The sequence below is a fragment of the Clostridium sp. HGF2 genome (genome assembly GCF_964240115.1).
GTDB classification, from domain to species: domain Bacteria; phylum Bacillota_I; class Bacilli_A; order Erysipelotrichales; family Erysipelotrichaceae; genus Clostridium_AQ; species Clostridium_AQ innocuum.
Genome location: NZ_CAXSSO010000001.1, coordinates 364,739 through 479,637 on the forward strand (window position 1 = coordinate 364,739; position 114,899 = coordinate 479,637).

At 42.3% G+C, this 114,899-nt stretch carries 126 protein-coding genes, 2 other RNA genes and 1 other annotated feature (2 of these 129 running past the window's edge); of the genes, 110 read left to right on the forward strand and 18 right to left on the reverse strand.

Annotation, left to right across the window (positions count from 1 at the left end; translation table 11 throughout):
* From ACESPQ_RS01600 to ACESPQ_RS01660, 13 genes are all read left to right on the forward strand, one after another.
* Positions 1-2,716: the 3' portion of a bifunctional glycosyltransferase/CDP-glycerol:glycerophosphate glycerophosphotransferase gene (locus tag ACESPQ_RS01600; RefSeq protein WP_373143808.1), read on the forward strand. 737 nt of this gene lie to the left of the window's left edge; only the last 2,716 of its 3,453 coding nucleotides appear in the window; the start codon falls outside the window, past its left edge; it ends in the stop codon at positions 2,714-2,716.
* Positions 2,717-2,894: 178 nt separating this feature from the next.
* Entirely contained in the window at positions 2,895-5,483 is a 2,589-nt protein-coding gene (locus tag ACESPQ_RS01605) for a bifunctional glycosyltransferase/CDP-glycerol:glycerophosphate glycerophosphotransferase (RefSeq protein WP_257376865.1), read from the forward strand.
* Positions 5,484-5,487: 4 nt separating this feature from the next.
* Complete coding sequence (locus ACESPQ_RS01610) at positions 5,488-6,588, forward strand: CDP-glycerol--glycerophosphate glycerophosphotransferase (protein WP_002606032.1); 1,101 nt, start codon at positions 5,488-5,490, stop codon at positions 6,586-6,588.
* A 215-nt stretch (positions 6,589-6,803) separates the two neighbouring features.
* Complete coding sequence (locus tag ACESPQ_RS01615) at positions 6,804-9,335, forward strand: YfhO family protein (RefSeq protein WP_257270763.1); 2,532 nt, start codon at positions 6,804-6,806, stop codon at positions 9,333-9,335.
* A 117-nt stretch (positions 9,336-9,452) separates the two neighbouring features.
* Positions 9,453-9,785, forward strand: a complete 333-nt coding sequence (locus ACESPQ_RS01620) for a hypothetical protein (RefSeq protein WP_373143809.1) — start codon at positions 9,453-9,455, stop codon at positions 9,783-9,785.
* A 263-nt stretch (positions 9,786-10,048) separates the two neighbouring features.
* Positions 10,049-10,450 carry a GtrA family protein gene (locus ACESPQ_RS01625; protein ID WP_002606029.1) on the forward strand — a complete coding sequence of 134 codons (402 nt, stop codon included), beginning with the start codon at positions 10,049-10,051 and terminating at the stop codon, positions 10,448-10,450.
* 18 nt (positions 10,451-10,468) lie between these two features.
* Positions 10,469-11,416 (forward strand): glycosyltransferase family 2 protein, encoded by a 948-nt coding sequence (locus tag ACESPQ_RS01630; protein ID WP_109769817.1) that lies wholly within the window; start codon positions 10,469-10,471, stop codon positions 11,414-11,416.
* Between the two features lie 463 nt (positions 11,417-11,879).
* Positions 11,880-12,524 (forward strand): hypothetical protein, encoded by a 645-nt coding sequence (locus ACESPQ_RS01635; RefSeq protein ID WP_257334256.1) that lies wholly within the window; start codon positions 11,880-11,882, stop codon positions 12,522-12,524.
* 400 nt (positions 12,525-12,924) lie between these two features.
* Entirely contained in the window at positions 12,925-15,339 is a 2,415-nt protein-coding gene (locus ACESPQ_RS01640) for a glycogen/starch/alpha-glucan phosphorylase (RefSeq protein WP_373143810.1), read from the forward strand.
* A gap of 112 nt (positions 15,340-15,451) precedes the next feature.
* Complete coding sequence (locus tag ACESPQ_RS01645; protein WP_002606024.1) at positions 15,452-16,609, forward strand: M20 family metallopeptidase; 1,158 nt, start codon at positions 15,452-15,454, stop codon at positions 16,607-16,609.
* 483 nt (positions 16,610-17,092) lie between these two features.
* A complete protein-coding gene (gene pulA, locus ACESPQ_RS01650) occupies positions 17,093-19,231 on the forward strand; it encodes a type I pullulanase (protein WP_373143811.1) in 2,139 nt (712 codons plus the stop codon).
* Positions 19,232-19,379: 148 nt separating this feature from the next.
* On the forward strand, positions 19,380-20,234 hold the full coding sequence (locus ACESPQ_RS01655) for a DegV family protein (RefSeq protein ID WP_044903704.1): 855 nt from the start codon (positions 19,380-19,382) through the stop codon (positions 20,232-20,234).
* 115 nt (positions 20,235-20,349) lie between these two features.
* Positions 20,350-21,204 carry a DegV family protein gene (locus ACESPQ_RS01660; RefSeq protein WP_118002172.1) on the forward strand — a complete coding sequence of 285 codons (855 nt, stop codon included), beginning with the start codon at positions 20,350-20,352 and terminating at the stop codon, positions 21,202-21,204.
* A 303-nt stretch (positions 21,205-21,507) separates the two neighbouring features.
* Here ACESPQ_RS01660 and ACESPQ_RS01665 read toward each other — a convergent pair whose 3' ends face one another.
* From ACESPQ_RS01665 to ACESPQ_RS01675, 3 genes are read right to left on the reverse strand one after another with little or no spacing between them, the layout of a single operon-like run.
* The gene (locus ACESPQ_RS01665; protein ID WP_257270723.1) at positions 21,508-22,257 is read right to left on the reverse strand and encodes a hypothetical protein; all 750 of its coding nucleotides are present in this window, start codon (positions 22,255-22,257) and stop codon (positions 21,508-21,510) included.
* A complete protein-coding gene (locus ACESPQ_RS01670; RefSeq protein WP_002606019.1) occupies positions 22,244-22,726 on the reverse strand; it encodes an RNA polymerase sigma factor in 483 nt (160 codons plus the stop codon). Before ACESPQ_RS01670 ends, ACESPQ_RS01665 begins: the two co-directional genes overlap by 14 nt.
* A 57-nt stretch (positions 22,727-22,783) precedes the next feature.
* Complete coding sequence (locus ACESPQ_RS01675) at positions 22,784-23,314, reverse strand: hypothetical protein (protein WP_002606018.1); 531 nt, start codon at positions 23,312-23,314, stop codon at positions 22,784-22,786.
* A 171-nt stretch (positions 23,315-23,485) separates the two neighbouring features.
* Here ACESPQ_RS01675 and uvrA point away from each other — a divergent pair, with 171 nt between their 5' ends.
* From uvrA to ACESPQ_RS01705, 6 genes are all read left to right on the forward strand, one after another.
* The gene (gene uvrA, locus ACESPQ_RS01680) at positions 23,486-26,308 is read left to right on the forward strand and encodes an excinuclease ABC subunit UvrA (RefSeq protein WP_109769813.1); all 2,823 of its coding nucleotides are present in this window, start codon (positions 23,486-23,488) and stop codon (positions 26,306-26,308) included.
* A gap of 5 nt (positions 26,309-26,313) precedes the next feature.
* Positions 26,314-27,258 (forward strand): HPr(Ser) kinase/phosphatase, encoded by a 945-nt coding sequence (gene hprK, locus ACESPQ_RS01685; RefSeq protein ID WP_002606016.1) that lies wholly within the window; start codon positions 26,314-26,316, stop codon positions 27,256-27,258.
* A 9-nt stretch (positions 27,259-27,267) separates the two neighbouring features.
* The gene (gene lgt, locus ACESPQ_RS01690; protein WP_257327768.1) at positions 27,268-28,740 is read left to right on the forward strand and encodes a prolipoprotein diacylglyceryl transferase; all 1,473 of its coding nucleotides are present in this window, start codon (positions 27,268-27,270) and stop codon (positions 28,738-28,740) included.
* Entirely contained in the window at positions 28,719-29,639 is a 921-nt protein-coding gene (trxB, locus tag ACESPQ_RS01695; RefSeq protein WP_118002169.1) for a thioredoxin-disulfide reductase, read from the forward strand. The genes lgt and trxB overlap by 22 nt, the downstream gene beginning before the upstream one ends.
* Before the next feature lie 2 nt (positions 29,640-29,641).
* Positions 29,642-29,800: a rubredoxin gene (locus ACESPQ_RS01700; RefSeq protein WP_008816574.1), complete on the forward strand. Its 159-nt coding sequence runs from the start codon at positions 29,642-29,644 to the stop codon at positions 29,798-29,800.
* Between the two features lie 383 nt (positions 29,801-30,183).
* Entirely contained in the window at positions 30,184-31,998 is a 1,815-nt protein-coding gene (locus ACESPQ_RS01705; RefSeq protein WP_233108873.1) for a hypothetical protein, read from the forward strand.
* 88 nt (positions 31,999-32,086) lie between these two features.
* Here the strand turns inward: ACESPQ_RS01705 and ACESPQ_RS01710 are convergent, their stop codons facing one another.
* The 5 genes from ACESPQ_RS01710 to ACESPQ_RS01730 all read right to left on the reverse strand — a co-directional run bounded on the left by ACESPQ_RS01710 (position 32,087) and on the right by ACESPQ_RS01730 (position 36,901).
* Entirely contained in the window at positions 32,087-33,094 is a 1,008-nt protein-coding gene (locus tag ACESPQ_RS01710; protein ID WP_002606011.1) for a LacI family DNA-binding transcriptional regulator, read from the reverse strand.
* Positions 33,095-33,188: 94 nt separating this feature from the next.
* Positions 33,189-34,604 (reverse strand): C4-dicarboxylate transporter DcuC, encoded by a 1,416-nt coding sequence (gene dcuC / locus ACESPQ_RS01715; protein WP_002606010.1) that lies wholly within the window; start codon positions 34,602-34,604, stop codon positions 33,189-33,191.
* Between the two features lie 29 nt (positions 34,605-34,633).
* Complete coding sequence (rihC, locus tag ACESPQ_RS01720; RefSeq protein ID WP_002606009.1) at positions 34,634-35,554, reverse strand: ribonucleoside hydrolase RihC; 921 nt, start codon at positions 35,552-35,554, stop codon at positions 34,634-34,636.
* Position 35,555: 1 nt separating this feature from the next.
* Positions 35,556-36,473: a ribokinase gene (gene rbsK, locus ACESPQ_RS01725; RefSeq protein ID WP_373143813.1), complete on the reverse strand. Its 918-nt coding sequence runs from the start codon at positions 36,471-36,473 to the stop codon at positions 35,556-35,558.
* Positions 36,470-36,901 (reverse strand): GNAT family N-acetyltransferase, encoded by a 432-nt coding sequence (locus ACESPQ_RS01730; protein ID WP_002606007.1) that lies wholly within the window; start codon positions 36,899-36,901, stop codon positions 36,470-36,472. Before ACESPQ_RS01730 ends, rbsK begins: the two co-directional genes overlap by 4 nt.
* Positions 36,902-37,421: 520 nt before the next feature.
* Here ACESPQ_RS01730 and rapZ point away from each other — a divergent pair.
* From rapZ to ACESPQ_RS01760, 6 genes are all read left to right on the forward strand, one after another.
* A complete protein-coding gene (rapZ, locus tag ACESPQ_RS01735) occupies positions 37,422-38,276 on the forward strand; it encodes an RNase adapter RapZ (RefSeq protein ID WP_257334259.1) in 855 nt (284 codons plus the stop codon).
* A 4-nt stretch (positions 38,277-38,280) separates the two neighbouring features.
* Positions 38,281-39,228 (forward strand): gluconeogenesis factor YvcK family protein, encoded by a 948-nt coding sequence (gene yvcK, locus ACESPQ_RS01740; RefSeq protein WP_009588773.1) that lies wholly within the window; start codon positions 38,281-38,283, stop codon positions 39,226-39,228.
* A gap of 2 nt (positions 39,229-39,230) precedes the next feature.
* Positions 39,231-40,169 carry a DNA-binding protein WhiA gene (gene whiA / locus ACESPQ_RS01745; RefSeq protein ID WP_002606004.1) on the forward strand — a complete coding sequence of 313 codons (939 nt, stop codon included), beginning with the start codon at positions 39,231-39,233 and terminating at the stop codon, positions 40,167-40,169.
* A gap of 37 nt (positions 40,170-40,206) precedes the next feature.
* Entirely contained in the window at positions 40,207-40,761 is a 555-nt protein-coding gene (locus tag ACESPQ_RS01750; RefSeq protein ID WP_002606003.1) for a hypothetical protein, read from the forward strand.
* 72 nt (positions 40,762-40,833) lie between these two features.
* Positions 40,834-41,100, forward strand: coding sequence for a hypothetical protein (locus tag ACESPQ_RS01755; RefSeq protein WP_002606002.1), 267 nt, complete (start codon positions 40,834-40,836; stop codon positions 41,098-41,100).
* A gap of 3 nt (positions 41,101-41,103) precedes the next feature.
* Positions 41,104-42,018: a GNAT family N-acetyltransferase gene (locus tag ACESPQ_RS01760; protein ID WP_002606001.1), complete on the forward strand. Its 915-nt coding sequence runs from the start codon at positions 41,104-41,106 to the stop codon at positions 42,016-42,018.
* A 250-nt stretch (positions 42,019-42,268) separates the two neighbouring features.
* Here the strand turns inward: ACESPQ_RS01760 and ACESPQ_RS01765 are convergent, their stop codons facing one another.
* Positions 42,269-42,835 carry a hypothetical protein gene (locus ACESPQ_RS01765; RefSeq protein ID WP_373143814.1) on the reverse strand — a complete coding sequence of 189 codons (567 nt, stop codon included), beginning with the start codon at positions 42,833-42,835 and terminating at the stop codon, positions 42,269-42,271.
* Positions 42,836-43,022: 187 nt separating this feature from the next.
* Here ACESPQ_RS01765 and ACESPQ_RS01770 point away from each other — a divergent pair, with 187 nt between their 5' ends.
* Genes ACESPQ_RS01770 through yajC form a run of 3 tightly spaced genes read left to right on the forward strand, consistent with a single transcriptional unit; the run spans position 43,023 to position 44,967 of the window.
* Positions 43,023-44,201 carry an SIS domain-containing protein gene (locus tag ACESPQ_RS01770; protein WP_257270711.1) on the forward strand — a complete coding sequence of 393 codons (1,179 nt, stop codon included), beginning with the start codon at positions 43,023-43,025 and terminating at the stop codon, positions 44,199-44,201.
* Positions 44,202-44,218: 17 nt separating this feature from the next.
* Positions 44,219-44,647 carry a PTS galactosamine/N-acetylgalactosamine transporter subunit IIA gene (agaF, locus tag ACESPQ_RS01775; RefSeq protein ID WP_002605998.1) on the forward strand — a complete coding sequence of 143 codons (429 nt, stop codon included), beginning with the start codon at positions 44,219-44,221 and terminating at the stop codon, positions 44,645-44,647.
* A 14-nt stretch (positions 44,648-44,661) separates the two neighbouring features.
* Entirely contained in the window at positions 44,662-44,967 is a 306-nt protein-coding gene (gene yajC / locus ACESPQ_RS01780) for a preprotein translocase subunit YajC (RefSeq protein ID WP_002605997.1), read from the forward strand.
* A gap of 412 nt (positions 44,968-45,379) precedes the next feature.
* On the opposite strand, the gene ACESPQ_RS01785 is transcribed toward yajC, so the two are convergent.
* Positions 45,380-46,552: a helix-turn-helix domain-containing protein gene (locus ACESPQ_RS01785; RefSeq protein ID WP_002605995.1), complete on the reverse strand. Its 1,173-nt coding sequence runs from the start codon at positions 46,550-46,552 to the stop codon at positions 45,380-45,382.
* Positions 46,553-46,973: 421 nt separating this feature from the next.
* Between ACESPQ_RS01785 and agaV the strand changes: the two genes are divergently transcribed.
* The 4 genes from agaV (at position 46,974) to ACESPQ_RS01805 (ending at position 50,123) form a co-directional block, all read left to right on the forward strand.
* Positions 46,974-47,450 (forward strand): PTS N-acetylgalactosamine transporter subunit IIB, encoded by a 477-nt coding sequence (gene agaV, locus ACESPQ_RS01790; RefSeq protein WP_002605994.1) that lies wholly within the window; start codon positions 46,974-46,976, stop codon positions 47,448-47,450.
* Positions 47,451-47,511: 61 nt separating this feature from the next.
* Positions 47,512-48,333, forward strand: coding sequence for a PTS mannose/fructose/sorbose/N-acetylgalactosamine transporter subunit IIC (locus tag ACESPQ_RS01795; protein ID WP_002605988.1), 822 nt, complete (start codon positions 47,512-47,514; stop codon positions 48,331-48,333).
* Positions 48,323-49,327 carry a PTS system mannose/fructose/sorbose family transporter subunit IID gene (locus tag ACESPQ_RS01800; RefSeq protein ID WP_002605989.1) on the forward strand — a complete coding sequence of 335 codons (1,005 nt, stop codon included), beginning with the start codon at positions 48,323-48,325 and terminating at the stop codon, positions 49,325-49,327. Before ACESPQ_RS01795 ends, ACESPQ_RS01800 begins: the two co-directional genes overlap by 11 nt.
* Before the next feature lie 121 nt (positions 49,328-49,448).
* Positions 49,449-50,123, forward strand: a complete 675-nt coding sequence (locus ACESPQ_RS01805) for a hypothetical protein (protein ID WP_109769808.1) — start codon at positions 49,449-49,451, stop codon at positions 50,121-50,123.
* A gap of 196 nt (positions 50,124-50,319) precedes the next feature.
* On the opposite strand, the gene ACESPQ_RS01810 is transcribed toward ACESPQ_RS01805, so the two are convergent.
* The 3 genes from ACESPQ_RS01810 to ACESPQ_RS01820 form a co-directional block, all read right to left on the reverse strand.
* Positions 50,320-50,994, reverse strand: coding sequence for a hypothetical protein (locus ACESPQ_RS01810; RefSeq protein ID WP_109769807.1), 675 nt, complete (start codon positions 50,992-50,994; stop codon positions 50,320-50,322).
* A gap of 187 nt (positions 50,995-51,181) precedes the next feature.
* On the reverse strand, positions 51,182-52,228 hold the full coding sequence (locus tag ACESPQ_RS01815) for a PTS system mannose/fructose/sorbose family transporter subunit IID (protein ID WP_002605992.1): 1,047 nt from the start codon (positions 52,226-52,228) through the stop codon (positions 51,182-51,184).
* Positions 52,218-53,039, reverse strand: coding sequence for a PTS mannose/fructose/sorbose/N-acetylgalactosamine transporter subunit IIC (locus ACESPQ_RS01820; RefSeq protein ID WP_002605993.1), 822 nt, complete (start codon positions 53,037-53,039; stop codon positions 52,218-52,220). Before ACESPQ_RS01820 ends, ACESPQ_RS01815 begins: the two co-directional genes overlap by 11 nt.
* Before the next feature lie 230 nt (positions 53,040-53,269).
* Between ACESPQ_RS01820 and ACESPQ_RS01825 the strand changes: the two genes are divergently transcribed.
* Entirely contained in the window at positions 53,270-54,340 is a 1,071-nt protein-coding gene (locus ACESPQ_RS01825; protein WP_002605987.1) for a tyrosine-type recombinase/integrase, read from the forward strand.
* Between the two features lie 248 nt (positions 54,341-54,588).
* On the opposite strand, the gene ACESPQ_RS01830 is transcribed toward ACESPQ_RS01825, so the two are convergent.
* Both ACESPQ_RS01830 and ACESPQ_RS01835 read right to left on the reverse strand, forming a co-directional pair.
* Positions 54,589-55,074 carry an acyl-CoA thioesterase gene (locus tag ACESPQ_RS01830; RefSeq protein WP_002605986.1) on the reverse strand — a complete coding sequence of 162 codons (486 nt, stop codon included), beginning with the start codon at positions 55,072-55,074 and terminating at the stop codon, positions 54,589-54,591.
* A gap of 64 nt (positions 55,075-55,138) precedes the next feature.
* On the reverse strand, positions 55,139-55,708 hold the full coding sequence (locus ACESPQ_RS01835; protein ID WP_002605985.1) for an ATP-dependent Clp protease proteolytic subunit: 570 nt from the start codon (positions 55,706-55,708) through the stop codon (positions 55,139-55,141).
* 264 nt (positions 55,709-55,972) lie between these two features.
* Here ACESPQ_RS01835 and gap point away from each other — a divergent pair, with 264 nt between their 5' ends.
* From gap to ACESPQ_RS01935, 20 genes are all read left to right on the forward strand, one after another.
* Positions 55,973-56,986, forward strand: a complete 1,014-nt coding sequence (gene gap / locus ACESPQ_RS01840; RefSeq protein WP_008816593.1) for a type I glyceraldehyde-3-phosphate dehydrogenase — start codon at positions 55,973-55,975, stop codon at positions 56,984-56,986.
* A gap of 246 nt (positions 56,987-57,232) precedes the next feature.
* The gene (locus tag ACESPQ_RS01845; RefSeq protein ID WP_002605983.1) at positions 57,233-58,357 is read left to right on the forward strand and encodes a GGDEF domain-containing protein; all 1,125 of its coding nucleotides are present in this window, start codon (positions 57,233-57,235) and stop codon (positions 58,355-58,357) included.
* A 68-nt stretch (positions 58,358-58,425) separates the two neighbouring features.
* Positions 58,426-58,614 carry a hypothetical protein gene (locus ACESPQ_RS01850; protein WP_257334471.1) on the forward strand — a complete coding sequence of 63 codons (189 nt, stop codon included), beginning with the start codon at positions 58,426-58,428 and terminating at the stop codon, positions 58,612-58,614.
* A 38-nt stretch (positions 58,615-58,652) separates the two neighbouring features.
* Positions 58,653-58,857 (forward strand) — a binding site (T-box leader).
* A 37-nt stretch (positions 58,858-58,894) separates the two neighbouring features.
* Complete coding sequence (gene cysS, locus ACESPQ_RS01855) at positions 58,895-60,232, forward strand: cysteine--tRNA ligase (RefSeq protein WP_002605981.1); 1,338 nt, start codon at positions 58,895-58,897, stop codon at positions 60,230-60,232.
* A complete protein-coding gene (locus ACESPQ_RS01860; RefSeq protein WP_002605980.1) occupies positions 60,232-60,618 on the forward strand; it encodes a Mini-ribonuclease 3 in 387 nt (128 codons plus the stop codon). The genes cysS and ACESPQ_RS01860 overlap by 1 nt, the downstream gene beginning before the upstream one ends.
* On the forward strand, positions 60,615-61,337 hold the full coding sequence (gene rlmB / locus ACESPQ_RS01865; RefSeq protein WP_002605979.1) for a 23S rRNA (guanosine(2251)-2'-O)-methyltransferase RlmB: 723 nt from the start codon (positions 60,615-60,617) through the stop codon (positions 61,335-61,337). The genes ACESPQ_RS01860 and rlmB overlap by 4 nt, the downstream gene beginning before the upstream one ends.
* A 32-nt stretch (positions 61,338-61,369) precedes the next feature.
* Complete coding sequence (locus tag ACESPQ_RS01870) at positions 61,370-61,954, forward strand: sigma-70 family RNA polymerase sigma factor (RefSeq protein WP_109769806.1); 585 nt, start codon at positions 61,370-61,372, stop codon at positions 61,952-61,954.
* A gap of 92 nt (positions 61,955-62,046) precedes the next feature.
* Positions 62,047-62,196, forward strand: coding sequence for a 50S ribosomal protein L33 (gene rpmG, locus ACESPQ_RS01875; RefSeq protein WP_002605977.1), 150 nt, complete (start codon positions 62,047-62,049; stop codon positions 62,194-62,196).
* 11 nt (positions 62,197-62,207) lie between these two features.
* Entirely contained in the window at positions 62,208-62,387 is a 180-nt protein-coding gene (gene secE, locus ACESPQ_RS01880) for a preprotein translocase subunit SecE (protein WP_002605976.1), read from the forward strand.
* A gap of 10 nt (positions 62,388-62,397) precedes the next feature.
* Entirely contained in the window at positions 62,398-62,949 is a 552-nt protein-coding gene (nusG, locus tag ACESPQ_RS01885; RefSeq protein WP_002605975.1) for a transcription termination/antitermination protein NusG, read from the forward strand.
* A gap of 261 nt (positions 62,950-63,210) precedes the next feature.
* Positions 63,211-63,402: a hypothetical protein gene (locus tag ACESPQ_RS01890; RefSeq protein ID WP_002605974.1), complete on the forward strand. Its 192-nt coding sequence runs from the start codon at positions 63,211-63,213 to the stop codon at positions 63,400-63,402.
* A 60-nt stretch (positions 63,403-63,462) separates the two neighbouring features.
* Positions 63,463-64,227 (forward strand): HAD-IIA family hydrolase, encoded by a 765-nt coding sequence (locus tag ACESPQ_RS01895; RefSeq protein ID WP_009270625.1) that lies wholly within the window; start codon positions 63,463-63,465, stop codon positions 64,225-64,227.
* A 103-nt stretch (positions 64,228-64,330) separates the two neighbouring features.
* Complete coding sequence (gene eno, locus ACESPQ_RS01900) at positions 64,331-65,629, forward strand: phosphopyruvate hydratase (RefSeq protein ID WP_002605972.1); 1,299 nt, start codon at positions 64,331-64,333, stop codon at positions 65,627-65,629.
* Positions 65,630-66,124: 495 nt separating this feature from the next.
* Entirely contained in the window at positions 66,125-67,960 is a 1,836-nt protein-coding gene (locus tag ACESPQ_RS01905) for an APC family permease (RefSeq protein ID WP_257335319.1), read from the forward strand.
* A gap of 226 nt (positions 67,961-68,186) precedes the next feature.
* A complete protein-coding gene (gene secG / locus ACESPQ_RS01910; protein WP_002605970.1) occupies positions 68,187-68,417 on the forward strand; it encodes a preprotein translocase subunit SecG in 231 nt (76 codons plus the stop codon).
* Positions 68,418-68,490: 73 nt separating this feature from the next.
* On the forward strand, positions 68,491-70,623 hold the full coding sequence (gene rnr / locus ACESPQ_RS01915) for a ribonuclease R (protein WP_373143815.1): 2,133 nt from the start codon (positions 68,491-68,493) through the stop codon (positions 70,621-70,623).
* 17 nt (positions 70,624-70,640) lie between these two features.
* Positions 70,641-71,807, forward strand: coding sequence for a CapA family protein (locus tag ACESPQ_RS01920; RefSeq protein WP_373143816.1), 1,167 nt, complete (start codon positions 70,641-70,643; stop codon positions 71,805-71,807).
* A 14-nt stretch (positions 71,808-71,821) separates the two neighbouring features.
* Positions 71,822-72,277 (forward strand): SsrA-binding protein SmpB, encoded by a 456-nt coding sequence (gene smpB, locus ACESPQ_RS01925; protein WP_002605967.1) that lies wholly within the window; start codon positions 71,822-71,824, stop codon positions 72,275-72,277.
* Positions 72,278-72,354: 77 nt separating this feature from the next.
* Positions 72,355-72,736: a transfer-messenger RNA gene (gene ssrA, locus ACESPQ_RS01930) on the forward strand.
* 137 nt (positions 72,737-72,873) lie between these two features.
* Entirely contained in the window at positions 72,874-74,115 is a 1,242-nt protein-coding gene (locus ACESPQ_RS01935; RefSeq protein WP_373143817.1) for a tyrosine-type recombinase/integrase, read from the forward strand.
* Positions 74,116-74,143: 28 nt separating this feature from the next.
* Here the strand turns inward: ACESPQ_RS01935 and ACESPQ_RS01940 are convergent, their stop codons facing one another.
* On the reverse strand, positions 74,144-75,025 hold the full coding sequence (locus ACESPQ_RS01940) for an SHOCT domain-containing protein (protein WP_373143818.1): 882 nt from the start codon (positions 75,023-75,025) through the stop codon (positions 74,144-74,146).
* Between the two features lie 86 nt (positions 75,026-75,111).
* On the opposite strand from ACESPQ_RS01940, the gene ACESPQ_RS01945 reads away from it, so the two are divergent.
* The gene (locus ACESPQ_RS01945; protein WP_373143819.1) at positions 75,112-75,309 is read left to right on the forward strand and encodes a helix-turn-helix domain-containing protein; all 198 of its coding nucleotides are present in this window, start codon (positions 75,112-75,114) and stop codon (positions 75,307-75,309) included.
* 254 nt (positions 75,310-75,563) lie between these two features.
* Here ACESPQ_RS01945 and ACESPQ_RS01950 read toward each other — a convergent pair whose 3' ends face one another.
* A complete protein-coding gene (locus ACESPQ_RS01950) occupies positions 75,564-75,938 on the reverse strand; it encodes a helix-turn-helix domain-containing protein (protein ID WP_373143820.1) in 375 nt (124 codons plus the stop codon).
* Between the two features lie 130 nt (positions 75,939-76,068).
* On the opposite strand from ACESPQ_RS01950, the gene ACESPQ_RS01955 reads away from it, so the two are divergent.
* Positions 76,069-76,272, forward strand: a complete 204-nt coding sequence (locus tag ACESPQ_RS01955) for a hypothetical protein (protein WP_373143821.1) — start codon at positions 76,069-76,071, stop codon at positions 76,270-76,272.
* On the opposite strand, the gene ACESPQ_RS01960 is transcribed toward ACESPQ_RS01955, so the two are convergent.
* Positions 76,236-76,919, reverse strand: coding sequence for a DUF4145 domain-containing protein (locus ACESPQ_RS01960; protein ID WP_142419840.1), 684 nt, complete (start codon positions 76,917-76,919; stop codon positions 76,236-76,238). The two genes, ACESPQ_RS01955 and ACESPQ_RS01960, sit on opposite strands and share 37 nt — an antisense overlap.
* Positions 76,920-76,953: 34 nt before the next feature.
* On the opposite strand from ACESPQ_RS01960, the gene ACESPQ_RS01965 reads away from it, so the two are divergent.
* The 55 genes from ACESPQ_RS01965 to ACESPQ_RS02235 all read left to right on the forward strand — a co-directional run.
* Positions 76,954-77,016: hammerhead ribozyme type II (locus tag ACESPQ_RS01965), an RNA gene on the forward strand.
* Positions 77,017-77,026: 10 nt separating this feature from the next.
* Positions 77,027-77,212 carry a hypothetical protein gene (locus ACESPQ_RS01970; RefSeq protein WP_373143822.1) on the forward strand — a complete coding sequence of 62 codons (186 nt, stop codon included), beginning with the start codon at positions 77,027-77,029 and terminating at the stop codon, positions 77,210-77,212.
* A gap of 14 nt (positions 77,213-77,226) precedes the next feature.
* A complete protein-coding gene (locus ACESPQ_RS01975) occupies positions 77,227-77,478 on the forward strand; it encodes a hypothetical protein (protein ID WP_142419838.1) in 252 nt (83 codons plus the stop codon).
* Between the two features lie 167 nt (positions 77,479-77,645).
* Positions 77,646-78,533, forward strand: a complete 888-nt coding sequence (locus ACESPQ_RS01980; RefSeq protein ID WP_373143824.1) for a prohibitin family protein — start codon at positions 77,646-77,648, stop codon at positions 78,531-78,533.
* Positions 78,534-78,595: 62 nt separating this feature from the next.
* Entirely contained in the window at positions 78,596-79,291 is a 696-nt protein-coding gene (locus ACESPQ_RS01985) for a Rha family transcriptional regulator (protein WP_373143825.1), read from the forward strand.
* Between the two features lie 119 nt (positions 79,292-79,410).
* Positions 79,411-79,569 (forward strand): hypothetical protein, encoded by a 159-nt coding sequence (locus ACESPQ_RS01990; RefSeq protein WP_373143826.1) that lies wholly within the window; start codon positions 79,411-79,413, stop codon positions 79,567-79,569.
* Positions 79,569-79,865: a hypothetical protein gene (locus tag ACESPQ_RS01995; RefSeq protein WP_373143827.1), complete on the forward strand. Its 297-nt coding sequence runs from the start codon at positions 79,569-79,571 to the stop codon at positions 79,863-79,865. Before ACESPQ_RS01990 ends, ACESPQ_RS01995 begins: the two co-directional genes overlap by 1 nt.
* Positions 79,852-80,697, forward strand: coding sequence for a phage recombination protein Bet (gene bet, locus ACESPQ_RS02000; protein WP_373143828.1), 846 nt, complete (start codon positions 79,852-79,854; stop codon positions 80,695-80,697). The genes ACESPQ_RS01995 and bet overlap by 14 nt, the downstream gene beginning before the upstream one ends.
* Entirely contained in the window at positions 80,694-81,086 is a 393-nt protein-coding gene (locus tag ACESPQ_RS02005) for a hypothetical protein (protein WP_142419833.1), read from the forward strand. Before bet ends, ACESPQ_RS02005 begins: the two co-directional genes overlap by 4 nt.
* A complete protein-coding gene (locus ACESPQ_RS02010) occupies positions 81,064-81,390 on the forward strand; it encodes an HNH endonuclease (protein WP_120151230.1) in 327 nt (108 codons plus the stop codon). Before ACESPQ_RS02005 ends, ACESPQ_RS02010 begins: the two co-directional genes overlap by 23 nt.
* A gap of 76 nt (positions 81,391-81,466) precedes the next feature.
* Positions 81,467-81,682, forward strand: coding sequence for a hypothetical protein (locus tag ACESPQ_RS02015; RefSeq protein ID WP_373143829.1), 216 nt, complete (start codon positions 81,467-81,469; stop codon positions 81,680-81,682).
* Between the two features lie 34 nt (positions 81,683-81,716).
* A complete protein-coding gene (locus ACESPQ_RS02020; RefSeq protein WP_373143830.1) occupies positions 81,717-82,541 on the forward strand; it encodes a DnaD domain-containing protein in 825 nt (274 codons plus the stop codon).
* Positions 82,542-82,570: 29 nt separating this feature from the next.
* The gene (locus ACESPQ_RS02025) at positions 82,571-83,578 is read left to right on the forward strand and encodes a phosphoadenosine phosphosulfate reductase family protein (protein WP_373143831.1); all 1,008 of its coding nucleotides are present in this window, start codon (positions 82,571-82,573) and stop codon (positions 83,576-83,578) included.
* 167 nt (positions 83,579-83,745) lie between these two features.
* Positions 83,746-84,162, forward strand: coding sequence for a Cas9 inhibitor AcrIIA9 family protein (locus ACESPQ_RS02030; protein ID WP_373143832.1), 417 nt, complete (start codon positions 83,746-83,748; stop codon positions 84,160-84,162).
* 187 nt (positions 84,163-84,349) lie between these two features.
* Positions 84,350-85,612: a PcfJ domain-containing protein gene (locus tag ACESPQ_RS02035; protein WP_373143833.1), complete on the forward strand. Its 1,263-nt coding sequence runs from the start codon at positions 84,350-84,352 to the stop codon at positions 85,610-85,612.
* Positions 85,579-85,782, forward strand: coding sequence for a hypothetical protein (locus ACESPQ_RS02040; protein WP_373143834.1), 204 nt, complete (start codon positions 85,579-85,581; stop codon positions 85,780-85,782). Before ACESPQ_RS02035 ends, ACESPQ_RS02040 begins: the two co-directional genes overlap by 34 nt.
* Before the next feature lie 6 nt (positions 85,783-85,788).
* Positions 85,789-86,085, forward strand: coding sequence for a hypothetical protein (locus ACESPQ_RS02045; RefSeq protein ID WP_373143835.1), 297 nt, complete (start codon positions 85,789-85,791; stop codon positions 86,083-86,085).
* Positions 86,082-86,501, forward strand: a complete 420-nt coding sequence (locus ACESPQ_RS02050) for a hypothetical protein (RefSeq protein ID WP_257317690.1) — start codon at positions 86,082-86,084, stop codon at positions 86,499-86,501. The genes ACESPQ_RS02045 and ACESPQ_RS02050 overlap by 4 nt, the downstream gene beginning before the upstream one ends.
* 3 nt (positions 86,502-86,504) lie before the next feature.
* Positions 86,505-86,969, forward strand: coding sequence for a single-stranded DNA-binding protein (locus tag ACESPQ_RS02055; RefSeq protein WP_373143836.1), 465 nt, complete (start codon positions 86,505-86,507; stop codon positions 86,967-86,969).
* 12 nt (positions 86,970-86,981) lie between these two features.
* Positions 86,982-87,317 carry a hypothetical protein gene (locus tag ACESPQ_RS02060; RefSeq protein ID WP_257377799.1) on the forward strand — a complete coding sequence of 112 codons (336 nt, stop codon included), beginning with the start codon at positions 86,982-86,984 and terminating at the stop codon, positions 87,315-87,317.
* Positions 87,310-87,681, forward strand: coding sequence for a DUF551 domain-containing protein (locus tag ACESPQ_RS02065; RefSeq protein WP_257272055.1), 372 nt, complete (start codon positions 87,310-87,312; stop codon positions 87,679-87,681). Before ACESPQ_RS02060 ends, ACESPQ_RS02065 begins: the two co-directional genes overlap by 8 nt.
* Entirely contained in the window at positions 87,678-87,800 is a 123-nt protein-coding gene (locus ACESPQ_RS02070) for a hypothetical protein (RefSeq protein WP_373143837.1), read from the forward strand. Before ACESPQ_RS02065 ends, ACESPQ_RS02070 begins: the two co-directional genes overlap by 4 nt.
* A gap of 70 nt (positions 87,801-87,870) precedes the next feature.
* Positions 87,871-88,059 carry a hypothetical protein gene (locus ACESPQ_RS02075; protein ID WP_118003176.1) on the forward strand — a complete coding sequence of 63 codons (189 nt, stop codon included), beginning with the start codon at positions 87,871-87,873 and terminating at the stop codon, positions 88,057-88,059.
* A complete protein-coding gene (locus tag ACESPQ_RS02080) occupies positions 88,056-88,511 on the forward strand; it encodes a hypothetical protein (RefSeq protein ID WP_118003177.1) in 456 nt (151 codons plus the stop codon). The genes ACESPQ_RS02075 and ACESPQ_RS02080 overlap by 4 nt, the downstream gene beginning before the upstream one ends.
* 501 nt (positions 88,512-89,012) lie before the next feature.
* A complete protein-coding gene (locus ACESPQ_RS02085) occupies positions 89,013-89,897 on the forward strand; it encodes a hypothetical protein (RefSeq protein WP_008728328.1) in 885 nt (294 codons plus the stop codon).
* A 43-nt stretch (positions 89,898-89,940) separates the two neighbouring features.
* Complete coding sequence (locus ACESPQ_RS02090) at positions 89,941-90,387, forward strand: XF1762 family protein (protein WP_008728329.1); 447 nt, start codon at positions 89,941-89,943, stop codon at positions 90,385-90,387.
* Positions 90,388-90,391: 4 nt separating this feature from the next.
* A complete protein-coding gene (locus tag ACESPQ_RS02095; protein ID WP_008728330.1) occupies positions 90,392-90,679 on the forward strand; it encodes a hypothetical protein in 288 nt (95 codons plus the stop codon).
* Between the two features lie 20 nt (positions 90,680-90,699).
* Positions 90,700-91,569, forward strand: coding sequence for a terminase small subunit (locus ACESPQ_RS02100; protein ID WP_373143838.1), 870 nt, complete (start codon positions 90,700-90,702; stop codon positions 91,567-91,569).
* Positions 91,532-92,887, forward strand: a complete 1,356-nt coding sequence (locus tag ACESPQ_RS02105) for a phage terminase large subunit (protein WP_373143839.1) — start codon at positions 91,532-91,534, stop codon at positions 92,885-92,887. The genes ACESPQ_RS02100 and ACESPQ_RS02105 overlap by 38 nt, the downstream gene beginning before the upstream one ends.
* A gap of 2 nt (positions 92,888-92,889) precedes the next feature.
* Complete coding sequence (locus ACESPQ_RS02110) at positions 92,890-94,407, forward strand: capsid protein (protein WP_373143840.1); 1,518 nt, start codon at positions 92,890-92,892, stop codon at positions 94,405-94,407.
* Positions 94,407-96,179 (forward strand): phage minor capsid protein, encoded by a 1,773-nt coding sequence (locus ACESPQ_RS02115; RefSeq protein ID WP_373143841.1) that lies wholly within the window; start codon positions 94,407-94,409, stop codon positions 96,177-96,179. Before ACESPQ_RS02110 ends, ACESPQ_RS02115 begins: the two co-directional genes overlap by 1 nt.
* Position 96,180: 1 nt before the next feature.
* The gene (locus tag ACESPQ_RS02120) at positions 96,181-96,375 is read left to right on the forward strand and encodes a hypothetical protein (RefSeq protein ID WP_373143843.1); all 195 of its coding nucleotides are present in this window, start codon (positions 96,181-96,183) and stop codon (positions 96,373-96,375) included.
* A gap of 41 nt (positions 96,376-96,416) precedes the next feature.
* Positions 96,417-96,713: a DUF4406 domain-containing protein gene (locus ACESPQ_RS02125; protein WP_373143844.1), complete on the forward strand. Its 297-nt coding sequence runs from the start codon at positions 96,417-96,419 to the stop codon at positions 96,711-96,713.
* 243 nt (positions 96,714-96,956) lie between these two features.
* A complete protein-coding gene (locus ACESPQ_RS02130; RefSeq protein ID WP_373143845.1) occupies positions 96,957-97,562 on the forward strand; it encodes a hypothetical protein in 606 nt (201 codons plus the stop codon).
* 28 nt (positions 97,563-97,590) lie between these two features.
* Positions 97,591-98,556, forward strand: coding sequence for a major capsid protein (locus tag ACESPQ_RS02135; protein WP_373143847.1), 966 nt, complete (start codon positions 97,591-97,593; stop codon positions 98,554-98,556).
* 1 nt (position 98,557) lies between these two features.
* On the forward strand, positions 98,558-98,848 hold the full coding sequence (locus tag ACESPQ_RS02140) for a hypothetical protein (RefSeq protein WP_270620732.1): 291 nt from the start codon (positions 98,558-98,560) through the stop codon (positions 98,846-98,848).
* Between the two features lie 9 nt (positions 98,849-98,857).
* Positions 98,858-99,217 (forward strand): hypothetical protein, encoded by a 360-nt coding sequence (locus ACESPQ_RS02145; protein WP_373143848.1) that lies wholly within the window; start codon positions 98,858-98,860, stop codon positions 99,215-99,217.
* Positions 99,202-99,549, forward strand: a complete 348-nt coding sequence (locus ACESPQ_RS02150; protein ID WP_373143849.1) for a hypothetical protein — start codon at positions 99,202-99,204, stop codon at positions 99,547-99,549. The genes ACESPQ_RS02145 and ACESPQ_RS02150 overlap by 16 nt, the downstream gene beginning before the upstream one ends.
* Complete coding sequence (locus ACESPQ_RS02155; RefSeq protein WP_373143850.1) at positions 99,546-99,938, forward strand: hypothetical protein; 393 nt, start codon at positions 99,546-99,548, stop codon at positions 99,936-99,938. Before ACESPQ_RS02150 ends, ACESPQ_RS02155 begins: the two co-directional genes overlap by 4 nt.
* Complete coding sequence (locus ACESPQ_RS02160; RefSeq protein WP_373143851.1) at positions 99,935-100,333, forward strand: phage tail terminator protein; 399 nt, start codon at positions 99,935-99,937, stop codon at positions 100,331-100,333. The genes ACESPQ_RS02155 and ACESPQ_RS02160 overlap by 4 nt, the downstream gene beginning before the upstream one ends.
* A gap of 3 nt (positions 100,334-100,336) precedes the next feature.
* Positions 100,337-100,798, forward strand: coding sequence for a phage tail tube protein (locus ACESPQ_RS02165; protein WP_373143852.1), 462 nt, complete (start codon positions 100,337-100,339; stop codon positions 100,796-100,798).
* 12 nt (positions 100,799-100,810) lie between these two features.
* Positions 100,811-101,164, forward strand: coding sequence for a hypothetical protein (locus ACESPQ_RS02170; protein ID WP_373143853.1), 354 nt, complete (start codon positions 100,811-100,813; stop codon positions 101,162-101,164).
* A 17-nt stretch (positions 101,165-101,181) separates the two neighbouring features.
* On the forward strand, positions 101,182-101,502 hold the full coding sequence (locus ACESPQ_RS02175; protein ID WP_373143945.1) for a Gp15 family bacteriophage protein: 321 nt from the start codon (positions 101,182-101,184) through the stop codon (positions 101,500-101,502).
* A 155-nt stretch (positions 101,503-101,657) separates the two neighbouring features.
* Complete coding sequence (locus ACESPQ_RS02180; RefSeq protein ID WP_373143854.1) at positions 101,658-105,293, forward strand: hypothetical protein; 3,636 nt, start codon at positions 101,658-101,660, stop codon at positions 105,291-105,293.
* 11 nt (positions 105,294-105,304) lie between these two features.
* Positions 105,305-105,661, forward strand: coding sequence for a hypothetical protein (locus ACESPQ_RS02185; RefSeq protein ID WP_373143855.1), 357 nt, complete (start codon positions 105,305-105,307; stop codon positions 105,659-105,661).
* A gap of 11 nt (positions 105,662-105,672) precedes the next feature.
* The gene (locus ACESPQ_RS02190; RefSeq protein WP_373143856.1) at positions 105,673-105,930 is read left to right on the forward strand and encodes a hypothetical protein; all 258 of its coding nucleotides are present in this window, start codon (positions 105,673-105,675) and stop codon (positions 105,928-105,930) included.
* Positions 105,930-106,298 carry a hypothetical protein gene (locus ACESPQ_RS02195; protein ID WP_373143858.1) on the forward strand — a complete coding sequence of 123 codons (369 nt, stop codon included), beginning with the start codon at positions 105,930-105,932 and terminating at the stop codon, positions 106,296-106,298. The genes ACESPQ_RS02190 and ACESPQ_RS02195 overlap by 1 nt, the downstream gene beginning before the upstream one ends.
* 17 nt (positions 106,299-106,315) lie before the next feature.
* Positions 106,316-109,933 carry a hypothetical protein gene (locus ACESPQ_RS02200; RefSeq protein WP_373143859.1) on the forward strand — a complete coding sequence of 1,206 codons (3,618 nt, stop codon included), beginning with the start codon at positions 106,316-106,318 and terminating at the stop codon, positions 109,931-109,933.
* A gap of 88 nt (positions 109,934-110,021) precedes the next feature.
* On the forward strand, positions 110,022-110,432 hold the full coding sequence (locus tag ACESPQ_RS02205) for a hypothetical protein (RefSeq protein WP_373143861.1): 411 nt from the start codon (positions 110,022-110,024) through the stop codon (positions 110,430-110,432).
* A 3-nt stretch (positions 110,433-110,435) separates the two neighbouring features.
* A complete protein-coding gene (locus ACESPQ_RS02210; RefSeq protein WP_257359201.1) occupies positions 110,436-110,768 on the forward strand; it encodes a hypothetical protein in 333 nt (110 codons plus the stop codon).
* A gap of 12 nt (positions 110,769-110,780) precedes the next feature.
* On the forward strand, positions 110,781-111,512 hold the full coding sequence (locus ACESPQ_RS02215) for an SH3 domain-containing protein (RefSeq protein WP_373143863.1): 732 nt from the start codon (positions 110,781-110,783) through the stop codon (positions 111,510-111,512).
* Between the two features lie 180 nt (positions 111,513-111,692).
* Complete coding sequence (locus ACESPQ_RS02220; RefSeq protein WP_257328725.1) at positions 111,693-112,613, forward strand: Abi family protein; 921 nt, start codon at positions 111,693-111,695, stop codon at positions 112,611-112,613.
* 984 nt (positions 112,614-113,597) lie between these two features.
* Complete coding sequence (locus ACESPQ_RS02225; protein ID WP_257327508.1) at positions 113,598-113,888, forward strand: hypothetical protein; 291 nt, start codon at positions 113,598-113,600, stop codon at positions 113,886-113,888.
* A gap of 304 nt (positions 113,889-114,192) precedes the next feature.
* Positions 114,193-114,810, forward strand: coding sequence for an ABC transporter ATP-binding protein (locus ACESPQ_RS02230; protein WP_257334469.1), 618 nt, complete (start codon positions 114,193-114,195; stop codon positions 114,808-114,810).
* Positions 114,807-114,899, forward strand: the beginning of a protein-coding gene (locus tag ACESPQ_RS02235) for a hypothetical protein (RefSeq protein ID WP_373143865.1). Its footprint extends 2,277 nt past the window's final position; the window shows 93 of its 2,370 coding nt (coding positions 1-93); it begins with the start codon at positions 114,807-114,809; its stop codon lies off the right edge, out of view. Before ACESPQ_RS02230 ends, ACESPQ_RS02235 begins: the two co-directional genes overlap by 4 nt.

The window sequence follows — 114,899 nt, forward strand, 5'->3', positions numbered from 1 at the left end:
TGTAAGTGATGATCATGCGCTTTATATGAAGGATTACAAATGGATGTCTGTTGATTTAAAGCTTTATATACAAGAAATGCTGACAGCTGATGATGAATTTATCGATTATGCGATGGATGTAATCCGTGAATATATGAAGGATTTTCGAAAAGATTCTTTTCAGGATTTACAGGCAATCGACCGCATGAAATATCATCTGATAGAAACAGGAAATAAGAAGCGGCTTTTGGAATTGCTGGCTTATGAAAAGGGTGCTTATCGTACACTGAAAATCAAAAGAAAAAAAGTAAATGGCGAAATGCATTATATCGGAGACTTTCCTTTTCATGATTTCCCTGAAGAATATTATGATATGACAAAAGAGCTTCGCCTGTATCCGGAGACAAGGTCTCTGCAGCAGGTTTACTGGAATGACAATAAGCTGATAGTAAAGGGATATTCCTTTATTCAACGATTAACCTGCTCAAGCAAACATGCACAGCAGCTGAAGGCTAACCTATTGAATGTCGCAACAAGAGAATCTGTATCTGTGCCATTAACTGTATGCAAGGCCAATGGTGTTCGCGGAAGGCATGGATTAAAGGTTGATAAAAGCAACCGTAAAGCGCGTTATTATAATTATAAATGGAGCGGCTTTGAAATTGAAATTGATTTCAGCAGACCGGAAATACAGAAAATTGCAAACGGTATTCTGAAAGTAGAGCTGCAATATGATCGCGAAGGAATACATACATCCTTTTATGCGGGTGGGCCGGTTTCCGGAAGCGATGCACGTCCCAAATATCTGAATGTGAAGGATACAAAAGTACTTCCATATTACAATCTGGGGTATGATTTATGTCTGAATTGTGAATCACTTGATGTAAAGGTTCAACAGCTTACTGTTACTGATCATGAATTAATAGTGAAGACGCAGTTGTCAAAAGAAACATTGATATGCAAAAGTGACGATGCTGTGAATGAATTAAAAGTCAAGCAAGAAAATGATATGCAGAGCGCTGTGCTTGATCTGAATGCTTTTCATGCAGACCACGGGGTTATCATGGCAAAGGGCGGCAAGGCATTATCCAGCAATGATTTGCGTTTAAGTCGTTATGCATTCACGGCTGATCAACTGATTCGCGTATATAGTGATGATGCCGGATATATGAACCTTGCAGGGGAACCGCATCGTTCTGTTTTGACAAGACTATATTGGGCAGAAGAACAGATTGGTATGGAAGTAGAAACCAGACTGAGTAATGCAGATAAGCTGAAAACTGCGTATTTTGAATTGAAGGGCGAAAGCAGTAGCTTGACTATGCCACCGGTTACTGGAAAAATTTATGTTCAGGGAAGCTCTGTAACAGCAGCTGCTATTATTCCGATATGTGATGATGCTTTCACAAAGAACATGGTGGCGGATAAATGGAAAACGTACATTATTTATGAATTTGAAGATGGTTCCGTACAAAAGCACACCATTGCGGCTGATGCGGTAGCGCAGCTGTCCAGAAAACCATATAAGGATTATTACTATAGTGTATATCCAAACATGGATCTGGTTATGATTGTAAAGGTCACAAGAAAATGGAAATGGTATGAGAGTAATAAGCTGCGACGCAAGTTTGTGGAATTATTCATATATCCAATGCTGAGAATGCTGCCGGTACGTAAAAAAAGAATTGTATTTGAAGGCTGGTGGGGACAAAAGTTCCACTGTAATCCGAAGGCGTTTTATAAATACATGGATAAAGAACATCCGGATTATACCTGCATATGGTCTCTTGTAGATGAAAGAACACCAATTGAGGGAAATGGAATTCGCGTACGTAGAAAGAGTCTGCGTTACCACTATTATATGGCTACATCAAAATACTTTGTGAATAATGTAAACTTTATGGAGTCCTTTAAAAAGCGGAAAAAACAGGTAGAAGTGCAGACCATGCATGGGACACCATTGAAAACACTTGGATTGGATGTTCCAGGAGAGCTTCCTACAGAAGAGGCACGTCAGAAATTTATTAAAAAATGCAGCCGCTGGGATTACCTGGTTGTGCAGAGCAGCAAGGCAGAGAGCATTACATCCAGCTGCTATGCATTTAAGAAAGAATTTCTGAAAACAGGATACCCTAGGAATGATGTGCTGTTTGCAAAGAACAATGAAAAGGATATTACTGATATAAAGAAAAAGCTTGGTATTTCACCGGAGAAGAAAGTGATTATGTATGCTCCGACATGGCGTGTACGAAATCAGTTCAATATGAAAATTGATATTAAGGAGTTGAAAAAGCAGATTCAGGATGACTATGTTCTGATGCTGCGTATACATCCTTTTGCAGTTAAAGGTCTGAAGGAAGACCTGCTGGATGAATTTGTAATCAATGTAAGTAACTATCCAAGTGTTGAGGAGCTTTATCTTGCTTCCGATATTGTTATTACAGATTACTCATCTGTAATGTTTGATTATGCAATTTTAAACAGACCAATGCTGTTCTTCACATATGATTTGGAAGATTACAGAGATACTCTGCGTGGATTTAACTTTGATTTTGTCGCAGAGGCACCAGGACCTCTGCTGAAGACTTCCGATGAGGTGATACAGAGTATTGTGAATATTGATAAAGTTGCTCAGGAGCATGACGAGGCTTTGCAGAAATTCCGTAAGAAGTTCTGCGAGTATGAAAAAGGTACGGCATCCGAACAGATTTTTCAAAGGGTTATGCAAAATCAGTAAACATCAGGATAAAGAATGTAATAGCCTGTCGTTTGAAAGTTAGAAGTCAGTGTCTATTGACACTGACTTCTTTATATAATCGTTCAGGCACAATATGTTTAAGGGATGGTCTGTTTATGGTGACTGTGTTAAAATACAGTATAGACAGACAGCTTATAAGAGCAGTAAGGAGATGCGTATGTCAAAAAGTGTAGATGTCAGTGTAATCGTGCCTGTATATAATGTTGAAAAATATATACGCGTTTGTTTGGACACCCTGGTTCATCAGACATTATCCAATATCGAAATTATTGTTGTAAACGATGGAACGAAGGATGATTCACAGAAAATTATAGATGAGTTTTCTTCTCTCTATCCGGATAAAATCATTGCATTGAAAAAAGAAAACGGGGGGCTTTCCGACGCTAGAAACTATGGTTTGGAGCATGCGAGTGGTGCCTATGTTGGATTTGTAGATAGTGATGACTATACAGATATCGAGATGTATCAGAAGCTGTATGAGAAAGCGAAGCAGGAAAACGCGGATATTGTTGTTTGCGGATATTATGGTGTACAGGAACAAAACGGGCAGTTCCGGCATTTTCAAAAAGGAAATCTACAGGAATTTGACAAGAGCCTGCAGGAAAATCCTCGATTGCTGTATATGAACTCTACCTATGCCTGGAACAAGCTGTATCGGCGTGAATTATTTTTAAAGACCGGAATACGGTATCCAAAAGGCTGTCTGTATGAAGATATGGCAGTAACCTGGACTTTATTTTTACATGCGAATAAAATTTCAAAGGTTGATGAACCGTTATACTACTACATACTGAAACGAGAGGGGGCAATCACAGCTACCTACAGCAGTAAGACTTTACAGATGTTTCAGTCTATGGAGCTGGTAAATACATATTACAAAGAGCAAAATGCTTTTAATCAGTACCAGGACATCCTGTGTTTTCTTAATCTGAAGCATATGCTGCTGCGGTTTCAGGATTTTCCGGGGTACCATAATCTGTCTCTTAAAAAAACAATGATCAAAACCGGATTTCAACATATGAACAGGAATTTTAAAAACTGGAAAACAAACAGTATCTTTTTTGAGGATGTATATAAGAACCGTAAAATCAAGTATATGGTTCCATATAAAGCTTTCTGGTATTTGTTTATGTTTGTACCCAAAAGTGCACTCACCTGTATGAAGACTGTTAAAAAAACGGTCAGTAAACTTAAGCGACTGGTGAGCAAGCGTTCCTATATTACACGGTATGCCTATCACGCATATTGTAAAAAGCATCCGGTGATAAAGGGACAGGTGCTGATCGAATCCTTTCAGGGAAAAACCGTTTCAGATTCACCCTTCTATATCGCACAGCAGCTTCAGCAGCAGGTTGATAAAATATACATTGCAACAACTGAAAAAAATAGGCAGGAGCATAAACAGCTGCTGAAGGAGCACGGACTGGAGACTGCCATACTCGTTCCTGTATATAGCAAAGCATATCAAATGGCTCTGGCAACCAGTGAAATTCTAGTTAATAATGTTACATTTCCACCATACTTTATCAGAAGAGATGAACAGGTGTATCTGAATACCTGGCATGGAACACCATGGAAAACATTAGGTAAGAAAATGAAAAACGGTATCCAGGATATGAGTAATATACAACGTAACTTTCTGCAAAGCAGTATGCTTCTGTTTCCAAATGTATTTACCAAACAGAGGATGATAGAAGACTATAATTTGACAAATTTATTTACCGGGCTATCCTATACAGCAGAATATCCCCGTAATCTTGTATTTCATGAGCATGAGAAAACGATAGCTATTAAAAAACGGTATGGTTCGGAGAAACTGGAAATGATAGCTTATATGCCCACATGGAGAGGTTTGACAAGCACTGCATTGGAAATAGCGGGCTATGCCGAAGAACTGAAAAAGATATTACAGGTATTGGATGAAACGCTGAATGACGATCAGATGCTTTATGTCAATCTGCATTCTCTTGTAAAGGATGTGATACCGATTCAAGGCTATCAGCATATATGCTCCTTTCCTGAGGGCGTAGATAATTATGAGTTTCTGATGGGCTGCGATATGCTGATAACAGATTATTCCAGTGTACTATTTGACTTTGCACTGACAAAAAGACCTGTCATATTATTTGTTTATGATGCTGAAGAATATGCCAGAGATCGTGGTATGTATTTTTCCGTTCAAGATCTTCCATTTGTAAAGGCGGAAACATTAAAACAGCTTCAGGAATATATTACGAAGCAGAAATCGGTGGAAATCAGCAAAGCTGCATGGAATGCATATGCAGATGTATTTGTATCCAAAGCTGCTTTTGATCCTGCAGTATGCCTGAAGAAGGTTCCTGTGGATTCCATTACAGATTATGCTGATAATAAGAATAAAGAGCGTACAGTGTACTTTATACCGAAAATAAAGAGGCTGCAGGACATCCGATATTTAAAGGAAGCTGCGGAGGATCACAGTGCAATAGCAGTTTTGGATCGTCAGGATTTCACTCCGCTTACACAGAAACTGCTGTATCAGGAATTTCATGAATGCCTTGATTATATCGTCATGGATGTTCGTATGCAGTTATCGCCTAAAGAGGAACTTAAGAGACTGCTGCACAGATTTCCCGGGATGGAGGCCTATCGCCGCGAATTCCAACGAATTTTACCAAATATTAAGGTGAAGGAATGCGTTGATTTTAAGAAAAGCAGATATACATTCGGTATGAAGAAATATATTGATTCACAGAACAGGAGATGAGGACATGGGATTAAAAAAGCTTATTCTCCATATGGTATTATGGTTTTTTTATCAACTGGCAAAGTGTCTGCCAGTCAGACAAAATCGAATCACCTTTGTAACACTGACTTCGCAAATACTTACAGGTGATTTCAAACTCTTGGATGAAGAACTGAAGCGTTATCCGGATATTGAAATACGTTATATTCTCACAAAGTTTGAAAAGACGATAAAAGGTGATTTATTATATTTCCTAAATTGTATAAAACAGGTATTTCTTATCAATACAAGCAAAGTTGTTATTTTAAACGATAACAATTATGTAGTTTCTCATTTTAAAAGATCGCAGGTCAGGGTGCTTCAGGTATGGCATGCATGCGGTGCTGTAAAGAAATTTGGCAATGAAATTGATAGGCAGTATGAGATAAAAAACTATGATTATGTTCTTTCTACAAGTGATCAGTGGAAACCGGTATATGCGAAAGCATTTGGTGTTAATGAGCATCAGGTGCTGCCGTTAGGAATACCACGAACGGACGCTCTTTTTTCAAAGGAGTGCAGACTGGCATATAGAAATGAGCTACTGGAAAAGTATCCTGAATTGCAGGGTAAGTATGTAATCCTCTATACTCCAACCTTTCGAGGCAATATCATAAAGGGGCTGCGACATGTGGATTTAGATCTTTCATCTCTGATTGAGAAGCTACCGGATCATTATGTTGTTATGTATAAGATGCATCCTTTGCTGCGTGATGTTGACCTTGGAAGTGGTGAGCAGATTCTGAATGTAACAGATGAAGAGCTGAATCATCTATATACGGTAGCAGATTGCCTGATTACGGATTACTCTTCTATTTTGTTTGACTTTTCAATTATGGAGAAAAAGGTCATTCTCTATACGCCTGATCTTGCGGAATATGGAGAAACACTCGGCTTCAACATAGATTTGAAATCCATACCCTTTCCGGTATGTCAGACAGCAGAGAGCCTGACGAAAGAGCTTTGTATAAAAGATTATGATAAGAAATCCATAAAAGCATTTAAGGATATGTATTTTATGTATCAGGATGGAGAAAGTACCAAAAGAGTAAGCAGCTTTATTTATCAACAGCTGAAACAATCATGAGTTATATGCGAAGGAGTAATTGAAGAATTTTCTTCGATTATTCCTTCTTTCATATTATTGGGCCGTTAGGCATCTTAAAAAATATGATGAAATTTAAGAATATTTAAGAAAAAAAAGGAAAGTCGCTATTCATAGAATGATATAATCATAGAGGTTAATAATAGTAAAGAATTAGAGAAAGTTGGAATGCAATGAAAAAAAATGATATACGTTATATGGCAGTATTGGGAATACTCATTGTTCTGATAACAGGTGTTCTCTTTACGCTGCTGCAAAGCAAACAGCTTGTATATGGTTCCATAACGGACTGGCTGAGTCAGCATGTGGCGTTTGCTGAATATTTCCGCGAGAATTTTTATCAAACAGGACAGCTGTATCCAGACTTTTCATTACAGCTTGGAGCTGGTCAGAATATGGCAGAGTTTATTTATTACGGGCTGTTGCGACCGGAGATATTGCTATCCTATGCGTTTCCTATGATCAAGATGTCTACCTACATTATGATCAGCAGTATTGCTCTCACAATCACAAGCACGGAATTGTTTTATTACTGGATAAGGAAACAAAATATTTCGCAACATGCTGCTTTTTTTGCTTCGGTTATTTTTTTATGTGCAGGTCCCATGCTGTTTCATACGCATAAGCATGTGATGTTCATCAACTATATGCCATGGCTTATACTGACATTTATCGGAATTCAACGCTATCTTCAAAAAAGGAAAAGCGCTCTTATGATGATTGGTATTGTACTGATGATTCTGGAAAGCTATTTCTATAGTGTCAGTGCTCTCTTTATGTGCGGTATCTATGCAATATATGAAATCCTGCGAATGCAGAAAAAAATTGATTATCTGGAATCTCTTAAAACTATAGGCAGGCTAATGGGACAAGTGCTTATCGGTGTAGGCATCAGCTGTTTCATTCTCCTTCCAACGGTAATCATGATGTTCAGTCATACCAGAGAAGCAATCCAATCCCCTACACTTATGGAGTTGTTGAAGCCGGACATGGATATCAGCGCACTCACCTATACCGGATTCAGATCCAATGCGTATTCTGCGGGTATGTGTGTGATTGCCTTGGCTGCGGTTGTATATTTTATTTTCAGAAATTCCAAAGAAAAACGAGCTCTGGGTATCATGACTCTACTGATTACTATCCTACCCTTGTTTTGTTATATTTTAAATGGTCTGCAGTATGTACGAGAAAAGTCTTTGATTCCAATGATTCCGCTCATTGGCTATATGATTGCGGAAATGCTGTCTGAAATGGAAAACAAACCATCTCGCAGGCTGCTTTGGATTTTACCGTTTTTATTCCTTCCTTATTTCTTTATTGAATTGGAAAAGCTGAAGCTTCTGTATTTGATAGACGCGTTCTTTTGTTCAGGAATTTTTATATTATATACGGTCACAAGAAAAAAATATATATTTGGTATATATCTGCTGTTTCCTTTGCTTTTAACAATGCCGACAAATAAAGTTGAGAATTTCGTAAAACAGTCTCAACTCTCAAAATTTGAAAATACAGATAAAAAAGCACAGGTGAAAGCTGCGCTGGATCAGGACTCTTCTCTTTATCGCTTTGATGATCTGCATTATGCTTTACGTACATGTAATCAGGTTCTGGATAGCCGAATGTATAAAACATCTCTGTATTCTTCAAATCGAAATCAGGATTACTCCTATTTTACGGACAAGGTGATGGGGATGCCGGGACCAAGCACGAATAATGCAACCGTCACTGCGGAAAAAAATTCTTTCTTTCAGTCACTGATGTCTGTTAAATATCTATATGGTAAGGGTACTGTTCCATTGCATTACAGCATCCTGTCCGGTGATAAAAACGGTTATGTAGCCGTTAATGAGAATGTATTGCCGATGGGGTATGCAACATCGGATTTGTTATCCAAACAGCAATTTCAAGACCTGAAATATCCTTATTCTATGGAAGCTGTATATAACAACGCAGTTGTTGAAAGAGCTGATGTGAAAGAGTGGAAGAGCAGCCTGCAGGAAGTGCAGCTTTCATATAAGCTTTTGCACATGGATGATTCTGTTACTGTAAAGAAGCTTAAAAATGGCTATCAACTGACAGTAAGTAAAAAAAGCACGATAAACTTACGATTGGATCAAAGCATCGACGGGCAATTGCTTATTTTGGATCTGCCGATTACTGAAATTAAAAAGCCGTCGAGAACAGTCGTAGGTATCGAAATTAACGGCATTGTGAATAAGCGCGGATCAAACAGTGATATGTATGGCAACAATAGAAATAATTTTCGTTATGTTCTGGATAGAGACAAGCCATGGAGAGATATCACTTTAAAATTGGAGAAAGGGGCTTATACAATTCAAAATCCCAAGGCATACCTTATGGATGGCAGTGTCTTAACCGAGCGAAATAAGAGCATAGATGCATTAAAAGGTGAGCGCATGTCAGGTAATAATGTATTAAAGGGAGAAATAGACGTTAGAGATGACGGTTATTTTGTAACCTCTATTCCGTTTGATAAGGGATTTACAGTACGTTTGGATAACCAAGAAATAGCATATGAAAAAGTTAATACAGCATTTGTTGGATTTCCAATAAAGAAAGGACATCATACTGTAGAAATTACGTATCAAATGCCAGGAAAAAGCGCTGGAATTATGGTCAGTATACTCTCTTTGCTGATTGCTACAGCACTATATCTGAAACAAAAAGATCCATACAGCGGTGGAACAGATTCGAAGTCTTTCCAATAAAATGTTTGAATATTTTTTGGTGTTTGAAAAAGAAGAATCTCTGAATCTGGAATTACAGCCGCTTTCCGATTTATTGAATTATATTAGAGAAAATATGAGTTTATGCAGCAGGATGATATGAATATCACCTATACACTGGAGGATGAACACTATCAGATTGCATGTAATATTGAAATGCTGCAAAGAGCAATGGACAATTTATTCTCTAATATGCATAAATATGCAGGTCACAGTGCTACAGCCATTGTGCATGGAATTTGCGAAGGCGATCAATACCAGTTATACATGAGTAATCAGATTTGCATAGATGATGAAAAAGTAGAAAGTAACAGAATTGGATTGAAAAGTGTAGAAAAAATAATAATGATGCATAATGGAACAGTGAATATTGATGTAAAAGGGAATACATTTACCGTTGTATTAGAGCTGCCATTGGTTATTGCAGAATGAATCGCAGAATCATGGGAACAATGAAACTAATGCAATGATTTGCAGATTTTAAGAAACCTTAAGATAAAGCTGATAGCAAACAAAAATTATGAATGTTAAAATATAGAAGGAAGCTGGCTTTCCTTTGCTATAAATGTTTAGTTTTATAATCAGATATGATTTCTTTATTACTGATTGCTGATAAAAGACTGGAAAACATAAGGAAAATGGCGTATTCTTATATATAGCGTATATAAGCTAAGCAGATATAAAAGAGGTATTTTATGGATGAGAAGAAGAAAAATATAATAGAACTGCTAAACTATGTCGTTGTTGGTGGTTTGACAACACTTGTGAATTTTGTTGTGTATTTCTTCTGTACACATATACAACTGCATTATTTAATAGCAAATGTTATAGCATGGATATTTGCAGTGCTGTTCGCCTATATAGCGAATAGAAAATATGTGTTTAAGAGTGAAGGAAATGATCAGAAAGCTGAATTTATACAATTTGTGTCTCTGCGTGCTGTAACACTTGTTGTGGAAAGTCTTCTGCTGTTTGTCTGTATCCAATTAGCAGCTATGAATGAAAATATTGCGAAGATTTTTGTCAGCATTGTTACGGTTATAGGCAATTACGTATTTTGTAAATTTATGATTTTCAAACCAAAAACGCAGGAATAGTGAAACGAGGGATGTATTATGAAATTGTCGCTGGTAGTGCCTTGTTATAACGAGGCTGATAACGTAGAGTTATTTTATGAAAAGGTCGAAGCTACTTTTCGGAATGAAGCCTTTGATTATGAATATATATTCATCAATGATGGTAGTCGGGATCAAACTTATGTTAAGCTAAAAGAGCTTGTAAAGACATATCCGGACGCTCATATTAACATCATAAACTTTTCACGCAACTTTGGAAAGGAAAGTGCAATGTATGCAGGGATGAAAGAGTCAGTTGGTGATTATACCGTTATTATAGATGCTGATCTTCAACAGGATCCGGCCTATGTTCTTCGCATGATGCAGATTCTTGATGAGGATGACAATCTGGACAGTGTTGCAGCCTTCCAGGAGAAGCGTAGGGAAGGAAAAATTTTACGAGGCTTCAAATCAGCATTTTATCATATGATAAATCGTGTTTCACAAGTAGAATTTGTTGATGGAGCCAGTGATTTTCGTTTACTTAGCCGTCCTATGGTTGATGCCATTTTGTCATTGCCTGAAAATAATCGGTTTTCAAAGGGGATTTTTTCCTGGGTCGGATTTCATACCTATTATATGGCTTATGATGTTCAGGATCGTGTAAACGGACAGTCCAGCTGGTCCTTCTGGAAGCTGTTTAAATATGCAATAGAAGGCTTTGTATCATTTACGACGATGCCGCTGCGTATAGCGACGGTATTCGGTATCACTTTTTCAGGACTGGCATTTCTATATTTAATAGTGGTATTGGTACAGAAATTGATTATGGGAATCACGATTCCAGGCTATGCGACAACTATTTGTCTGATTTTGCTGATTGGTGGTATTCAACTTTTTTGTTTTGGAATCATGGGGGAGTATCTTGCCAGAACGTACATGGAGACAAAGCGAAGACCAATCTATGTACAGAGAAACAAAATTGATTATAAGGAACGAACAAAGTAGTATAGGCAATATGCATGTGCTGCTTTTTTTGTGCTGTTTGTACTGTTATTCGCTAATCGAGCAAATATAAAGAAATCTTAAGAAATAAGTGCTGCAACGAATCTTTATGATATTCTACAAGTATGAACAGGTGGTTTAAGAAAGGGAAAGAAAATGAAAAATAAAAAAATAATTACAGCGGCTTTGAGTGTTATTGTCTTGGAGACAGTTCTTATGTCCTCCTCTGTATTTGCCAGTATAGATCAATAGGGGATTGATTTGAATTCAGTATGAATAAAGGCATATTTAATCCGAAGTAAGGGAAAAACAATAAATTAAGATCATACTTGGATAGCATACTTTAAAAACAGTGAAGAAGGTGATCGACTTATACAAAATCTGGATTAGGATTTATTTCATAGTAACTTTTAGGAAATTAGCTGAATAGTCTGAAATTTATAACTCTTAAATAGGAGGGCATACCATGGAAAAGAAACACAAGCTAGTAGCTGTCGTGCTTGGCATAGCAGCAGTATGCACAATTGGAATAATTGCTACACAGAATAACAGTAAGGAAGCGCTGGTTTCTAAGCAGGGTAGTGTATTATCCAGCCTGACAGACAGAGTCGTAATTGCGGGAGACAAAGAATATGTAGTCGGTGAGGATGGCTTTAAACCTGGATATTATGACGTTTCTACAAAGGAACCGGTTAAGACGAATGCATTTGAGCTGGGATATGATCAAACAATTTTAAATAACAAATATTACGACCGTAACAAGATATCATTATCACAGGGTAGCTCTGTGATAATGACTCGATCTAAATTCGAACCATTGAAATTTCATGATGATATCGCCGTATTGGACAATACCACAGGAGCATTTCGCTGTGGTGAAGAAATTGAAGCGGGCACATACGAAGTAAGCGTCGAAGGCAAGCATAAAAACGCAGAGATATTTTTCCAGGTGGAAATGAAAACTGAAAATAAATGGGAGGCAATGGATATGGCACAGGTTAAAAATAAAAAGAGTGCAATACTCAAAATTCAGGGAAACGAGTATTTGAATATCGTAAATTTTTATCCTGAATATGGCGATTTTAAGATATATATCAAAAAAGTTGAATAAGCAATTCTGAAGCCATAGAGGTATAATCATTACATTCCCTAAGGGTACTGCTTAAAGAAATACAGAGTTGGGTCTTCACAAAGGATATCGAGTAGCCTTATTCGTATGAGAATAAGGAATTGTATACATTTTTACAAATTATAAATCATACGAAATACGACGTTTAAATATAGAATAAATGGAAAGAATATCAGAGAAATGCTCGGATATTCTTTTCTTTTAAAATTTTCATAAATCGTGGAAGCGGTATCCTTTCTTTCTGTTTGTCACAAAAGAGAAGATAGACCATAAAATAGCAGGAGAAGGGAGGCTTTGCGCACTTTACGTACAGTTTTTGTATTTGTAATTACGTGTAAAATAATGTAAAATAAAAGGCGAGCTGGAAGGAGTAGTTAAAGTTATGGCTAACGAATTTAAAAACAAAAATGAGTTCAAGGAAGAGTTTCAAAGAAGAATTATAGAGCGCTACGGCCGTTCTTTTGAACAGGCCCACATCACTGAAAAATATATGATTCTGGGGGAAATGGTTCGTGACTATGCAAGCATTCACTGGAACGCCAGTAAGAATGTCGTAGCCGAAAAACAGGAAAAGCAGATGTATTATTTTTCCATGGAATTTCTTATGGGAAGACTGCTGACAAATAACCTGATGAATCTGGGAATCTATGAAATCGCCAAGGAAGGTCTTGCCGAGCTTGGACAGGATATCAATGAACTGGAGGATCTGGAAAGCGATGCAGGTCTTGGAAACGGTGGCCTGGGTCGTCTGGCTGCCTGCTTCCTCGATTCACTTGCTAGTCTGAATCTGGCGGGACATGGAAACTGTATCCGCTATGAATACGGTCTCTTCAAACAGAAAATCGTAAACAACGAGCAGGTGGAGGTACCTGACCAGTGGCTGTCTTTAGGCAATGTCTGGGAAGTGCGGAAACCGAAGCATGCAGTTAATGTCAACTTTGGCGGACATGTGGACATGTGGATGGGAGAAGACGGCAAGGCAATCGTTAACCATGTGCCGTCCCTGATTGTACGTGCCGTACCTTATGACATGCCGATTGTCGGACAGAACACCAACCTGACAAATACACTTCGTCTGTGGAGTGCAGAGGTTGCGGATGATGCCTGTGATGCGAGCAGTCTGAACGAATATGTAAACGAGGTGCGTGAAATCTGCCGCAATGTTTATCCGGATGATTCCACCGAGCATGGCAAGATTCTGCGTCTGAAGCAGCAGTATTTCTTCGTAGCCGCAGGATTGAATAATATTATCGAATCGCACATGTCTACCTATCATACACTGGATAACTTCTCGGAAAAGGTTGCGATTCAGCTGAACGATACCCATCCGGTACTCTGTATACCGGAGCTGATGCGTATTCTTATGGATGATTATAAATATGACTGGGATCAGGCTTGGGATATTACAAAGAATACCATGGCATATACAAATCATACTGTCTTGAGCGAGGCTCTGGAAAAATGGCCGATTCAGTATGTACAGGATTTGCTGCCGCGCGTATTCATGATTATCGAGGAAATCGATCGTCGCTTCAAATATGAGGTAAGTCATGATATGGGCAGATCTGATCTGATGAATGAGTGCTGCGTGTTGAAGGACGGACAGGTTCACATGGCAAACCTGGCAATCATCGGCTCTCACAGTGTCAACGGTGTAGCTGCACTGCATACGAAAATTCTGAAAGAGGATGTTATGAAGAACTTCCATGACATCTATCCGAATAAATTCAACAACAAAACAAACGGTATCACACACAGAAGATGGCTGCTGTACTCCAACCCGCAGCTGAGCAACCTGCTGGAAAAGACGATTGGTCCTGATTTTAAAGCAAACCCGGAGCGTCTGCAGGATCTTATGAAGTATGTAGATGACAAGGATCTGCAGAAGGAATTTATGGATGTGAAGATGGAGCGCAAGAAAATCCTTGCGGCTTATATTAAGGAGACACTGCACATTGATATCGATGTCAATTCCATTTTCGATGTACAGGCAAAGCGTCTGCATGCCTATAAGCGTCAGCTGCTGAATGTCATGAACATTATCGATCTGTACTTCCGTATGAAGCAGGATCCATCCTTCCGTATCTATCCGAGAACCTTTATCTTTGCGGCAAAGGCAGCGCCTAGCTATACATTTGCCAAAGAGGTAATCAAGCTGATTCACTGCGTGGCGGACAAGGTAAACAACGATTCGGATGTTTCTCCATATATGAAGGTTGTCTTCATTCCCAACTATGGAGTAAGCATTGCGGAAATTCTGATGAATGCCGCAGATGTTTCCGAACAGATTTCCACTGCCGGTAAAGAGGCAAGCGGTACCGGAAACATGAAATTTATGATGAACGGTGCGATTACACTGGGGACCATGGATGGTGCCAATGTGGAAATCGTGGAGAAAGTAGGCTATGATCATGCGGAAATCTTCGGCTTACGTGCAGATGATGTAGCCCTTGTCAAGCATGAAAACACCTATGATGTATGGCGGAAATACAATGAGAACGCCAACATCCAGAAGGTGGTAAACAGCTTTGTGGATTCCACCTTCTCCAATGATCCGAAGGACTTCAAGCAGATTTATAACGAGCTGATGTTCAAGAATGATGAGTATCTGCTGCTGGCGGATTTCGAAGCTTATTCTCACGCACAGAAAAATATTGAAGAGCGTTACCGCAATAAAGAGGAATGGGCAAAAACCTGCCTGATCAATATCGCACAGTCCGGTTACTTCTCAAGTGATCGTACAATTAAGCAGTATGCGGATGAAATCTGGAATATTGAACCGGTAAATATGAAATAAACGAAAACAGGAAAGAACTGGACATTCAGTTCTTTTTTCTGCTTTCATGACATCTTGACTTGAAAAATATCTGTTTCGCCTATACAATGGTGAAAAAGGAAAGAGGGATGATATGAAGGAACAGCTGAAGCATTATATACAGGAACATATGGAGGAATACAAATATCTGGTTAATGATCTGTATGAACACCCGGAAATCGGAAATCAGGAGTTTCGTTCCATGCGTGTCCTGTGCAAGATGCTGCGCAAAGAGGGATTTGAAGTAACGGAGGAATACGTGGTACCGACCGGCTTTCTTGGTGTATGGAACAGTGGAAAACCGGGGCCTGTCATAGCCTATATGTGTGAATATGACGCCTTACCTGAGGTTGGACATGGCTGTGGTCACAATCTGATTGCCGGAATGTCACTGGCAGCGGGTTGTGCGTTAAAAAGCATACTGTCGAACATCGGCGGAGAGGTGCGCATTATTGGCACACCGGCAGAGGAAAATTTCGGAGGGAAGGTTTCCATGGCTGCTGCACATGTGTTTGATGATGTGGATGCGGCGCTGATGCTGCACCCGGATACAAAGAACTCCCTTGGGGGAAGAACACTTGCCATTTATCCACTGCGCTTTGAGTTTTTTGGGCAGAATGCACATGCCTGTACACCGCAGAACGGAAAGAGCGCTCTGGATGCGGCAGTTATGAGTTATATGTCAATCAATCTGCTGCGTCAGTTCGCAGAACCGAATACATTTATCCATGGAGTAATCGCGCATGGAGGAGAAGCTGCAAACGTTATTCCTGCGTATGCGAGTCTGGAATACTATTTCCGCGGGGAAACGATGGAATATGTAAAGGAGCTTTGTGAAAAAGCAAAAGCCTGTGTAGAAGGCGCCTGTACGATGAGCGGATGTACAAGTCGTATTACCACCTATGAGTGTCCGTATGATGACTGTGTTATCAACTATACTCTTGCGGATATGCTGAAGGATGAGTATGAGGATTTCGGTTATCCATGGGAAGGGGTGGACGAGGTTGCGCAGGGAAGCAGTGATGTGGGAAGTGTCAGCTATTGCTGTCCAACCCTGCAGGGCTATATCAAAATCGCGGACAGCTGTGTAAACGGTCATTCCCGTGAAATGGCAGCTGCCACGATATCACAGCAAGGCAGCCGGGCACTGTTCGACGGAGCACTTGCATTAGCTGATATCGGCAGACGTCTCATTATGGAGCCTGATATCATGGAGAAGGCATGGCGGGAACTTAAGGCCAATAGAAAATAATCCCAATTGCCGCTTTTCTGCTGCCAAAGGTGCAAAGGAAACCGAATCCAAATAGCGTAAACAGAACAAGGGAAAGGTTCTCTGCCATCTTGTGCTTATAAGAATTTAAACCATGATGCATCAGCTTGATAATACTTAAATAGTATCTGTACAAACGGTGGTATGCCGAAAAACTATCCTTCGTGCAGGTGCTTTTTTCAAGCCAAGATAAGGAGCAGATCAAGCAGCTTTTTTTCCTTTTCAATAAGAATACAATGCTTACTATTTCTATGACTTTGTATTACAAAAAGGTATAAAATTCCTTACCTTTCTACTGCTGTCGACTGTCTTATGTTCCTGAAAGCTGAAATTGTAATCCGTATGATGCCATAAACACCCCTCATTTCCCTGTAATCTGAACAGATTAGCAGAAGAACAGCACCTGTTTTACCTTTCTGGTGATAAACCTGGAAAACTCTGGTATAATAATACATGGTGATAAGTATGCGACAGGAAAAGTATTACGAGGCATATCTGGATGACTATGACAAGGTCATTGTATTTATGTCAAGAAACAGCTATGAGGGAGTCAGCAATAAATTCTATCTGAAGGATGATCAGGGGCATCTCTTTGACCTTCACATTCAGTCCATAGAAACAACACAAAATAATTACAATAAATATACACTGTCATTATACGATCCCATCGAAATCGGTGTGGAATATCAGGTGATGCATCAGCATGCACGGGGTGTGGTGCTGGAATACAGCGGTATCGTCAAGACAGAGCGTTTTGATGAACAGTTTTTTTATGACGGTAATGATCTCGGCTATACCTATGACAGAGACCAGACTGCATTTGCCTTATGGGCACCGACAGCCAGCAGAGTCAAGCTGGAGGTCTGCAAGAACAACCGTCTGTATACGTATGAAATGAAACGGACAGACAAGGGGGTATACCGCTATACCATATTGGAAAATCTGGAGAATGCGACCTATGTCTACCTTGTCCGGGTAAACGGTGTCTGGCGGGAAAGCATTGACCCGTATGGGACAGCTTCGATTGAAAATTCACGCAGAAGTGCGGTTGTCGATTTGGATAAAATCCGCGTGCGGGACGTACCCCTGCCGAAAATGACCAGTGCCTGCGATGCCATTATCTACGAAACGAGCGTGCGCGATTTCACGATGCAGAAGGGAATCGGTGTCACAATGCCTGGAAAATTCCGTGGGTTTGTAGAGGAAAATGAAATAACGAAGCAGCAATGCAGCGGATTTTCTTATCTGAAGACATTGGGAATCACGCACATTCAGCTGATGCCGGTCACGGATTTTGGCTCTGTGGATGAAAACTATCCGCTGATGCATTATAACTGGGGCTATGATCCGGTGCAGTATCGTGTTCTGGAAGGCAGCTTCAGTACAGAACCGGCGAATCCATACGGCCGTATGTTCGAGCTGACAAAGCTTATAGAGGAATGCCACAAGCAGGGGATCCGTGTCAATCTGGATGTCGTATTCAACCATGTATACGATAAGGAAACACATGCCTTTGAAAACACTGTACCGAATTACTATTTTCAAATGAATGAAAACGGTGACTTCTCAAATGGTACCTATTGCGGAAATGATGTGGATTCCCGCAGAAACATGTGTCATAAATATATTGTGGATGCCTGTACCTATCTGGTAAGAACCTATCATATTGACGGCTTCCGCTTCGATTTGATGGGAATTCTGGATGTGGCAACCATCAATGCGGTATATGAGGCCTGCAAAGCACTCAATCCGGATTTCATGGTTTATGGCGAGGGCTGGGATATGCCGAGCTTTCTGGATTCCGGAAAACGTGCCAGTATTTCCAACAATGCACAGATGCCGTATGTCGCTCATTTCTCCGATCGCTTCCGGGATGTTGTCAAGGGACGTACGAATACCAACGAGGTCAGTGTCAAGGGCTATTGCACCGGGGCAGTCTACCTGCTTGATATCATGAAGAACTGTCTGAGCGGCAGCTGTACGAATATCGGAATGGAGCCGATGTTCACCCATCCGAGAAACGCTGTCAATTATGTGGAATGCCATGACAATATGACGTCCTGGGACAAGCTGAAGGAATGCTGCAAGGAAGACAGCAAGGAGGTGCGCATTGCCCGTGCCAAAATGCTGATGGCGGCAGTTCTGCTTGCGCAGGGTATCCCTTTCATCCACTCCGGACAGGAATTTGCCCGCAGCAAGCACGGGCTTCCCAACACATATGAAGAAAGTGATGAAATCAATAAACTGGATTATCTGCGCAGAAACCAGTATCAGGATATGGTGAAAATCACAAAGGATCTGATCCGTATCCGCAAGGAGCATCCGATTTTGCGTTATTCCATGAAAGAGGATGTGGAACAGCACGTGTCCTTTTCGGATATCGCCCAAAAGGTACTGCTGTATAAAATCAGGGACGAGCATGATGATATGGTGATTATCTTCAATCCGACAGGAGAATATTTTTCCTATGAATTTGAGGCGGCATATCCGCTGCTATATTATAACGGAGCATCCGAGGATATCCTGATTAAAAAGGTCAATATCGAGCCTTACAGTACGATTGTATTCAGTCGAAATGACTTTTTGAAACCCGGCATCCGATAATTGGAAAGCAGAACATGGTGATTCTCGTTTGACTTTCAAAATAAACTTGGTATAATGAAACAGGATATTTTTACACGTCTGTGTAACTGACCGTATTGAAAACCCTGCATTCGCGAGGGAACACGAATACAGAAAAGGGGCGAGTCTTATGAAAATCGCAATCGTAACCGACAGCGGCAGCGGTCTGACAAAGCAGCAGGCCGGCGAATTAGGAATTTATTATCTGCCATTGCAAATCATCATTCAGGACAAAATGTTTCTGGATGGAGAGAATATAACCGTAGAAGAGATTTATGAGTATCTGAGAAACGGCGAAATGCCGACAACCTCCATGCCTCCTATGGGACTTGTGGAGGAGCTGTTTACACAGCTTAAGGCAGAGGGCTATGAAGCGGTCATTGCAGTTCCGCTGAGTGGCGGCTTATCCTCCACCTCCAGTGTCATGCAGGCGGTAGCCAAGGAGCATCAGGTGAATCTGCATGTCATCGAATCGTATACAACCTGCAATATCCAGCGCTATCTGGCAATCAGTGCCAGTCAATTGGTCGAGCAGGGACATGATCTGGAAACGATCGTGGAGCGTCTGCGTGCGAGTGCGGCAGATAGCGGGACACTGATTATACCGGATGATTTGCAGCATCTGAAGCGTGGAGGCCGGCTGACACCGCTGGCAGCTGCACTTGGCGGACTGCTGAAAATCAAGCCGATTTTGCGATTGGATCGTGAAAGTGAAGGCAAGGTGGATGTGTACGATAAGGTTCGTACCATGAGCAAGGCACAGTCCAAGGCAATCTCCACATTTCAGGAGCGCGGCTTGAATGAAGCCTACACGCTCACTGTTCTTCACAGCGGGGCGCCAAAGGAAGGCGAAAAGCTGAAAGCCATGATGGAAGAGGCGTTTCCCGGACTGGATGTATACTATGGTCTGATCGGTGCAGTTATCAGTGCACATACCGGTGTAGGCTGTCTGGGGATTCAGTATATCCGCAAGGTGGAAATGTAAAAGGTGCCCGGTGCACCTTTTGTCTTATACAAGCGGAAACCGTCGAACCGAAGGAGACACAGTTTTTTTTGAAGAGAAAATAAGGTATAATAGAAACAACAGGAGGCTGAATCATATGAAAATAGCATTTGTGACAGACAGTGGGACCGGGAAATCCGTAGGGGAGCTTGCGCAGGCTGAAATCTACAGCGTACCTCTGCAGGTCAGCTGTGACAATAAAAATTATCAGGATTTGGAGGAGCTGGGCATTGATGAAATTTATGCTCTGATGAAGGATGGAAAGATGCTTTCCACCTCCCTGCCTTCTCTTGGAAAAATTGAGGAGCTGTTTCAGGGACTGAAGCAGCAGGGCTATGACATGATTTTTGCGGTACCGATTTGCAGCGGATTAAGCGGTACGATCAATGCCATGGAAATGATTGCACAGCAGCAGGGTATCGCGTTTGATTATGTTGACTGCCATGTAACAGCGGTAGTGCAGGAATACATGATCAAGCTGGCGAAGCAGCTGCATGAGGCTGGAAAAAGCATTGAGCAGATCAAGGAAGTGCTGCAGCGCATCGTGCATACAACCAATACCATACTGTTGCCAAGCGATTTGCAGCATCTGAAACGCGGCGGACGTCTGACACCGCTGGCAGCCACATTGGGCGGCTTGCTGAAAATCAAGCCGATTCTGAAAATCAATGAGGAAACAAGCGGTAAAATTGATGTGCTGGACAAGGTTCGCACGATGCACAAGGCGATGGACCGTGTAATTGAAATTATGAAGCGTGAGCATGTGGATGATTCCTATCTGATCACCGTTGCCCATGCGGATGACGAGGCTGAGGCACTTGTGTATATGGACAAGCTGAAACAGGCTTTTCCAAATGCAACGCATCAGATCATCAAGCTGGTAAGTGTGGTAGGTGTTCACACGGGACGCGGCTGTCAGGCGGTTCAGTATTTTAAACAGATCAAGGAATAAGGAAGAAATCCCGGACAAAGCAATCTGTGAGCGATAGTATAAAACGATTCCTGCATAGGCATCGAAAATTTCTGTCATAATCAAAAAGCATAAAGCACAGAACAATCATATAACATGAATGCTCCGTGCTTTTTTTATGAGAAAACTCCAGCAGAGCCGGGGTGTTTGTTTTATGTAAGAGTGTTATAAGCAACAGACATATGTTAGTTGCCCACTCCTTTTCTCTGCTCTTTCTTTTTCAAAAGGCTGTAGTCCCATCCAATAGGCTGTGTAAGCTGATGGTATCGAAATCAGGGAATAGCTTTAGCTGCCGTGATGGTGCCCTTTTCTCATCTGCCTTCCATGGCATCCTTCCGGTACTGCCGAAGGATCATAACGCTCCAAAACGGAATACAGCTCCTTCATGCTTAGCTTTTGCAGCTCCTCGACACTCTTTGCAGAATCATGCCGAAGGATTTCATCAATTACACGATACTTGCCGGCAGACATATGATGCTGCTGTGCTTCCTGATGCGTATCATCATCCAAATGTGAACAGTGAAACTGATTTTGCGGCACCGCTTCCTCCAGCTGCTGATTGATCTGCTGTTCCAGATCCAGAGAAACACTGCTGTTTTCAGAATACACGCTGACCTCCAGAAAGCCTGTTTTCATATAAGCGGAAAACTGTTCATTGTCCAGCAGCATCTGAAGTGCTGTATCCAACTGCTTTCCCTCCAGCTGCAGCTCAGTCAGAATGTTGTCCGCATCCTTATTGTAGGCAGTGACCCTCACCACCCGCTGCTGTTCATCCAGCTTCCATTCCATACTTGGATTGATATCCAGAGTCACATAGCTGTATACTGCCAAAGTAGGGGCAGGAGCCGGTGCAGGAGAAGCCTCCATCAGCCTCCAGGGCTGAAACAGAACAACCAGAAGGCAGGTGACACAAAGCGTGAGAGCTGCTGTCATACCGGTTCTTTTCTTTCTGCTTCTTTGCTTCATGACGTTGTGAAGGGTTTTCTGTTTGATTTCATCACTGGCATGAATGCCGTCAAACTCATCGAAAATCATCAAGCTCACCTCCCAGTTTTTCACGCAGCGCTTCCCTGCCTCTTTTCAGCCAGGTATGGATTGTATTTTCATTTTTTCCTTTGATTTCAGATATTTCCCGCACCTTATAGCCTTCATAATAAAACAGATACAGGACATCACGGTAATGCGGAGGAAGCTGATTCAATGTATCCAGCAGGAAATAGGAAGCCTCGCTAAGATCGGCACAGGCCTCCACCTCAGTCTGTAAATCTGCATGTTTATGGAACCAACCGCGAAATCTCTCCCTGCATGCATTCATTGTTACCTTTAACAGCCATGCCTTCTCATGCTCACGGTCCCGAAACGGTTCACTCTGCGCATACTTCAGAAAGACTGTCTGGAACACATCCTCGGCATCTGCCCGCTGCTTCATATGCAGAACACAGATTTTCTGTACCATATCCGCATACAGCTCTATGGCATTTTGTATTTCCTCTTCACTCTTCATACCGTTATCATCCCTCTATGCCTCCATTATACCGCAATTTTTGAAACCATGTTTGTTCTATCGTCCGTGATGGCCGTTTCCATTGCCGTGATGCGCTCCCTGGCCACGACCTTCACTATGGTGATACCCCTGCATACCGTTATTGCAGTTTTCATTCAACTGGTGAGTTCCATCACAGTTTTCACTATGCTGATGAATTCCGTCGCAATTTTCGTGATATGGGCAAGGGTTGGATGCAGTATCTGCGACCTGTTGTGCAGTCTGTGATACCGGCTGCTGTGAGCTGTTTGCGTTCGCTGTACTCACTGCTTCCGGCTGTACCGTGGTGTTGGAAGCAGGTGTTGTTGACGCATTCTGTTTCCGTGTCGTCTGCGCCTGTCTCTGTGCTGCTTCAGCCTGACATTTGGCAGCCGCATCTCTTGCCGCCTGCTGTTCCTTTAACGTACGCAGGCATCCATCCGCCGCAGAATGCATATGAGAATGATAGCCTCCGCATAGATAAGCTGTATCCTGTGCATGAATCTGTGTACCTACACCTGCCGCAAGTCCGATTGCCAGCAGGGATGCTAACATAACTTTCTTTTTCATTTTGTTTCCTCCTTAGGGTTTCCATCTATAACATGCCGCAGCCCTTAAAAACCTTTCAAAGAAATTTAATTTTTTTCCAAACTTTGAAATTCCTACAAAAAAGATGCGAAATCTTAGGCTTTTTCGGGAATACTAATGTATAATAATATGGTAAGTTTGGAGGTAATGATTATGAATCATGACTATATAGATATCAAAGGCGCTAGAGAAAACAATTTGAAAAACATTGATATCCGTATCCCGAGAGACAAGTTTGTCATCATGACCGGTGTATCCGGTTCCGGTAAGACATCTCTTGCATTTGATACGGTCTACGCAGAGGGACAGCGGCGGTATGTGGAATCGCTGAGTGCCTATGCACGCCAGTTCCTTGGCAACAGTGAGAAGCCGGATGTGGATTCCATTGAGGGACTTTCCCCGTCCATTTCCATCGATCAGAAGACGACCAGCAACAATCCGCGTTCCACGGTCGGAACGGTAACGGAAATCTATGACTATTTGAGACTTCTGTATGCAAGGGTGGGTATCCCCTACTGTCCGACACACAATGAACCCATCACATCACAGACGATCAAGCAGATGGTGGACCGTATCATGGAAATTGAGGATAAGACACGACTGACCATCTTATCTCCAATCGAGCATGGCAAAAAGGGAACCCACAGGGATTTGTTTGAGCATCTGCGCAAGGAAGGCTATATCCGTGTCCGCGTTGACGGAGAAATGAAGCTTCTGGAGGATGTGGAGTCTTTGGAGAAAAACAAAAAGCACAATATCGATGTGGTGGTAGACCGGATCGTAAAGGGGAGTGATCGTTCCCGCCTCCACGATTCACTGGAAACTGCGCTGAAACTGAGTGATGGACTGGCGGTTGTTACATATAATGAAGAGGAGATTCTGTTTTCCAGCAATTATTCCTGTAAATACTGCGGCTTCAACATTCCGAAGCTGGAGCCGCGGCTGTTTTCCTTCAATGCACCGTTTGGTGCCTGTGACCACTGCAAGGGACTTGGCATCACGCAGAAGGTGGATGTGGATTATCTGATCCCGGATCGCACCAAGTCCATACGACAGGGCGGTATTATATATTATAAGAATATTGTCGGAACAGAAAATCTGGAATGGCAGCGTTTCAAGGCACTTATTGACTATTATAAGATTGATATCGATAAACCGATCAAGGATCTGAAGAAAAGCGAACTGGACATATTACTGTATGGCTCTAAGGATCTCATTTCCTATCGGCTGGCAAGCCGCAGCGGCAATGTCATGAAAAAGACGGAATTTATTGAGGGTGTATGTACTCTGATTGAACGCCGTTACATGGAAACCAGCTCTACAATGTCCAGAGAATGGTATGCGACCTTCCTTGCGGAGGCACCATGCCCAATCTGTAAGGGACGCCGCTTGAATGAACAGGCATTAAGTGTTCGCGTAGGTGGCATCAACATTTATGAATGGACAACCATGTCTGTCAAGCAGGCAATCGAATTTATGAAGCAGCTGGAGCTGACACAGCAGCAGAAGGACATCGCTAAGCTGATCCTCAAGGAAATCGCAGATCGTCTGGGCTTTTTGAGCAATGTCGGTCTCGGTTATCTGACGCTGGATCGACTGGCAGGCTCTTTGTCCGGAGGAGAAGCGCAGCGAATCCGTCTGGCAACCCAGATCGGTTCCCGTTTAAGCGGTGTTCTGTATGTACTGGATGAGCCGAGTATCGGTCTGCATCAGCGGGACAACGACCGTCTGATCGACACCCTGAAAAATATGCGGGATCTTGGCAACTCACTGATTGTTGTAGAGCATGATGAGGATACGATGCGCGCCAGTGATTATGTCATTGATATCGGTCCGGGCGCCGGAATTCATGGCGGCAATGTTGTCGCAGCCGGTACACCGGAGGAGGTCATGGCAAATGAAAACTCCTTAACCGGTCAGTATCTGAGCGGGAAACGAAAGATAGAAATCCCTACGAAACGACGTAAGGGAAACGGCAAGAAGCTGGAGATTGTCGGTGCCAGCGAAAACAACCTGAAAAATGTCAGTGTGAAAATCCCTCTGGGAACATTAACGGTCGTTACCGGTGTGAGCGGCAGTGGAAAATCATCCCTCGTTAATGAGGTGTTAAGCAAGGGTGTCATGCATGCACTTGGAAGAACAAGAATCCGTCCCGGCAAGCATAAGAAAATCAAGGGGATTGAAAACATCGACAAGCTGATTGATATTTCACAGGATCCAATCGGAAGAACACCGCGGAGTAATCCTGCGACCTATACCGGCGTATTTGACGATATTCGTGATCTGTATACACAGACCCCGGAAGCAAAGATGCGCGGCTATGAAAAGGGACGCTTCTCCTTCAATGTGAAGGGCGGGCGCTGTGAAGCCTGTCAGGGAGATGGCATCCTGCGCATATCCATGCACTTTTTGCCGGATGTCTATGTCCCATGCGAGGAATGCGGCGGCAAGCGCTACAATGAAGAAACCCTGCAGGTAACCTACAAGGGAAAAAATATTTATGATGTTCTGGAAATGAGCGTGGAGGAAGCGATTGACTTTTTCTCCAATATGCATAAAATTAAACATAAGCTGCAGACGCTGAAGGATGTCGGTCTGGGCTACATCAAGCTGGGACAGAGTGCAACCTCCTTGTCCGGCGGTGAAGCGCAGCGTGTCAAGCTGGCAAGCGAGCTGCAGAGAAAAGCAACCGGTAAAACCCTGTTTATACTGGATGAGCCGACAACCGGTCTGCATACCCATGATGTGAAAAAGCTTCTGGAGGTATTGCAGCGGATTGTGGAAAACGGTGATACGGTCATTGTCATTGAACACAATCTGGATGTTATCAAAAGTGCGGATTATATCATTGATATCGGTCCGGAGGGCGGTGACGAAGGCGGTACGATCATTGCGAGCGGAACACCGGAGCAGATCATCAAGGTAGAAAACAGCTATACCGGTCAGTATCTGAAAAAGGTACTGGAGAAAGGATAGTGCATATGGAAGAACAGAATATCGTGAAAGTCAGAACGCTTGTCGAAAACTTTGACTTCATACAGATAACCGGAGATGATGCATCTCTGGAGCGTCCCATTGTCATTGCGGATACCAACCGCCCCGGTCTGGAGCTGGCAGGCTATTTTGAGAATTCCCAGCAGAAGCGGCTGGTTATCCTCGGAGATAAGGAAATCGCCTATATTGCGACAATGAGCGTACACAAGCAGCGGAAATCCTTTGACTTTATCACCAACGAACAGACACCGGCCATTATTGTGACCAAGGGACATAAGTGTCCGGATGTATTAAAGCGCTATGCGAAGCGGAAAAACTTTCCGATTTTCCTATCCAGCTCCCCGACCTACCGTCTGATTGTCGATATCGTGGCGTTTCTGGATGAGCAGCTGGCAACCAGTATGTGCATTCACGGAGGACTGCTCTCCATCTATGGAAAAGGTGTACTGATTCGCGGGGAAAGCGGAATGGGGAAAAGTGAAATCGCATTGGAGCTGATCAAGCGCGGTCACCTGCTGGTGGCGGATGACCGAGTGGACTGTTATCGAATCCACAACAAAATTGTAGGGAAGGCTCCGGAGCTGTTGCGGGAAATGCTGGAAATTCGTGGAATCGGTGTCATCAATGTATCCAGAATGTTCGGCGTCAGCTCTGTCCTGCCTAAAGCAGAAATCAATTTCCAGGTCAATCTGGAGCCGTGGAAAGCGGATCAGGATTATGACCGCGTAGGAATCGAAGAAAAAAAGCATGAGAATATTCTGGGCATCGACATACCGAAAATCGTTGTCCCGGTGCGTGAAGGCCGTTCTATGGCAGTCATTATTGAATCTGCGGTAACGAATTATATGTTATCCGTCATGGGGATGGACAGCGCCAAGGAGTTTGAGCAGCGTGTCCTTGACTATATCGAAAAGAACAAGAATGAACAATAGGAGGCTTTTATGACAATTTTTCCCGATATGAAAACCGTATTGACGATAGGATCCTTACAGGTCACATGGTACGCCGTGCTGATTCTGTCCGGTGCCTTTCTGGCATATTTTTTATCTCTTCGTCAGTTTAAGAAATGGGGGTATAAGGAAGATGTATTTGAAAACTTCTTTCTGATGATGCTGCCGATCGCCATCATCGGTGCCCGTCTGTATTATGTTATCTTTGAATGGAACAATCTGTATGCGGCAGACCCGATCCGTATCTTCTATATATGGGAGGGCGGTCTGGCGATTCACGGGGGTGTGATTGCCGGAACGATATTCGGATGGTTCTACTTCCGCCGCTATCAGTATAACGGACTGCGTATTATGGATGTTGTTTTTCCGAATATGATGCTTGCGCAGGCAATCGGCCGCTGGGGGAATTTCATAAATCAGGAGGCGTATGGCGGTGTGGTAAATGCCAGCTTCTATGATCATTTCCCGGCCTTTATCCGTGATCACATGTATATTGACGGTGCATTCCGTCAGCCGACCTTCCTGTATGAAAGCGTCGGAAATCTGATTGGCTTCGTATTGATTACCGTTGTTTATAAAAAACACGGCAGAAAAAAACGCGGGGATCTGGCATTTGCCTATCTGGCATGGTATGGCATGATTCGCTTCTTTATTGAAGGAATGCGAACCGATTCCCTGATGCTGGGAGGACTTCGCGTCGCACAGCTGGTATCTCTGCTCGGTGTCCTGATCGGCATTTTAGGAATACTCGGTGTCTGGGATAAGGTATTTAAAAACATCTATCCGTTTAAAAAGCACAAGCCGGCGGTGATCTTTGATCTGGACGGCACACTGGTGGATACCAAGGAGCTGATTTACAAGTCCTTTGAGCATACCTTTGCACAATACAAGCCGGGCTATACATTGAGTGAAGAGGAAAAGCAGTCCTTTCTGGGACCTACGCTGAAGCAGTCCTTCTTGCGCTATTTTAAGGAGGAACAGGTGGATGAAATCATCGCCTGCTATCGTGCTTTCAATCATGAGCATCATGATGAATTTGTCAAGCCGATTCCCCATGTGAAGGAAACGCTGGAATATTTAAAGGCAAACGATTATCCGCTTGCCGTCATGTCCAACAAGCTGCAGGACATTGTCCGTATGGGATTGAAGCAGTTTGATCTGGAATCGTATTTTGAGATTATCCTGGGCGGTGCGGACGTTGAGCGGCCGAAGCCCGATCCGATTGGTATTCTGACTGCCTGTGAACAGCTGCATGTTCCGCATGATGATGTTGTCTATGTAGGGGATGCACCTACGGATATAGAGGCATGTAAGAAGATGGGCGCCTTCTCGGTAGCCTTTGTCTATGAAGAATCACGGGCACAAGAGATGCAGTTATGCAAACCCTGTGCTATCATTAGAGACATGTCTGATCTGATTACGATCATAAAGGAGGATCACGAATGGAGCGACGTTACGATTTAATAATCATTGGTGCCGGACCTGCCGGCATGAGTGCGGCAATATATGGAAGCAGAGCCGGCTTGAAAACAGCAATGCTGGAAATGGGTGCTCCCGGAGGAAAGCTGATCAAGACGGCGGAAATCAGCAACTGGCCGGGCATTATTGAAACAAACGGTGCCAAGCTGGCAAGCGATATGTTTGAGCATTCCACATCCTTTGGTGCGGAATACCTGTATGGCAATGTCATCCGTGTGGAGGATGGCGCATATAAAAAAATCGTCTGTGAGGATGGAACGGCGTATGAGGCAAAGGCTGTCATTGTGGCAACCGGAACACAGGAGCGTATGATGAATGTGCCGGGGGAACTGGAAAATGTCGGACGCGGTGTATCCTATTGTGCAGTATGCGACGGTGCATTTTTCCGCGATCAGGAGGTTGTGGTCATCGGCGGCGGCAACTCTGCGCTGGAGGAAGCAAATTATCTGACACAGTTTGCCAGCAAGGTGAATATCATAATACGACGGGATGTATTCCGTGCAGACAGCATTGTTCAAAATGCAATCAAGGATAATCCAAAAATCACGGTGGTGACAAAGCATGTGCCGGTGCGTGTTGTCGATGACGGTATGCGCGTTACCGGTCTGGTCATACGAAACGTGGATACGAATGTGGAAACAGAAATGAAAACACATGGCATATTCCCGTATATCGGACTGGATCCGGCAACCTCCTTTTTAGAGGGGCTGGGTATCCTGGATGAGCGCGGCTACATGATCGTGGATGAAAACTGTGAAACAAAGGCAAAGGGCATCTATGGTGCCGGAGACGTCATTGCGAAAAAACTGCGCCAGGTTGTTACGGCAACCAACGACGGAGCCATTGCGGCACAGCATGCATTTCATGAGATAAAGGGGATCTGATTATGGCAAAATACGTTTGCGATATCTGTAACTGGGAATACGATGAGGCGGCAGGTCTGCCGGATCAGGGAATTGCCCCGGGTACAAAGTGGGAAGAGCTTCCGGAGGATTTCAAGTGTCCTCTGTGCGGTGCACCGAAGGAAATGTTCACACAGCTGTAAATCGAATGGGATAAAGAAAGACAGTCATCCGCAATATCCTGCATGGATATTGGAAGACCTGTCTTTTTTTCTGCATTGATGCTTCTCTTTCTGTCTCTTAAAGTATCTTGTATAGCGAACAATCATCTGCTTTATGAAAACAGACTTTCTTCATGCATACAATGTAAAACTATGCACATACAGCTTATCATTTCCTGATTGTCATGGCTTTCTGAAACAAAAAAATCACAACAGATACCTCATAATATAAGGAAGAGTAGATAAATACCGCAAGGGAATACATTCCATGGCATAAAGAATGCTTCAAATGTGAAATCTGTTATATTGCCGGCTGACAGGATATGCTAAAATAGAAGAAGTGATGCAGTGAAAGGTGAGAGAATATGAAAAGGATAACAGGAATTGGAATCATGGTATGTATGCTGCTTCATTATTTGTTACCGGTATATGCGGCTGATAGCATACAAACGGAATTTGAACGCTTTCTCAGCTTTGTACAGGAGCATCCGCAGGGCGGGACATTTGAAATGCAGGGTGACATGATCATCAATGCGGATATCATCACAAGCAGAGAGATTACCATTCACACCAATGGCTATCAGGTAAGAATTGAAAATAACATCGATGGGGATTCCAACGTTAATATAGATAATTTCAATAACGATGCTGCATGGGGGTTTGTCGATAAAGAAAAAACACTGACGATAGAGGGCAGCGGAAAAAACAGACCGCTGGTATATATGAATACCGGTGTAAGTGCGTTTGGTTTGCGCATTCACAGCACAGAGGGCACAGCTCTGGAAATAGCCGGCGGTGAAGGATTATATGCAAAATATACAGATAAGAAGAATTATATCAGTGCTGAGGGTGACAATGCAATCGGAGTATTAAATAAAAATCCGTATCAGGAACATTATTATTCCGCAAGTATGGCGGATGTTGATATCTATACCAACGGAGCCAACAGCATCGGCGTGCTTGCAGACTGGTTTCAAATTGAGTATTCACGCATTGAGGTAAACGGCACTGGTTCAAAGGCGATTCAGATACCGGACGGATACTATATCGGCAATGAGGTTATTATCGTCGAAAACAATCAACCGCTGGAAAAGGAATGGAAGCTGGACACTCCCATGCCGGCAAAGGAGATTGCAGCCCTGCAATCCCATACGGTGAATGATCTGCCATTGCCTAAGCAGGTTGAAGTGACTGCTGTGTCAGAAACCGGAGAAGAAAAAAGCTTTCAGATATCCCTGCAGTATGATACCACAGCATATGAGCGTGGCATGCAGACACACAAGCCATTTTATTTGTATGGTATTGCGGATGAAAGCAGCAGGGAACGAATCGATATCATTGAGCATGCGTTTCCCTTTTATATCATCCCCGACAGCGAACCTGTATTTGATATGTCACTGTATATGATTCGCAATGATACCGATTATTATTTTCATATTCCCCGGGCATATAATGCCAAAGCGATTCATCTGTATACAAGCACTGACAGAACGCATTGGAAATTTCAATACGACAGCATCCCCAGCATGTCGCAGTATGCACCGGGAAGCATTGTCCTGCCACCGTATATTGTTGTTTATATGCTGCAGGTAACAGAACCGTTCACCTATGCCAGAGTTGAAATCATCGGTGGATATTATGATGGACGAAGCTATGTGCTAAAGGTGCATGATGCTGCCGGAAATCCGATTCCGGATGCTTCTGACCAGAATAAAAATGATGGCGGAGGAGAAGGAAATGACGGGCAGGGCGGTGGAAGAGGAGAGTCTCCCTATGTACCGGATACACCGAATGACAAAGACGAAACGATACCTTGGACGATTGGACAGGATGCCTCACAGATAAGCGAAGCTGTAAAAAAAGAACAGAGAAAAAAAGAGAAGGTGACCAGGATGGAGAAACATGAAGGAAAAACGGATGCAAAACAGACGACAACCCAAGCAGATTGTGCGGATACAGAGCAATTATATACAGGGAAGAACAAGAATACAGGCTCTTCACAGATAAAGCAGTCGCAAAGCGCCGTACTGCGGGAATTTCTTACATTGAATCCGGCTGCCTTAAAGGACATGATAACCGGTGAACAGTATGAAACGATTTCTCAATCCGGTAAAATCATGGGGGAGGTATGGGAAAGCAGTGCTCCCTTCCTGCGAATTCTGCAAAGACTGTTTCAATGATACAGGCCAATTTACATCCTGAACCAAAGCCAGTGCGGTTATACATGAAAAAAGTACACTCGGGTGATGCCATGGTGCACTTTTTGTATTATATGATTTGGACGCTGTCTTTTTCAATCAGCTGCGGCTTCAGACAGATATCCTGTTTACGATGCGCAGGGTCACGCAGCTGTGCCAGCAGCTCATTACAGGAAGTTTTTGCCAGCAGCCCGACATTCTGATCCACACTTGTGATCTCAGTACCCAGCGTAAACCGGTTTAATGTGTTGTCATAGCTGACGATGGATATATCCTGCGGTATGCGGACATGATGCTCCTGGAAGTAACGCATGACCCCCAGTGTCATCATATCATTACAGATAAAGGCAGCGGTAACATCCATCTTCATCAGCTGCTTTGCACAGGTATATCCACCCTGAAAGCGATAATTTCCATCGAGAATATAATCTTCACGAACCTCCAGCTGGAACTGCTGCATAGCTTTGCGATAGCCTGCAACACGGCTCGCCCCAGTTTTGCTTGCGGAAGAAATTCCGATGCATGCGATTTTTTTGTGGCCGCTTTTCACTAGCTTTTCAATGGCCATATAAGCACCTGATTCGTTATCAAAATAAACCTTGCTGCAATTCAGATCGGGATACATACGGTCAATCATCACATAGGGGATGGAAAGGGATGCCAGCTTTTTGCGTATCGTTTCATCCTGATAGGATTCATTGCTGACGGTGATACCAAGACCGTCAACCCCTCTTGAAACAAGGAGATCGATGAGCATGCTGTCATCCGCTGCATGATCATTGGAATTCACGATCATGAGTGCGTATCCCAGCTCCCGGAGGTATTCCTCCATCCGTTTGCATAATGCGGAGAAGAACAGGTTTTCGATATCCGGAATGATGAGGCCCAGAATATTCGATTTTCTGGTGACCAGACTTCTTGCGGTCTGATTGACCTTATAATTATACTGCTTCGCAATGTCCTTGATGGTGTCGCGTGTCTGCTGAGCTACACGGCATGGCCTATCGTTCAACACGAGCGACACCGTACTGACACTGACACCCGCTTTTTTTGCGATGTCCTTAATGGTCACTTTCATATATTCCTCCTGCACTGTAATTTTTAAAAAGGTAATTACCCTTCCTGATAATTACCTTTATTTTATCATAATCCTGCAGGGATTGCTGATGATTTTACAGGAACATGATCATGGATAAAACAAACATGGTAACAACACCGGCGATCATAGGAACAGAGGTACGCTTAACAATATCCAGAGGGTTCGCTTTAATCGTACCGGCAACAATGACAACAACGGCTGCAACCGGGGATACCGCACGCATCAGATTACCGCACAGTCCCATCGGAATGGATACGGCGATGGCAGAGATTCCGGCAGCTTCAGCCAGTGGTACCATCAAAGGAACCATGGCATAGAACAATGCTGTTCCACTTCCGCTCAGCAGTACGATCAGAATCGTCAGTCCCATCAGAATCAACGGAAGTACAAAGCCCATTCCTGATCCCTGAACACCAAGCATGGCAGTCTGTAAAGCATCGATTAGACCAATGGAATTCAGACCTAATACAAATACACTAGCTGCAACCAGCAGTGCAACGATTGGCATGGAACTTCCCATTCCCTTGAAGAAATCTTCTGTTTGCTTCAATACCTTTCCACTATCCTTCGTACGTATAATTTCACACACGATAGCGATCAGGAAGGAGAGCAGAGAAGCTACCTCAACACTGATATCAACATTACTTCCGGTTACGCTGCGAATGATATAAACAACGATAAGAAGCAGAATCGGGAAGATGGGAAGCAATGTATAAACAAAACGATACAATCCGCCTTCCGGAACCGCCTTAACCTCGTGAACCTCAACATTGTCTTCCAGCTTACCTGTGTTTTTCTTGTCCATAAACTTCTGCCAGAAGAAGTGCACAACGGCCATAACAATCAGGGTCGGTACGGAAATCATGGCATGGTACTGGATAACATAGTCGGTAACACTCATACCTGCAAATGCAGGATATTTTGCAAGCTCTGTTGCTACGGCAACATTGTCACCGCCAAGAGGAGTCGGCATAACCGTTGCGGTAGTGGCAATGACTGCCGCTGCGGTCAACGGAGACATACCGGCCTGACGCAAAACAGGATACAGTGTCGCAAGCAGGATGATGGCAAGGTTGGAAGCACTTGGAATTACAAGAGACAGTACATTTCCTATCAGGAATACCAGTGGAACAAGGATATATACCGATTTAATTTTCTTGATTGGCTTGGTAAGAGTATGAACCGTAACCTCATTGGCACCGATGCTCGTCATATAGGCGGAATAGCCGCCCAGAATCAGGATGATGAAGCCGGCAGCCGGAAGTGTACTCTTGAATTGATCGATTACAGCCTTCAGCGGATCCAGTACGGTAAGACCGGTTGATTCAAATTCCTTGATTGCGATTGGATTTCCCATGGCGATTGCGATATACATCAACACAATACCCATGGCAAACAGTGTGATTTTAATATCCATTTTTTTGATCAGCATGATAACGACGATAATAACGGCAATCAGTGCAGATCCATACATAATGATATCATTCATATGTGTTCTCTCCTTTTATATTATACATTCTATCTGCATTTCGCAATGGCTTCCTTGAACCATGTACGGAATGCATTCCCGTCGATATCCAGACAAACTGTGGCATTCGGCTCTTTCCCTAAATAGCCCTTCAGATCAACCAGCGTACAGCCGGCAGTCATCGTGCCATGCAGCTCTACATCCAGATACGTTTCCACCGCCTCAAACAGCTCCGGCTTCAACAGATAGGCAACTGCTGTTGCATCATACATTTTCAGGCCTGTGCGAAAGCTTCCCCCGCGGTATTTCTTAAACAGGCAGTATGCCATTTCCCCGGTTTTGTTCATGGTGCGGATTTCCTCACTGTCTTCCGGCAATACCAGAGCCTTTAATCCGACATCCAGTCCAACCATTGTCAGCTTTACCCCGCTGTGGAATACCATATGTGCGGCTTCCGGATCCAATGCGATGTTAAATTCAGCCATGACACCCTTGTTTCCACGGCTTGCGCTGCCTCCCATGAGGACGATTTCACGAATATTCCGCTTCACCTCGGGGTAGGTCTTCAACAGCAGCGCGATATTGGTCAAGGGTGCAATCGGAACCAGAGTTACCGGCTCGCTGCTGTTCATGATGACATTACGCATGGCATCAACGGCATTTTCCTTTAACGGCTGCTGCGTCGGCTCTTCAAAATCAAAGCCCTCCATACCGCTTTTTCCATGTACACTGCTGGCATCTTCAAATTCACGAATCAGCGGTCGGTCGGCACCCACAGCCACCGGAACATCCTCACGCCCGAAGTATTTCAACAGGCGCAGGGCGTTGTAGGTTACCTTATCCAGACCGACATTACCTGCAACGGTTGAAATCAGACGGATATCCAGCTCCTCTGAAAATAATGCAATGGCAATGGCGAGTGCGTCATCAATACCCGGATCGGTATCGATGATAATCGGACGTTTGTTCATATCAGTTTTCCTCCTTGAAGTAGTGCTCTACTTCCTTTTTATACGGGATGGATGCCTGTGCGCCTCTGCGTGTTACGGTGAGTGCCGCAACTCTGGTCGCAAATTCCATGGCTTCCTTCATATCCACATCCCTTGACAGGCAGCTGCAGAGAGCTCCGATAAAGGAATCTCCGGCTCCTGTAGTGTCAACGGTTTCCACCTTTTGTGCAGGTACAAACAGATACCTGCCAAAGGCATTGCACATACTGCCGTGTGTTCCAAGCGTGATAAGCGCATCCACACCTCTGGCTTCAAAGCTGTGCATGGCTTCCATACAGGTCTCCTCATCACTTGGATAAATCCCAGTCAACAGCTCACATTCACTCTGATTCACAACAATCAGATCCAGATGCTCATACACATCACTGTCCAGAACACGGGCAGGTGCGGGATTTAACATCGTGTACATGCCCGCCTGCTTTGCATGACGCAATGCGTTTCTTACCAGTGCATAATCATTTTCCAGCTGTGTCAGGAAGATATCATCCTTTCGTGCCAGCTTCTGCAGCATTTCCACGAAGGCCGCTTCCGGCAGTGTATGGTTTGCTCCATTCCCCAGAATGATACGGTTATCTCCATGACTTCGAATAATCATTGCAACTCCGCTGGTTTCATGCGCATCACGGAAAACGCCTTCGGTATGAACACCATAGCTCTGTAGTGCCTCCAGCAGCTGTTCTCCGAACACATCATTGCCGATATTGGCAATCATATGCGTTTCGGCACCCAGCTTGGCTGCAGCTACCGCCTGGTTGCCACCCTTACCACCCGGATTGACAAAGAAATCAGATCCGTTGATGGTCTCCCCGTTCTTTGGAAGATCGACACACTGTATGGTCAGATCCATGTTTAAACTACCTAATACAATCACTTTTTTCATTTTCTCACCTCACAGGGATCATAAAATTTCACCATACCCGGTCCCATTCCGTCACATGGACGCTCCAGAAAGCCATGCTTTTTATAGAAGGGAACACAGTTCGGTGTGGACATGAGACCAATATAGGCACCCTCACAGGCAGCGCCTGCAAGATATTCCTGCAGCTTCTGCATCAGAAGATTTCCGATCCGGTTCTTCTGATAAGCAGGATCCACCACCACATCCTTGATAAAGAAGGCGATACGGCCGTCTCCGACAATACGGGCAATGCCGATGGGACGCTTATCATCAAATACCACAACGGAGTACAGGGAATTGGCAATCGCCGTTTCCACATCCTCTTTTCTGTATTCTTTGAAATTCACTTTTCTACGCAAATCAATGTAGATGGATGCGGTAAGCGCATTATCCTTACAAAGGAACCTCATGTCTTTCATCTCCTTGATAAAACGTTTTATCACGTTTACGGGGATATAATATCACGGAGTGAAAGCGGTGTCAACAGTTTTGATAAAACGTTTTACCATATTGATACGGTAATGTTAAAACGCTTACATCGAAAACTGCGGTAAACGCTTTCTGAGATATGGTAGAAATGCACATGCAGGCAGGCTATGCCATAACGCTCCTATTCGCATAAAAAGAAAACGCCTTGTACCAGTTACGTGTATCTGAACACGAACAAAACGTTTTGATGAATGTGCAGGCATTCATTAAAAGCCGCTTGCTCTATAGCTGGCGGTAGTTCACAGCCAATTGAACAAACGGTCTATCCATGACAGAAAACAGGCGGGCAGACAGACAAAGCACCATGTGAACAAAGCCGATACATTTACGTATCTGCTTTTCTCATAAGTGCAGACAGGAAGGTTCACATTCTTATATTTTTGCTTAAAAACTGGCGCACACCTGTATGCTGTGGTAAACTTATGATATGAGGTGGTAGCAATGAACGAACAGAACGTAGTATTGATAACAGGAATGTCCGGAGCCGGTAAAACGACGGCCATGGGTATTCTGGAGGATATGGGATATCACTGCATTGATAATTTCCCCGTGCAGCTGCTGGAATCTCTGGGAAAAATCATCAACGCCAAGCCGGATCCGCGCTACAGCAATATCGCTCTGGCAACGACTGCGATCGATTATCCGAAGTTCCTGCAGTATTTTGAGAATATAGATGTAAATGTACGCGTGGTTTTTCTGGACGCATCCAATGAAAAGCTGCTGCTGCGCTATAAATTCACAAGACGCCATCACCCGATGATGATGTTTTCCAAGGCGAATACGCTGGAGGAGGCTATCGAGGTGGAACGTGATATGTTCAACGCGCTGAATGAACGTGCGATCCTTCACATCGACACGACCATGATGGATCAGCACGGCTTGAAAAGTGTGCTGATGGAGAAGCTCTCACTCAACAGCAAGCCGGTCTTCTCGATTTCCTTCGTATCCTTCGGCTTTAAGCATGGCGTACCGATGGATGTAGACCTTGTTTTTGATGTCAGATTTCTTCCAAATCCATATTATATAGAGGAGCTGCGTGAACAGACTGGCGATGATGCTCCGGTCTATGATTATGTCATGAGCTTTGATCAGACGAAGGAATTTATCCGTCATCTGAAAAGCTTTCTGGACTATGTGTTTATCCAGTATAAAAATGAAAAGAAAAATCATTTAACCGTGGGAATCGGCTGTACCGGAGGGCACCACCGAAGCGTGTCTGTCACCAACTGGCTGTATTCCCATTATAAGGACCAGTATCATTGCTATAAATCACACAGAGATAAGAAAGTAGGCTGACCGAATGAAAAATGTAGTCGTAATCGGCGGAGGGACTGGTTTATCTGTTATGCTGCGTGGTATGAAGCAGATTGAGAATATCAATCTGACAGCCATTGTCACCGTAGCGGATGACGGGGGAAGCACCGGGCGGATCCGACGTCAGTTTCATATCCCTGCCATGGGAGATGTACGCAATGTCATGTGCGCCATGGCGGAGGAGGAGAGTATCTTTACGTCTCTTATGAACTATCGATTTGACGGGGAATGTGATGATGTCGGCGGACACAACCTGGGAAACCTGATCCTGACCGCCATGACAAAAACAACCGGAAGCTTTATGGAAGCTATCCGTACATTCTCAAAGTTTCTCAACGTGAAGGGTCAAATCATCCCAAGCTCGCTGCAGGTCATCACCCTGTATGCCGTAATGGAGGATGGAACGATTGTACGTGGGGAAAGCAATATTCCAAACTTCAACAACCGGATAGAAAAGGTGTTTTATCAGCAGCGCGTGGAACCGACCAGAGAAGCCCTGCAGGCAATTCATGAAGCGGATGTCATCGTATACGGTATCGGAAGTCTGTATACCAGTATTATGCCGAATCTGATTGTTGACGGTGTTGTGGAGCAGCTGCGCAGCAATCCGGTAAAAAAGATTTACTTCTGCAATGCCATGACCCAGCCGGGGGAAACGGATGATTTCACGCTGGAGGACCATGTTGCGGCCATACAGAAGCACTCCTTTTCGGAGGCGGTGGATATCGTAATCACACACAACAACCGTGCCCAGCGTCATATTCTTGAAAAATACAAGGATATGGGAAGTGAACCTGTACGGGTTGCACAGGAGGAGCATTCCTATCAAATTCTATATCGGGATGTATTGAATTTCGATGATGATCTGATCCGCCATGATTCAAATAAAATCCGGGATGTTCTCGGAGAGATTATAAACAGTAAGGATGAATAGAAATGTCGTTTACAACGGAAGTAAAATCGCAGATTGCGGCAAATGAGCTGCATCCCTGCTGCATGAAGGCGGAGCTGACTGCTGTCTTGCAGATGTGCTCTACGATGAATTTTACATCGGAGGGTATGCATCTGACGGTAAAGACGGAAAATGCCAATACCGCCAAGCGCGTGTTTCGCTTTTTAAAAGAGCTGTATCAGGTGGATACACAGCTGTCTGTCATAAAGAAGATGAAGCTGAAGAAAAACAACATCTATGTAATCCGCGTGAAAAACAAGGCGATGGAAATACTTCGTGATCTGGAAATTATGACAGAGCGCGGACTGCAGAACCATCCCTCCAGCAAGATGGTACGCAAGGAATGCTGTGCCAGAGCATATCTGGCGGGTGCGTTTCTGGCCGGAGGGTCTGTGAATTCTCCAAGCAAATCCAACTACCATCTGGAAATCAGTACCCAGAATGTGGATTTGGCCAAATTCATATGGAAGCTGATGCAGCGCTTTGATCTTCCTGCCAAGCAGATCCGGCGTCGGAATCAGGAGGTTGTCTACCTGAAGGCCAGTGATAAAATCAGTGACTTTCTGCGCTGTGTGGGAGCAAGCGATGCGGTATTCACCTTTGAGGACAGCCGCATTCAGCGGGATTTCATGAATTCCTTAACACGGTTGGACAACTGTGAGCTGGCAAATGAAATGAAAAGCATAACCGCCGGCAAAAAACAGCTGGAGGATATTCAGTGGATTGAGACCTATCGCACCCTGGACAGCCTTCCGGAAAAGCTTCAGCATGTCGCATATGCCAGAAAACAGCTGCCGGAAGCCAGCCTGAACGAGCTGTGTGAATACTGTGCAGAGGAATTCAATGAAACGATATCCAAATCCGGTATGAAGCATCGCCTTGCAAAGCTGCGGGAACTGGCAGATCAGTATCGCAAGGAATAAAATCGAATAGAAAGTGCAGACTATAAAGGGTGATCTTATGAAATTAAGACTGTTTATTATGTTTGCACTTTTTCCTTTCCTGCATGCGACAAGCTATTCTGCAAAGCTGGTCAGCTGCAGCAAGGATCAGATTGTTTTGAAAAGTCAGGACAGTGAATTCAGAGTTTCGCTGTTCAATACGAAAATAACAAAGGAGGAGGGCTGGCAAAAGACCTGTGAGCTGCTGGAGGATGCAACATCCATCCGTTTTGAAATTGATCCTTCCAGCAAGATCGAAGAGCCGGTTCCCGTGTATCTGTTCGCTGATGATAAGCTGGTACAGGAGGAGCTGATGAAGCAGGGGCACGCCTATCCGATGATCCGCAATCCGGAATATACGTATGAAAAACGTCTGGAAAGTGCCTATGATGCCACACAGACGATGGCTAAGCCTGCCGAAGTGAAAACCAAAAGCCGTCCTGCACTTGTCGGCCCGCTGTATTTCGGTGCTGCTTTACTGCTCTGGCTGCTCATGCTGCTGTATATGCTGCACAGACGCAAAAAGAAGCAGCGGACTGTGGAAAAAGAACAGACAGATGCCGAGGCAGGTTAAGTTTTTACGCTTTTACATTCACAGATGTGCGGTTTTATATTATAATGAGAGAAGAAAGCGAGGAAATCGTACATGGATGTTATCATTTATCTACTCTTTATCTGCCTGGTCATTTATATTGTGATAACACTGCTGCCGGTGATATTGCCGATCGTAGCAATTATTGTGATTGCATTTTCCATACTTATCTGGTATGCCAAGCGAAAGGTACGCAGGCATATGGAGGAATATGAAAATGAATGGAACCAGCAGCAGGAAGAGTATACAACCGGCAACAATTCCAATCTGGATTCCGATGATGTCATTGATGTGGAATTCACAGAACGGGATGATGAGTAACGTATGCTGAGAGATGCAGGGAAGCAGGACAAGGCAGAAATATATGAATTATGGAAGCAGTCGTATCCAAATCAAAACCGAAATTATCTGAATTTTTATTTTAAAAATATATTCGACAAGGGACGCTGTATTGCTCTGGAACAGGATCAGCGCATTATTTCCAGTCTGCAGCTCAATGAGCATATCCTTCGTTTACGCGACAAGCAGCTGAAAATCAGCTACATACTCGGTGTGTCCACGCTGCCTGATTATCGCAGAAGAGGACATATGCGCAGACTGATGGAATCGGCGCTTGATGAGGCGGGACACAATCATCTGGTAACACTGATTCGCGGCTTTTATCCAAAGCTGTATGAGCAGTTCGGATTTGAGACCGTGTATGAGAGAAAGCTGTATACGGTTCCCAGAGAATGTCTGCACAAGGTTTCGCTGACAAACATATCCTATGCGGCTGAGCCGCAGGAGCTGTTACAGGCCTATCAGAATTTTACAAAGCACTTTGACGGCTGCTATGTGCGTGATCAGGAATATTATGTACTTCTGCAAAACGAAATTGTGGTTACACAGAAGCAGATGGTGGTATATCGGAACCGGCAGGGGGAGGTTTGCGGCTATCTGATTTTCCATAAGAAAAAGCAGGAGATTCATGTGGAAGAAGCAATCTATCTTGAATCTGTCGTATTGATGCGTCTGTTGAAGGCGGCAATCGGCAGGGAACAGGAGATACTTGTAGAGGTATCCCAGAGTGAGAAGCTGGAAAAAATATTTCCGCTGCTGATTCCAAAAAAACAGCCATTCATCATGGCCAGAATCAATAATCCGGAGCTTTTCAACAAGCTTTACAATCTGGAGGTGAAATCCGCTGCCGAGGCCTTTGCTTCTGCACTGCGGCCGCTCTGGATTCATGAATATTATTAAGGATATGCATCCGGCATATCTTTTTTTGTTTACCTGAAACACAGGCCTTTCCAGCAAAGGGAAGCATAGTCATCCGGTTGGAGATCATCTGCGAAGGTAATGGAAATCCTAAGGTGCATTCTGAAAACAGACACAGGCACTCATAGGAGGAAGTGCTGGCTGGCTCATATGAAAATCCATACATCCTTTGATAAAGGAAGACAGAAAGGGATAAAAAAAGATATCCATATAGCGGATATCCGTTCATTACTTATTTCTTATCTGTCAAAGAAGGATTGGCTTTTTTATAAAACAGAGCGCGAACCTGAAACAGTGAAACACCGATTGCAAGAATGCCCAATGCAATACACATGGCTTTCATCAGATCATCATAGCCACCCTCCGAGAACGGAAGCAGAATGATCAGAATGCCAAACAGCAGATAAGCGGCTATTTTCATATAAATTTTCTTTGTTTCTTCACTTGCGGCAGTCAACAGTCTTGGCGGGCGCTCCTTCGGCTTGAAATTCGGTATCTGCGTCTGCTTTTTCAGAAACAAACGAAATTTTACCTCCATCAGTGCATAGGCGACAACACCGATGATAATGGAAAGCAGAGCACCCAAATCAAAGGAGTATGCCAGAATACCGCCAATCAGACCTACAATGAAACGGGAGCTGTAGGTTTTGTATTTTGGAATATCGTTCAGAATGTAACCAACATGATCGAAAACATTATAATACACATAGCGGTTGTGATCATCCTTATAGATATGCATGCCGGCAAGCTCTTCACCGTTCATGCCTTTTTTATTCTTATTTACAGCTTTATTAGCCATGTTATCACCTCTAGTTTACATTATATATGGAAACGCTTTTTTCGTCTAGCAAAACAAGAATATAAATTAGCAATAATTTTGTACAAATTAACAACATTTTGCGCACCTCGTTGTTTTTTTATAAACGCTGAGCTATAATGAATTCGTAATGAAAAGGATTTCAAATCCGGAAAAGGAGTGAAGGAACATGATCTTTGGAAAAGACACAAAAGAATGGGAAAGTTTAAAAGGAATTTACACGGCAACAGAAATTAACCAGCAGCCGAACACCTGGAAAAAAACAATCAAGCAGGTAGAGGAACACAAGGAAGAAATCAAGGCATTTATCGAAAACGTAACGAAACACGATGACTATGATATCATTCTGACAGGCGCAGGTACCAGTGAATTCGTTGGAAACGCCATCTTCACATATGTGAGCAAGAGAACAAACTATAAAACAAAATCATATGCCACTACAGATATCGTGGCAGCTCCGGAAAACTATCTGTCACAGACAAAACCAACCCTGCTGATTTCTTACGGACGCAGCGGAAACTCACCGGAATCTGTAGGTGCAGTAGATGTAGCGGATGAAGTATGCGGTAAGAATCTGTATCATCTGTTTATTACCTGCAATCATGAGGGTGCTCTTTCAAAGGCAGCGGAAAAAAGAGAGAATGCATATGCAATCAATCTGACTCCTGAAACACACGATCAAAGCTTCGCTATGACTTCCAGCTTCTCTAATATGATGCTGGCTACCCTGCTGTGCTTCAGTCTGGATAATCTGGATGAAGTGAAAGCAGAGCTGGAGGACGTTATAAAGGCTGCAGAAAGAATGCTTGCCAACAACTGGGAATTCTTCAAGGATGCTGTAGGCGCATATGACTTCAACCGTATCGTTTATCTTGGCGCAAACTGCCTGAAGGGAATCGCACAGGAATCTCAGCTGAAGATTCTGGAGCTGACTGCCGGACGCGTTGCGACAATGTATGATTCTCCAATGGGATTCCGTCATGGACCGAAATCCATCATCAATGATGACACCCTGACCATCGTTTATCTGAGTGACGATTCATATACCCGTCAGTATGAAGTGGATCTGATTAAGGAAATGAGCCCACAGCGTAAAGGAAACAAGCTGATGGCAATCATGAATAAGAGAGATGAAGAGGTTGCAGGTCTGGTTGACTATGCATTCTCATTCGATCTGGACAATGAGCATGAAAACGCATTCCTTGGATTTGATTACATCGTTGCTGCACAGGTACTTGCATTATTCAAATCTTTATCATATGATATAACTCCGGATAACCCATGTCCTACAGGAGAGGTTAACCGTGTTGTAAAGGGCGTAATTCTGCACCCTTACACAAAGAGATAGGAACGGAGGATATAAAGATGATCGGACTAATCGTAACCGGACACGGTAATTTTGCATCCGGATTGACCAGCTCATTGAAGCTGATTGCCGGAGAACCAAAGAATTATGTAGCAGTAGACTTCCTGGAAAGCTATTCTGTAGATGACCTGGAACGCGAATTAACAAAAGCACTGGACGAGCTGAAGGACTGCGAAGGCGTTCTGGTTCTGTCTGACCTTGGTGGAGGGTCTCCATTCAAAACTGCAGTTATGGTAGGATACCCGAGAGGCAATGTTGAAGTTGTTGCCGGTACAAACCTGCCGATGCTGATTGAAGTCAATATGGGACGCCAGTTTGTAGAAGAACTGGGTATGCTAACTGAAATGGCAATGAACACTGGAAAAGATCAGGTTGTTCGTTATGAATTTAAGCCTGTTCAGCAGGAAGAGCCAACAGACGGAATCTAAGAGGAAGCTGATGCATGATTGATTGGCATACCATACTCTGGTGCTGCATCACCCTTGGTTTTCTGCTCATCTGCTTTCTGCTCATCTATTATATCGTGAGCGCACGTATGATGAAAAAGAAAAGAGAAGAACTGAAGGATCAGCTCAATCGTATGAAGCCGGGGAAGGATATCCTGTTCGCAGGCGGTATCAGGGGAAAGATTATCCGTGCAAAGGAAGAGTACCTCGATGTTGAAGTGGCAAAAGGAATTGAAATTACAATTTCCAGACTTGCGGTCAACCAGGTGCTGGAGAAAAAAAACTCTTCGAAAACAAAATAATGAAAAGCACACAAAACCACGCTGGAATTGTGTGCTTTTTCTATGAATTCGACACTAAAGTTTCAGAAGTCTTTCCTATGTGAAAGAATATCCCTTTGTGATTACCACAGAGCTGTTGCAGAATCACATGATTGCTTCTATTCTTCTGCTACCGCTGGCATAAACTTTCCGCATATAAAATACATTTTCCTGTTCTCTCAGAAGAATAATTCGCTTTTTCATCCAAATTCATATACATGAGGACATAAAAACCAGACAATACAAGAAATCGTCTGGTTTTCAGCTACCTTTTATGAATCATTGTTTGAATATGAGTTGATTCTTCCTTCATAAACTAACTCATTCCATATTTCAAATAGGAATCTGTGAACATATCTGTGTGTTGTGATAACCATACGCTTTACAGATGCTGCTAATTGTAAATCGTCTTTGCATAGTCTGTCGGAGTGATACCAAACTGCTGCTTGAATTTCCTTGAAAAATAGTGAATGGAGGTAAATCCCATCATACTGGCGATTTCGCTGATTGTGTAGACACTCTCTTTAATGAGCAGCTTGCTTTTGTTAAGCTTCAGGTCACTGATATACTGCTTCGGCGCAACCCCAAGGTTATTTTTAAAGAGCGTCTGCAGGCTGGAGCGTGATATTGAGAATTTCAGACAGATTTCCTCGATGGTGATCTGTTCATAGATGCTGTCATTGATAAAAATTACGATTTCATTTAACAGCTCATTTTCAAACCGCTGCTGCATCGGTGTTGATGCGACAGGGGAACTGGTAAGGAAATCATATTGCAGAATTTTGATAAGCAGCTCCTTCATGTAACACAGCATCAATTCACTGTCATAAAGCATATCATTGCCGGAGACCTTAATAAAATTGTTTAAAGCGTTGTGGATATCACGGTGGGCATTGTAGACACGATTCGTGACAAGATAGGAATCGGGTATTTCCATATCAAACATGATGGTGAGATAGGAACATGATTTTGCGTGACCGGTTTTCTGAGTATGGTACTGCCCGGGAGCATATAAAATAAGATCCAATTCATCCAGCTGATACGTTTCTCCATCCACAGTCGTTTCCAGCTCGCCATTGTCGATGAAGGTCAGCTCCCAGTAATTGTGCTTCTCACCTGGAAAGGTATAGCTGGCATTGCGGACCTGATAATAATAGGCTAGAATTTCTTTTATCTCAAAGGTTGGTACGATTGGCTCATAGACGATTGGATTATGGTCATAGGTAGACATCTGTCTCTTCTTTGCCTTGAAATCCATCTCCACTTCCAGCTTAGCACTGGAGGATATGCATAGAAAATTAAATTTAACGCCCTTTCGTATTTTGATATGACGATGTACTACAAAACGCTCATAGCTTCTGGCAGTATCATCCTTTGTGACGACCAGCATAACGATTCCGCTCTGTACGCGAACATAGATGTCACTGGTATAGAACATGAAATTATCAAAGCTCTTGTCCTTCAGCTTTACAATTGTGCGACTGAGCTTCGGTGTCTGGTGCTTTGTGAGTTCATTGACGATTTCACCGTATTTATTGAAAATAAAACTTGTTGTTTTATTAAACAAAGCAATCACCCTCTCATTACTATTAGTATATCAAATTCAGATTTGATATAAAAGGAAAAAGGAAGAAAATCAAGCAGCAATGAAATCACTGAAAACTCTATATTTTTATGTAAGTGTTTTCATAAAATGGAAATGGTAATAAAAAAAGACAAATTTAATTTATTTATCACACAATTAACAAAAATCATGGGAATATGTAAAATTTTGATGCTGGTATGTATATTTCTGATAGTTTGCATTATTTACCTGCAAAATCTCCGGAAAATTACTAAAAAGTGCAAAATCGCTGATAAAAAGTGTAAAGAATTATGCTGTTTTTTGACATAGAATCTAAGTGAACTGAAAGGGTTTACTTATCGAATCCACCTCATCAAGGTTCGGTAAATTAGTTCATGTCTAATGGTAGAAGGGAGAGAGCAAAATGCCAGATATCGTATTAACAAGAATTGATAACCGTTTGATTCACGGACAGGTTGCAACACAGTGGTGTGGAGTTGTAGGAGCTAACCTTCTGTTAGTAGCCAATGATGCAGTGTCTACAGATGAATTCCGTCAGGGATTGATGAACATGGCTGCACCGGCTTATGCGCAGACACGTTTCTTCTCAATTCAGAAGACAATTGACATTATCGGAAAAGCAAGTCCAGCACAGCACATTGCAATTATCTGTGAAACTCCACAGGATGTACTAAGATTAGTAGAAGGTGGAGTACCGATTAAGAAAGTCAATATCGGAAACATGCATATGGCAGACGGCAAGCGTCAGGTTGCCACCAGCGTTGCTGTAGATGATGACGATGTTGCAACTTTCAAGAAACTACAGGACTTGGGCGTAGAGCTGGAAATTAAACGTGTTCCAGATACACCTGTAGAAAATCTTGATAAATTATTCAAATAATAATTTATCGAAAAATTAAAAAAATCTTATCTTAAATCATTGATTTGAAAGGAGAAACAACATGGATGTAAATATCATTCAAGCTTTACTGGTATTCATAGTGGCGTTCATTATGGGTATTGACCAGTTCAGTTTCTTAGAATCCCTGTATCAGCCTATTGTACTGGGACCAATTATTGGTGCTATCTTAGGTAACTTTGAATTAGGTATCGTTGTCGGTGGTGCTTATCAGCTAGTACAGATTGGTAGTATGCCAATCGGTGGAGCACAGCCGCCTAACGCAATTATGGGTACCATCATGACAGCTGTGTTCGCAGTTTCCATGAATCTTGAACCGACTGCAGAAGGTGTAGGTCTGGCTGTAGGTCTGGCTATTCCATTCGCAGTATTCGGGCAGTATGCAGTAACATTAACATTTACTATTATGTCAGGTTTAATGGCAAAAGCTGATAAAGCTGCTGAAGAGGCAGACGGAAAAGCAATCGCCATGATTAACTTTACAGAAATGGCTATCCTGGGTATCCTGTTTGGTATCCTGGCTGTAGCTGGTGTTTATGGTGGATCAAAACTTGGTGTAACACTGAAAGACCTGTCCTTCCAGTTCTCTTGGGTAATGGCTGGATTAGACGCTGCCGGTGGAGCTATGAAGTTTGTCGGATTCGCTATCCTGATGAAGGTTATGATGTCCGGCGAAATGTGGGGATTCCTGTTCGCAGGTTTCGTTATGGCTAACATCTGTATGGGTATCGAATCTGTTAGCAGCGCAACACTGTTGCTGTGTGCATTCGTAGGTCTGGCTATTGCATTATATGACTACCAGATCAACACAAAAATCAAAAACAGTGCAGGTTCAAATGTAGGAGGTGTTTCTGATGGCATATAATATTCCTGAAAGATATAGCGATTTAACTCCGGCAGCTAAGCTGGATAAGAAAACACTGAATAAAATGGTATGGATGTCATGCTTCCTGCAGGCTTCTTTCAACTATGAAAGAATGCAGGCCTGCGGATGGCTGTGGGGAATTCTCCCAGGTCTAAAAAAGATTCATACAAACAAAGAGGATTTAAAGGCTTCCATGGCTCACAACCTGGACTTCCTGAATACGCACCCGTTCCTGGTAACCTTTGTTATGGGTATCGTATTATCTCTGGAACAGAACAAGGCTGAAACAGCTACAATTCGTTCCGTACGTATTTCCGCTGCCGGTCCTCTGGGTGGTATCGGTGATGCGCTGTTCTGGTTAACATTGGTTCCGATTACAGCTGGTATCACAGCTAACATGGCGTTGAATGATAAGAGCATCATCGGTGCGATTCTGTTCCTGGTGATTTTCAACGCAGTACAGTTTGCAGTACGTTATTTCCTGATGCACTGGTCCTACAACCTTGGTACAAAGGCTGTAACTATGCTTACAAGCAACGCTAAGGAATTCACTCGTGCTGCTAGTATTCTTGGTATCTTTACAGTAGGTGCATTGATTGCCAACTATGGTTCAACTTCACTTCGTATCGCTATTGCAGATCCTGCTATCAATGTTCAGAATCTGTTGAACGGTATCCTGCCGAAGCTGTTACCGCTGGTTATCACAATCGGTCTGTTCTTCTTAATCAAAAAGGGTTGGACACCGATCAAATGTATCCTTCTGATTCTGGTGGCTGGTATTGTGGGATGCGCATTTGGAATCTTTGCCGGTGACTCTAAGGCAATTGATGAAAACGGTGCTTCTATTAATGGTGGATATAATCCACTTGTTTCCTGGTATGACTATCCTGAACCTGCAGCTGCAGAGAAAACAGGGCAGCAGGCATATGATGCAATTCAGGGCGTTGTTGATCAGTTGAATAAAGCTGGTGTCAGCGTAACAATGCCTGAATAAGGTTTACGATTATCTAAAACTCTCTCATCCTACTTAAGATACATGAATGTGTATCGAAAGAAAAAGATCATAGCACTTCGGTCTATGGTCTTTTTCTAAATCAAATAAACGAGGTGATTTAATGGACGGTATGGCAATTGTTATAGCAGTAGGTTTTATCGTATGCTTTCTGGCATATCAAATGATAAAAAATCATGTATTATCCAAAGTCAGTAAGGCAATGCAAAATCAGAATTATGATCTGGTCCTGCAACTTTCAGAAAAGTCATTCTATAAACGCTTTATGGGAAGCTTTATCTGTGATCTTTATATTTTGCGTGCACTACTAAATAAAGGAGATGATACCGGTTTTAAAAAATATCTTTTGGAAACACTGGAGAAGCCGTATACTCTGGAAAAGCGTAAGGAAGTATTGGATATTTATTATTATCATTTTTTATTCCAAGAAGATAAGGAATGGGCGTTCAAGCTATTGGAGAAAATCAGGGAAACAAATGATACACAGTATATAAAATATAATGAAGAAGCATATTCTGTTATGATAGAGCATTCTACGGATCTGCTGGATTCCATGATAGAAGGAATAGAAAATAAGAAGTATTCAGGTTTAGGACTGGGAATTGCTGTCTTCATGGTAGGAATGCAGTACCAGCTTCTTCAGGATAAGGATAATGCAAGAACATATTTCTATAACAGTTTGAGCTGCTTTAACAAAAAATCCTTTTACTATGCAAAAGCAAAGGCATATGTGGACCAGTTGACGAAAGAACTTGGTGCTGATGATTTAGATTATTGATACTTTTACTTCCAGCAGCGTCAAAAATTGGTTTTTTCATGGATCCTGCTGCATAATCTGTAGCAGAAACCTCAGAATAGAAAAAGGAAGTACGCTTTATAAATTAAAAGAAGAAATCTGTAAAGCTTTATCATGCTTTTTCACCTCAGATTTCCTCTTTTTCTTTACTATAGTGATTAACAAATCATTGTATATTTCAATAATCTAAATCCACTTCATCCATATCCTCTGTCAGTTTATCCACCCAGGCCTGTGCATGTGCAGCATAAATTGATTTTGCGTGAAAACAGCTTAGACTATTGTAAAAGAAAATACGTGCATTTTTTATATCTTCTAAATAATAGTATTGCAATGCTGCCAGATATAAAGTAATACCTAAGGCAAGTCCATGATATTTTTTATCATCGATGCCCTGAATCATGTCCTCCAGTAGGTCTGTATGCTTTAGAATCATTACCTTATAGGCATTTGTATTGTATTCAATATAGGCAGCATCATTGGTCTCTTTAATTCGATCGAGCAGCTTTTCAGCATAGTCTGCATCCTCTTTAAATAAGAACTGATAATAGTAAATATCCAGAATATCCTTTCTTTTCTCCAGCGTATAAGGCTTATCCAGTACGAGGTCTAAATATTCCTTTAATTCCTCTATCTGCCCTGTCTTGAAGAGAACGCGCAGCATATATAAATCACATACATAAGGGGATAGGATTCGCTGGTTCAAGGACTTATCGGTAAGTTTGCGGATTGCCTCCTTATCGTTCGCTGCCAAAGCCCTGTTCAAGCTGTTCAGCAGTCTGTTTTTCGTAATCTGGTAGGCCAGGATAAGTATACCACCGATAATAATAATGACTAATAAAATAGGGTTCATAAAATACCTCATTCCTTCATTGAAAACGGTACAAGCATATATATCATACTTGTAATGCGCTACAGATGCTGTAAGTAAGCGTGCAATATTCAGAAAAAAGGTTTCCGAAGAAACCTTTTCCACGTATGAACTGTACGTTAAAGTAGAGAGAGCTTTTTACTATTTATCTATAACAGCAATACTGCTATTATTTCTGTTCGTAACCAGAACCGCCGTAGCCTAAGTCACCAATAGCGTCTGCAGTAGCATCAATCTTGATACCCAGATCCTGCAGCTGCTTAATGATTTCCTGAGTTGCGTGTTTCTGCTCTTTAGCAGAAGGTTCTTTTTCACCGCCATCGTAAGTGTACCATTCAACCAGCGGGTTGTATCCACCTGCGATTGTGTTTCCATCGTTATCCATAGCTTTGGAATCACCAGCCCAGATACCAAATGCACATCCAACGATACCTGTAACCAGGATCAGAAGGATACATTTAACAGGTGTCCAGCCTTTTTTAATCAGCGTATAGATACCAAGTGTAATCAGTAATGGAATCAGCTTTGGCAGAATGCCATCGATCAGACTCTGAATGTTGATTGTAGGAGAACCAACAGTAATACGCAGAGAAGTAGCACCGTAGTTAGCAATCAGACCACCAACAACGAAGATACCAAGAATAGAAGCGGCACGGGTGAATTCCTTAGCATTGCTTGTAAGCATAGTTACAGCCTTTGTACCAAGGTTGTAGGACCAGTGCATCAGCCACCAACGAACGACAAACTGTACAGCATTGAAGATAATCAGGAACAATACAGCCCCCAGAATATTACCTTCCATTGCGATATTTGCAGTCAGACCTGCAGTGATTGGAACTAATGTTAACCAGAACAGCGCATCACCGATACCACCCAGAGGGCCGGCAGCGGAAATACGTACAGAACGAATGGTCTGTGTTTCCGTTTTGTTCTGTTCCAGAGATAATACGATACCCATAACAAAGGTTACCAGGAACGGGTGCGTATTCAGGAAGTCCAGGTTGTGAGCCATGGAAGCCTTCAGGTCATCCTTGTTTGTATGAATTTTCTGAAGACCCGGGAGAATACCCCACAGCCATCCACAGGCCTGCATTCTTTCATAGTTGAAAGAAGCCTGCAGGAAGCATGACATCCATACCATTTTGTTTAATGTCTTTTTATCCAGCTGAGGTGCCGGAGTTAAGTCACTATATCTTTCAGGAATATTATATGCCATCAGAAACACCTCCTACATTTGAACCTGCATTATTTTTGATTTTCATGTTAACCTGGTAATCGTACAGTGCGATTGCGATACCAACGAAAGCACACAGAAGCAGAGTTGCTCCGGAGATTGCGGAAATATTGCTGCAGATAACAGACATAGCGAAGCCTGCAAGCAGGAATCCCCACATTTCGCCGGACATCATAACCTTCATCAGGATAGCGAATCCGACAAATTTCATAGCACCACCAGCAGCGTCTAATCCAGCCATTACCCAAGAGAACTGGAAGGACAGATCCTTTAATGTGATACCTAATTTAGAACCACCGTATAAACCGGCTACAGCCAGTGCACCGAACAGGCAGCCCAAGATACCCATTTCGATGAAGTTGATGTTACGGATTCCCTTTACATCAGCGTTTTCAGCACAAGCATCAGCTTTCGCCATCATACCGGACATAATAGTGAATGTTAATGTAACTGCGTACTGTCCGAATACTGCGAATGGAATTGCAAGACCCATAGCAGCTCCGACACCTTCTGCAGTTGCCTCCATGTTCATAGAAACTGCGAATACAGTCGCCATGATACCACCCAGAATTGCGTTAGGCGGCTGCGCTCCACCGATTGGCATACTACCAATCTGAATCAGCTGATAAGCACCACCAACTACGACACCAAGCTGGAAGTTTCCAAGAATTGCGCCGATAATCGGACACAATACGATTGGCTGATACAATGATTCCAAGAAACTAAACTGGTCAATACCCATAATGAAGGCAACAACGAATACCAGTAAAGCCTGAATAATATTTACATCCATGTTGTTTCTCCTTTCAGATTATTAAAGATAATTGTAAGCAAATTGTTATTTGAATAATTCACGGAATACGGCATATTGGTAAGAATAAGCGCTATATAAAAAGGTGGTATGCGATAAATAGCAGAATACCGTATGTTAGCTACGTGTTCGCAACCAATCATTTCATGATTGCAATTCCATCCTTGACATTGTATGGTTTATATGAGGACAGGCAGTTGGAAGGTGTAAGGATGAAAGGGAAATCAGTAGGTATAAAAAAGGCAAACGGGATGGGCAGTGTATACAAGCTGCAGGGAAATAGAAGAAAGCCATGGGTTGCATGTGTGACCGTATCCTATAAACGAAAGGATGGCATGCGGCATCAGAAGCGTAAAATCATCGGATATTATGAGACAGAGGAAATGGCGGAGTTTTCGTTATGGAATTATAATAAAAATCCTGCTTTGTATGCGGAAATTGAAAAGCTGGGTACGATAACGTTTGAAAATGTTTATATGGAATGGTCATCCACCAAATATCGGAATATATCACAAACGGCGATAAATGGTTATAAGGCAGCCTATGCACGCTGTTCCAGTATATGGAATGTCCGCATGAGTGATCTCAGGGCAATGCATTTCCAGCGAATCATGGATGAAAGTACATTGTCGCTGTCCAGTGATCTCAAGCTGCGCTCTTTGATGATGCTGGTATGTGAATATGCTGTGCAAAACGATATTATTCAGAAAAACTACGCAAAATACGTGATTATCAATAGGAAAGAGGATCACCCCGAAATTCACAAGCCATTTACTGAATGGGAAATTGAAAAGCTGTTTGATCATGAAAATATTCCGTTTGTAGATACGATTCTTATTATGATCTACACCGGCTTTCGCGTAGGAGAGCTTTTTAACATTCGCAGAGAAGATGTAGATGTGCAGAATATGACCATACGCGGGGGAAGTAAAACAGAAGCTGGTAAAAACAGACTCGTTCCGGTGCATGAAAAAATTCAAAAATACGTGATGGATTACTATCTGCAGGGTCATGAATATTTGATCAGTGATGCGGATACACGTAAAAAATTTAATTATCATATGTACCGCAATCAGTATTTTGATAAAATAATGGATATGCTGGAAATGGAGCATCTGCCACATGACTGCCGTCATACGTTTGCGACCAGATTGAGTAATTACGGCGCAAACAGTACCTGCATCAAAAAGCTGATCGGGCACAGCTCCTATACCACGACAGAAAAAATCTATACGCATAAGGATGTTGCACAGCTGCGGCGGGCCATATCTACCCTGAAATGATGATAGCTACGTGTTAGCTACCAAAAGAAAGCAGTTGGTTTTGCGCGAAAATCCTATGTGTGAAAAAAACACTGAGTCGGCGTTATAAGACTCAGTGTTTTCTATATGTTTGAAGGACAATACAGCTGTGAATTTATATGAGGCAATAAAAAGACTTATCTCCTGCATGCTGGTATACATGCTTGGATAAGTCTTATACTTTCCCTATCATGATGTGAAGGGTCTGTAAGTGCAGTATTTTTATGATACTAATCCTTGCCCTTTGCAATATTTTGCAGCTGCAGGCGGATTTCTCTTCGGCGAATGCCTGCCTGATACTCCTGTTTTTCCTCTTCGCTATCACAAATCAGCCCCGGTACAGTAGTCGGGCGGTCTTCATCATCCAAAGCGACCTCTGTCAGATATGCTGTATTGACAAGTCGGCGGACACCGTCCCTGTTTTCCACATAGCTGTCCACGCGGATTTCCATTGAGGTATTTCCCACATAGGTCACCTTTCCATGAAGCACCATCAGCTCATTCAGATGTACTGCTTCCTTGAAATTCAGGCTGTCAATGGATGCGGTTGTAATATTGCTGTTGCAGTGCCTTCTGGCAACCACACCCGCAAGAACATCAATCCATTCGGCAAGCTGTCCGCCAAACAGACGACCGCTGCCATTCAGATGGTTGGCCATGACAAGCTGAACCTGCTCTGCTTCAGATTCACATACCTTCTTTGCTTTACGTTCCATAGTATCACTTCCTTTATACGATTATTTTACCATAACATATAAGGAAAGGGCAGAATTTTCTGCATTAGATGATGGCATCAATCAAGCCATAGGAGAGTGCTTCCTTCGCATCCATATAGTAATCTCTATCACAATCCCGGCGTAGTGTTTCATTGCTTTGCCGGGTATTCTCACTGAGAATGCTGTACAGACGCTCCTTCAGCTTCTGAATATGCAGTGCAGCGATCTCCATATCCTTGGCCTGTCCCTGCATACCGCCCATAGGCTGATGAATCATGATTTCACTGTTTGATAATGCGCTTCGCTTTCCTTGTGTTCCCGCACTCAGCAGCACAGCAGCCATACTTGCGCAAATTCCCATACAGATCGTACTGACATCACAGCGGATATATTTCATTATATCATAAATAGCCAGTCCCGCACTGACACTGCCGCCGGGAGAATTGATATACATTTGAATCGGCTCGCTGCTGATGCTGGACAGATACAGCAGCTGTGCGCAAATGGAGCTGGACATGGCATCGTCAATCTCTCCCGTTAGTATGATGATTCTTTCCTTCAGCAGGCAGGAGTACAGATCATACACCCGTTCACTGCTTGCGTTTCTTTCTATAATTGTCGGTACAAAGACCATACTATCACTCCCGTCTCTATACACAGTATGCTCGAAAGAGGCGTTTTAATACCGTATGTCAGCAGTGAATTGATGTAATCGTTTACAAAATATGACGCTTTGTTATACTGAAAAAAGCCCTTTTTAAGGGAGAAAATCGCAATTTTCGCCGGATGCCGTCCAAAACGGAAGGAAGGCTGAAAAAAACTGCAAGTGAAAAGATTCTCAATTGACATTTACCTATGAAATACGTATAATAAGAGTGTTAAAAGGAGGACTTTGAAGATGACAGTAAAAGTTGCTATTAATGGATTTGGACGTATTGGGCGTCTTGCATTCAGACAGATGTTTGGGGCTGAAGGTTACGAAGTAGTTGCAATCAACGACCTGACTTCTCCAAAAATGCTGGCTCACTTATTAAAATACGACTCTACACAGGGTACATACGCTAAAGCTGATACAGTAGTTGCTGGTGAAAACTCTATCACAGTTGATGGAAAGGAAATCACAATTTATGCTGAGGCTGATGCTAAAAACCTGCCTTGGGGAAAATTAGGTGTAGACGTTGTTCTGGAATGTACAGGATTCTACACTTCAAAAGACAAAGCTTCTGCACACATCGAAGCTGGTGCTCGTAAGGTTGTTATCTCTGCACCTGCAGGAAACGATCTGCCTACCGTTGTATTCAACACAAACCACGATGTATTGAAACCGGAAGACACAGTAATCTCTGCTGCTTCTTGTACTACAAACTGCTTAGCTCCTATGGCGAAAGCACTGAATGACTTAGCTCCTATCCAGAGCGGTATCATGTCAACAATCCACGCTTACACAGGTGATCAGATGACACTGGACGGACCTCAGAGAAAAGGTGACCTGCGTCGTTCCCGTGCTGCTGCAGTAAACATCGTTCCTAACTCTACTGGTGCTGCTAAGGCTATCGGTCTGGTTATCCCTGAACTGAAAGGTAAACTGATCGGTTCCGCTCAGCGTGTACCTACTCCTACAGGATCAACTACAATCTTAGTTGCTGTTGTTAAGGGGAAAGTAACTGTTGACGAAATCAACGCTGCTATGAAGGCTGCTTCAAATGAATCTTTCGGATACACTACTGACGAAATCGTTTCAAGCGATGTTATCGGTATGCGTTACGGATCACTGTTTGATGCAACTCAGACAATGGCTATGGAAATGGAAGACGGAAATACTCAGGTACAGGTTGTATCTTGGTATGACAACGAAAACTCTTACACTAGCCAGATGGTCAGAACAATCAAATTCTTCTCTGAATTAGCTTAATTCCCAGACGAAAAGTATAAACAAAAGATCACTACGGTGGTCTTTTTTATGCATTCATGCGAAGGAAGTTAAAGCTGAACGCACTTCCGGATATGGCGTGAAAGAATGACGGAAACAATTACAAATATCGCCTCTGAGATGGAAGCTACTGATATCGGCAGAATAATTGTAATGTTTTCTGTTTCCTCGTTGTTTTCCTTTCCATGTGCATGCTATAATTGATATAACAAATTTGGGGAGAGAACTATGGATAGAAAACGGCGAATCAGCAGAGTAGATGTACAGGTATCCATTGTGACAGCTGTTCTTGTGACAACAGCTTTGATCTGTGTGTATTTTTTTAACTACTTTATCACACATGAGGATATGATCAACAGTCTCAAGGAGCGCTCTCACAGCATCTATCAGTATGTGGATGATTATGTGGATAAGACCACATTTCAAAATACAGAGGCATTGACGAGAGATAATCCTGCCTATATACGTATGAAGGAGAAACTGGAAGAAGTAAAAGCCAGCACGAATGTACGTTATCTATATACTGCAGAAAAAAATATACAGGGGGAGTATGTATATCTGGTGGATGGTCTGCCGTATGACAGCTCTGATTTTCGTAATCCCGGAGATAAAATCGAAGAGGAAATCATACCGGAGCTAACGGCTGCTTTACATGATAAAATTATTTTGCCGAATCAGATAAAAAATACGGAATGGGGTCCTATCTTTATCTCTTATTTCCCGATTCATAAGGGTAATGAGGTCGTGGGTGTGCTAGGAATTGAATTTGATGCCACCCATCAGTACCGTGCTTTTCAGATAATTCGCATCGGTACACCGATCATTGCGGCAATTGCCTGTCTGCTCGCCGTATTCATCGCTGTTCGTTTGTTTAAGCGTATCAGCAATCCCATGTATAAGGATATGGCGAATACAGATTTTTTGACAGGTCTGAAAAATCGAAATGCATTTGAACTCGATATCCAGAACAAACAGGATGAGGTGCTGGGGATACTGATTGCGGATTTGAACGGATTAAAGAAAATCAATGATGAACAGGGGCATCAGATCGGGGATGAATATATAAGGAAGGCGGCAACGGTGATTGGAAAATGTGCCAGTACCTGTCCGGTATATCGCTTCGGCGGCGATGAGTTTGTTGTTTTGGTACCCGATGCGGATGATAAGAAGATGAAGTCTTTGTGTGAACGTATTCTGACCTATGAGGAAACCGTGCCTAAGGACTGTGACATACCGATTTCCCTATCGGTTGGGTATGCGCTGTATGATCCTGTACAGTGTGCATCGCTGCAGGATGTATTCCATGAGGCGGATGTGCAGATGTATAAAATGAAAAACAGCAGAAAAATATAGCATCTCCTCTTTTCAAATGTGACGGAAAGGTGTAAACTATAACCACAGTTCTGAGTGAGGTGAAGATCATGGCATTGCGTACAAAGCTGAATACCAATGATGAAGGAGATACAAATGGTTTCAAGGAGCTAGATGATTTGGATGCAGTCTATGTGGATGAAATGAAAAAATACGGACTGAGTGATGACCTGATGGCTCAATTCATGAATATATCAAAAGCGCTTGAGAAGGAAAAAAGCGAGGGAAATGAGCGGTAGTATTGAAATCCGCATAGTTCCCTGTTATACTAAAACAAGATAAACCTGTGACAAGGATGAGTACCGGCATATGTATGGAAAGACAGCGATTTCTGAATGGTGGAAGCAGAAACAATTCATGCGGGAAATGCCCCTTGGAGGGATTTTTCGATAATGTAGAAGAATACGTAGTTCGGCGTTAACGTACCAAGTGGAAAAGCATTTTTCAAATAGAGTGGAACCGCGCGAAACAGCGTCTCTATAATATAAGTGCTTTTTTTATTTATAAGGAGGAAATGATATGAAAATATTCAACAGTATGAATCAAAAGGTGGAAGAATTTAAACCCCTGCATGAAAATGAGGTGCATATGTATGTATGCGGTCCAACAGTATATAACTATCCCCACATCGGGAATGCCCGGCCCATCGTTGTATTCGATACGCTGAAGCGCACGTTTCAGGCGATTGGGTACAACGTTAAAATGGTCTCAAATTATACCGATGTTGATGATAAGATCATCAAGGTCGCAAAGGAATGTGGAGTAAGTGAAGCAGAAATTACAGAGAAATTTATAGATGCATATAATCATGACCGTTTATCCCTGCACGCTGCAATGCCGGATGCGGCTCCAAGGGTTACAGAAACTATGGATGCCATTATTGCTTTTATTAAGCTGCTGGTGGATAAGGGACATGCATATGAAATGGAAGGCGATGTGTATTTTAGAGTAAACAGTGTGGAAAGCTATGGAAAGCTGTCCAATCAGCAGATCGAGGATTTGCTTGTTGGTGCGCGTATTGACGAGAACAGCAAGAAGGAAAATCCGCTGGATTTCACATTGTGGAAAAAAACAGAAGAAGGTATCAAGTGGGATTCTCCATGGTCTGTGGGACGTCCGGGATGGCATACGGAATGTGTAGTCATGATCAATCAGGAGTTTGGCGGTGAGCATACGATTGATATTCACGGCGGTGGTATGGATTTGAAATTCCCGCATCATGAAAATGAGATTGCACAGTCTCGTGCAGCTTACGACTCTCCGATTGCTAATTACTGGATTCATAATGGTATGGTGAATATTGATGGAGAGAAGATGTCCAAAAGTCTGGGGAATGTGATCTGGGCAAAGGATATGATTGCGAAAATCGGTGGAAATGTATTGCGCTGGGTCATGCTGTCTGCACACTATCGTGCACCATTGAATATCAATGAGGAAGCAATCGAAACGGCGAAAAAGGAATTGAACCGCGTGGCTACTGCAATGAAGCAGGCATATGTTAAACTGGGTCTTGCCGATGTTGACATGGATGAGACCTGTGATGAGGATCAGCTTGCGCCGTTTCTTGATGCTATGCAGGATGACATGAATACACCGAATGCTTTTGCGGCTGTGTTTGAAACTGTTAAGGCTCTCAATCAGGCACTGCGTCAGAGAGAAAGTGATCTGCAGGCGGTGAAGGCACTGGTTCGTACCCTGGAGAAAATGATGGATGTCCTGGGCATTGAGCTTTTGCGTCTGACAATGAGCGAGGAAGACAAACAGCTGCACCGTCAGTGGAAGGCAGCCGTTAAGGAAAAGGATTTTGAGACGGCTGATCAATACCGTGCGAAGCTGATAGAGAAGGGTATCCTGTAATGGATATTAAGGAGTATAACGGAACATCGCTTGCCTATATGGGAGATGCTGTCATGTCGCTGCTGGTTCGGGAAATGCTGCTGGCACAGGGCTGGCAGAAATCCAAAATTTTACAGAAGAAGAGTGAGTCCTGGGTGAGTGCGAAGGCACAGGCGTATTTTCTGATTCAGCTGAAGGAGCGTGCATTTTTCAGTGAAGAGGAATATGCAATCGTCCTGCGCGGACGCAATACCCATTCCGCAAGCAAGGCAAAAAATGCGGATGTGACAACCTACCGTATGTCAACCGGTCTGGAGGCATTATTCGGCTGGCTGTATCTGACGCATCAGGAGGACCGTCTGAAGGCCTTGTGGGAGGAAATTCAGAAGATAGGAGAATACCAATGACGCAGTATGTATATGGAAAGAATGTTGTAAAGCAGCTTCTGCAGGACGGGAAGCCCATTCATGAGGTTCTGATACAGGAGGGTATCCGTGATACAGCACTGGAAGGTGAAATCAAAAAAAGACGAATCCCTGTAAAGGTTCTGGGCAGAAAGAAGATGGATCAGCTGCTGAACGGAAACCATCAGGGCATTGCCGCCTGTATCGACGATTACAAGACCTGGGAGCTGGAAGAGCTGCTGGAAAGCGTTCCGCAGGGAAAACAGCCGCTGCTGGTGATGCTGGACGGCTTGGAGGATCCTCATAATCTGGGGGCGATTCTACGTACCTGTGACTGTATCCGGGCAGATGGCGTCATCATTGGAAAGCATCGCAATGTTCGTCTGACACCGACGGTTGCCAAGGTGAGTACCGGAGCAATTGATACCGTAAAGGTAAGCGTGGTCACCAATCTTGTACAGGCAATCAAATACCTGAAAAAGCAGGGCTACTGGGTGGTCGGAACAGATTTTGAGAACTCCCGCGATTACCGTGAAGGACAGTATGATGTACCTCTTGTTCTTGTGATTGGCAGCGAAGGCTTCGGTATCAGCTCTCTTGTGAAAAAGAATTGCGACTATTGTGTCCGTCTGCCGATGGAGGGAAGCGTCAGCTCTTTAAATGCTTCCGTGGCAGCAGGCATCCTGCTTTACCAGATTCACGCACAGCGCCATCCTCTGTAATTTTCTGCTTCCCTTTCAGGGAGAGAAAACAGATGGAAGAATATTACGAAAACGATTATGAATTACTATATTTAATACGACAAAAAGACGAAATGGCATTTGCAGCCCTCATGCATAAGTATGAGGAAATAGCTGATAAGCTGATTAAGAAATATATCGGAGCCTGCAAAAGCGGGCTATCTGAGGATGACTACCTGCAGCTGGCAAGACTCAAGCTTGTACAGACGATCGATGACTATCGCGAGGATCAGGAGGCCAGCTTCTATCATTATTTTTGCAGTGTATTTCACAATCTGTTGATTGACTGTTACCGGCAGTCGGCACATGAACGACGTGTGCTTTCCCTGGATAGCTGTATACGCGAGGATGCGGGAGGCTACTGTCTGCTTGATATAATGGAAAAGCCTAATGAAAGCTTTGCGGTTTCCTATGAATTTCAGCATCGTGTGAATACACGCAAGGAGGCTCTCAGCGATTTGGAAAAAAGAATCGTCGATTTGCGTGCACTTGGATATACGTACCGCCAGATTGCGAACACGCTTCAGGTCAAGGTGAAAAAAGTGGATAATACACTTCAGAAGGTACGAAAAGACAGGGAAAGGGAGGAAATGCGGTAGAATTCGCAGCATTCCTGCTTGGAATTGGAAATTAAATTGACGAAACCACTTCTTTATGATAAAGTAAATAGGCAAAGAAAGAGGTGTTCCTGATGAGCGATAAAGTCATATTAACCTGCACCGAATGTCTTTCTCGAAACTATACAACTACAAAGAACAAAAAAACGCATAATGAGCGTATTGAATTGATGAAGTTCTGCAAGAAATGCGGTAAACATACACTTCACAAGGAAACGAAATAAGGAGGCAGCTTATGAAATGGTTCAGTATTAACGGGATTTTAACCGAAATGAAGAGAATACGCTGGCCAAAGGCAAAGGATCTTGCCAGAGACAGTGTAACAGTATTTGGATTTGTAGCATTCCTGGCCTTATTCTTTTACCTGTGTCAGGTTGTATCATCCGGTTTCTTGAAACTGATTGGAATCGTGTAGGAGGTAAAGCATGGCTGAGGAAAATAAAAAGCAGTGGTATGTGGTCAATACATATGCCGGACATGAAAATCGTGTAAAAGAAAATCTGTTGCGTCGTGTGGAATCCATGGGACTACAGGATTATTTGTTCCGTGTAATTGTCGCAGAAGAAAAAGAGATTGAATACAAGAACGGTAAGGAAGTAGAGAAAACGACCAACCTGTTCAGCGGTTATCTGTTTGTTGAAATGATCATGACAGATGAAGCATGGTATATCGTACGTAATACGCCGGGCGTTACCGGATTTATCGGATCCAGTGGTGGTGGTGCGAAGCCGTTCCCTGTTGCTGAAGAGGAAATGGAGAGCATCCTGCGCCGTCTTGGTATGAGTGAGCGTAAGGTACAGATCGATTTTGTTGTTGGAGACCGTGTACGCATTCTGAGCGGGGCTTTCGCCAATGTTGAAGGAACTGTTGAGGAACTGCATGAGGATTCTCAGACAGCTGTTGTACTGACCATTCTGTTTGGGCGTGAAACTCCGACGGAAATCGGATACGGCGAATTGGAGAAAGTGGAGCTTTAAAGCGCTGCGAATTTCTATAAAATAATTGAGACGTAGAATACCTGCGTCTTTTTTCGTTTACCTTAATGAGCACTCAAAAGACTTTTCAGGGCTTCCTTTAAACAGCACAGGAGCATAGGATAGAAACTGTTTCCTTAATAAAGTGGAAATAATTGACTGCTGTGCATATATGCAGCTGTTTAAAAAAATATGCAGACATGGCGGGAAACTGACAAAATTCGTCGCTGTATCTTCCTATAATAGAGGCAGGAAGTGATAAAAATGCGGGAACGGGCAGGATTTATCATTGGAATCAGTGGTGTTGTGCTTCTTCTCAAGCCTAATTTTGATCCGGATCAAATGGCAATGTATTTCAACTATCTTGTGGGGAATTACTGGCCGGCTATTCTGATTATTATCGGCCTGCTCCTGGTTAACCCGAAAAAGAAGAAAACAAGAGGGAAAAGCAGATAGGTGCCACTTGACAAAAATGGTGCTTTCTATATCATTAAAGAGTAGAAAGCAGGTGGCAGTATGAAAAAAACATATTTCATAGATCTCGATGGTACCATGTATCGCGGATCACAGATTATAGAAGGTGCTAAGGAGTTTATCGACACGCTGACGAAACGGGGCGAGCGTTTTGTTTTTCTGACGAATAATGCAAAGCGTACAAAGCGCCAGAATGTGGAGCATATGGAACAGATGGGATTCACCGGTATCCGGGAAGAGCATTTCTTTACCTCCAGCATGGCAGCGGCTAGGTATGCGGCTGCGCATTATGAGGGAAGAAACGTCTGGTATATCGGGCAGGATGGACTAAGAGAGGCCTTGGAGGATAACGGCTTTACCGTTACAGAGCAGGATGTTGATCTGGTCTTTGTTGGTCTGGATAACACAGGTACCTATGAGAAATATTCTAAGGCATTGGATTTTCTGTTGAAGGGAGCGAAGCTGATCGGTACCAATAATGACCGCCTGCTTGCACAGCCGGGTGGATTTGCGGTAGGCAATGGTTCCATTGTAGCGATGTTTGAATATGCAAGCGGGCAGGTTTCTCCGAAAATCGGGAAGCCGCATGCTCCGATTCTGGAGGAAGCATTGAAATATTTTCAGCTGAATGCGGATGAGGCAGTAATTCTGGGAGATAATCTGGAAACAGATATCCTGCTGGGTGTGGAAAACCATGTGGATACGATTTTTGTGACCAGTGGTGTGCATCAGCGCGAGGATGTGGAAAAACTACAGATTTATCCAACGCGTACCATTGATGATCTTAGAGAATTACTTGCGGAATAAATTGTGTGAAAATGTGTTAGTTTGAGCAAACTCCTTTAGACAAAAGGGGGTTTGTGCTATACTGTGCATGTATAAAAAGTGTAGATAAAGGAGGACATAGGTTATGTCATTGATTACAAATGTTCATGCCAGAGAAATTCTGGATTCTCGAGGAAATCCTACAATTGAGGTGGAAGTGGAAACAGCTTCCGGATTTGTAGGTCGTGCCATGGTGCCAAGCGGAGCATCCACTGGAGAAAGAGAAGCACTGGAGCTGCGTGACGGCGATCCTTCCCGTTATGGCGGTAAGGGTGTACTGCAGGCAGTGGAGAACGTTAACAATATTCTGATCGATGTGGTTTTGGGAATGGATGTTACCGACCAGGCTGCAATTGACAAGGCGTTGATTGATGCCGATGGAACTAAGGATAAATCCAAATACGGAGCGAATGCGATTCTGGGAATCTCCCTTGCGGTTGCACATGCTGCTGCGGATTACTATGGGTTGCCACTGTATCGCTATTTAGGCGGTATCAATGCCAAGACACTGCCGGTACCTATGATGAATGTGTTAAACGGCGGAAGTCATGCGGATTCTTCTGTGGATTTTCAGGAGTTTATGATTATGCCGGTAGGCGCAAAAAGCATTCGCGAAGCAATTCGTATGGGTGCTGAAACCTTCCATGCCCTGAAAAAAGTGTTGAAGAGCAAGGGACAGGTCACTGCTGTCGGTGATGAGGGTGGATTTGCGCCAAACCTGGAAGACAATGAAGCGCCGCTGAAATGTATTATGGAAGCAATCGAGGCTGCCGGCTTCCGTGCCGGTGAGGATATCTGCATTGCGATGGACGTTGCGGCCAGTGAGTTCTATAATACAGAAACAAAGATGTACGATTTGAAAAAATCCGGACAGGGCTCCAAGACAACAGATGAAATGATAGCATGGTATGATGAACTGGTTGAGAAATATCCTATTATCTCCATTGAAGACGGTCTGGGAGAACGCGACTGGGATGGCTGGAAAAAGCTGACGGAGCATCTGGGTAAGAAAATTCAGATTGTCGGGGATGACCTGTTTGTCACAAATCCGGCAATCCTGCAGGAGGGAATTGATAAGGATATCGCGAATTCCATCCTGATTAAGGTGAATCAGATTGGTACACTGACAGAAACCTTCGATGCAATGGAGCTCGCAAAGAAACACGGCTATACGGCTGTCGTATCTCACAGAAGCGGTGAAACAGAGGATGCGACAATTGCGGATATCGCAGTTGCCTTCAATGCGGGACAGATTAAAACCGGATCCATGTCCAGAACAGATCGTATTGCGAAATACAATCAGCTGCTTCGTATTGAAGAAGAGCTGGGTGATGTTGCTCTTTTCCAGGGAAAATCAGCATTCTATAACATTTACAAGCATTAAGCGTTCATTCAGCGTTTATAAATACATCATGGGGTGTTCTCGAATTTACTGGAGGATACCCTTTTGTTGTGAAATGGTTTTTAGCACAGTGCAGCGGATTCAGGCAATGCGGTAATAATGTGGCCCACTGCTTATAGAAATTAAGGACAAGCTGTTGCGAAGAGTGCTTCAGGGCTGCTGCTTATATTCTTTTCCTGTCGCATACCAAAGAAAGGTAATCCCTTTACCTGTTTCCCAGTCCATGAGCGACCTGCAGAATTCTGCGATTTGATACCGGCTATTGTCTGTTCGAGCTTGATCAGTCCATCAGGGCCTTTTCATATGATAAGGATTTCTAGCATTTCTCTAATGAATTTCTATCATACTTTGCGAAACTATATCGTATATAAAGTTTATCTAAATAAACCTGTGTATGAATTGACTATTTTCGCTGGAAGCATAAAATAGTGTCAGCAGATATTTTCTGCATGCTTCATAGAAATCGAGGGAGTAGCTATGTTAAAAAAAATAAAGCATCTTGTGCTGGGACAATCGCTGCGTAGTGATGCACTGGATCATGAGAAGTTCAGTGTGATATGGGGACTTCCTGTCCTTTCAAGTGATGCGATTTCATCCGTTTCCTATGCCTGTGAGGAAATTCTGATGGTATTGATTCCTGTATTGGGAATGGCATCCTACGGACTGTTGATGAAGGTAGGCTTTGCAATTGTATTTCTTCTTTTTATTTTGGTATTTTCCTATCGGCAGACCATCAATTGTTATCCGCAGGGAGGAGGTTCCTATATCGTTGCCAGTGATAATCTGGGAAAGGTATTCGGATTGATTGCGGCGGCTTCTCTGGCAATTGACTATGTGCTGACAGTGGCAGTCAGTGTCTGTGCAGGAACAGCAGCAATCACCTCCGCATTCCCACAGCTGCTTTCTATGCGTACGGGCATCGCGCTGATAATTATCAGCCTGCTTACGATTGGCAATCTGCGGGGAATGAAGGACAGCAGTGTTCTGTTTGGTATTCCGACCTATCTGTTTATTATCACGATTTTACTGTTAATTGTCACAGGCTTTGTAAAGGTGCTGATATTCCATGAAACTCCGGCTGTTTCCGCAGCTATGCCGCAGTATGTGGAGAATGCAGGTCTGCTGCTGTTTCTAAAGGCTTTTTCCAGCGGCTGTACGGCACTGACCGGCGTAGAGGCAGTAAGCGACGGAATTCCTAATTTCCGTGAACCGGCGCAGAAAAATGCCAAGCGTGTGCTGTACCTTCTGGCAGGGCTGGTCTTTGTGATTTTCCTTGGAATCTCTGCACTTGCTTCCCTATATCATATTATACCAAATGCGAATGTGACGGTGATTGCCATGATAGCGGAGGCTGTTTTCGGAAACGGGACTCTGCTGTTTTATCTGGTGCAGGTAACGACCGCAGTTATTCTTACAATGGCTGCAAACACAGCCTTTGCTGATTTACCATTACTGTTGTCCATTCTGGCAAGGGATGGATTCGTGCCAAGACAGTTTATGTCAAGGGGGAGCCGTTTAAGCTTCTCCAATGGAATTCTGTTGCTGTTTTTCCTCTCTGCCGCACTCGTGATCTATTTTCATGCGTCCTCCCATCTTTTGATGCCGCTGTATGCAGTCGGTGTATTTCTGTCTTTTACATTATCACAGGCGGGAATGTTTGTACGATGGGTGAAAAGAAAGGAAGATAAGTGGAAGCATAAGGCATTCATCAACGGAGCCGGTATGGTGATCACCGGAATTACCTGTGTGATCATCGCAGCAAGTAAATTTCTGCACGGTGCATGGATCGTGTTGATCTGCATTCCGGTTCTTGTATATATCATGGAGCGGATACACCGGCATTACCACTATGTCAAGGAGAGCCTGAAAATCCGTTCTGCCGAGGAATTGCAGCCGTATGATCTGCAGATCCATGGAAGAGTCATACTGCCTGTTGATTCCATCAACCGCAGCTTTCTGAAGGCTTATCATTATGCATGCTCCCTGCAGGTGAGGGAAATGGAATTCTATCACGTAAATACGAATGCGGAGGCGACTGAAAAGCTGCAGGAGCTGTATCAGCAAATGCGGCTCAATATTCCGCTGATCGTCGAGGATGCTCCATACCGGAATGTGAATGGAATGATATTGCATCATGTCGAGGAAGCGCAGAACGATTTGAAAAAGAAGGAAAGTGTAACGGTGATTCTACCGCAATTCGTTATGAAGAAAAAACGTTTTCATGCTCTGCACAATCAAACCTCCATGCAGCTAAAGCTGCAGCTGAGCAAATTGCGCAATGTTTCCGTTGTCAGTGTTCCCTATATCATATAGTGAGAGCGTTAAGCAGCTGTTTTTCGTCCTGTCTGTGGGGGAGAAGCTGGAGCGTGTTCAGATCGTGGAGGGAGCATCTGACAGCATAAGTCTTATGTACAGCATACAAGATACATCCATTATGCCTTGAACACAGGAGAATCTCGTCCTTTTACAAAAAATAAATTGTTTTTTATCCGTGTGTTTGTTATAATGATTAAGAACGTATTGAGAAAGGAGGATTATTATGGGCATTTTAGACACCTTACTGATGATTGCAGCGGTCGTTTTAATAATACTCTCCTTATTGCAAAGCGGAAAATCTGACGGGTTGGGAAGCGCCTTCGGTGGAAGTGAAGGACTGAATCTGTTCGCAAACGTTAAGGAACGTGGCTCTGAAAAAGTCATGTCCAATGTCACTCTGGTGACAGGAATTGTGTTTTTCGCTCTTGTTATAATCATTCGTATTGTTAAGTAAGTAAGAAAGACCGTCTAAGGTCTTTTTTTAATGGTATAATATTGTTATAGGAAAAAAGGAGGGCTGATGAGCTATGAATAAAAAAGAAGAACTGCTGGCGCTGATTCATGGAAACGGTTATCGAGGTATGCATGCGGCACAGCTTTCAAGAGCCCTGGATATGGAAGACAGTGCATCCTTCACACAGCTGATGAAGCTGTTAAATGATCTGGAAGCAGAGCATATACTCGCAAGAGACGCCAAGGAGCGTTATTTCACAAGTGAAGAGCTGGGGTATGTTACAGGTACACTACGCATCAATCCGAAAGGCTTCGGCTTTGTGGAAACAGCGGATACCAGCTATTATATAGGTCGGGATCACCTGGGTCTCGGTATGGATCGGGATATTGTTTTTGCGAAGACATGGACAAACAATGATAAAAGTGTTGAGGGAGAAGTGATTGAGGTTCTGGAGCACAGTGTCAGACAGCTGGTGGGAACCGTGAAAATCAAAGAGGGCAGAAAATATTTCCTGTCGGATGCATTTTTGAATTACCGCAAGGTTAGAATAACAAACTTCGATGATTTCCGTCTTGTGAATGATTCCAAGGTTCTGCTAGGAATTGACAGCTATGGGACTGTACTGAAGTGCCATATTGAGAAGGAAATCGGTTATAAATATGATCCGGGTATTGATATTTTATCAGTTTTACTGGAAAAGGATATCAATCCGCAGTTTCCTGAGGATGTCATGCAGGAGGTACAGCAGATACCGGAAACCATCCAAGAGGATGATATTGCACAGCGCAAGGATTTGCGAAAGCTGCTGACCATTACGATAGATGGAGAGGATGCCAAGGATCTGGATGATGCCATATCTGTGGAAAAGCTGGAGAACAATAAAGGATACCGGCTGTATGTTCATATAGCGGATGTTTCCCATTATGTGAGGGCGGGAAGTGCCATTGATCAGGAGGCCTATGCCAGAGGTACCTCGGTCTATGTCGTTGACCGTGTGGTACCGATGCTTCCCCACGCCCTATGCAATGGAATCTGTTCCCTGAATCCAAGAGTGGATCGGCTTACGCTGACATGCTGTATGGATATCGATAAGAAGGGTGAAATCGACAATTATAAGATATATCCTTCCATTATATGCAGTGATGAGCGAATGACATATAAAAAGGTGAATGCGATTCTTGCGGGTGATGCGCAGTCACAGAAGGAATATCCGCACCTGTTGAACTTATGTCTCAACATGAAGGTGCTTTCCGGTATCATCCGACGGCGAAGAGAGCGTCTGGGAGCGATAGATTTTGATACGAGAGAAGCAAAGATTCTCGTTGATGAAAAGGGGAATCCGACAGATATCGTGTTGCGGGAGCGCGGAGAGAGTGAGCGGATCATTGAAGATTTTATGATTGCCGCAAATGAATGTGTCGCCATGCACATGAAATGGATGGAGGTCCCTTCCATGTATCGAATCCATGAAGCTCCGGAGCCTAAGAAAATGCGTGATTTTGCTACTACTGCAAAGTCACTCGGCTATAATTTTCAGGGCGGTATACAAAATGTTTACCCCGCACAGCTGCAGAGTCTTCTGAATGAGGCCAGAGGACAGGAGAATTATTTTGTGTTATCGAGCTTTATGCTGCGGGCTATGCAGAAGGCACGCTACGATAACCGCTGTATCGGGCATTTCGGTCTGGCATTGAAAAATTATCTGCATTTTACTTCGCCGATTCGGCGTTATCCGGATCTGGTAGTTCACCGAATGCTTCGGCGTTATATCTTTACATCCAGTGATGATGTCGAGCGCATGAAGCAGGATGAGCTGTGGTGTGAGGCTACCGCTAATCAGGCAAGTGAGCGGGAACGCAATGCAGTGGATGCGGAGCGGGAAGTAGACGATATGAAAAAGGCGCAGTATATGGAGCGCTTTGTCGGGCATATGTTTGACGGTGTTGTCAGCGGTATCACCAAATTCGGTATGTTTGTCGAGCTGGAGAACACGGTTGAGGGTCTTGTACATGTGACATCCCTAACGGATGATTATTATCATTATGATGAAATGACGAAATCTTTGATTGGTGAGCATACGGCTAAGGTGTATAAAATGGGACAAAAGGTACGTGTGAAATGCAGTGGAGCGGATCGTTTCAAACGGGAGGTTGACTTCGAGGTCGTAGAGAAGAAAAAGCGACAGCGCAGGAAGGCATCTCGATAGAATATAGAGGGAATAGTATGAAGAAATTATGGATAGTTTTGGGGTGTGTGCTGCTTGTGACAGGCTGTTCGGGGAAAAGCGGTACGAAGGAAACGAAGCAGGAAAAGGCTGCGGACCCCGTTGTAAAAACAGAGGAAAAAGATGATATCCGCGATGTATCCTTTGTTGCGGTAGGGGATAATCTGATTCATGGTGCAATTTTCTATTACAATGCCAAGGGGGATGGCACCTATGATTTTAAGGATATTTATGAGCATACAAACCGCTATACACGCAAGGCGGATATCGCCTATATCAATCAGGAGACGATTTGCGGCGGTACGGAGCTGGGATTGAGCCATTATCCATCCTTTAACGGGCCTTACGAGGTGCTGGATGCGGTTGCGGATGCAGGCTTTGACTGGATGGCGGCTTCCAGTAATCATACACTGGATGCCGGTGTACAGGGTATCTTGAATCAGCTTGCTTACATGAAGGAACATCATCCGGATATCAGGGTGACGGGAAGTCATGCAACAAGAGAGGAAAGTGAGCAGCTGCAGGTTATCACCCGTGAGGGTGTGAAGTTTGGAATACTTGGATATACCTATGGGTTGAATGGCTATGTTCTTCCAAAAGGTAAAGAGTACATGGTTGATTTGATTGATAAGGATAAAATAAAAAATGATGTGGAAAAGCTGAAGAAGGTCAGCGATGTCCAAATCGTTAGTATGCATTGGGGAACGGAGTATTCCTTTGAGCCGAATGAGGAACAGAAAGAGCTTGCACAGTTCCTGAGTGATCTGGGTGTGGATGTCATTATCGGTGAGCATCCGCATGTCATACAGCCGATGGATTATGTGACAGGAAAAGACGGGAATCAGACTCTTGTCATCTATTCACTTGGCAATTTCCTGTCTGCACAGGATGATCATGAGAATATGCTGGGAGGCATGGCAAGCTGGACCCTGTCCTATAATATAACGAATGGTGAAGTGAGCTTTAAAAATGTGGAGTTTCTTCCAACCGTTACTCATATAGAAGGGAATTTCTCATTCTTTCGTACATATACTCTGAAGGATTATACAAATGAACTTGCTGCACGTCATACACTGACGACGCAGTATCATCAGGATAATACAAGGGAGTATTACATAAATCTTGTGAACAGGGTTATGAATGATAAAGTGAAGATCGTATATTAGAAAGGAACACAGGCATGGCAGGAAGAAAAATTGTTGTATTTAATCGCAAGGCCTCTCATGAATATTTTCTGGAGGAACGCTTTGAAGCCGGACTGGTTTTGCAGGGAACGGAGATCAAATCCATTCGCCAGGGTCATGTCCAGATTCGGGATGCGTATATCAGCTTTACCAATGATGAAGCGTATGTAAAGGAAATGCATATTCTGGGGTATGAGTTTGGCAACCGGTTCAATCATGATGAAACCAGAATACGAAAGCTGCTCCTGCATAAGGAAGAGATCCGTAAGCTGCAGCAGAAGGTAAAGCTGAAGGGCTACACAGTGATTCCGATTTCTGTATATCTGGAAAAAGGAATGGCAAAAATGGAGATTGCTCTGGCAAAAGGGAAGGATCTGCATGATAAGCGTAATGTTCAAAAGGAAAAAGATGCCAAGCGCGAGATAGAAAAGGCGATGAAGAATCAGTATTAGACTGGAAAATTCGCCAAAAAAGCAAACGGCATTGTAGTTTGCGGTATTTTGTGGTAAACTATCAATGCCTGAAAACCGGGGGTGTACTGGTTTCGACAGGGATATGTCTGGTACAGACTGCAGTCGAGTGGTTACGTAATAACCAATTAAATTTAAACGGAAAAACTAAATTAGCTAACCTCTTTGGTGGAAACCAGAGAATGGCTTTCGCTGCTTAATAACCGATATAGGTTCGCAGCCGCCTCTGCATGCTTCTTCCTTGACCATGTGGATGTGCGCGTAAGACGCAAGGGATAAGGAATCTGGTTTGCCTGAGATCAGATTCACGAAAATTCTTCAGGCACATTCATCAGCGGATGTTCATGACCTGCTGATGTCTTAATCTTCATGGACTAAACTGTAGAGGTCTGTACGTGGGGCTGTTTCTGGACAGGAGTTCGACTCTCCTCACCTCCACCAATATAAAAATAAAGCCTTTGTTTAAAGGCTTTTTTGATACTTTTTTTTGTTGAAAATATTTCTGTACCACACGCTATACCACAAAAATCGTTGATTTTTTAGCATTATTGGGATATATTGGGTACAGAGGTGATAGTATGGCAACGATTAAACGTGATGGTAAATGGTATATTAAGGGTAGAATACAAAAAGAGGATGGCACGTATTATCAATATACAAAACTTGCCCGTGGATGCAAGTACGTTGATGAAGCGCGAGAGTATGAAACCGAGTTTGTAAAACGATGGCAAGCGATCCAAGTTGCAAAATATAATAAAACATTTGCCGAACTGGCAGAAGAATATCTGGCACAAGCTGTAAATGTTAAAGTTGTGACCATCCGGACAGACCAGGATATTGTTGATAAATGCAATAAAGTATTCGGAAAAAAGAAAATAAATTTATTCAATAAAGAGTACCTACAAAAATTTATAAAAGGACTGGAAGAAAAGTACAGTAAGTCGTATGTATCGAAGTATTACTACACCATAAACAAAATATTTAAGTATGCCGTTGATGAGGATTATATTGTCATAAATCCTATGACAAAAGTACGCAGATCGGCATTTAAAGACGAAGTAAAAAAAGAAATGCTGTTTTGGGAACCATCCGAATTTGAGACATTTATACGCTATGTAAAAAATCCAGAAATGCAACGTTTTTATGTCTTTTTGTATTATATGGGAACACGAAAAGGAGAAGCTCAGGCATTACAATGGAAGGATATAGATTTTGATAAAAACACAATTAGAATTTATAAAACAGTAACAAACAAAATTAAGGGTAAAGCGTGGGAAATTACAAGTCCTAAGACACAAAACAGCATGCGTACTATAATTATGCCTGATATTGTAAAAACTGCTATGATAGAACAGAAAACGTATTGTGAAAGGCTTTATGGATATAACGTGGATTGCTTTGTATTTGGTTTCGACAGACCGCTTCCGGCCGAAACAATCCGTAAAAATCTTATTCGTGGAGTGGAGTCTGCAAATGCAGACGGAAATCCACTGTGCCTTATACGTGTGCATGATTTTCGCCATTCTCATGTGTCGTACTTGATCAACAATAAAGCTGACCAGTATTCTGATTATGAGATAGCACAAAGATTAGGAGATACCGTCGAAACCATCAGAAAAACATATGCACACCTATTTAAAGACGCTGACAGAAAGATTATTGAATTTATGAATAAAGACACTAGCAAGGACGAAACAATGCCAGTACAGCCTAAAACAAGTAAATACGATGAACTTAAGGAGCTAAAAGAATTGCTTGATATAGGAATCATAACGAATGAGGAGTTTACTGCAAAAAAGAAACAGCTTCTAGGTATATAAAAAACCGCTAAGATCAGCGGTTTTTTAGCTATAACCCTAATAATTGTTTTTTCTTTTCTTCAAACTCATCTTTAGTGATTATACCCAAATCATAAAGCTCTTTCGCTTTTTTTATATCTTCATATGGATCACTGATATCCTCTGTTTGATTTTCAGATTGTAAGCCTGAATTTTCACACTGAGCAAATATCAGATTCAGGCACGCAATTGTATTTCTAGCATGGCTCAACGCTTTTGTGTACTTAGAGCTCCTTGATTTTGTTTCACTTTTTATATATGAAATTATGATACTAGGAAAACAAAAATTAGTAGTTGTAATTTGTAAAGCAAGCATGTCAATAGATTTACTGGTCTTGCGCTTAGCTGTTAGTCCTCCAATAATACCACCTGTAGGACCTGCAGCAACACCCCCAACGACAGCCATTCCAAGGCCTCCGCTTTCCACCGATATATTATTTTCGAGCAGATCGTAGTCTTGTATTTCATCATAGCTAAAAATCACATCCCCAGGCTTTAAGGCCATTTCAATAGCAAGCGATGCGCCTAGCGTATACATTGCAAGAACGCTCTTACTTAAGATTTTCATCTTACCATTTTTCTTAATATTAGAGCTAGCGTTATTGATCTTTAAAAGCTTGTTGACTTCGTCTATTTCGATGTCACCCATTTTCTGTGTAGAGCGAAAAATAGATTTATAGGCAGCTTGCTTTTCCTTAAAGTCTTCTCGTTTCTGTCGAGCTAATTCAGCGTTTTCCTTTTTGATTTCAATAGATTCGTTTATACTTTCTTTTGTATTTGATGCTATATCCTTTGCGACACCCCCAATCCCTTTTTCCTTGACTTCGCTTGTAAACTCCGCAACACTCTGAGCTCTCCTTTTTGTTTTTGCGTAAATATCATAGATTCCCATTTTCATTTCCCTCCATACTGTTATTTATTACATTATATCACTTAATAACGAATCACAAAATACTTACTTGCATATAATATACTGTCATGAAACTGTTAATATATGAGCGGCGTACGGAAAAAGAAAAATCTTTGCGGGAGTTATCAAAGCTAACAGGGATAACTAAGAGTACTCTGAATAACTATGAAAACGGAAATACATCACCTACGATACACCAGCTCGAAAAAATCGCGGAGGCGCTACATATAAAAATAACGGACCTGTTTGAGTCCGATTTTAAATGACATGTATGTCCAAAATATTGGACATCGGCGGAAGTTGCTGTCAATATTAACAATTTTTTAGCGTTATGCGCTATAATATAGCTACAGAAAATATTACCAATTTACAGGAGGACAGAGATCATGGAAACAGAAGATTACTACATAAGGCATATCGTAAAAATGGTAAGGGAAATTAGGTCGATAGGTATATTAAGGGAGCTGTATTATGAATTGTTGCATATAAAATTGAATCAGTAATTAAAAAGGCAAGGAAATCACTCCTTGCCTTCTTTTTGCAGATTTTCTGCCAACGTTGTAAGAAAATTTTCGATTGCTTCTTTTTCATCATCCGGTGCCTCCAGATAGGTTTTCAAAACCATCTGGCTTTTTTTGTTCAGATTATACCGCTCTGATAATTTTTCCATTAACGTACTTGGCATTTTCATGAACATATCGACGTCTGCACCCTCAGTGAGCCAGTAATAGTCAGTGTTAAATTCTCGACAAATTGATAACAATGTTTGCTCTGATGGATTGCGTTCACCACTTTCTAATTTGGATACAGCAGTATCGCTAATACCGATTTTCTTACCAAATTCCCTTTGACTTAGACCTAGTGTTTTACGTAATGACTTTATACGGTCGTTCAATACTTCCACCTCCTTGACATAATAATATACTTAAAATCGTACTTAGTCAATAAAAATAACAAAACAACTTGACAAATGTGACTAAGTACGATAACATGATGGCGTAGTCAATATTGCGGGAGGTGCAAATATGAGAAAGGATAGAAGAGAATGCAGAAGACTGGATGGAGTTAAAATAACAAAAGTTATAATAACAATTCTATTACGCGGAGAAGGGACAGAAAAAGACCCAGTAAGATATGTTTATCAGTACTGGGATATGGAAGGGAAATTTCTTTTTGAACTTGACGAAATAGATTATTTGGATGAAGTGAGTGTTAATGCTTCTTCATAGGCAGTTTCGTATTCGATGTAAGCAATCATTGACTTGATAAAAGCCTTAAGGTGCTCTATATCATAGTCTTCGTGCTTTCTTACATAGTGTGTTTCATCATTACCTATCCAAGTGGCAGCAAGTGCTAATGTTTTGATTTTCTCATTTTCGATGTAATCTTTGATGCACTGTCCGAGAGGTTTACTCTTAATTGTATCAATGTCGTCGAAATTCTTGTAACAGCAGTAATCTTTGATTAAAAATTCTACTGCTTTTCGATAACCAATACCACACAGATGATTGAGCTTTAATTTTTCAGCTTCTAGAGCTTGATGATATATATCAATAAATGTGGTTGATATCGCTTCGATTTCTGATGGAAATTTATCCGCTGCTGCTTTCGGTAGAGGAAAAATATCAGTAATTGTATCAGCATCACTTGAAGTTCTGTTTAAACTATAAACAACCATATAACATGTATCACATGCAGGGCAAAAATATAGTAAATATGCCTTGTTGTTATATCTCGTCGAAACCGAATAAAAAGCGGAAACAATTTCACCTCTACTAGCTGTATTGCACCTGGGACAAATAGGCTGGAGTTTATATCTTATTTCTTTATGCTGCTTTGTATTAGCCGCATTTATTGTATCTTTTATTACATCCATAAACTACCTTCTTTCTAAAGAAAATTATAACATAAGCCGAAACCTATTTAAAGGTCTACAGGGGTTAGCCTCCCTGTACTGATGATGGCAGGCTAGGAGGTGATTAAATGACAGCAAATGAATACCTTGAAATTGTCAAGCAGAATGGCAACGAACGAGTATGCAAGTTGATTAAATTTTTGCAGGACAACGGATATGACTATTCGGAATTTGATATCGCCGTGCTTTTAAGCGGTCAAATCAGACGGGAAGCCGCAAATTGCCGAACGCCTACACACGGCAATGCACGTTAGAAAGGAGGAAAACTATGCCTATTGCAAGATATGTGACGGCTAAAGACATTCAGCGTATTCACAACGAACGTAATCCAGAGAATCATATCGGTTACGCTAAGGCATGCGATATCAAGCAGAAGTGCCGAATGAAATTTGAAGAGGAATTTGGTAAAGTTGAACTTTACGACGAACGCAGAATACCTCTCTCGTGGTATGAAACATATTACAGCGAGGATGTATTTGATCCTCGAAAGAAACGCAAGCAGGAAAGGACTACTCTATGAGAAAAAGAGTATTAAAAAAGATGCTCCATAGACTTGGCGGTCAGAGCATCTAAACCACGAACCCTTATAAAAAGATTCATCTTTATTATAAGGGATACAAGCAAATAATTCAATCTTATATCCATTTCTTTTCTGCAATGAGCTAGGCTCACGGAGGAGAAAACAAAATGTTAATGTTTATTATTCAAGCGATTTTAATTGTAGCAGTGCTTGTAGCCTTTGTAGGCTCAGGTCTATACGACGATGATTATGGAAATTTTGCAGGCTGGAAACCTAAAAAGAAGTGCCTTCTTGCATTGATTCCATTAGGTATCTGGGTGCTTACGCTATCGGTTGCTTTTGTCCCAACAAACACAGTTGGTGTTAAATGGTCAGCGTTTGGAGGAACATCGGAAACAACGCTTAATGAGGGTGTCACACTTAAAATACCATTTGCGGACAAAATTTACATGATACCTACCACAGTGCAGGAAAGAACGGTTAAAAATGTATCTGTCCAAACCAAGGACGCACAATTCATCAAAATGGAAGTGAATGTAAAATTTAATGTCAGCAAATCTAATGCATTTAAGGTATACAAGAGATATGGCGATATTGATAGCATGAAGCAGAACATCATCGGCAATTATGCACAGAAATCTGTAGAAACAATTGTAACCCAGTACAACGTGATTGAAGTACTAGGCGAAAAGAAAAACGAAGTCTACACCAGAGCTACTGCTGATCTAAAAGAGAAGCTTGCAAAAGAAGGTGTGGAACTTACATCACTTACCATCAAAGATATGGATGCCGGAAAAGAAATCGAAGAGGCGATTTCCAAGGAAGCTGTAGCAAAGAAAGCTGTCGAAACTGCAAAGCAGGAAAAAGAGAAAGCGCAGATTGTTGCCGAGAAAAAGAAAATCGAAGCGCAGGGTGAAGCTGATGCAAATGCAATCAAGACAAGTAAACTGACGGATGCAGTACTGCGTGAAATGCTCATTAAAAAATGGGATGGCAAACTGCCAAAGGTATCTGGTGGTGACAACATGCTAGATATTACATCATTACTTAAATAACAAAAAAAGAAAAAGAGCCTAGCTCTTTACAGGGAAGAAATGGCATAAGGGAAAGGAAGATTATGAACAAAGAAATCACTATTACATATGACAATGATCATCAGCAGCCAGTTGTAAGTAGCTTACAGATTGCTGAGGACTTCAATAAGAAACATAAGGATGTTTTAGAAAGTATCCGAAATCTCGTGGCGGAAAATTCCGCCGCCAAATCCTGGTTTTACGAAACCACTTACGAAAGTAGAGGAAAGCAGTATCCTATGTATCTCATGAATAAAGATGGGTTTACCTTTCTGGTCATGGGGTTTAATGGAAAGTTGGCCAATGAATGGAAAATCAAATACATTCAGGCATTTAATGCAATGGAGCAGCAAATCAAAGACGGACTGCCAACCACACCAGAAGAGAAGCTGGACTTGCTTGTAGAAGTTGCGCATAACCAGAAAGCAAAGGTTGAGAAAATCGATGAACGTGTAACCCATCTAGAAAAAAATGCAAGAATAGACCCTACACAGTACGGCTATATCGGAAACCTTGTTAATAAGCGCCTGCAGGCTGTGAAAGAAGTGTACAAGTATCAGTGGACGAAGCAGCAATGCGGAGCTTTACGACATGGAATCAATCGGGATATCTGTGACGCAATGGACGCTCGGCCACGAACGCAAATCAGAGCCAAGGATTTTGATAAGGCATGTCACTTTGTAGAGGGGTGGAACCCATCCAGTGTAACACTAAAGGAAATCGAAGAACTGGGTAAGTAATATGTGGGAATACATAGTAATCGGTCATGCAGTATTAACTATATATCTGGTTATCAGCATGTACAACACCCTGCGTATGGGGGTTATATGCGACCCCATTGTATTACTGGAGGCGCATCATGAAAACCATTTATAATCACATGGACCCAGACCATTATGACGAAGAATTGGAGCCGTCAGCTGAGGAAGCGGCAGACCTGCAGGCGGAAGCCGAGGAGGAAGAAAGAAAGGAAACAGCAGTGGAGAGATATATCAGATCCACTGAGGAGGTGTTCTGATGAACAAAAAATTACAATCTGTGACTGAGCGGTTAGTGTTATTAATCGCACACAGTAAACCAAAAAAACGCATAAGCTATCATTTACAAATCGGAGTCGGAGCGGGTGAGGGGATTCAGTTCATCGTGCATTTGTGGGACAGCGAAAAAAAGGGAGAAAGATGTATTTTGAAATCACATTACGTTAGTTTTGACGGATTTGATGACCTAACAATTGCAAAGAAGATGGAAAAAGTAACAAAAATCATGAATGGGGAAATTAACCCATTTGAGGAGGAAAAGGATGAACGAAAATAAAGACGAAATCGCTGTTGTTGAATACAGCGTTGAAGGAAGTAATATCAGACTTACTCCAAGTATTGTGCAGAATTTCATTGCAGGAAGTGATGCAGGAGAGATTACAATTCAGGAGTTTAAATTCTTTTCGGAATTGTGTAAGGTCAGAAAGCTCAATCCATTCACAAAAGAGGCGTATTTAATCAAATTCGGGAATCAGCCTGCGCAAATGGTTGTCGGAAAAGATGCTATCTTGAAAAGAGCCATCATGAACCAGAATTACGATGGAAGAGAGCAAGGCATCATAGTGAAACTTTCTGATGGCTCTATAGATTTCAGGAAAGGAACATTCCGCTTAAATGATGAACAGCTTGTTGGCGGATGGGCAAAAGTGTATCGCAAAGATATTAGTCATCCTACGGAAATCACAGTATCATTTGATGAAGTTGCACAGCGTAAAAAGAATGGAGAACTCAACAGTAACTGGGCTACGAAAGGCGCAACTATGGTAGAAAAGGTTGCGCTCGTAAGAGCACTGAGAGAAACCTTCGTGGAAGATTGCGGAGGGATGATTGATGCTGATGAGGCATGGGATGCATCGGAAATCAACGGAAAATCGCAAATACAGAAGCCCAAAAAGGACGAACGCCTCGAAGATGCGACAGAATGGTATGGTAAATTGCGCAAAGAACTGACTGCAAAAGGATATGATTTTCGAAACAAAGAAAATAACGACTTTATAACGATGGCAGCTGGTATCGATACACAGGATATCAGCGTGTTAAATGTAGATCAGATAGAAAAACTATGTAATACCTATGAAAGTATTTTAGAACAGGAGGACAATGGATGAAATTATTGAAAACTGATAACAGTCTTTCGATTGATGCAGAAAGAAAGATTATTGCATTTAAAGAGGCTATGGAAGCTATCCAAGAGCAAGAAAAGGAGTTTAGAAATCAGCTTCTGCAAGAAATGAAAAAGAGAGGAATCACCGGTTACAAGGATGAGAACATCACTATTTCGCTGGTACTGGAAGGTGAATCTGAAAAATTCGACACAAAAGCATTTAAAAAGAAATTCCCTGCGATGCATAAAAAGTTTGTAAAAATAACGCCGATAAAAGAGCATGTACGATTAAGCATTAAGAAAGGAGTGACATCAGATAATATGATTACTGAAGTTACTCCGGAAGTCGAACAGATAAAGGTAGTCACCAATGGCGAAATCGAAGCGTTCTAAAGCCTGCGCAATACCAACGAAAGTAAAAAGGCTTGTATGGGAAAGAGATAATCACAGGTGTATTCATTGCAAATCACCTTATGCTAAGCCAGAAGCGCATTACATCCCAAGAAGCGATGGAGGATTAGGGATAGAGCAAAACATCGTAACAGTGTGTAGGGACTGCCACAGAAAGATGGATCAGACAAAAAAAGAAATCAGAGAACCGATTTTAGAGGCCACTAAACAGTATTTGAAATCACAGTATCCAGATTGGGATGAGTGCAAATTGAAATACGATAAATGGGGGTGGATGCATGAATGAACGTTTATATCTGTTCAATCCCTTCCGAATTAAGGAATGGCAGAATTAAAGGGTATTGAGATAAAGGAGACGTAAAATGAATAAAGAAACTTTGGACAAGGCAGTGGAATTGGACGAAGAAATTTGCTGCATAAGAGAAATGCTAGGGGACGAAACTCTTTATATTTGGAATGGTGTGTACAGACAGCACGCTGGATACAGAAATTATACGACGATAGAAATTGATACAAAGTTACGGGAAATATTAACAGCTGAATTAGAGCGGAAGGAAAAGGAATTTGCAGAATTGTAGATTGCAGAAAGCTAACAGATTGAGGTGGTGAGGATTGGCGAACAAAGGGTATATTCTGCTTGCCAGAGCGATAGAAGATTCGGAAATATGGTCCAAGCCACCATATTATTTAAAGGCTTGGATACACATTTTATGTAAAGCAGCATTCAAGCCTTATGGCAATTTAAATACTGGAGAATGCATTGTATCAACCGAGGAGCTGCAGGAGGTTTGCTCTTACAAAGCAGGCCGCAGAACCGAGAAGCCATCGACCAAACAAATACGTGATTTTATGGATTTTTTGAGGTCAGATGAAGGTCACAACGAAGGTAACAATGAAAGTCATACGAATGGCGCAATGATTGTAACAATGAAAGTCAAAGGCGGAATGCTTGTAAAGGTGCTTAATTACGAGAGATATCAGACATCAGAAAGCTATGAAAGTAACAATGAAAGTCAGATGAAAGTAACAACGGAAGTCGTAAGAAAGTCAGATGAAGGTACAAATCAAATAAAAGAAGCATTAAAAGCATTAGAAGCATTAGAATCATTAGAAGATCATTTAAGTAATAAAACAAGCTGTACAACGCCGTTTCCAGATGTTGAAAAACAGCTTGATGAAAAAGAGCAGGAACAGCAAAAGCTATACGGTACACCAATTATAGAGCTGTATGAAGAACGCTTTAACCGTTTGCTGTCACAAAGGGAGCTTCAAATAATCTGCCAGTGGACAGAGGAATATGACGATAAGCTATTACGTTATGCATTCAGGGAAATGTTAGTACAGGATAAAAACAGTATTGATTATGTTGACCGTATCTTGTTGGATTGGAAAAAGAGAGGACTAACAGCCGAACAGTACGAGGAAGGAGAGAGATAACCACGGACAATACAAAAGTCGTAAAAGCGATGGAACGTATAGAAGCGTTATACCATGATACCGGTGGTAAGTGTTATGTATCATTTAGCGGAGGTAAAGACAGTACAGTTATACTTGCTCTCATAAAAATGTGTGAGGAAATATATACACTGCCGCTCAATGCCATACCTGCTGTATTTTGCAATACTGGCATAGAGCTGGGAGCTACAGTTGAGTTTGTACAATGGGTAAAGGATAACTATTACTCTAATGTGCAGATTATCTTGCCAGACACTAAACGACCGTTTGATTGGATTGTAAAAAACAAAGGTAAACCGATAAAATCAAAATTAAAATCAGAAAATATCGGTAAAATGCAACGTAATGACAATCCCTATTATCTACAACAATTACTAGGTGATGACACAGGACGTTACAAAAACACAAAAATCGCTAATAAGGACATGCATATATTACACCCAGATTTTGACATTAAAGTCAGTAACAAATGCTGTGACATACTCAAAAAAGACCCATTTAAAAAGTACGATAAGATCAATGGCATTTTAGGCAAATTACTGGGTGAGCGAGTCGCTGAGGGGGGGGCACGCAAGACAAATATGGAAAGTAGAATAGCAAAGGGTGGTAAAGCCTGTACTAGATACAAAAATGGTTTAATTACAAAAATGCCTTTGATTGATTGGACAGATAAAGACATTGAGGACTTTATCAACGAGCATAACGTACCTCTATCCAAAGCGTATACTGAGCAAGGTTACGAGCGTACAGGATGCTTCCTATGCCCTTATTCCTTGCAACTACAGGATAACTTAGTCAAATTACATAAGTATGAGCCATTACGCTATAAAGCTGCTATGTACTGGTTAAAGGATGTGTATATAGCGCAGGGTGTGAGCCTGCCGTTTGATGTTGAATATGAAGCGGAAAGAATTAGAAAATGGAATGACATTTACTCGCAAATGCGGTATGAAATGTTGCTAAAATACAGGCCGCTATCAGTGATAAAACACGAGAATGAGCAGCAAAGTTTATTTTAAATAAAAAATGGTGTCCTCCATCCATGTGTTGAGCAAGACAACGACTCTTATTTCATGCAGAAGATGGTCAGATAAAAAGGCAAATGGCTCGCACAGGTACATGCGGGAAGGGAGGGCAGTTTGACGCATGGATGGAGGACATCAGGAGATAAAAAGAGGTGTAACATATGACATTTGAAGAAGAATTGAAAAATGAAAAGAATCCGGCGCTGCTGCAGGTTGGAAGATATCTGGAAGAAAGAGCAAGAACAGATAATTCTATTGCCGGAAATCTGCAGAAAGAAAAGAAGTCATTAGCTGAATGCTGGAGGTACATAAAAGGTTGTGCCGAGAAATTAGCTAATAATGGCTGTGCATGTATCGCTGATGATGAGGTCTACAGTTGGGCGATACACTACTACGATGAGGATGATATCAAAGTAGAGTCTCCTGAAGTGAAACACCGCGTTGAATCAGAAGAGCAGAAAACGAGCGAGAACGCCGTTTCCGCTTTACCAGAACCGCAAAAGAAGAAAAAGGCAGTAAATACACGTCAGAAGAAGAATGAACTCGTAGAAGGACAAATGAGCCTATTTGAGGTTTGATATGGCATATGTCAGAAAAGCAGATCGAGTCATCGTAGATATGCTGCGTGATTTAAAGTATGTAGCCATCCCTCAAAAGGATATCAACGAATGGCTACATGAGCTTACTCGAAAAACGAATTACATCATAGGAGAGCCTTGTAATGTCGGTGTACGCATGACATGTACCTATTGTGGAGAATCACATATGCTCATACAAAGGCCGAAACTGCATCAAAAATGCACATGTCCTCATTGCGGAAATACCTATGAGTATCATAGAGCAAAGTATTCGCATACCTGCAAGAGTTTACCGATATACTACACAGTCCTTCAAAAGGTAGATGGCAACATATTCTCCAGATATTTTGAAGGACAAAAGTACATCCCAAAGGGACAGAAAGCGTATAGGTTTGTGGCAAGTGAAACAAAGCGAAAGCTGTTAGGCAGCGATGTTACTTTGCGATATTCGCAATACACATCAGATCCAGATGGATTCGTTGTGGAAACGAATTATATTACACGATATGGCTATTTCGGAGGGTACTCTTGCTTCAAAGAAGAGCTATCGTGGGTGTACGCAGGTGGTATAAAAGAAATGTTCAAGGATACGGAATACAGATATTCTGCTATAGAGTGCATCGCCGGCAGTGATGTGGAATTTCGCCCATTTGAGTATATACGTGATAGTCTTACCGAGCCCACAAAAGAAAGACTTGCAAAAATGGGGTTATTGAGACTGGCAGCGCAGTATCAAGGTAGTACAGCAGAAAACAGAATACTGGAAAAATTGAGGTCGGACCAAAAACTATTCTTACTTGCGAAAGAAACGCAAATGGGATTTAGCGGATTTGAAACGGTAAAAGTATGCGAATGTGAAACAGCAGAGGAAGTGCTTTGTGCTTTGGAAAATAGATGGATCAACTACTATGCTGACGTACGTAAATATATCAGCAGGGCAAAAGCGTATGAGTATCTAAAGGATAAGGATATAGGCATCTATGCAGATTATCTTCGATGTTGCGATGAGATCGGCGGAAACATAAAGGATAAGCGGGTCCTGTTTCCGAAGGATTTAAGGCAAGCGCACGATGAAGTGATGGCAAAGCGCACAGAGATAAGAAACAAAAAGCTGAATGAAGATATCAAAAAGAGAGCTGAGAGTTTAAAAGCACTTGCCTACAAGGACAACAGATATATCATCAGACCTGCGGAAAGTAACGTTGAATTGATAGAGGAATCTAAAAAGCTGATGCATTGTGTCAGAAATTATGCTTCTGATGTAGCAAGAGGAAAGACTGCGATTTTTCTTGTAAGAAGCAACAAAAATCCCGAGGAACCATTTGTAACTGTCGAGTTGAAGAGAAACAAGGTCATACAGGCAAGAGCGAAGAAGAATGGACAGCCTTCAAAAAGCGTAGGAGATTTTATACGCAAGTGGGAAGCGCAGTTTCATTTGAGTGGATGGTAATTTTAAATAAGAGGCAGCAGTCAGTAATAGCAGGTCATGCCATAGTAAAAATTGAGGATATACTCAAAAAGTGCGGTCTGGAAAATGTAATTGTTACTGTTAATGATAAAGAGTACGTAGCACTGGATGAATTAAAGAAGGCAATAAGAGCATTGCATGAAGGAGAGTGAATATAAATGCCAGAAGAAAAACTGCTGATTGAGCATCGCAGCGAAGTAATACGCGAAGTAATGGATAAATATATCGGAAGTATTGAAGCTGTAGGAGAAACCAATACAGATGGTAGACGTTTTAGTAATTTAAAGGTTTTAGAGGATGTTTTATATCATATCGTTGTGGACATTGGAGAAGAAGCTCTTAATATAAAACGTTATGAATGGAGCATGAAACACAGCGGAGAATACGCTGTTTCCGTTTTAAAAGAAATCCGGGCAACTATCGACGATATGCTGGAGGAGAGTGAAGAAGAATGACAATCAAGAATTACACTACGACTAAAACAGCTGCACAAACGGCAGGAGATATACAGGCTATTCTTGCAAAGCATGGAGCAAGGCAAATTATGTTTGATTATTCGGACGATGGTCACATTTCCTGTGTCTGTTTTACGATTGTAACATCACAGGGGATACAGGGCGTTAAATTACCAGGAAACACAGATAAGATGCTGGAGGTACTTCGCCGACAAAAAATCAAAGCCGATTATCAAAAAGCAGAAAATGTGGCATGGCGAAATATAAAAGATTGGTTAGACGCACAACTTGCAATTTTGGAAACAGAAATGGTTACAATAGATCAAATCATGCTGCCTTACTTTGTAAATAAAAACGGGGATACAGCATATGAGCTGTACCAGAACAAACAACTTCTGTTAGGGACTGGAGGCTGAAATATGATCAACAGAGTGGTATTAGCTGGCAGGCTTGTAAAAGACCCAGTACTGCGTAAGACTGCAAACGGTGCATCGGTTGTTTCTTTTACTGTAGCATGTACCCGCCGCTTCAAGCAGGAAGGACAGCCGGATGCTGATTTTATCAACACAGTTGCATGGAACAAAACAGCAGACATTGTACATCAGTATACACACAAAGGCTCACTGGTCGGCGTGGAAGGAAGAATCCAGACACGCAGCTACGATGATCAGAGCGGTAAACGTGTGTATGTAACAGAGATTGTCGCAGACAGCGTACAGTTTCTGGAAAGTAAAAGTGCTGCTGCAAGTAATGCGAACAGTGCATATGTACCAGATGCAAACAATCAGGGCTATCAGAGTGACAACAGCAGCTCCCAGTCCTGCTCTAATGACTTTACAAGCAACAGTACACTGGATATCGCAAGTGATGATCTACCATTTTAGGAGGGATATGAAATGACTAAAGATGAATATTTATATGCGTTAGCAAGTGTGAAAATGGATGGAGATTATTGTGACGAAAAGCAATATTCTGTACTTCAGAAGTTAATCGAAGAACATTTTGACAACCCACCTCTAAAATTTGAAGATTTGCATGAAGGTATGTGGGTTTGGGATGATAAAACAAAGTCATATATCTACATATTTAAACCATTAGAATGGGAACCGGTAAGAGGCATTAGGTATGCAAGTCATATCATAACAAACAGCGTAGAAGGTTACTATATGGACTTTGAAGAAAACCGTTTCTATCGCAGGGAAGTACCACAAGAAGGGCAAGAAAATGAGTAATGGAATAAACAAAGAAATAGTATTACATTGTTTAAAATCAGCAAGTGATTTTCACGATGAAATCTGTGAAGAGTGTCCAATGTATTCTAAGTGTGATCATACATGGAAAAGCAAAGTGTATGAGCGAGCGCTTGAGCTAATTGAAAACCAATGGATACCGGTAAAAGAAAGGGTACCACTCTTTGCAGGATGTGCAGTGTTAGCAATATTGGAAAATGCATATGGACAGCGAAAAGTAGAAAAGATATTCACGGGATACGGATATGGCAAGCGATGGTATTGCAATAATAAATGCATAGACATGGAAAAATGGAAAGTAATAGCATGGATGCCATTACCGGAGGCATATGGAGGTGGACAATGAAAAAATACAATAGCATAGACGGCCATATCCATACAAACAGCCGGTTGTGGTACTTTATCCTGATGGCAATAAAAAATTGGAGAAACGCAGAAAAGGAGCTGAAAAGGAAATATGGTTGATCTATCACTATGTATCCTGCTATATCTATCATTTATGTTTATCTACATTTTGGATGAAAGGGGTGATGGAATGAAGTTTAAAGATATCGGAAAAGACGATTATTTTGAAATTGTCGGACTTGAAGGCTATTACAGGGTTGATCACAACAAGAGAGAGGCTAAAGCGTATCGCAAACTAAGCACCGGCAGAATGATGTATGACGGAACGGTAAGAGGATTGTATGACAATCTGGAAGCGGGCAGGTGGAAAATCAAATGATATGGGAAGAGGAAGCATTTGAATTTGATAAAGAGAAACATATGAAAAAATACATAAAGGGAGAGCTCATGAGTTACTACCTTTTAAAATCAAGGTGGTATGAATTACTTGATAAAAAATATTTCCTATACCATAAGTCGCCTGGCGGCAGCATTGTACGAGCTCCAGAAGGGCAGTGCAGCAAAGATGGTATCCAACATCAAGCAGCCATGAACGAAAGTGCCATCGCTATGGAGCAGGAGCCATTGTATCAACGTATGGAAAAAATCAGAAATTGGATGGATTGCTTAACTGAATCGCAATGCAAAGTGATTTCGGTATATGTGATGAAGTATCAATGTGACAACTTACGTGAAGCGGCGCGTGAAACCGGATTCTCAATAGATACAGTGAACAAATATACAAAGCGAGCCATCAACCGTATATACACAAGAAATAGCAATATTTTGTAAAAGTGTACCGTCTTAGGATAGGCTTGACATGATATAATGATAGCGTGGAAGTACGGGGGATGAGGTGTGATTCTCTTCCTTGTGCTTCACTTTCCCCTTACGGTTTACTTACGCGGCATCTTAGGATGCCTGCCGTAATCTACAGGTGATCCCCCCTTTTTTCCCATATATCGCCTGTAGATTACGGGAGCAATTTTATTGCTTTGCAGATACCGTTACAACCAAACAAAGCAAAAAGCCTGCAATGCAAATGTACGCAGTGTATTGCTAAACAACCTTTCCTAAAGGCGATTGTCCGTACAAATAATCGCCAGTGACATATGCGTGGGTAGGATTGGCTTAACGGCGGTATGTCACAAATCTATGAGAAATAGCGGTAAGGAATCCTAAGCGGACTTACCAGCGTAAAGCGTCTGAAAAGGGCGCTTTTAATTTAGTTTTGTTACATAGATAATGTAATAATATAGTTTATAATTCAAAAGTGAAAGGATGTGTGATAAAATGTACTTAAGAAAAAGCAAATTTAAAGGGGATTTTATCATGATATCTGAAAAACTTGTTATGCGGTTTGGTGGGGAGAATGATATTGATTTAGAAACATTGTCTGTATCGTTAAACGCCACAGTTGATACATTGAAGAATTTATCTAACAATCTCATAAGCGAGAATGATTTTTGCAAGTTTAAAGTTTTGAATATACAAAAAGGGAGCTTTGTAATAGACATTGAACAAATAATGGAAATTGCTCCAACAATTATGCCTATGGTGCCGACTGTCATAAAAGCGTTTAAAGAAGTGTTAGAGATAAGAAAGTTTCTAAAAGGCAATCCTCCTAAAGAAATCGTCAAGAGTGATGATGTAACTAAAATAGAAAATAAATACGGCGATATTTATTATGCTAATACAATGACCGTAAATATTTACAATAACGATATTGAAAAAGGAATGGCTACTACAGCAAAAACAGTTTTAAACGATAATGATAGAACGGGCCTTTCTTATGAATTTGTTGATGAAAAAGGAAAGAAAGATTGTTTGGATTTAAATAGAGAAAATCTATCTTATTTATCAATACCTCAAGATGTTGATAAATTTAATAAAGGGATAGAGGAAAATGAAGTTATAACATGGGTTAAAGTGAATAAACCAGATTTAAACGGTAAGTCGCAATGGGGGCTGACTCTAAATGGCAAGAGGATATCTTGTATCATTAGTGATCAGGAGTTCCTTGATAAGGTACATGATGACGAAATCCCCTTTTTGAGTAATACAAAATTATATGTGAAAATGGTAGTGAGATATAAAATCAGAAGCTTTGAAAGTGGTGAATCTTCTGAGATAATCAGTAGAAATATTATCAAGGTATTTGAAATACAGAATGATTAGCACCCAATGAGGTGCTTTTCTTTTACCCAGAAAGGATGATAACATGCAGGCTATACCTATCACGCAAAAAAAAGCAAACGAGTATGTAGCGCAGCTGCACAGGCATCACCCTCCAGTACGGGGAGATATATTTAGAGTTGCATGTGTTTTAGATGGCCGCATATGTGGTGTGGCGCAGGCTGCAAGACCTGTATCCAGACACCTAGACGACGGTAAGACAATAGAGGTGGTAAGATGCTGCACTGACGGGACATATAACGTCTGCAGCTTTTTATATACTCGATTGGCCAGAATCGCAAAGGAAATGGGATACGAGCGGATAATCACTTATATTCTGGAAAGTGAATCAGGATCAAGCCTTAAAGCATCGGGATGGCACAAGGAGGCTGATGTAAAGGGTCACAGTTGGTCATGTAAAAGCCGGCCAAGAAACACACAAGCACCTACGTGCAATAAACAGCGATGGTGCAAGGAGCTGAGAAAGGGATGATAACGTGATATACATAAATAAAAAAACCGGAGAGAAAGTCAGAGCAGAACAATTTTCACAGCAAAACATCATTGCCAGATACGCCAGTGTCAAATTAGAGAGCAAAGAGGGCGCTATCATTAACATGGAGGCAGGAGATTGGATTGTACAATGCGGCTCTAAGGTTTTTGTCGTACGTAAAGAGACATTTAATAAGCTGTATGTACGTGCTGCACCACGGCAGAGGTTAAAGTACGCAGATGCTGATACAGTAATTGACTGGACAGGAGCTGTACTTATGCCAGCAACGTAAGAAAGAAAGGAGGTTAATCTATGCCAAGACAAAGAAGTCCCAGCAGAGACGAAGCTAAGCGGATGTATCTTGATAGCAAAGGTAAGATGCTGCTAAAGGATATTGCTAAAGCTGTAGGTAAGCAAGATACACAGATTCGCAGGTGGAAATCATTAGATCACTGGGACGAGGAATTGAAAGGTAACGTTACTATTCGGAATGATAACGTTACTAAACGAAATAATGGCATAGAGAAGCCGCCTAAAACAGAGCTATTACCAGAAGAAATAGAGACGCTGAACAATGAGGAGCTGACCGAGAAACAGCGCCTTTTTTGTTTGTATTATGTAAAGTATCGTAACAAGGTCAAAGCATATCAAAAGGCATTCGATTGTAGTTATGTTAACGCCTGCGGGCATGCGGCAACATTGTTTAAAAAGGTTGCAATTCAACAGGCTATCACAGAATTACTTAATGAGATGCGTAACGAAATAAAACTGGAAGCAAAGGACATTATCTTAAAGAAGATGCAGATAGCATTTGCAGACATCACGGACTACGTGTCGTTTGGTGTCAAAACCAATGATGCAGGAATCGAATATAGTTATGTAGAATTTAAGGAAAGCAGCGAAGTAGATGGCACCATCATACATGAGGTAAAGCGTGGCAAAGATGGCGTGTCTATAAAGTTGTATGATTCTGACAAAGCTCTGGATTGGCTGTATGATCATCTTGTTATAACTGAGGAGCAGAGAGCACGCATAAATATACTTAAGTCCAAAGTACCAGACACCAATGCAACAAACTTCAATGAGCAGATTCACTCCATTGCAGACTTGATTAACAACCCTGTGCCAGAAAGGAGCCTAAACAGTGATACCGTATGCACCTCTGACGATAAAGCAGAGTGAGTACGTAAAGCGTTGCATGACGTGCTGGCTCAATGTTGCAGAGGGTGGAAAACGAGCTGGGAAGAACATCCTTAACACGATGGCATACGGTGCTGTTCTGGAGGACCATCCTGACAGGTTGCATTTGGTTGCAGGCGTTACACTAGCAACCGCAAAAATGAATGTCATTGACAGTAACGGCTTTGGCTTGAAGCACATATTTAAGGGACGGTGCCGTGAAGGAAAGTATGAAGAGCGGGATGCATTATACGTTCAGACGCGTACTGGGGAAAAGATAGTCATATGTGCAGGCGGTGGTAAGGTAAATGATGCGGCACGTATCAAAGGCAATTCATACGGCACTGTATATATAACTGAGGTCAATGAGTGTCACCAGTCATTCGTGCAAGAGGTATTTGACCGTACACTGGCCAGCACAAAGCGCCAGTTGTTTTTTGATCTTAACCCTATGTCACCTAGTCATTGGTTCTATAGCGATATCTTAGACTATCAGGATGAGCTAAAGGTACGAGGCGAAAACACAGGGTATAACTATGAGCATTTCACGATTGCGGACAATATGAGCCTCTCTGATGCAAAGCTGCGCGAGGTATTATCAACTTATGATAAAACATCACTCTGGTATCAGGCGGACATACTCGGTAGGCGCACCGCTGCATCTGGACGCATTTATGAGAGATACAGTTACAAGGATGTTGTGGTAACGCCTGATTATATCAGTGATAAGGAGTTCAGGGACAAGGGTAAACGCTTTGTACAGTTTTCTATTGGTGTGGATATCGGCGGTACAGATGCTACGGTTGCAACCATCACAGGCTTTACAGAGGGGTATAGGGAGGCAATAAAGCTTGATGGTTATTATCACAAGCAAGGTAAAAATACATCAGGCTACACACATGACAAGTATGCAAAAGAGATTGTAGATAAGATAGTAGAGTGGGAAAGGACATATCACTTTTATGTACCTTTCTTTTTTAATTCATGCGATATCTTCTGCGAGAGTGCTGATAAGCTATTCCGGCAGGCGCTGAGCAACGAGCTACAGCGTAGAGGGATATACATTACTGTAAACCCCTCGTATAAAAAGGACGGCATCGTTGCCCGTATACGCCTAGAGTCTATCTTGATGAATCAAGGACGGTTAAAAATCATGAGTCATTTAAAACCTTGGATTGAGGCATACGAGAATGCCGTATGGGATGCAGACGAAAAAGCTAAGGGTGAGTGGGTACGTGTTGATGATGGGAGTTATCCGGTCGATTGTCTGGATAGTGGAGAGTATGGAATGCAGCCATACGCAAGATACCTGGAGGTGTAGAAATGGGGCGATTAAAAAATATGTTGCAAAAAGCAGCGATTCGATTGCTGGACATAAAACCAGCAAATCCTAAAACAATAACGATTTACGAACGAGACACATACGAAACAGAAACGCTGCGTAACCGGCTGTGGTATCGCGGTGATCCCAACGAATTAGAGCAATACTTTAAAAGAGTGGCCAAAGAGTGGAAGGGCTCAGCAAAAACAAAATTCTGGGCTGCTGAACCGTCAAAGGGTAGTGCCATACGTAAGATGCATACCGGATTGCCTAAAATGATTACAAATAAGCTGTCTGATATTGTTGTTGCAGATATGGACAAGATAGAGCTTAAAGAGCAGGAATTGTGGGACAGCATATCAAAGGATAACAAATTCCCGCAGCAGGTGGGCTCGTGTATCTCCGAAACTCTCGTGGATGGTGATGGTGCTTTTAAGATATCTGTGGATACCAACTTATCAAAGTATCCAATCGTCGAGTTTTACGGCGGTGAAAGAGTCAGCTATGTGTATAAGCGTGGCCGCCTGCAGGAAATTGTATATCACACATCGTATACGCAGGACATGGCAGAGTATTGTCTGCACGAGCATTATGGACGTGGATTTATTGATTATAAGCTCTACAATGCTCGCGGTGATGAAGTTGAATTAAATAAGGTGGAGGAATGCGCATCTTTACAGCCTCATAATACTTTTGCTGGAGATTACATCATGGGCGTGCCTGTGATGTTTTTTAAATCCATAAAGTATAAAGGGCGAGGCGAAAGTGTGTTTACGTCTAAAAACGATGATTTCGACGCATTAGACGAGGTTGTGTCACAATGGATAGATGCCATACGCAAAGGCCGTGTATATAGATACATTCCCAAGCATATGCTCCCGAGAAACACTGACACAGGAGAGATATTATCTCCTAACGTATTTGACAACGACTATATTGAGGCAGGAACAAGCCTTGCAGAGGATGCAAAAGAGGTTGTAACGCTATCTCAGGCAGATATCAATTACGCAGCTTATGTGGAGTCCTACGCAAGTTTTATGGACATGTGTTTGCAGGGCATTATCAGCCCCGGAACACTAGGCATTGACCTAAAAAAGACGGATAATTCCGAGAGTCAACGCGAAAAGGAAAAAGCTACGATCACCTCATGTAATAAAATTGTCGATGTGCTTACAGAGATTATCCCGGAAGTGGTTTCCGTCTGTATGATGACTTACGATAACATGTGCGAAAAATCTATAGGCGAGTACGAGGCATCGGTTAAATTCGGTGAATATGGAACACCTACCTTTGACAAGGTTGTCGAAACTGTAGTGGCTGCTAAGACTGGTGGTGTAATGAGTACAAAGCAGGCTCTGAAACAAATGTATGGAGATACATGGACAGATAAAGAAATCGAGGAAGAATTGCAGCTTATTGAAAAAGACAACAGTGCTTCATTTCCGGAGCCAGGCATAAATGAGTTTGATGATCTAGGCGGGGATGCCCCGAAGCCAGACGATTATCCGCGGGATGAATAATGGCAAAGAAAGAAAAGGATCCATATGCTCTGAGAGACATATTTGCGGAAATGGAGCTGGAGCTGATGGCCTCTTTACGTCGAAACTTTATCAATCACAAGATGGAGGAGCAGACGAAAGGATTTAGCTGGGAAATGTGGCAAAAAACCAAGTTGCGTAATCTACGAGAATACCGCAAGGAGACAACCAGCGTCATATACCGATTCCGTAAGCGTATCAGCGCTGCAATCGAGCAGGTCCTGCGCAATCACTTTAGCGTAGGAGTGCGTAAAGCTGATATCAAACTGCCACAGGATGGAGTCAACACCGGGCTTCCCGGCGAAGAACCGCCACAAGAAACACAGTTTTTTGGCATGAACAAGAAGAAGCTCGATGCACTGATCAAGTCAACAAAAAATGACTTCGAGGACGTGCAACAAGCTGTATACCGCAAGATGGATGACGTGTACAGGCAGACAATCTTTAAGACTGAGTTTCAGCTCTCCAGTGGAGCAATTTCGCTCGGCAAGGCAATCGACAAGGCCACAGAGGATTTTCTTGCAAAGGGCATAGATTGCATAGTTTACAGCAACGGCCGTCATGTCAACATCGCGGACTACGCAGAAATGGCTTTGCGCACAGCAAGCCACAGAGCAACTCTGCTCGGTGAGGGTAGTAAGCGCGACGAGCTCGGTGTGCATCTGGTCTTTGTATCAGCTCACGCAAACGCTTGTAAGCTTTGTTTGCCTTGGCAGGGGCAAATACTTATTGATGATGTTTTTAGCCATCCTAGCAAGGAGTATATAGCGAGATACAAGGATAAGTATAAGCTGCTGTCTGATGCTATTAAGGCAGGGCTCCTACATCCAAACTGCCGGCATACGCTTACGACTTACTTTGAGGGTGTGACAAGACTGCCAAAACCGCAAGACCCAAAAATAGCCTTAGAAAATTACAACAATGAACAGAAGCAGCGTAAGTTGGAACGCGAAATCCGCAAGCGTAAGAGAATCCTTGCTGGAACTGTGGAGGATGGAGACCGGAAAGAGGCGAGGGCTAATCTAAGGCAAGCCCAGAAAAATCTCAGAGACTTTTTGGAAGAGCATCCTGAGTTTAAACGCAGCCAGAGGAAAGAAAAGGTGCACAGTCCTACGCACAAGGTCGTCTCAGAGCTAGATAATTTTCAGAGCTCAGCGTTGCAAGGCGTTGATAAACGTACTATACTGGAAGTGGATAGAGCACTTACACAGATATACAAGGAGTACCCTAATCTCAAAGGCATTATAAGCGATGTACACACGATGGATAAAGGCACTGCAGCTGCAGAAATTAGCATTTCCAATGACGGCATTAAGGTCAGTCTCGGAATCAATAAAGGCCTTACCGTCGAAAAGGCAGAACTACTCACTGAACGAAGCTACAAACGGCACAGATGGACAAAGAAAAGCGGCATCGCGGGTATCATACGCCATGAAATGGGGCATGTCCTAAATTACGATTATTATGTGCGCAAGCACGGACTGCTGTACGACAAGGCGTATAGTGATGAGTCCTTGCAAAAGCTCATTGACGATTTATCCGAAAATAGGATAGCTAAAGAGATAAGGCAAGAAGTCTTTGAGCGGCTGAAAGTAGAGGATACACCGGAAAACGTTGAAAGTTATTTTTCCGCATATGCAAACGTTGCAGGAATGCTGCCAGCTGCAGAGTTTTTCGCTGAGGGCTTCTCTGATGAATCTGATTCCAAGGCTAAAGAGATATTCTTTGAAGTGCTAAAAGAGAGGGTGAAGTGATATGTTGACATCGCCGCCAGAAGAAATACAGGACCTAGTGAGCTATGTGTATGATGAGGACGGCTTGATTATCGGAGAGCAGATATCGAAGGATGCTACTGCTGAGCAAAAAGCCCTCTTTGAGCGCTATATGCAGGAATGCCGTGATTTAAGAAAACAAGCGTTTAAGATTAACATAGGTAACGAGCACTCATAAACTGGGTGCTTTTTTAGTGGCAATCCCACAAGGAGAATGAAATGAAGAAACTATTTATATCACAGCCTATGAAAGGCAAAACAGATAAAGATATTTTAAAAGAAAGAGAGTTAGCGATAAAACTAGCGAAACAACATTTAGGAGAAGAAGTTGAAGTTATTGATTCGTTTTTTCAAAATGCGCCTGCTAGTGCGAAACCTTTGTGGTTTTTAGGAAAATCGTTAGAGTTGTTATCTACTGCCGATGTTGTTTATTTTGCTAACGGGTGGCAAGATGCACGAGGATGTAGAATTGAGCATGAATGCGCAAAAGAATACGGTATCAACCATATTGAATAAGTGTCACCATGCCTATGTGAGAGTAAGTCATTGTTATTACGATAAAAGATTAAGCTGCAGGGTCGTTAAATATCACGATACCTGCATTTTTTGTGGCCGCAAGTCGGCAGAAAGGACCAGCTACGTGAATGACCCGCCAAAAAGAAAACTGCCCTATTTTGGGGCACACCTGAAATAATAATGCTCCAACGTAAAAGAGGGTAAAGAACGGATAGTCAGACAGACTTTAAACGGAGGTTTTTTATGAGACAAAGATTAAGATTTCCGCTGGACATACAGTATTTTGGTGATGATCCAGCACCAACTCCCACGCCTGCATCAGTGCCGGCCACTCAGCCCAATGCAGGATATACACAGGAGCAATTAGACGCCATTGCAGATGCGCGCGCAACAAGAGCGTCCGATGCAGCTCTTAAAGATTTTTTCAAACAGCAGGGGTTATCAAAAGAGGAGATTACAGCGGCACTAGATAAATATAAGTCCGATAAAGCCGCTAATACTCCAGACCTTAATGCAATACAAGCCCAGATGCAACAGGCGCAGCAGGAGGCGGCAGCAGCACGCCTTGAAAAGCAGGCAACGCTAAAGGCGTTAGAACTTGGTATTGATATCAAACAGATACCTTTTGTATTGAAGCTTGCGGATATTCAACTGCCAGAAAATGGCGAAGTGAAAGACGAGGATATCGCAACGGCTATCAATACGGTATTGGAAGCTGTACCGGCTTTTAAACCACAGGAACCGCAGCCAAAGCCAGGTATTGTGCTTGGTGCTAATGGCAGTCCAGAACCAAAACCTAAAGGCAACGTGTCCATGTATGATGCGATTGCAGCCAAACTTGGCAAATAGTTGGCAAATAGAAAGAGAGTGAAATTATATGCCAGTAACATTATTAGAAGCAAAGAAGAACGTTCAGGATGACTTACAGCTGGGCGTTATCGACGAATATCGTAAGTCAAACTGGTTATGGGACCACCTGACATTTGATGATGTCGTTTCCCCAACGGGTGGAGGGGCAACTATGACATATGCCTATACCAGACTAAAAACACAGCCTACGGCAGAATTTCGTAACGTAAACGAGGAATACTCCAGCCACGAAGTAGAAAAAGAACGTTTCAACGCCGACCTGAAAATCTTTGGTGGCGCGTTTGAGATTGACCGTATTATTGCAAATATGGGCGGCATCGTGTCGGAGGTAGACCTGCAGATGAAACAGAAAATCAAAGCTGCATCTGCACTGTTTAACGATACTGTAATCAATGGGGACAGTGCTGTCGAAGTAAAGGCGTTTGACGGCTTAGAAAAGGCTGTTACAGGGTCAAGTACTGAGTACACACCACTGGAGATCATAGACCTGTCAACAAGCGAAATGGTGGATAAAAATTATAAATTATTCCTTGACCTGTTAGACGAGTTCCTTATGGGGCTTGATGGAACACCATCATTTATTGCAGGTAATATCAAACTGATTGCCAAACTTAGAGCCTGTGCACGTCGTTCCAGCATGTACCAGACCGCGATGAATGAGTTTGGCCAGCAGGTGGAGTCTTACGGGAACATTCCTTTCATCGACTTGGGTGCCAAGGCTGGAACAAACGAAAACGTATCAAAAATCATTACGACTGGCGACGATACAGGGTGTACATCTTTGTATGCTGCGCGGTTAGGATTGGATGGCTTCCATGCATGCTCTATGGCAGGCGTAGCTCCAGTACAGACATGGCTGCCTGACTTTACAACTGCAGGAGCTGTAAAAAAAGGCGAGGTCGAAATGGTATCAGCCGTTGTCCTGAAAGCCACTAAAGCAGCAGGTATAATGAGAAAGATTAAGGTGCAGTAACATGAAAATAATTGCACCTAACAAGAATTACACCGGTATCTCTGCCGGTGTAGCCTTTGCTAAAGGCATAGCAGAATGTAAAGACCCGCGTGTCATTGAATGGTTTGAAAACCACGGATATACCGTCACTGATACTCTGCCAGAGGACGGCAATGACAATGCTATAAAAAACGAGCTCTCTGCCCTGCAGGCTGAACATGATGAGGTCCTTGCAGAAAATGTATCTCTTAAGGCAGAAATCGAGAGCTTGAGAGCAAAGCTTGCAGAAGCAAAGAAACCTCCAAAAAAGTAGGTGATCAAAATGTATGCAACACCTGAATACTACACCGCTGATTACGGCGGTATACTCATAACACAAGACGAGCTCCCCAAAGCCCTAAAAGATGCGGAGTACAGCATTGACCACCTTTGCTTTGGCCGTATCAAGGGCAAAGGGTTTGATAACCTATCACCCTATCAGCAAGAGCTCATACGCCGTGCTGTCTGCCTGCAGGCTGATTATATTAAGCTGTATGGTCCGTATATCAATAGCCCGTTAAAAGGCTATAGTGCAGGCAGCACAAAAGTCGAGATGGCCAACGTGACCTATGGCGGAATCAGCACAACGCAGGAGATAATCAATCTCTTAGAGGACACAGGACTCAGATGCCTGGTGTTGTAATCGCGAGCCCCTTCCCGTTTCCTGATCACGAAGCTACAACAAGCGTTGCGGTATATCAGGATCAGGACACGGAGGACCAGGGGCCTATATCAACCGTGTTATATGATGGTCCTGCCATCTACGACGAAAAGGCAAAGACTGTATACAACAAGGATAGCAAGCAGATATCCCTCAGTGGCATGCTTATCATACACGGTGATGTACAGGCTCTGGATGGTAAGATAGCTTTCCAGGGCTTTGTACAAATCGGCAAAGAAAAGAAGCAGATATACGCTGTGCGAAAGCCAAAGCTGCTAGGTGTTATCTACAGCACGGAGGTTGATTTGTTATGAGAGTTAAAAGCGTAAAAGTTAAAATCAATCGGGAGGCGATGGCACAGCTTGACAAAGCAAAAAAGCGAGCCCTCGTGCTCACGGCACATGCGATGCTGTCAGATATTGTATCTCGGGGTGTAGCACCAAAAGACATTGGAGAGCTAGAACGTAGCGGTTTTGTGGATGATGGGCATATTGATACAGAGCTAGTATCAAGTATTGTATTTGACACACCATATGCGCGCCGATGGTACTTTAACTTAGATGACGCTACGTTTCAGCGTACTAAAAACCCGAACGCACAGGATCACTGGATGGACTTCTATCTGGATGGAGAGGGATTACAGTGGGTACAAAAAACATTTGCTGAGTTTTTAAAGCAAGAAAGTGGAGGTCTTATCAAATGATGACTTTAAAAGACGTCAAAGACTGGCTCAAAACACAGGTCTCAGCGGATGTCTGGAAGATAGGTACTTATGATGCCTCTAGGGATAAAACGGTCTGTGTGCGTAACCTAACAAGCAATCGTAGCAAGCTGGCCATAGGCGGCTTGCAGAACACCAGCATGGCCGTGAAAGGTGTATCCGTAGTGTTGCACTGGAATAAAAACCCGGATGAAACTGAGCGTGTAGCACAAAGCATACATGCTCTTTTTTACGGGAAGCAACCGGTTATTGGTGATTATCGGGCTATAAAATGTGATATGAGAAGCGACGAACCCATAAGTGTTGGAACTGACACAAACGGGATATACGAATATGTAATTGAAACATGGCTCACATATGATGAGCGGAAGGAGTAATTTATGGCAAAAGTAAAAAGTGGAGTCTTTCCGGTATTTGATCTCGATTTTAAAGTTGGTACAAAAGGCAAAGATTCGACAGAACAAGATATGGTAACAATTAAGGATATGGAATCCTTTTCACTATCGGTCGAAGGAAACACCTCTAAATGGAATCCTATGGATATGAAAGGATGGGGACGTGCTTTGATGACTGGAAAGGCCATGACAGTATCTCTAAAGGGAAAGCGTAATGTAGGTGACCCAGGCAACGATTATGTGGCGTCTGTGGCCTTTAAGGACGGGCTAGACTGTTCAACCAAGGCGGCTGTAGAGTTTCCTGACGGTAGCAAATTAACATTCGATTGTGTTCTTGATATCAAGTCATTCTTGGGCGGCGAATCGCAGGATGTTGCACCACTTGAATTTGATATGATTGTTGATGGTAAACCTGTATTTACAGAGGCACCTACGCCATCAGTGTAAGGGAGGTCAGTTATGGCAAGAGAATACAACATCATTGAACGTTTAAAACGTCGTAATGAGAAACCAACTGTGGTATTAGATGCTGACCACAAGTACCCAATTAACACGAAAAAGACGAATGTCTTGTGCATGATGGCTTATATCCGGAAAACAGAAAAAAGAGGGAAGGAAGAATCAGATCCAGTAAAAGACATGGAAATGATGGACCATATCATAAAGATGGGGCTCGGCGAAGAAGCATCTGCTTACATCGCTGAGCAAGATTACACCTTTGCAGTTGTCCAAGATATTATTGAGGTTATCATGGCGGCGATTGGAGACGAAGAAACAGGCTTCGAAAAAGAGGAAAAAACAGAAAAAAAGTAACTGACCATTGGTATGACATATTTGAGGACTGGGATTTAATCGAGGCATCGTTTGCTATGCAATACCCGTCTAAAGATTTGTTTGCTTTCGGAGATGCTGACATGGAGTGGCGCGAGTTTGTCACCCTATTATCAGGCATTATGCCAGAGACGCCATTGGGTCAAATAATCAAAATACGTGCTGAGGACGATGATGATATCTTACAGCACTTTACGGATGAACAGCATCGTATCCGTAATGAATGGCGTAATCGCCAGTTACAGGAAACAATCAAACAGTCAAATAAAAACGAGGTTATGAAGCAAATGAAGGCTATGTTTAAGTCTATGGCAACATAGCCTTTTTATTTTTTTTTGGAAAGGTAGGTGATGATATGGGAGCAACGAGTGCAGGGTCTATACAGATGGATCTGGAGATAAAATCAGACCTAGACAAGGATATACAGGCAGAGTCGAGTAAGATAGCCGACAGGATACGTAAGCAGGTAGACGCTATGAGCGGTGATATGTTTAAAAACCTGCGGCAATCTCTTGTGGCCAGTTTAGACAAAATGAATGAATCAGTCAAGGCAACGCTCGACCGCACTAAACTTGAAATGCAGGCCTTTATTGAGCAGATGGCGGGCATGGTCAAACAAATGTCTGGCGCACAGATGCCCTATCAGCAGGCTCAAAGCGATACGGAGCCAAGCACAACAGCCTCACAAGGCCCCAGTGTGAGGGGACCTCCGGGAATCAGTATCTGCAAACCTAAAATAAAGTTTGACCCTCAATTTGACACAGATATGTTTAAGCAAAAATATGCCGAGCTCGAAAACATGATGGACATGTATGACAATCAGATACTCGCTAAACAAGCACAGCGGAAAACGCTGCTGGAATCCTATAAGCCTAACATGGGAGCACAAGCAGAGGGAGCCTTGGATAAGCAAGTAATGAGTCTTGATATGCAGATCGCTAAGCTACAAGACGCTGCAGCACGGACAAACATCACTCTTAGCGCTATGGATAGACAAATGGAGGTGACCTCTGGGTCCACTGGTCAAGCATCAGCCTCCATCAGTAAGCTGTCCAGCAGTATGGGTGGACTAAAGGGCAAGATTGCGTCTGCTGCACTAAACAGTATGCAAAAAGGACTACAATCAGTCGGGAGCGCTGCCAGAGGAGCAGGTAATGCTATTATGCAATTTACAAAACGTTTATCCTCATCAGCATTGCATAAGTTTAGTAACGGCATGAAGTCAGCAGGACAGCATGCGACGTCTTTTGCGAGCCGGTTACTTGGTATAGGGGCAGCAGGTAAAAAGGCATCCAGTGGATTGGGACGCGCTCATATGGGCGTAGGTCAGCTAATAAAGTCATTCACGATTTTCTCGCTGATTTTTCCTTTAGTCAGTCGAGGCATCATGGCTCTTGCGCAAAATATCGGCGCTACCCTTATGACAAACACTGCGTTTGCAAACAGCCTAAACCAGATACGCTCAAATCTGGCCACTGCATTTACACCTATTTTTCAGGCGATTATGCCAGCTCTAAACGCGCTTATGTCTGCATTGGCTACGGTGACCGGTTACATAGCGGCTTTTATGTCTGCGCTATTCGGCAAGTCAATGGCGTCTACAAAGCAGGCTACATCCGGTATCTATGCGGCAAAGGATGCAATGGGTGCGTATGGCTCATCTGCTGATAAAGCAGCTAAAGCGTCGGAAAAAGCTCGTAGGTCACTTATGGGATTCGACGAGATCGAAAAACTGGATGATAAAGACGATTCTTCCGGTTCTGGAGGCGGCGGTGGCGGCGGCAGCGATATGCCAATCTACACACCGACTGATGTCGATGACGGACCAATCAAAAAATGGGTCAAGCAGCTCAAAGACCTTTGGGCTAAGGGCGACTATGCCGGTATCGGAAAGCTCATCGGACAGCAGGTAAATAAGGCTGTAGCATCGTTTACAAAATGGATATCATGGGATAACTTAGGAAAGTCTATCACTGAGTTTTGCGATGGGTTTTGCGAGCTCTTTAACAGTTTGATAGATACCATCAACTGGGAAAATATCGGGCGAATGTTTGGCACTGGAATCAATACTATTGTCAATACTCTGTACCTACTGTTTACCGGTATCGACTGGGAGCGGATAGGCAAAGCATTAGCTCAGGGACTTAACGGTCTTGTATACAGCGTTGACTGGGATAAGCTAGGTCATACGTTTGGTTCATTTATGCAAGCGCATATCGACGCACTATATGGATTCGTGACAACCGCGGACTGGCCTGCTATCGGTAAAGCTCTGGCTGACGGTGTTATGGGGATTGTGTATAGCGTAGATTTCCCTAAATTTCAAGCAGCTCTCGGCAGAGGTCTAAGTGGAGCAATAAGCTCAGTGCATACCTTTGTTAAAAACATTAACTGGCATAAACTGGGAGATACGATTGCCAAGAGTATAAACGCCTTTTTTAATAATATAAATTGGGCTGACTTTGGCATGACACTGAGCGATGCAGCACAGGGCATCTTTGACACATTGCTTACAGCGTTAAGAGGTATAGACTGGGGGCAAATCGGTACCAACATTGCAACCTTTATCAAAAATATTGATTGGTGGGGTGTTGCAGGCTCTTTATTGCAGACGATCATTGCAGCTGTGCATGGCATAGGGTCCGGTATCCTGAGCTTAGCTGCGGACCTCGGTAAGTGGCTGTGGGACGGCTTTTGCAATGGAGTGAGGGATTTCTTTTCTGATCCTATAGGGTTCCTGCGTAGTGTAATAGTTGACCCTATCATAAACGGTATAAAAGAGCTGTTTGGTATTCATTCGCCAAGTACCGTGTTTTCGGAGATAGGCGGCTACCTCATTGAGGGCTTAAAAAATGGTATCACAAAGACCATAAAAGGGCTTGTTACCGCAATACCTAAACTGTTTTCTGGTTTTGTTAAAGCAATAGGCAACGTCTGGGACGATGTCAAAAAGAAAGCTGGCAAGGCGTGGGATGGTATCACCAAGACTATCGGCGATACGTGGACAGACCTTAAAGAGGGTGCAAGTGACGTATTCGGCAAAATTGGAGATAAAATATCCAGTGTTTGGAATGGCTCTGACAAGGACACAAAAAGTGCTTGGGGGAGTATAAAGGGCGTAGTGGCAAATTCTATTGATACAGTGCGTAATGATGTAAGTGTCAACTCAGAGAAAGCCGGGAAAGCGATTGAAAAGAATTTTAACAATGCGCGCGACTCTCTAATCGGTGCAAACCGTGGCATGAGCAATGATACCAAAAATGCATGGGGACCTCTGGTCACCTTTATGTCTGACAAGTGCGGATCAATTAAAAATGATATTTCACGTACTTTTAAGGATTCGAAAAATACTGTAGACTCAAGCAGCAAAAGCATGAAGTCATCCGTAACAAGTAATCTGAGTGCAACAAGCAAGTGGATTAGCGGTACGATGTACAGTGACATGTACAACAAGGCCAAGGGTATGATGAATAACTTTAAGAATGGCTCTGGATCAGTTAATGTTAAGTCTACCGTACAGAGTTGCGTAAATAAAGCTACATCATGGCTTAGTGGACTTGGTGGCAGCTCTTACACTTGGGGCGGACACATGATTTCAGGGTTTGCAAACGGTATCCAAGATTATGCCTACAAAGTAACCAATGAGGTAAAAAAAGCTGCAAACATCGTGGCATCATGGTTGCACTTTACACGTCCGGACATCGGACCATTACGAGAATATGAGCAATGGATGCCGCACATGATGGAGGGGCTCGGTAAGACCTTGGCAGCAAGTACACCGAGGTTTATCGGGCAAGTCAAGAGCTTATCTCAATCCATGTCAGGGGCCATGCAGGCGGCGCTACAGGAGCCGACAATAGCCTTTGCAGGTGAAAGGTCCCTGAACGTGCAGCATGAATGGAAAGAGTCTCAGAGTGATAAGGATGAGGTGTCTATGGCCGATGTCGTGCAGGCAATCAAAGACCTGCGTGAGAAGTTTGATGAGGTCACACAGGCCGTGCAGGATAAAGACACTACGGCATATATCTCACCAAAGGTTTTATTTGAGAGTGTAACAGATGAGCATAACAAGGACGCTCGCAAAAATGGCAAGAGCCGTTTTAATTTATAGGAGGGGCGGGTATGGCAATACTCACAGCAAACGGTGTGGCGCTGCCTGCGCCTACCGTCATAAAAATTGACAACGAGATTATATGGTCAAGCAACACCGGACGTACGTCAAGCGGCGCTATGGCTGGTGACGTCGTGGCCGAGAAAAAAACAATAACGATTGAGTGGGGAGTGCTCCGGGAGTCAGAAATGAGTTTGATTAGGAATAATCTGATTGCAGGGTTCTTCCCTTTTTCATTCAATGGCGGTGGAGGGGCAAGCCTCTCAATCACATCATATCGGGGCACGATCAACGAGGAGCATATAGGGCTCTTAGGTGATGGTATCTATTGGTATAAAAAAGCGACTGTAAAAATAATACAGCAATAAGGAGGATAATTATGGCAGTAACTACAAAATCAAATAAAAATATTGAGATTACAAAGGATATTATGGTGGACAATGTACAGGTTAAGCAAATCCGAGGTGTTATCAATACCAGCAATCCGGAAAATGCTGTTGTTACAGATTACACAAACAATCAGACTTTGTACAAAGAAAATCGGTCAGAAGTACGTGCAGTTGCATCGGCAGCAGAGGATGAGATTTATGCGGAGCAGGATGCAATCATCGCTGATCTGGCAGGAGGTAAAGAGTAATGTTATTAAAAAACAAACAGATTGTAGACGCACAGTCAGCGCTTGGCAAGATGCTTAATACTGCTTTACCAGCTAAACAGTCTTATCACATAAAAAAGACGCTGGAATCCGTGAAAAAGCAGGCTGTATTTTTAGAGGAGCGGCGCACAGATTTAATCAAAAAATATGGTGTCGAGAAAAACGGCAATTACTCTATACCAGATGATGACTTAACAGCTCGCAAGAAGTATTTTGATGAATATAAGGAGCTCTTGGAATTAGAGGAAGAAATTGACGTGCGCCAGATTACCCTCGACGAATTGGATCGCGTGGAGCTGACAGCGAATGAGCTTGAATCAATCGAGTTTATGCTTAAAATCGAAGATTAGCACAGGGAGGTGGTACGATGATAACCACATCCGATAAGTACAAAACGGAGGTTAGTAAATATGGCCGCCACTTCCGGCTGAAAGTTGACATTGGAGGTACTGAGTATGCAGGCATAAAGAGCTTTAAGCTTAAAGGAGGAACAAACTCATCCGAACAAATCACGTTTGGGGATGCTGTGTCCTCCTATATTGAGTTTATCCTTACGGACGTGCCAAAAAACACTATTTTAAAAGGACGTCAAGCGATACCATACATCGGCTTGGAGCTGGATGACGGTACAGTCGAGTGGATAAAAAAAGGTGTCTATAACCTCGAAAAGCCGGTACGCTCTGGAGAGTTTATAAAACTAACAGCATATGATAACTTTGCCCTTTGCTATAAAGGGTTTTTTAGTGCTCTATCTGGCAATCAAAAGATAGCCGCTATCCTGCAGGAACAATGTAAAAAGATAGGCATTGAGTATGCAGGCGGGGCGGATGATGTTACCTACAATGTTGATAGCCTGCAGGGGCTTACCATCATTGAGGCTATAAGTGTACTTGCCGCGTACTGTGGCAAAAATGCTATTATGGACAAAGACGGTAAGCTCAGGCTGGTATGGTATACCGACGCAGGTCTTACAATATCCCCAAGCCGATTTGCAGATCCATTTGAAATGGACGAGGAAGACACCTTTATTAATCGGCTGGATTGTACGATCGACGAAGAGCACTCTGTATCCGCTGGAACTGGCGTTGGCATCTATTTTAGCTGCCCAGGCATGACCCAGGAGCGTATCACTGTCTTATACAACCGGATTAAGGGCTTTACGTACAGAGCCGCCAAATTAAACTGGCGCATGGCTCAACCTGATGTTGAGGCAGGTGACCTCGTGCGTGTAATGGATAACGCCGGTAATGCTTATGTTGTCCCTCTCATGGATTATGAGTTTAATTGTGACGGTGGATTTTACGGCACCATACAATCTAAAGGAAAAACCCAGCAGGAGCAAGACACAGGTTATAAAGGCCCTCTGCAAACAAAAGTAGATAGGACTTACTCTGACCTCGTAAGCACAAAACAAGTCATCACAGACAAAATCACAGCCTTTGAGGGCGAGTTTGAGACTATCAATACCAATTACTTGGAGGTCAACAAAAAGCTCTCTGCGCTGGATGCAGAAATCGAAAATCTGGACGTCACGGAGCTTATTGCAAAAGTCGCGAAAATTGAAACATCCTACGTATCTAAAGAGTATGTACAGGACCTATATGCCACTAAAGCTGAGGTGCATGTACTGGATGTAGACCTAGAGCGTGTCAACACCCTGCTCGCAGGCAGTGTAACAGCAGGTAGCACACAGACCATAGTCTTAAACGCTGCCAACACAACGATATCCAATGCGCTGATAAAATCGGCCATGATTGACAGCGTAGCAGCTGATAAAGTCACGGCCGGCACGATTGATGCCAGCAGCATACACTTTAAGTCACAGTCTGGACGGCTAGACATATATGGCGAAACCATCCAGATAAAGGATGCAACAAGACCAAGAGTACAAATCGGCAAAGATGCATCCGGAGATTACAACATGTATGTCTGGGATGCGGCAGGCAAATTGATGTTTGATGCAACCGGAGTAACAGCTAACGGTATACAACGGCCTATTATCGTGGATAGCATGGTGGCTGATAACGCCAATATATCAGGCGATAAGATTAACATCACATCACTGGTAAAAGAGATTAACGACGGTACAGAGGTGATAAAGTCGAGCCATATTTTAGTAGATGGTGCAAATCAATCTTTGTCCGTCGTGTATAATACCATCAAAGGAGACATAAGCACGCTGAGCACGGCATTGTCTGTTGAGCAGGGTAAAATCTCGTCACTAATTACCGACGTGTCACAAGCTAAAGGTGATGTGTCAACCTTGCAGACCAATTACAGCAGCCTCATACAGACTGTAAACGGCATTAACAGTACGGTGTCTAGTCACACCTCCACGCTGACAAGTGTCACATCAAAACAGACTCAGTTAGAGCAGACAGTCAATGGATTTGATGCTCGTATCACCTCAGCAACAAGTACAGCCGGTAATGCTCTTACCAAAGCAAATGAGATATCTGCCACAGTCGATGGATACAATATTCGGATATCAACCGCAGAATCAAACGCAAGTGCAGCTCTCAGCAAAACCAACACGTTAGAGCAAAAAGTTACGGCCACATCCTTAATCACTACTATAGCATCCGGCATCAGCGGTGGCACAGCATTATCAACGACAAAATTTGTAATGGATGCATCTGGATTACATATCAAAAACGGTGGCTTTGACATCAGCAATAACGCTGGTACAAAGGTGTTTAGCGCAGATACAGCCGGTAACCTGAGCATTACTGCTGCTATAAATGCGGCCAGCGGTAAAATAGGCAAGTTTACGCTTAATGATGGACTGGCCTATACTGGTTCGTCCACGTATCTAGGTATGGGGGGCAATGTGACAGAAACCTATAGTTTTATCATAAGTCCTGATTCTACTCATAAAAATCTTGGTGACATGGCAAGAGATTTTGTATCTGGCTGGAAAAACCCATTACTTAAAGTAAACACATCGAATGAGAATAGTTTTGAGTTGTATCCTGATGGCTGGTTAAGAGCAAGACAAATCAAAATGGGGGATGGTCTTGTAGAAGGAACACTATATTTTGGATCATCACAGTATTCAAACAGTGCATCTATAAATTCTGGAGGTAATATCTGGGCTGCTGGGGATGTACAAGCCAAAAATTTTGTTGCTGCTAATGGTCAGGGGCTAAGAGTCTTGAATTCTTCTGGAGTCCCAACAACTCTCATTTATACAGATAGCAGCGATAACGCGCGAATCCCTAATAATGATTTTATTGTATCTAAAGCCATGACGGTTTACGGCTCACTTTATGCAAGAGCGTCGTCTTGGATAGGCTCGAATTATTCAGCTGGTGGTTGGATTGGCTTCTATGACAAATATGGTGGTACACGAAAAGGCTATATTGGTTACGGATCCGTCACTGAAACTCAGTTTAACATTTATAACAACGAGGGTGCTCATAACGGCGTAGCTCTGGATGCTACCGCGAATGGTAACTGGACACATGGGCGATTTATACCACTTTATGGCGGCATGGCACTTGGTTCATCCAGTAATCGTTGGTACAGGCTCTACTCCTCGGTGGGGTGTGATACATCATCGGACATCAGACTTAAAAATAGCATCAGAGGATATGATGAACGATACGAAGCAATGTATATGGATATGCAGCCGGTCACTTTCGAGCTTAATGCGGTACCCGGTCAACGGCAAGGCGGTCTCATTGCACAATGGACAAAAGATGCCATGACAAAGCACGGTATAACTGACAGCGAGTTTGGGGCATACAATTACCATCCTGAGGACGATACATACGGTATCATATATGAGCAGTTGACATCCCTAAACATGCATATGGTACAAAAGACTATTAAGCGTGTGGATACAGCGCAACAGGATATAGAATATCTAAAAAACAGAAATGTTGAATTAGAGAGGAGGGTGGATACATTGAGAAATGAAGTAATCCGTTTAAACAATGAATTATTTGATACAAAATCCGCTTTATCTGCTTTGCGAAGCTGAGAAAGGAAGTGATCCAAAGGTATCTCGTTTTAAAGGGTGTACGTCAACACCCTTTTAATTTGCTCAAAAGAGCGAAAGGAGAAGAAACATGGATATGCTTTACACTGTTTTACTGGCAGACTTTAGTATGGTGCTGGTCTGCTACGCTATTTTACTACTGGCCTTTACGGCCAACGTGGTGTTGAGCCTGTACCACAACATCAATATCACAGGAGAGACGTTTGACGCCAAGCGACTGTGGCAGGGAGTTAAAAAAGCCTTGGTGCTGGTAATCGGTACTATGCTGATGGTTGCCGCTGTAGATGCAGCCACAACGCTGCTTACTCAGTACGTACCAGATATCAATAATCAGGTGCACGACCTCATCACCGTGGCTATGATTGCCGCTACGATTGGTGTAGCAGCATGGCGCTATATCAAGGATGCGTACAGCACGTTTATCAACATTTTAAATGGTAAGCCCTCTGAGGTCGCAGCTGCGGTGGATGCTAAGGAGTAAGACATGGAGATACTGCTCGCCTTATTAACCGGTTTTCTACTTCCAGCAGCCCTGTTTTTGTTTAAAGATCGTACAAATCAAAAGCACAAACGTGAAGAACTAGAGAAGAAATTGGAGCAGAAGCATACTGACGAGCTTAAACTGCTAACAAGCGGTATGTGCCTGCTCATCCGGATAAATATCATTGATTACCATAAGCGCTATATGAGAGAGGGGTGCATCCCTCTTTATGCGCTTGAAAATGTAAAAACACTGTACAGTGTGTACAGTATGTTTGGAGAAAATGGAATACATGATTTGATGGAAGAATTAGGCGATTTGCCTATTAAAAATTAGGAGGAAAATAACATGAAAACACCTATGGATTTTAGAAATAAAGTTATTGGAAAGAGATATGACATGGACGGGGCATATGGCAGTCAATGCTGGGATGGATATGCGTACTATATGCAGTGGTTAGGATATCCATACGCAAACTGCACCAAGTCTGGATATGTAAAGGATATCTGGACAGATCGTAAAAACAACGGAATGCTGAAATACTGCGATGAGGTCAAGACCATGCAGCAGGGCGACATTGCAGTCTTTAAAGAGGTGAGCGCTACTCCAGATAGTCACATTGCAATCTTTATGGCTGACCTTGGGGGCGGATACGGATTATTTTTAGGCCAGAATCAGGGCGGTGCAGGCGGAGCCTTTAACGAGGTGAAATTGCCGTACAGCGCAACGTATGACACAGCTTTCCGGCCCAAATGCTATAAGGATCTGTTTGCTGATAAAAAGCCAGCAGAGAGCAAGACAGTGTTAAACAGCAAACCGAGTGACTGGGAGGGGGAGACAGCCACGTTTACGTGTACTGTAGATAAGCTTAACATCCGTAAAGCACCAAGTACAAAAGGTATGCTCACAGGTGACTGGTACGAAAAGGGCATGTCTGTAAAATATGATGGATTTGTTAAGCGTGAGGGCTATATCTGGATATCTTGGATTGGAAAAGACGGTACACGACGCTGGATGGCTGCGGGAACGCTTGGCAAAGACGGATACCGAGATAAGTCCTACGGCACATTCGGAGTATAAAATAACCACTCATTCCTTAGGGAGTGAGTGGCTTTTTTTTATAGTTTTTACTTGATTTTGATAATTTTTGTTGATATTTTATAAAAATGACATATAATATAAGTGACCGTAGTACCCGCACCTCTTACTATTTGCATGTAATGTGGCCCAGGGTACTCTTTTAATTTATAGGAGTAATCGATGGAAAATATAATTGAATTGAAAAAAGCTTTAACATTCGAAGAACAACTAAATCATTTAATGCGTGATAAAAAAATGATTGTGAAAAATAAGGGAAATGCTTTAGCAATTTTAAAACATGAAAATTATTATAGATTAAGTGGATATATGATAGATTTCCTAGATGAGAATGATCATTTTAAAGATGGAACCACCTTTGAAATGATATACAATATTTATATAGCTGATAAAGAACTGAGATCTATTTTGTTTGAACTGATCAATGATATCGAAGTATATTTGAAAACACAAGCTGCTAACTATTTCTGCTTAGAATACGGGCCGACCGGTTATCAAAATCCTAGTAATTTCAGTATGAAAAATAGTCAGGAATATGATGCTATTATAAGTCTATTAAAGAAATGCAATGATATAAGTAAGCGTAATCCTGAGAATTTGATTGTTAAGCATCATAATAGAAAATATGGAGGTTTCATGCCATTATGGGCATTAGTAGAATTGATGTCTTTTGGAACCATATCTAAATTATTTTCTATTATGAAAACGGCGGATAAGAAAGGAATTTGTAGAAAAGGTTACTATGACATTACATTTGATAAGCTAGAAAGTTTCTATCACTGTATAACATATTTAAGAAATCAATGTTGTCATTATCAAAGATTTTATGGAATTAACCATATAATAAAACCCAAAGAATACATACCTACAGATTTTGAATTAGGGAAATACAAATTAAATTCAACATATAGTTTAGTTTTAGCACTTTTGTTTGTGAATCCAAATAAAAAATTGGGTGAAAGAGCTATTTATAAATTGAAAATGTTGAATAATAAATCTGATATAGATTTAGAAGCTAATTATGGGTTTAATGAAAATTGGAAAAATATATTATATAAAGTAAATGGGTATTGTATAAACTAGCTACTCTCCGCACTAGAGAGTAGCCTTTTTATTGCGAAAAATCGTTAACTATACTATAATATCGTTATACCGCACCACACACTAAGGATGATATCTAGGCAGTATCTAACTTGCGGTATTGACCACCTTAATGGTGGTCTTTTATTATTTTATATAGGTGGATGGGGAGAGCCTATATAAACGGAGGGGTATAATTTCATGAAAAGAGAAGAAATGATACAGTATATCATTGAACGCCTAGAAATGCTGAATGAAAAAGCGTTACTGGCTATCATGGACATTGTAAGACTATTGACTAAGTAATAAAAAAGTACGGGGTTTTTAACAAGAAATCCCGTATTTGATGATTTATTTACTTTTTTATTTTTTTATGTGAGATAATGTACACGGCAGCAAAGATATTTTACTCCCCCATAAAAATACGTATCATATCTTCTTCCTAGCTGCCAGCTCCTGTTATGATTTCCAGGAGTTTTTTTATGCCTATACCGCAAATATACATAAAAACTACGTTTTCAACTAATGACAAGTGATGATAAATGATGATAAATAATAATATATAAGGAAGAATAAGCATAAATGTAGATAAATACAGATAAAAAAATCTTTAAAAATACAAAATATAAAATCTCCTCACCTCCACCAAATTAAAGTGCCAAGTTGGATGTCATCGAAATAAAGCCGATAAATAAAGGTTTATTCGATGATTTGTCCAACTTTTTTAATTTCTGCTTTACCATAGATATAATCCGTATTTTGGGGAAATGATGGGGGCGAATTCAAAGGACAGTAACTGCATGGATAAGGTATAAAACACTGTACTTAATTTATGAAATATAAAAGTGTTGCAAATAGAAATATTATTAAATGGTAAAATAGGTAAAATATGGAATAGTATCGTTAACTATATATTGACTATATATCGTTTTAAGGTTATAATTAAAGCAGATAAATAGATAGATAAAAAAGAATGGGGGGAGAGAAATGAAAAAGAAATTTTTAAAGAAAAGTCTATTTTGTTCAGTAGTTTTAATGTTGATGTTGGGTATTGGTATTAATGTTAAAGCTGCTAATTCACAACAATTGGTTAAATCATATACATATGACCATAATACCATAACTGGTAATCTATCCAATTATACAAATTATACATATGTGACTGCTCCAGTAGATGCTAGATTCGATTATTCAACATCTAAAGTTGTTAAAACAGAATGGAATTACAAACGCATAAAAGTTACTAGATACTATCTCGCTAACGGAGTGCGCTATTAAAATCTTGAATTCGAAATAAAAAAGAGATAGGTAGTTGTTAGTTGATTAAGCGATACCTATCTTTTTTATAACTAACTTTATAGTGATATTCTCTAAACCTTAAAGCTATATCTATTTTATATATTTCGTTATGACTTATGATTAGATTTACCACCCAAAATGATATTGCCAAGGTAAATCATTAATAGAAAAGAAATTTGGATATAAAGTAAATAATGTTAAAATAGACTTAACATGAAGAAGATATAATTTGAGGAATAGATGAGTGACTTTAATAATTGATTATATGAAAGAAGGTATTGCTATGATTGAATTGAAAAACCTAACAATTGAAACTCGACATCCAATAGTGTCAAATGTGAATTATACATTTCTCGATAATATGATTTATGGAGTAGTGGCGGAAAATGGTACAGGAAAAACAACGCTGTTTCGTACAATGGTGAATTTATTGAATGCAGAAGGTGGAGAAGTCCTTTTCGATGGTGCTAATTCAGAAAAGATGATGAAAGAAATTTTTTATTTTGAAAGTGTAGAATGGTTAGATAAGAACTTATCCGGTTTAGATTATTTGTCATTTGTGAAGAATACTTGGAAGTCTGATGTAGATATTAAACAAATCATAGAAGAATGGGATATGGGGGGATATATTAAGATTCCAACACGTAAGTATTCATTAGGTATGAAACAGAGATTAGTCATCGGGTTATATCTTGTTAGTAATGCAAAGTATTTGATTATGGATGAAATAACGAATGGACTTGATGAAGATAATCGAAAGCACTTTTTTAAACAGATTTTAGAATTAAAAAAGCAAGGGAAAACGATTTTGATTTCTTCTCATTATAAAGATGAAATTATTGCATATTGCGACACGGTTTTACAAATACATAACAATGAACTTGTTGAGGTGTCCTTATGAATTTTTTGACTCTTTTATTAAAGAAAAATGGGAAAAAGAAATTAAATATCATCTTATTATTATTAGTTATATTTTTTATTACGCTTATG

Excerpts from the sequence above, each read along its gene's own strand:
- ACESPQ_RS01810 (WP_109769807.1), bottom strand. The coding sequence starts at position 50,994 with ATGAACCCTATTTTATTAGTCATTATTATTATCGGTGGTATACTTATC.
- ACESPQ_RS02080 (WP_118003177.1), top strand. The coding sequence starts at position 88,056 with ATGATATGGGAAGAGGAAGCATTTGAATTTGATAAAGAGAAACATATG.
- ACESPQ_RS01850 (WP_257334471.1), top strand. The coding sequence starts at position 58,426 with ATGGCATTGCGTACAAAGCTGAATACCAATGATGAAGGAGATACAAAT.
- ACESPQ_RS01755 (WP_002606002.1), top strand. The coding sequence starts at position 40,834 with ATGGATGTTATCATTTATCTACTCTTTATCTGCCTGGTCATTTATATT.
- ACESPQ_RS01955 (WP_373143821.1), top strand. The coding sequence starts at position 76,069 with ATGAGAAAGGATAGAAGAGAATGCAGAAGACTGGATGGAGTTAAAATA.
- yvcK (WP_009588773.1), top strand. The coding sequence starts at position 38,281 with ATGAAAAATGTAGTCGTAATCGGCGGAGGGACTGGTTTATCTGTTATG.
- ACESPQ_RS01920 (WP_373143816.1), top strand. The coding sequence starts at position 70,641 with ATGAAGAAATTATGGATAGTTTTGGGGTGTGTGCTGCTTGTGACAGGC.
- ACESPQ_RS02185 (WP_373143855.1), top strand. The coding sequence starts at position 105,305 with ATGGCAATACTCACAGCAAACGGTGTGGCGCTGCCTGCGCCTACCGTC.
- smpB (WP_002605967.1), top strand. The coding sequence starts at position 71,822 with ATGGCAGGAAGAAAAATTGTTGTATTTAATCGCAAGGCCTCTCATGAA.
- ACESPQ_RS01800 (WP_002605989.1), top strand. The coding sequence starts at position 48,323 with ATGGCATATAATATTCCTGAAAGATATAGCGATTTAACTCCGGCAGCT.
- ACESPQ_RS02030 (WP_373143832.1), top strand. The coding sequence starts at position 83,746 with ATGACATTTGAAGAAGAATTGAAAAATGAAAAGAATCCGGCGCTGCTG.
- rihC (WP_002606009.1), bottom strand. The coding sequence starts at position 35,554 with ATGAACAAACGTCCGATTATCATCGATACCGATCCGGGTATTGATGAC.
- secE (WP_002605976.1), top strand. The coding sequence starts at position 62,208 with ATGAAATGGTTCAGTATTAACGGGATTTTAACCGAAATGAAGAGAATA.
- gap (WP_008816593.1), top strand. The coding sequence starts at position 55,973 with ATGACAGTAAAAGTTGCTATTAATGGATTTGGACGTATTGGGCGTCTT.
- uvrA (WP_109769813.1), top strand. The coding sequence starts at position 23,486 with ATGAATCATGACTATATAGATATCAAAGGCGCTAGAGAAAACAATTTG.
- ACESPQ_RS02145 (WP_373143848.1), top strand. The coding sequence starts at position 98,858 with ATGTATGCAACACCTGAATACTACACCGCTGATTACGGCGGTATACTC.
- ACESPQ_RS01610 (WP_002606032.1), top strand. The coding sequence starts at position 5,488 with ATGGGATTAAAAAAGCTTATTCTCCATATGGTATTATGGTTTTTTTAT.
- ACESPQ_RS01895 (WP_009270625.1), top strand. The coding sequence starts at position 63,463 with ATGAAAAAAACATATTTCATAGATCTCGATGGTACCATGTATCGCGGA.
- ACESPQ_RS02125 (WP_373143844.1), top strand. The coding sequence starts at position 96,417 with ATGAAGAAACTATTTATATCACAGCCTATGAAAGGCAAAACAGATAAA.
- ACESPQ_RS02130 (WP_373143845.1), top strand. The coding sequence starts at position 96,957 with ATGAGACAAAGATTAAGATTTCCGCTGGACATACAGTATTTTGGTGAT.
- ACESPQ_RS01980 (WP_373143824.1), top strand. The coding sequence starts at position 77,646 with ATGTTAATGTTTATTATTCAAGCGATTTTAATTGTAGCAGTGCTTGTA.
- ACESPQ_RS02100 (WP_373143838.1), top strand. The coding sequence starts at position 90,700 with ATGCCAAGACAAAGAAGTCCCAGCAGAGACGAAGCTAAGCGGATGTAT.
- rnr (WP_373143815.1), top strand. The coding sequence starts at position 68,491 with ATGAATAAAAAAGAAGAACTGCTGGCGCTGATTCATGGAAACGGTTAT.
- ACESPQ_RS02220 (WP_257328725.1), top strand. The coding sequence starts at position 111,693 with ATGGAAAATATAATTGAATTGAAAAAAGCTTTAACATTCGAAGAACAA.
- ACESPQ_RS02085 (WP_008728328.1), top strand. The coding sequence starts at position 89,013 with ATGTACTTAAGAAAAAGCAAATTTAAAGGGGATTTTATCATGATATCT.
- ACESPQ_RS01975 (WP_142419838.1), top strand. The coding sequence starts at position 77,227 with ATGCCTATTGCAAGATATGTGACGGCTAAAGACATTCAGCGTATTCAC.
- agaV (WP_002605994.1), top strand. The coding sequence starts at position 46,974 with ATGCCAGATATCGTATTAACAAGAATTGATAACCGTTTGATTCACGGA.
- ACESPQ_RS02065 (WP_257272055.1), top strand. The coding sequence starts at position 87,310 with ATGAGTAATGGAATAAACAAAGAAATAGTATTACATTGTTTAAAATCA.
- bet (WP_373143828.1), top strand. The coding sequence starts at position 79,852 with ATGAACGAAAATAAAGACGAAATCGCTGTTGTTGAATACAGCGTTGAA.
- ACESPQ_RS02035 (WP_373143833.1), top strand. The coding sequence starts at position 84,350 with ATGCTCATACAAAGGCCGAAACTGCATCAAAAATGCACATGTCCTCAT.
- ACESPQ_RS01995 (WP_373143827.1), top strand. The coding sequence starts at position 79,569 with ATGAACAAAAAATTACAATCTGTGACTGAGCGGTTAGTGTTATTAATC.
- agaF (WP_002605998.1), top strand. The coding sequence starts at position 44,219 with ATGATCGGACTAATCGTAACCGGACACGGTAATTTTGCATCCGGATTG.
- ACESPQ_RS02015 (WP_373143829.1), top strand. The coding sequence starts at position 81,467 with ATGAATAAAGAAACTTTGGACAAGGCAGTGGAATTGGACGAAGAAATT.
- ACESPQ_RS01890 (WP_002605974.1), top strand. The coding sequence starts at position 63,211 with ATGCGGGAACGGGCAGGATTTATCATTGGAATCAGTGGTGTTGTGCTT.
- trxB (WP_118002169.1), top strand. The coding sequence starts at position 28,719 with ATGGAGCGACGTTACGATTTAATAATCATTGGTGCCGGACCTGCCGGC.
- ACESPQ_RS01825 (WP_002605987.1), top strand. The coding sequence starts at position 53,270 with ATGAAAGGGAAATCAGTAGGTATAAAAAAGGCAAACGGGATGGGCAGT.
- ACESPQ_RS02210 (WP_257359201.1), top strand. The coding sequence starts at position 110,436 with ATGGAGATACTGCTCGCCTTATTAACCGGTTTTCTACTTCCAGCAGCC.
- ACESPQ_RS01645 (WP_002606024.1), top strand. The coding sequence starts at position 15,452 with ATGAAGGAACAGCTGAAGCATTATATACAGGAACATATGGAGGAATAC.
- ACESPQ_RS01605 (WP_257376865.1), top strand. The coding sequence starts at position 2,895 with ATGTCAAAAAGTGTAGATGTCAGTGTAATCGTGCCTGTATATAATGTT.
- nusG (WP_002605975.1), top strand. The coding sequence starts at position 62,398 with ATGGCTGAGGAAAATAAAAAGCAGTGGTATGTGGTCAATACATATGCC.
- ACESPQ_RS01620 (WP_373143809.1), top strand. The coding sequence starts at position 9,453 with ATGAATATCACCTATACACTGGAGGATGAACACTATCAGATTGCATGT.
- ACESPQ_RS02055 (WP_373143836.1), top strand. The coding sequence starts at position 86,505 with ATGATCAACAGAGTGGTATTAGCTGGCAGGCTTGTAAAAGACCCAGTA.
- ACESPQ_RS01940 (WP_373143818.1), bottom strand. The coding sequence starts at position 75,025 with ATGGGAATCTATGATATTTACGCAAAAACAAAAAGGAGAGCTCAGAGT.
- ACESPQ_RS02165 (WP_373143852.1), top strand. The coding sequence starts at position 100,337 with ATGGCAAAAGTAAAAAGTGGAGTCTTTCCGGTATTTGATCTCGATTTT.
- ACESPQ_RS02215 (WP_373143863.1), top strand. The coding sequence starts at position 110,781 with ATGAAAACACCTATGGATTTTAGAAATAAAGTTATTGGAAAGAGATAT.
- ACESPQ_RS01805 (WP_109769808.1), top strand. The coding sequence starts at position 49,449 with ATGGACGGTATGGCAATTGTTATAGCAGTAGGTTTTATCGTATGCTTT.
- lgt (WP_257327768.1), top strand. The coding sequence starts at position 27,268 with ATGACAATTTTTCCCGATATGAAAACCGTATTGACGATAGGATCCTTA.
- ACESPQ_RS01640 (WP_373143810.1), top strand. The coding sequence starts at position 12,925 with ATGGCTAACGAATTTAAAAACAAAAATGAGTTCAAGGAAGAGTTTCAA.
- ACESPQ_RS01665 (WP_257270723.1), bottom strand. The coding sequence starts at position 22,257 with ATGATTTTCGATGAGTTTGACGGCATTCATGCCAGTGATGAAATCAAA.
- ACESPQ_RS02230 (WP_257334469.1), top strand. The coding sequence starts at position 114,193 with ATGATTGAATTGAAAAACCTAACAATTGAAACTCGACATCCAATAGTG.
- rpmG (WP_002605977.1), top strand. The coding sequence starts at position 62,047 with ATGAGCGATAAAGTCATATTAACCTGCACCGAATGTCTTTCTCGAAAC.
- ACESPQ_RS02225 (WP_257327508.1), top strand. The coding sequence starts at position 113,598 with ATGAAAAAGAAATTTTTAAAGAAAAGTCTATTTTGTTCAGTAGTTTTA.
- ACESPQ_RS02195 (WP_373143858.1), top strand. The coding sequence starts at position 105,930 with ATGTTATTAAAAAACAAACAGATTGTAGACGCACAGTCAGCGCTTGGC.
- ACESPQ_RS02190 (WP_373143856.1), top strand. The coding sequence starts at position 105,673 with ATGGCAGTAACTACAAAATCAAATAAAAATATTGAGATTACAAAGGAT.
- ACESPQ_RS01990 (WP_373143826.1), top strand. The coding sequence starts at position 79,411 with ATGAAAACCATTTATAATCACATGGACCCAGACCATTATGACGAAGAA.
- ACESPQ_RS01770 (WP_257270711.1), top strand. The coding sequence starts at position 43,023 with ATGATCTTTGGAAAAGACACAAAAGAATGGGAAAGTTTAAAAGGAATT.
- ACESPQ_RS02140 (WP_270620732.1), top strand. The coding sequence starts at position 98,558 with ATGAAAATAATTGCACCTAACAAGAATTACACCGGTATCTCTGCCGGT.
- ACESPQ_RS02160 (WP_373143851.1), top strand. The coding sequence starts at position 99,935 with ATGATGACTTTAAAAGACGTCAAAGACTGGCTCAAAACACAGGTCTCA.
- ACESPQ_RS02205 (WP_373143861.1), top strand. The coding sequence starts at position 110,022 with ATGGATATGCTTTACACTGTTTTACTGGCAGACTTTAGTATGGTGCTG.
- ACESPQ_RS01655 (WP_044903704.1), top strand. The coding sequence starts at position 19,380 with ATGAAAATCGCAATCGTAACCGACAGCGGCAGCGGTCTGACAAAGCAG.
- ACESPQ_RS01830 (WP_002605986.1), bottom strand. The coding sequence starts at position 55,074 with ATGGAACGTAAAGCAAAGAAGGTATGTGAATCTGAAGCAGAGCAGGTT.
- ACESPQ_RS01705 (WP_233108873.1), top strand. The coding sequence starts at position 30,184 with ATGAAAAGGATAACAGGAATTGGAATCATGGTATGTATGCTGCTTCAT.
- ACESPQ_RS01845 (WP_002605983.1), top strand. The coding sequence starts at position 57,233 with ATGGATAGAAAACGGCGAATCAGCAGAGTAGATGTACAGGTATCCATT.
- ACESPQ_RS02050 (WP_257317690.1), top strand. The coding sequence starts at position 86,082 with ATGACAATCAAGAATTACACTACGACTAAAACAGCTGCACAAACGGCA.
- ACESPQ_RS02045 (WP_373143835.1), top strand. The coding sequence starts at position 85,789 with ATGCCAGAAGAAAAACTGCTGATTGAGCATCGCAGCGAAGTAATACGC.
- dcuC (WP_002606010.1), bottom strand. The coding sequence starts at position 34,604 with ATGAATGATATCATTATGTATGGATCTGCACTGATTGCCGTTATTATC.
- yajC (WP_002605997.1), top strand. The coding sequence starts at position 44,662 with ATGATTGATTGGCATACCATACTCTGGTGCTGCATCACCCTTGGTTTT.
- ACESPQ_RS02090 (WP_008728329.1), top strand. The coding sequence starts at position 89,941 with ATGCAGGCTATACCTATCACGCAAAAAAAAGCAAACGAGTATGTAGCG.
- eno (WP_002605972.1), top strand. The coding sequence starts at position 64,331 with ATGTCATTGATTACAAATGTTCATGCCAGAGAAATTCTGGATTCTCGA.
- ACESPQ_RS02200 (WP_373143859.1), top strand. The coding sequence starts at position 106,316 with ATGATAACCACATCCGATAAGTACAAAACGGAGGTTAGTAAATATGGC.
- ACESPQ_RS02155 (WP_373143850.1), top strand. The coding sequence starts at position 99,546 with ATGAGAGTTAAAAGCGTAAAAGTTAAAATCAATCGGGAGGCGATGGCA.
- hprK (WP_002606016.1), top strand. The coding sequence starts at position 26,314 with ATGGAAGAACAGAATATCGTGAAAGTCAGAACGCTTGTCGAAAACTTT.
- ACESPQ_RS02150 (WP_373143849.1), top strand. The coding sequence starts at position 99,202 with ATGCCTGGTGTTGTAATCGCGAGCCCCTTCCCGTTTCCTGATCACGAA.
- ACESPQ_RS02060 (WP_257377799.1), top strand. The coding sequence starts at position 86,982 with ATGACTAAAGATGAATATTTATATGCGTTAGCAAGTGTGAAAATGGAT.
- ACESPQ_RS01905 (WP_257335319.1), top strand. The coding sequence starts at position 66,125 with ATGTTAAAAAAAATAAAGCATCTTGTGCTGGGACAATCGCTGCGTAGT.
- ACESPQ_RS01670 (WP_002606019.1), bottom strand. The coding sequence starts at position 22,726 with ATGAAGAGTGAAGAGGAAATACAAAATGCCATAGAGCTGTATGCGGAT.
- rapZ (WP_257334259.1), top strand. The coding sequence starts at position 37,422 with ATGAACGAACAGAACGTAGTATTGATAACAGGAATGTCCGGAGCCGGT.
- ACESPQ_RS01970 (WP_373143822.1), top strand. The coding sequence starts at position 77,027 with ATGACAGCAAATGAATACCTTGAAATTGTCAAGCAGAATGGCAACGAA.
- ACESPQ_RS01945 (WP_373143819.1), top strand. The coding sequence starts at position 75,112 with ATGAAACTGTTAATATATGAGCGGCGTACGGAAAAAGAAAAATCTTTG.
- ACESPQ_RS02170 (WP_373143853.1), top strand. The coding sequence starts at position 100,811 with ATGGCAAGAGAATACAACATCATTGAACGTTTAAAACGTCGTAATGAG.
- pulA (WP_373143811.1), top strand. The coding sequence starts at position 17,093 with ATGCGACAGGAAAAGTATTACGAGGCATATCTGGATGACTATGACAAG.
- ACESPQ_RS01815 (WP_002605992.1), bottom strand. The coding sequence starts at position 52,228 with ATGGCATATAATATTCCTGAAAGATATAGTGACTTAACTCCGGCACCT.
- ACESPQ_RS01820 (WP_002605993.1), bottom strand. The coding sequence starts at position 53,039 with ATGGATGTAAATATTATTCAGGCTTTACTGGTATTCGTTGTTGCCTTC.
- ACESPQ_RS01860 (WP_002605980.1), top strand. The coding sequence starts at position 60,232 with ATGGATATTAAGGAGTATAACGGAACATCGCTTGCCTATATGGGAGAT.
- ACESPQ_RS01630 (WP_109769817.1), top strand. The coding sequence starts at position 10,469 with ATGAAATTGTCGCTGGTAGTGCCTTGTTATAACGAGGCTGATAACGTA.
- ACESPQ_RS01835 (WP_002605985.1), bottom strand. The coding sequence starts at position 55,708 with ATGGTCTTTGTACCGACAATTATAGAAAGAAACGCAAGCAGTGAACGG.
- ACESPQ_RS01760 (WP_002606001.1), top strand. The coding sequence starts at position 41,104 with ATGCTGAGAGATGCAGGGAAGCAGGACAAGGCAGAAATATATGAATTA.
- rlmB (WP_002605979.1), top strand. The coding sequence starts at position 60,615 with ATGACGCAGTATGTATATGGAAAGAATGTTGTAAAGCAGCTTCTGCAG.
- ACESPQ_RS01635 (WP_257334256.1), top strand. The coding sequence starts at position 11,880 with ATGGAAAAGAAACACAAGCTAGTAGCTGTCGTGCTTGGCATAGCAGCA.
- ACESPQ_RS02025 (WP_373143831.1), top strand. The coding sequence starts at position 82,571 with ATGGAACGTATAGAAGCGTTATACCATGATACCGGTGGTAAGTGTTAT.
- ACESPQ_RS02115 (WP_373143841.1), top strand. The coding sequence starts at position 94,407 with ATGGCAAAGAAAGAAAAGGATCCATATGCTCTGAGAGACATATTTGCG.
- ACESPQ_RS01675 (WP_002606018.1), bottom strand. The coding sequence starts at position 23,314 with ATGAAAAAGAAAGTTATGTTAGCATCCCTGCTGGCAATCGGACTTGCG.
- ACESPQ_RS02120 (WP_373143843.1), top strand. The coding sequence starts at position 96,181 with ATGTTGACATCGCCGCCAGAAGAAATACAGGACCTAGTGAGCTATGTG.
- secG (WP_002605970.1), top strand. The coding sequence starts at position 68,187 with ATGGGCATTTTAGACACCTTACTGATGATTGCAGCGGTCGTTTTAATA.
- ACESPQ_RS01615 (WP_257270763.1), top strand. The coding sequence starts at position 6,804 with ATGGCAGTATTGGGAATACTCATTGTTCTGATAACAGGTGTTCTCTTT.
- ACESPQ_RS01625 (WP_002606029.1), top strand. The coding sequence starts at position 10,049 with ATGGATGAGAAGAAGAAAAATATAATAGAACTGCTAAACTATGTCGTT.
- ACESPQ_RS01750 (WP_002606003.1), top strand. The coding sequence starts at position 40,207 with ATGAAATTAAGACTGTTTATTATGTTTGCACTTTTTCCTTTCCTGCAT.
- ACESPQ_RS01660 (WP_118002172.1), top strand. The coding sequence starts at position 20,350 with ATGAAAATAGCATTTGTGACAGACAGTGGGACCGGGAAATCCGTAGGG.
- ACESPQ_RS02005 (WP_142419833.1), top strand. The coding sequence starts at position 80,694 with ATGAAATTATTGAAAACTGATAACAGTCTTTCGATTGATGCAGAAAGA.
- cysS (WP_002605981.1), top strand. The coding sequence starts at position 58,895 with ATGAAAATATTCAACAGTATGAATCAAAAGGTGGAAGAATTTAAACCC.
- ACESPQ_RS01985 (WP_373143825.1), top strand. The coding sequence starts at position 78,596 with ATGAACAAAGAAATCACTATTACATATGACAATGATCATCAGCAGCCA.
- ACESPQ_RS01795 (WP_002605988.1), top strand. The coding sequence starts at position 47,512 with ATGGATGTAAATATCATTCAAGCTTTACTGGTATTCATAGTGGCGTTC.
- ACESPQ_RS01935 (WP_373143817.1), top strand. The coding sequence starts at position 72,874 with ATGGCAACGATTAAACGTGATGGTAAATGGTATATTAAGGGTAGAATA.
- ACESPQ_RS02135 (WP_373143847.1), top strand. The coding sequence starts at position 97,591 with ATGCCAGTAACATTATTAGAAGCAAAGAAGAACGTTCAGGATGACTTA.
- ACESPQ_RS02110 (WP_373143840.1), top strand. The coding sequence starts at position 92,890 with ATGGGGCGATTAAAAAATATGTTGCAAAAAGCAGCGATTCGATTGCTG.
- whiA (WP_002606004.1), top strand. The coding sequence starts at position 39,231 with ATGTCGTTTACAACGGAAGTAAAATCGCAGATTGCGGCAAATGAGCTG.
- ACESPQ_RS01960 (WP_142419840.1), bottom strand. The coding sequence starts at position 76,919 with ATGGATGTAATAAAAGATACAATAAATGCGGCTAATACAAAGCAGCAT.
- ACESPQ_RS01710 (WP_002606011.1), bottom strand. The coding sequence starts at position 33,094 with ATGAAAGTGACCATTAAGGACATCGCAAAAAAAGCGGGTGTCAGTGTC.
- ACESPQ_RS02010 (WP_120151230.1), top strand. The coding sequence starts at position 81,064 with ATGGCGAAATCGAAGCGTTCTAAAGCCTGCGCAATACCAACGAAAGTA.
- ACESPQ_RS02070 (WP_373143837.1), top strand. The coding sequence starts at position 87,678 with ATGAAAAAATACAATAGCATAGACGGCCATATCCATACAAACAGCCGG.
- ACESPQ_RS01730 (WP_002606007.1), bottom strand. The coding sequence starts at position 36,901 with ATGAGGTTCCTTTGTAAGGATAATGCGCTTACCGCATCCATCTACATT.
- ACESPQ_RS02075 (WP_118003176.1), top strand. The coding sequence starts at position 87,871 with ATGAAGTTTAAAGATATCGGAAAAGACGATTATTTTGAAATTGTCGGA.
- ACESPQ_RS01700 (WP_008816574.1), top strand. The coding sequence starts at position 29,642 with ATGGCAAAATACGTTTGCGATATCTGTAACTGGGAATACGATGAGGCG.
- ACESPQ_RS01765 (WP_373143814.1), bottom strand. The coding sequence starts at position 42,835 with ATGGCTAATAAAGCTGTAAATAAGAATAAAAAAGGCATGAACGGTGAA.
- rbsK (WP_373143813.1), bottom strand. The coding sequence starts at position 36,473 with ATGAAAAAAGTGATTGTATTAGGTAGTTTAAACATGGATCTGACCATA.
- ACESPQ_RS02180 (WP_373143854.1), top strand. The coding sequence starts at position 101,658 with ATGAGCGGTGATATGTTTAAAAACCTGCGGCAATCTCTTGTGGCCAGT.
- ACESPQ_RS01870 (WP_109769806.1), top strand. The coding sequence starts at position 61,370 with ATGGAAGAATATTACGAAAACGATTATGAATTACTATATTTAATACGA.